Origin of the sequence: Micromonospora echinaurantiaca, assembly GCF_900090235.1 — a bacterium.
Classification (GTDB): Bacteria; Actinomycetota; Actinomycetes; order Mycobacteriales; family Micromonosporaceae; genus Micromonospora; species Micromonospora echinaurantiaca.
Map to the genome: position 1 here is coordinate 2,111,153 of NZ_LT607750.1, position 111,960 is coordinate 2,223,112.

General features: G+C 74.3%; 110 protein-coding genes and 2 pseudogenes (2 of these 112 only partly in view). 62 read left to right on the forward strand and 50 right to left on the reverse strand.

Annotated features, from left to right (window positions below; all coding sequences use genetic code 11):
* Positions 1–495: the end of an RNA polymerase sigma factor gene (locus GA0070609_RS09545; RefSeq protein WP_088993478.1), read on the forward strand. Its footprint begins 717 nt before the window's first position; the window shows 495 of its 1,212 coding nt (coding positions 718–1,212); the start codon falls outside the window, past its left edge; its stop codon occupies positions 493–495.
* A gap of 135 nt (positions 496–630) precedes the next feature.
* The gene (locus GA0070609_RS09550) at positions 631–1,767 is read left to right on the forward strand and encodes a carboxylate-amine ligase (RefSeq protein WP_088993479.1); all 1,137 of its coding nucleotides are present in this window, start codon (positions 631–633) and stop codon (positions 1,765–1,767) included.
* A 112-nt stretch (positions 1,768–1,879) separates the two neighbouring features.
* On the opposite strand, the gene GA0070609_RS09555 is transcribed toward GA0070609_RS09550, so the two are convergent.
* Positions 1,880–3,664: an N-acetylglutaminylglutamine amidotransferase gene (locus GA0070609_RS09555; RefSeq protein WP_088993480.1), complete on the reverse strand. Its 1,785-nt coding sequence runs from the start codon at positions 3,662–3,664 to the stop codon at positions 1,880–1,882.
* A 571-nt stretch (positions 3,665–4,235) separates the two neighbouring features.
* Here GA0070609_RS09555 and GA0070609_RS09560 point away from each other — a divergent pair.
* Positions 4,236–4,829 (forward strand): hypothetical protein, encoded by a 594-nt coding sequence (locus GA0070609_RS09560; protein ID WP_197700246.1) that lies wholly within the window; start codon positions 4,236–4,238, stop codon positions 4,827–4,829.
* A gap of 9 nt (positions 4,830–4,838) precedes the next feature.
* Here the strand turns inward: GA0070609_RS09560 and GA0070609_RS09565 are convergent, their stop codons facing one another.
* Complete coding sequence (locus GA0070609_RS09565; RefSeq protein WP_088993481.1) at positions 4,839–5,588, reverse strand: TetR family transcriptional regulator; 750 nt, start codon at positions 5,586–5,588, stop codon at positions 4,839–4,841.
* Positions 5,589–5,697: 109 nt separating this feature from the next.
* On the opposite strand from GA0070609_RS09565, the gene GA0070609_RS09570 reads away from it, so the two are divergent.
* The 4 genes from GA0070609_RS09570 (at position 5,698) to GA0070609_RS09585 (ending at position 9,700) form a co-directional block, all read left to right on the forward strand.
* Complete coding sequence (locus GA0070609_RS09570; protein ID WP_088993482.1) at positions 5,698–6,642, forward strand: ABC transporter ATP-binding protein; 945 nt, start codon at positions 5,698–5,700, stop codon at positions 6,640–6,642.
* Positions 6,639–8,264 (forward strand): ABC transporter permease, encoded by a 1,626-nt coding sequence (locus tag GA0070609_RS09575; RefSeq protein WP_088993483.1) that lies wholly within the window; start codon positions 6,639–6,641, stop codon positions 8,262–8,264. The genes GA0070609_RS09570 and GA0070609_RS09575 overlap by 4 nt, the downstream gene beginning before the upstream one ends.
* A gap of 302 nt (positions 8,265–8,566) precedes the next feature.
* Complete coding sequence (locus GA0070609_RS09580; protein WP_088993484.1) at positions 8,567–9,298, forward strand: Sec-independent protein translocase subunit TatA/TatB; 732 nt, start codon at positions 8,567–8,569, stop codon at positions 9,296–9,298.
* A gap of 48 nt (positions 9,299–9,346) precedes the next feature.
* Positions 9,347–9,700 (forward strand): DUF1801 domain-containing protein, encoded by a 354-nt coding sequence (locus GA0070609_RS09585; protein ID WP_157748100.1) that lies wholly within the window; start codon positions 9,347–9,349, stop codon positions 9,698–9,700.
* Between the two features lie 281 nt (positions 9,701–9,981).
* On the opposite strand, the gene GA0070609_RS09595 is transcribed toward GA0070609_RS09585, so the two are convergent.
* On the reverse strand, positions 9,982–10,275 hold the full coding sequence (locus GA0070609_RS09595; RefSeq protein ID WP_231928601.1) for a DivIVA domain-containing protein: 294 nt from the start codon (positions 10,273–10,275) through the stop codon (positions 9,982–9,984).
* A 213-nt stretch (positions 10,276–10,488) separates the two neighbouring features.
* On the opposite strand from GA0070609_RS09595, the pseudogene GA0070609_RS09600 reads away from it, so the two are divergent.
* From GA0070609_RS09600 to GA0070609_RS09610, 3 genes and pseudogenes are all read left to right on the forward strand, one after another.
* A pseudogene (locus GA0070609_RS09600) lies at positions 10,489–10,727 on the forward strand (winged helix-turn-helix domain-containing protein).
* Between the two features lie 193 nt (positions 10,728–10,920).
* The gene (locus GA0070609_RS34830) at positions 10,921–11,871 is read left to right on the forward strand and encodes a DUF559 domain-containing protein (protein WP_088997612.1); all 951 of its coding nucleotides are present in this window, start codon (positions 10,921–10,923) and stop codon (positions 11,869–11,871) included.
* Between the two features lie 437 nt (positions 11,872–12,308).
* On the forward strand, positions 12,309–13,391 hold the full coding sequence (locus tag GA0070609_RS09610) for a cellulose binding domain-containing protein (protein ID WP_088993486.1): 1,083 nt from the start codon (positions 12,309–12,311) through the stop codon (positions 13,389–13,391).
* Between the two features lie 151 nt (positions 13,392–13,542).
* Here the strand turns inward: GA0070609_RS09610 and GA0070609_RS09615 are convergent, their stop codons facing one another.
* The 3 genes from GA0070609_RS09615 to GA0070609_RS09625 all read right to left on the reverse strand — a co-directional run bounded on the left by GA0070609_RS09615 (position 13,543) and on the right by GA0070609_RS09625 (position 16,487).
* Positions 13,543–13,920, reverse strand: a complete 378-nt coding sequence (locus GA0070609_RS09615; protein WP_088993487.1) for a nuclear transport factor 2 family protein — start codon at positions 13,918–13,920, stop codon at positions 13,543–13,545.
* Positions 13,921–13,933: 13 nt separating this feature from the next.
* Complete coding sequence (locus GA0070609_RS09620) at positions 13,934–15,025, reverse strand: Gfo/Idh/MocA family oxidoreductase (RefSeq protein WP_088993488.1); 1,092 nt, start codon at positions 15,023–15,025, stop codon at positions 13,934–13,936.
* Positions 15,026–15,227: 202 nt separating this feature from the next.
* Positions 15,228–16,487 carry a glycoside hydrolase family 16 protein gene (locus GA0070609_RS09625; protein WP_088993489.1) on the reverse strand — a complete coding sequence of 420 codons (1,260 nt, stop codon included), beginning with the start codon at positions 16,485–16,487 and terminating at the stop codon, positions 15,228–15,230.
* Between the two features lie 307 nt (positions 16,488–16,794).
* On the opposite strand from GA0070609_RS09625, the gene GA0070609_RS09630 reads away from it, so the two are divergent.
* Positions 16,795–17,892: an NYN domain-containing protein gene (locus GA0070609_RS09630; RefSeq protein ID WP_088993490.1), complete on the forward strand. Its 1,098-nt coding sequence runs from the start codon at positions 16,795–16,797 to the stop codon at positions 17,890–17,892.
* A 92-nt stretch (positions 17,893–17,984) separates the two neighbouring features.
* Here the strand turns inward: GA0070609_RS09630 and GA0070609_RS09635 are convergent, their stop codons facing one another.
* Positions 17,985–20,792: a M14 family zinc carboxypeptidase gene (locus GA0070609_RS09635; protein WP_088993491.1), complete on the reverse strand. Its 2,808-nt coding sequence runs from the start codon at positions 20,790–20,792 to the stop codon at positions 17,985–17,987.
* 185 nt (positions 20,793–20,977) lie between these two features.
* Between GA0070609_RS09635 and GA0070609_RS09640 the strand changes: the two genes are divergently transcribed.
* Together GA0070609_RS09640 and GA0070609_RS09645 are read left to right on the forward strand one after the other, a co-directional pair.
* Complete coding sequence (locus tag GA0070609_RS09640) at positions 20,978–21,490, forward strand: hypothetical protein (protein ID WP_157748101.1); 513 nt, start codon at positions 20,978–20,980, stop codon at positions 21,488–21,490.
* A 96-nt stretch (positions 21,491–21,586) separates the two neighbouring features.
* Entirely contained in the window at positions 21,587–22,564 is a 978-nt protein-coding gene (locus GA0070609_RS09645; protein ID WP_088993493.1) for an ABC transporter permease, read from the forward strand.
* A 32-nt stretch (positions 22,565–22,596) separates the two neighbouring features.
* Here GA0070609_RS09645 and GA0070609_RS09650 read toward each other — a convergent pair whose 3' ends face one another.
* Both GA0070609_RS09650 and GA0070609_RS09655 read right to left on the reverse strand, forming a co-directional pair.
* Positions 22,597–23,001 carry a DUF2267 domain-containing protein gene (locus tag GA0070609_RS09650; protein ID WP_088993494.1) on the reverse strand — a complete coding sequence of 135 codons (405 nt, stop codon included), beginning with the start codon at positions 22,999–23,001 and terminating at the stop codon, positions 22,597–22,599.
* Positions 23,002–23,074: 73 nt separating this feature from the next.
* A complete protein-coding gene (locus tag GA0070609_RS09655) occupies positions 23,075–24,028 on the reverse strand; it encodes a helix-turn-helix transcriptional regulator (RefSeq protein ID WP_088993495.1) in 954 nt (317 codons plus the stop codon).
* A 62-nt stretch (positions 24,029–24,090) separates the two neighbouring features.
* Here GA0070609_RS09655 and GA0070609_RS09660 point away from each other — a divergent pair, with 62 nt between their 5' ends.
* A complete protein-coding gene (locus tag GA0070609_RS09660) occupies positions 24,091–24,501 on the forward strand; it encodes a VOC family protein (RefSeq protein WP_088993496.1) in 411 nt (136 codons plus the stop codon).
* A gap of 5 nt (positions 24,502–24,506) precedes the next feature.
* Entirely contained in the window at positions 24,507–25,079 is a 573-nt protein-coding gene (locus GA0070609_RS09665; RefSeq protein WP_231928604.1) for a YdeI/OmpD-associated family protein, read from the forward strand.
* A gap of 46 nt (positions 25,080–25,125) precedes the next feature.
* On the opposite strand, the gene GA0070609_RS09670 is transcribed toward GA0070609_RS09665, so the two are convergent.
* The 4 genes from GA0070609_RS09670 to shbA form a co-directional block, all read right to left on the reverse strand.
* Positions 25,126–25,710: a hypothetical protein gene (locus tag GA0070609_RS09670; protein WP_088993497.1), complete on the reverse strand. Its 585-nt coding sequence runs from the start codon at positions 25,708–25,710 to the stop codon at positions 25,126–25,128.
* Between the two features lie 317 nt (positions 25,711–26,027).
* Positions 26,028–27,371 (reverse strand): hypothetical protein, encoded by a 1,344-nt coding sequence (locus GA0070609_RS09675; RefSeq protein ID WP_157748102.1) that lies wholly within the window; start codon positions 27,369–27,371, stop codon positions 26,028–26,030.
* Positions 27,372–27,694: 323 nt separating this feature from the next.
* On the reverse strand, positions 27,695–28,501 hold the full coding sequence (locus GA0070609_RS09680) for an anti-sigma-D factor RsdA (RefSeq protein ID WP_088993499.1): 807 nt from the start codon (positions 28,499–28,501) through the stop codon (positions 27,695–27,697).
* Positions 28,498–29,079 carry an RNA polymerase sigma factor ShbA gene (gene shbA / locus GA0070609_RS09685; RefSeq protein ID WP_088997614.1) on the reverse strand — a complete coding sequence of 194 codons (582 nt, stop codon included), beginning with the start codon at positions 29,077–29,079 and terminating at the stop codon, positions 28,498–28,500. The genes GA0070609_RS09680 and shbA overlap by 4 nt, the downstream gene beginning before the upstream one ends.
* Before the next feature lie 178 nt (positions 29,080–29,257).
* Here shbA and GA0070609_RS09690 point away from each other — a divergent pair, with 178 nt between their 5' ends.
* From GA0070609_RS09690 to GA0070609_RS09750, 13 genes are all read left to right on the forward strand, one after another.
* Positions 29,258–30,259 (forward strand): ABC transporter ATP-binding protein, encoded by a 1,002-nt coding sequence (locus tag GA0070609_RS09690; protein ID WP_088993500.1) that lies wholly within the window; start codon positions 29,258–29,260, stop codon positions 30,257–30,259.
* Complete coding sequence (locus GA0070609_RS09695) at positions 30,256–31,056, forward strand: MlaE family ABC transporter permease (RefSeq protein ID WP_088993501.1); 801 nt, start codon at positions 30,256–30,258, stop codon at positions 31,054–31,056. The genes GA0070609_RS09690 and GA0070609_RS09695 overlap by 4 nt, the downstream gene beginning before the upstream one ends.
* 1 nt (position 31,057) lies before the next feature.
* Positions 31,058–31,861, forward strand: coding sequence for an MlaE family ABC transporter permease (locus tag GA0070609_RS09700; RefSeq protein WP_088993502.1), 804 nt, complete (start codon positions 31,058–31,060; stop codon positions 31,859–31,861).
* A gap of 2 nt (positions 31,862–31,863) precedes the next feature.
* Positions 31,864–33,144 carry an MCE family protein gene (locus tag GA0070609_RS09705; protein WP_088993503.1) on the forward strand — a complete coding sequence of 427 codons (1,281 nt, stop codon included), beginning with the start codon at positions 31,864–31,866 and terminating at the stop codon, positions 33,142–33,144.
* On the forward strand, positions 33,141–34,169 hold the full coding sequence (locus tag GA0070609_RS09710) for an MCE family protein (RefSeq protein ID WP_088993504.1): 1,029 nt from the start codon (positions 33,141–33,143) through the stop codon (positions 34,167–34,169). The genes GA0070609_RS09705 and GA0070609_RS09710 overlap by 4 nt, the downstream gene beginning before the upstream one ends.
* Positions 34,166–35,146 (forward strand): MCE family protein, encoded by a 981-nt coding sequence (locus GA0070609_RS09715; RefSeq protein WP_088993505.1) that lies wholly within the window; start codon positions 34,166–34,168, stop codon positions 35,144–35,146. Before GA0070609_RS09710 ends, GA0070609_RS09715 begins: the two co-directional genes overlap by 4 nt.
* Positions 35,146–36,390, forward strand: coding sequence for an MCE family protein (locus tag GA0070609_RS09720; protein ID WP_088993506.1), 1,245 nt, complete (start codon positions 35,146–35,148; stop codon positions 36,388–36,390). The genes GA0070609_RS09715 and GA0070609_RS09720 overlap by 1 nt, the downstream gene beginning before the upstream one ends.
* Positions 36,387–37,790 carry an MCE family protein gene (locus GA0070609_RS34835; RefSeq protein ID WP_088993507.1) on the forward strand — a complete coding sequence of 468 codons (1,404 nt, stop codon included), beginning with the start codon at positions 36,387–36,389 and terminating at the stop codon, positions 37,788–37,790. The genes GA0070609_RS09720 and GA0070609_RS34835 overlap by 4 nt, the downstream gene beginning before the upstream one ends.
* Complete coding sequence (locus tag GA0070609_RS09730; protein ID WP_088993508.1) at positions 37,787–39,034, forward strand: MCE family protein; 1,248 nt, start codon at positions 37,787–37,789, stop codon at positions 39,032–39,034. The genes GA0070609_RS34835 and GA0070609_RS09730 overlap by 4 nt, the downstream gene beginning before the upstream one ends.
* A 23-nt stretch (positions 39,035–39,057) precedes the next feature.
* Positions 39,058–39,852, forward strand: a complete 795-nt coding sequence (locus tag GA0070609_RS09735) for a hypothetical protein (protein WP_157748103.1) — start codon at positions 39,058–39,060, stop codon at positions 39,850–39,852.
* Positions 39,853–39,881: 29 nt separating this feature from the next.
* Complete coding sequence (locus tag GA0070609_RS09740) at positions 39,882–40,406, forward strand: hypothetical protein (RefSeq protein WP_088993510.1); 525 nt, start codon at positions 39,882–39,884, stop codon at positions 40,404–40,406.
* Between the two features lie 96 nt (positions 40,407–40,502).
* Positions 40,503–40,817, forward strand: coding sequence for a hypothetical protein (locus tag GA0070609_RS09745; RefSeq protein ID WP_088993511.1), 315 nt, complete (start codon positions 40,503–40,505; stop codon positions 40,815–40,817).
* Positions 40,807–41,292: a hypothetical protein gene (locus GA0070609_RS09750; RefSeq protein WP_088993512.1), complete on the forward strand. Its 486-nt coding sequence runs from the start codon at positions 40,807–40,809 to the stop codon at positions 41,290–41,292. The genes GA0070609_RS09745 and GA0070609_RS09750 overlap by 11 nt, the downstream gene beginning before the upstream one ends.
* A gap of 29 nt (positions 41,293–41,321) precedes the next feature.
* Here GA0070609_RS09750 and eccCb read toward each other — a convergent pair whose 3' ends face one another.
* The 4 genes from eccCb to GA0070609_RS09770 all read right to left on the reverse strand — a co-directional run bounded on the left by eccCb (position 41,322) and on the right by GA0070609_RS09770 (position 48,239).
* On the reverse strand, positions 41,322–45,668 hold the full coding sequence (eccCb, locus tag GA0070609_RS09755; protein WP_088993513.1) for a type VII secretion protein EccCb: 4,347 nt from the start codon (positions 45,666–45,668) through the stop codon (positions 41,322–41,324).
* A gap of 3 nt (positions 45,669–45,671) precedes the next feature.
* A complete protein-coding gene (locus tag GA0070609_RS09760) occupies positions 45,672–46,148 on the reverse strand; it encodes a hypothetical protein (protein ID WP_088993514.1) in 477 nt (158 codons plus the stop codon).
* A 260-nt stretch (positions 46,149–46,408) separates the two neighbouring features.
* Positions 46,409–46,873, reverse strand: coding sequence for a hypothetical protein (locus GA0070609_RS09765; protein WP_088997616.1), 465 nt, complete (start codon positions 46,871–46,873; stop codon positions 46,409–46,411).
* Positions 46,866–48,239 carry a molybdopterin-dependent oxidoreductase gene (locus GA0070609_RS09770; RefSeq protein WP_197700248.1) on the reverse strand — a complete coding sequence of 458 codons (1,374 nt, stop codon included), beginning with the start codon at positions 48,237–48,239 and terminating at the stop codon, positions 46,866–46,868. The genes GA0070609_RS09765 and GA0070609_RS09770 overlap by 8 nt, the downstream gene beginning before the upstream one ends.
* 171 nt (positions 48,240–48,410) lie before the next feature.
* On the opposite strand from GA0070609_RS09770, the gene GA0070609_RS09775 reads away from it, so the two are divergent.
* Positions 48,411–49,472 carry an NAD-dependent epimerase/dehydratase family protein gene (locus GA0070609_RS09775; protein WP_088993515.1) on the forward strand — a complete coding sequence of 354 codons (1,062 nt, stop codon included), beginning with the start codon at positions 48,411–48,413 and terminating at the stop codon, positions 49,470–49,472.
* A gap of 131 nt (positions 49,473–49,603) precedes the next feature.
* Here the strand turns inward: GA0070609_RS09775 and GA0070609_RS09780 are convergent, their stop codons facing one another.
* Entirely contained in the window at positions 49,604–50,992 is a 1,389-nt protein-coding gene (locus tag GA0070609_RS09780; protein WP_088993516.1) for a hypothetical protein, read from the reverse strand.
* Between the two features lie 146 nt (positions 50,993–51,138).
* Here GA0070609_RS09780 and GA0070609_RS09785 point away from each other — a divergent pair, with 146 nt between their 5' ends.
* Genes GA0070609_RS09785 through GA0070609_RS09795 form a run of 3 tightly spaced genes read left to right on the forward strand, consistent with a single transcriptional unit; the run spans position 51,139 to position 53,263 of the window.
* The gene (locus tag GA0070609_RS09785; RefSeq protein WP_088993517.1) at positions 51,139–51,813 is read left to right on the forward strand and encodes a glycosyltransferase family 2 protein; all 675 of its coding nucleotides are present in this window, start codon (positions 51,139–51,141) and stop codon (positions 51,811–51,813) included.
* The gene (locus GA0070609_RS09790) at positions 51,810–52,487 is read left to right on the forward strand and encodes a TIGR04282 family arsenosugar biosynthesis glycosyltransferase (RefSeq protein ID WP_088993518.1); all 678 of its coding nucleotides are present in this window, start codon (positions 51,810–51,812) and stop codon (positions 52,485–52,487) included. Before GA0070609_RS09785 ends, GA0070609_RS09790 begins: the two co-directional genes overlap by 4 nt.
* A complete protein-coding gene (locus GA0070609_RS09795) occupies positions 52,484–53,263 on the forward strand; it encodes a class I SAM-dependent methyltransferase (protein WP_408630641.1) in 780 nt (259 codons plus the stop codon). Before GA0070609_RS09790 ends, GA0070609_RS09795 begins: the two co-directional genes overlap by 4 nt.
* Here the strand turns inward: GA0070609_RS09795 and GA0070609_RS09800 are convergent.
* Positions 53,256–54,128 carry an alpha/beta fold hydrolase gene (locus GA0070609_RS09800; protein WP_197700249.1) on the reverse strand — a complete coding sequence of 291 codons (873 nt, stop codon included), beginning with the start codon at positions 54,126–54,128 and terminating at the stop codon, positions 53,256–53,258. The two genes, GA0070609_RS09795 and GA0070609_RS09800, sit on opposite strands and share 8 nt — an antisense overlap.
* 180 nt (positions 54,129–54,308) lie before the next feature.
* Between GA0070609_RS09800 and GA0070609_RS09805 the strand changes: the two genes are divergently transcribed.
* The 9 genes from GA0070609_RS09805 to GA0070609_RS09845 all read left to right on the forward strand — a co-directional run bounded on the left by GA0070609_RS09805 (position 54,309) and on the right by GA0070609_RS09845 (position 61,451).
* Complete coding sequence (locus GA0070609_RS09805) at positions 54,309–55,070, forward strand: DeoR/GlpR family DNA-binding transcription regulator (RefSeq protein ID WP_088993519.1); 762 nt, start codon at positions 54,309–54,311, stop codon at positions 55,068–55,070.
* The gene (locus GA0070609_RS09810; RefSeq protein WP_088993520.1) at positions 55,067–56,041 is read left to right on the forward strand and encodes a 1-phosphofructokinase family hexose kinase; all 975 of its coding nucleotides are present in this window, start codon (positions 55,067–55,069) and stop codon (positions 56,039–56,041) included. Before GA0070609_RS09805 ends, GA0070609_RS09810 begins: the two co-directional genes overlap by 4 nt.
* A gap of 43 nt (positions 56,042–56,084) precedes the next feature.
* Entirely contained in the window at positions 56,085–57,299 is a 1,215-nt protein-coding gene (gene mtlA, locus GA0070609_RS09815; RefSeq protein ID WP_408630642.1) for a PTS mannitol transporter subunit IICB, read from the forward strand.
* Positions 57,300–57,304: 5 nt separating this feature from the next.
* Entirely contained in the window at positions 57,305–57,613 is a 309-nt protein-coding gene (locus GA0070609_RS09820; RefSeq protein ID WP_088993522.1) for a PTS lactose transporter subunit IIB, read from the forward strand.
* Positions 57,606–58,073 (forward strand): PTS sugar transporter subunit IIA, encoded by a 468-nt coding sequence (locus GA0070609_RS09825; RefSeq protein ID WP_088993523.1) that lies wholly within the window; start codon positions 57,606–57,608, stop codon positions 58,071–58,073. Before GA0070609_RS09820 ends, GA0070609_RS09825 begins: the two co-directional genes overlap by 8 nt.
* Positions 58,070–59,110, forward strand: a complete 1,041-nt coding sequence (locus GA0070609_RS09830) for a zinc-dependent dehydrogenase (protein ID WP_088993524.1) — start codon at positions 58,070–58,072, stop codon at positions 59,108–59,110. Before GA0070609_RS09825 ends, GA0070609_RS09830 begins: the two co-directional genes overlap by 4 nt.
* A 56-nt stretch (positions 59,111–59,166) precedes the next feature.
* Positions 59,167–59,457 (forward strand): HPr family phosphocarrier protein, encoded by a 291-nt coding sequence (locus tag GA0070609_RS09835; protein WP_088993525.1) that lies wholly within the window; start codon positions 59,167–59,169, stop codon positions 59,455–59,457.
* Positions 59,450–61,087: a phosphoenolpyruvate--protein phosphotransferase gene (ptsP, locus tag GA0070609_RS09840; protein WP_088993526.1), complete on the forward strand. Its 1,638-nt coding sequence runs from the start codon at positions 59,450–59,452 to the stop codon at positions 61,085–61,087. Before GA0070609_RS09835 ends, ptsP begins: the two co-directional genes overlap by 8 nt.
* A gap of 145 nt (positions 61,088–61,232) precedes the next feature.
* A complete protein-coding gene (locus tag GA0070609_RS09845) occupies positions 61,233–61,451 on the forward strand; it encodes a hypothetical protein (protein WP_088993527.1) in 219 nt (72 codons plus the stop codon).
* An 80-nt stretch (positions 61,452–61,531) separates the two neighbouring features.
* Here the strand turns inward: GA0070609_RS09845 and dinB are convergent, their stop codons facing one another.
* The 10 genes from dinB to GA0070609_RS09895 form a co-directional block, all read right to left on the reverse strand.
* Positions 61,532–62,719 (reverse strand): DNA polymerase IV, encoded by a 1,188-nt coding sequence (gene dinB, locus GA0070609_RS09850; RefSeq protein WP_088997619.1) that lies wholly within the window; start codon positions 62,717–62,719, stop codon positions 61,532–61,534.
* A 154-nt stretch (positions 62,720–62,873) separates the two neighbouring features.
* Positions 62,874–63,245: a hypothetical protein gene (locus tag GA0070609_RS09855; protein WP_157748104.1), complete on the reverse strand. Its 372-nt coding sequence runs from the start codon at positions 63,243–63,245 to the stop codon at positions 62,874–62,876.
* A gap of 38 nt (positions 63,246–63,283) precedes the next feature.
* On the reverse strand, positions 63,284–63,808 hold the full coding sequence (locus tag GA0070609_RS09860; protein ID WP_088993529.1) for a GNAT family N-acetyltransferase: 525 nt from the start codon (positions 63,806–63,808) through the stop codon (positions 63,284–63,286).
* Between the two features lie 123 nt (positions 63,809–63,931).
* Positions 63,932–65,506 (reverse strand): FMN-binding glutamate synthase family protein, encoded by a 1,575-nt coding sequence (locus tag GA0070609_RS09865; protein WP_088993530.1) that lies wholly within the window; start codon positions 65,504–65,506, stop codon positions 63,932–63,934.
* A 72-nt stretch (positions 65,507–65,578) separates the two neighbouring features.
* Positions 65,579–66,799 (reverse strand): PP2C family protein-serine/threonine phosphatase, encoded by a 1,221-nt coding sequence (locus GA0070609_RS09870; protein ID WP_088993531.1) that lies wholly within the window; start codon positions 66,797–66,799, stop codon positions 65,579–65,581.
* A 71-nt stretch (positions 66,800–66,870) separates the two neighbouring features.
* Positions 66,871–67,950 (reverse strand): endonuclease/exonuclease/phosphatase family protein, encoded by a 1,080-nt coding sequence (locus tag GA0070609_RS09875; protein ID WP_088993532.1) that lies wholly within the window; start codon positions 67,948–67,950, stop codon positions 66,871–66,873.
* Between the two features lie 165 nt (positions 67,951–68,115).
* Positions 68,116–68,529, reverse strand: a complete 414-nt coding sequence (locus GA0070609_RS09880; RefSeq protein ID WP_088993533.1) for a VOC family protein — start codon at positions 68,527–68,529, stop codon at positions 68,116–68,118.
* A 134-nt stretch (positions 68,530–68,663) separates the two neighbouring features.
* Positions 68,664–69,797 carry a peptidoglycan recognition protein family protein gene (locus GA0070609_RS09885; protein ID WP_088993534.1) on the reverse strand — a complete coding sequence of 378 codons (1,134 nt, stop codon included), beginning with the start codon at positions 69,795–69,797 and terminating at the stop codon, positions 68,664–68,666.
* A 231-nt stretch (positions 69,798–70,028) separates the two neighbouring features.
* Complete coding sequence (locus GA0070609_RS09890) at positions 70,029–70,925, reverse strand: RNA polymerase sigma-70 factor (protein WP_088993535.1); 897 nt, start codon at positions 70,923–70,925, stop codon at positions 70,029–70,031.
* A 14-nt stretch (positions 70,926–70,939) separates the two neighbouring features.
* Positions 70,940–72,142: an NAD(P)/FAD-dependent oxidoreductase gene (locus tag GA0070609_RS09895; RefSeq protein ID WP_088997620.1), complete on the reverse strand. Its 1,203-nt coding sequence runs from the start codon at positions 72,140–72,142 to the stop codon at positions 70,940–70,942.
* Positions 72,143–72,309: 167 nt separating this feature from the next.
* On the opposite strand from GA0070609_RS09895, the gene GA0070609_RS09900 reads away from it, so the two are divergent.
* Positions 72,310–72,510 carry a hypothetical protein gene (locus GA0070609_RS09900; protein ID WP_197700250.1) on the forward strand — a complete coding sequence of 67 codons (201 nt, stop codon included), beginning with the start codon at positions 72,310–72,312 and terminating at the stop codon, positions 72,508–72,510.
* A gap of 4 nt (positions 72,511–72,514) precedes the next feature.
* Here the strand turns inward: GA0070609_RS09900 and GA0070609_RS09905 are convergent, their stop codons facing one another.
* Complete coding sequence (locus GA0070609_RS09905) at positions 72,515–73,207, reverse strand: RraA family protein (RefSeq protein ID WP_088993536.1); 693 nt, start codon at positions 73,205–73,207, stop codon at positions 72,515–72,517.
* A 167-nt stretch (positions 73,208–73,374) separates the two neighbouring features.
* Between GA0070609_RS09905 and GA0070609_RS09910 the strand changes: the two genes are divergently transcribed.
* Positions 73,375–73,839: a DIP1984 family protein gene (locus GA0070609_RS09910; protein ID WP_088993537.1), complete on the forward strand. Its 465-nt coding sequence runs from the start codon at positions 73,375–73,377 to the stop codon at positions 73,837–73,839.
* Positions 73,840–74,168: 329 nt separating this feature from the next.
* On the opposite strand, the gene GA0070609_RS09915 is transcribed toward GA0070609_RS09910, so the two are convergent.
* Together GA0070609_RS09915 and GA0070609_RS09920 are read right to left on the reverse strand one after the other, a co-directional pair.
* The gene (locus GA0070609_RS09915) at positions 74,169–74,756 is read right to left on the reverse strand and encodes a DinB family protein (protein WP_088993538.1); all 588 of its coding nucleotides are present in this window, start codon (positions 74,754–74,756) and stop codon (positions 74,169–74,171) included.
* Positions 74,757–74,834: 78 nt separating this feature from the next.
* Positions 74,835–75,026, reverse strand: a complete 192-nt coding sequence (locus tag GA0070609_RS09920) for a DUF4926 domain-containing protein (protein WP_197700251.1) — start codon at positions 75,024–75,026, stop codon at positions 74,835–74,837.
* Between the two features lie 336 nt (positions 75,027–75,362).
* Between GA0070609_RS09920 and GA0070609_RS09925 the strand changes: the two genes are divergently transcribed.
* Positions 75,363–76,223, forward strand: coding sequence for an SPFH domain-containing protein (locus GA0070609_RS09925; protein WP_088997621.1), 861 nt, complete (start codon positions 75,363–75,365; stop codon positions 76,221–76,223).
* Positions 76,224–76,327: 104 nt separating this feature from the next.
* Here GA0070609_RS09925 and GA0070609_RS09930 read toward each other — a convergent pair whose 3' ends face one another.
* Entirely contained in the window at positions 76,328–77,860 is a 1,533-nt protein-coding gene (locus GA0070609_RS09930) for a sensor histidine kinase (protein WP_088993540.1), read from the reverse strand.
* 381 nt (positions 77,861–78,241) lie between these two features.
* Between GA0070609_RS09930 and GA0070609_RS09935 the strand changes: the two genes are divergently transcribed.
* From GA0070609_RS09935 to GA0070609_RS09950, 4 genes are all read left to right on the forward strand, one after another.
* On the forward strand, positions 78,242–79,870 hold the full coding sequence (locus GA0070609_RS09935) for a serine/threonine-protein kinase (protein WP_088993541.1): 1,629 nt from the start codon (positions 78,242–78,244) through the stop codon (positions 79,868–79,870).
* Between the two features lie 46 nt (positions 79,871–79,916).
* The gene (locus tag GA0070609_RS09940) at positions 79,917–81,209 is read left to right on the forward strand and encodes a hypothetical protein (protein WP_088993542.1); all 1,293 of its coding nucleotides are present in this window, start codon (positions 79,917–79,919) and stop codon (positions 81,207–81,209) included.
* A gap of 85 nt (positions 81,210–81,294) precedes the next feature.
* A complete protein-coding gene (locus GA0070609_RS09945; RefSeq protein ID WP_088993543.1) occupies positions 81,295–82,233 on the forward strand; it encodes a mechanosensitive ion channel family protein in 939 nt (312 codons plus the stop codon).
* A gap of 200 nt (positions 82,234–82,433) precedes the next feature.
* Positions 82,434–83,870 (forward strand): MFS transporter, encoded by a 1,437-nt coding sequence (locus GA0070609_RS09950; RefSeq protein ID WP_088993544.1) that lies wholly within the window; start codon positions 82,434–82,436, stop codon positions 83,868–83,870.
* A 21-nt stretch (positions 83,871–83,891) separates the two neighbouring features.
* Here GA0070609_RS09950 and GA0070609_RS09955 read toward each other — a convergent pair whose 3' ends face one another.
* The 4 genes from GA0070609_RS09955 to GA0070609_RS09970 form a co-directional block, all read right to left on the reverse strand.
* Complete coding sequence (locus tag GA0070609_RS09955) at positions 83,892–84,320, reverse strand: PPOX class F420-dependent oxidoreductase (RefSeq protein WP_088993545.1); 429 nt, start codon at positions 84,318–84,320, stop codon at positions 83,892–83,894.
* Positions 84,321–84,484: 164 nt separating this feature from the next.
* Entirely contained in the window at positions 84,485–84,871 is a 387-nt protein-coding gene (locus GA0070609_RS09960) for a VOC family protein (protein WP_088993546.1), read from the reverse strand.
* A complete protein-coding gene (locus tag GA0070609_RS33830) occupies positions 84,868–85,728 on the reverse strand; it encodes a hypothetical protein (protein WP_197700252.1) in 861 nt (286 codons plus the stop codon). Before GA0070609_RS33830 ends, GA0070609_RS09960 begins: the two co-directional genes overlap by 4 nt.
* A 217-nt stretch (positions 85,729–85,945) precedes the next feature.
* Positions 85,946–86,707, reverse strand: coding sequence for a FadR/GntR family transcriptional regulator (locus tag GA0070609_RS09970; RefSeq protein ID WP_231928606.1), 762 nt, complete (start codon positions 86,705–86,707; stop codon positions 85,946–85,948).
* Between the two features lie 137 nt (positions 86,708–86,844).
* Between GA0070609_RS09970 and GA0070609_RS09975 the strand changes: the two genes are divergently transcribed.
* The 8 genes from GA0070609_RS09975 to GA0070609_RS10010 all read left to right on the forward strand — a co-directional run bounded on the left by GA0070609_RS09975 (position 86,845) and on the right by GA0070609_RS10010 (position 94,556).
* Positions 86,845–88,134: an ABC transporter substrate-binding protein gene (locus GA0070609_RS09975; protein ID WP_231928607.1), complete on the forward strand. Its 1,290-nt coding sequence runs from the start codon at positions 86,845–86,847 to the stop codon at positions 88,132–88,134.
* A gap of 77 nt (positions 88,135–88,211) precedes the next feature.
* On the forward strand, positions 88,212–89,159 hold the full coding sequence (locus GA0070609_RS09980) for a carbohydrate ABC transporter permease (protein ID WP_197700253.1): 948 nt from the start codon (positions 88,212–88,214) through the stop codon (positions 89,157–89,159).
* On the forward strand, positions 89,156–89,971 hold the full coding sequence (locus GA0070609_RS09985; protein WP_088993548.1) for a carbohydrate ABC transporter permease: 816 nt from the start codon (positions 89,156–89,158) through the stop codon (positions 89,969–89,971). The genes GA0070609_RS09980 and GA0070609_RS09985 overlap by 4 nt, the downstream gene beginning before the upstream one ends.
* Positions 89,972–89,975: 4 nt before the next feature.
* On the forward strand, positions 89,976–91,124 hold the full coding sequence (gene dgoD / locus GA0070609_RS09990) for a galactonate dehydratase (protein ID WP_088993549.1): 1,149 nt from the start codon (positions 89,976–89,978) through the stop codon (positions 91,122–91,124).
* A gap of 4 nt (positions 91,125–91,128) precedes the next feature.
* On the forward strand, positions 91,129–91,767 hold the full coding sequence (locus GA0070609_RS09995; protein WP_088993550.1) for a bifunctional 4-hydroxy-2-oxoglutarate aldolase/2-dehydro-3-deoxy-phosphogluconate aldolase: 639 nt from the start codon (positions 91,129–91,131) through the stop codon (positions 91,765–91,767).
* Positions 91,764–92,717 carry a sugar kinase gene (locus GA0070609_RS10000; protein ID WP_088993551.1) on the forward strand — a complete coding sequence of 318 codons (954 nt, stop codon included), beginning with the start codon at positions 91,764–91,766 and terminating at the stop codon, positions 92,715–92,717. Before GA0070609_RS09995 ends, GA0070609_RS10000 begins: the two co-directional genes overlap by 4 nt.
* A complete protein-coding gene (manD, locus tag GA0070609_RS10005) occupies positions 92,645–93,982 on the forward strand; it encodes a D-mannonate dehydratase ManD (protein ID WP_269459292.1) in 1,338 nt (445 codons plus the stop codon). Before GA0070609_RS10000 ends, manD begins: the two co-directional genes overlap by 73 nt.
* Complete coding sequence (locus GA0070609_RS10010; RefSeq protein ID WP_088993553.1) at positions 93,972–94,556, forward strand: gluconokinase; 585 nt, start codon at positions 93,972–93,974, stop codon at positions 94,554–94,556. Before manD ends, GA0070609_RS10010 begins: the two co-directional genes overlap by 11 nt.
* Here the strand turns inward: GA0070609_RS10010 and GA0070609_RS10015 are convergent.
* Both GA0070609_RS10015 and GA0070609_RS10020 read right to left on the reverse strand, forming a co-directional pair.
* On the reverse strand, positions 94,532–94,951 hold the full coding sequence (locus GA0070609_RS10015; protein ID WP_088993554.1) for a YchJ family protein: 420 nt from the start codon (positions 94,949–94,951) through the stop codon (positions 94,532–94,534). The two genes, GA0070609_RS10010 and GA0070609_RS10015, sit on opposite strands and share 25 nt — an antisense overlap.
* 114 nt (positions 94,952–95,065) lie before the next feature.
* Positions 95,066–95,494 carry a histone H1 protein gene (locus GA0070609_RS10020; protein ID WP_088993555.1) on the reverse strand — a complete coding sequence of 143 codons (429 nt, stop codon included), beginning with the start codon at positions 95,492–95,494 and terminating at the stop codon, positions 95,066–95,068.
* Positions 95,495–95,896: 402 nt separating this feature from the next.
* Between GA0070609_RS10020 and GA0070609_RS10025 the strand changes: the two genes are divergently transcribed.
* Complete coding sequence (locus GA0070609_RS10025) at positions 95,897–96,514, forward strand: mycothiol-dependent nitroreductase Rv2466c family protein (RefSeq protein ID WP_088993556.1); 618 nt, start codon at positions 95,897–95,899, stop codon at positions 96,512–96,514.
* A 365-nt stretch (positions 96,515–96,879) separates the two neighbouring features.
* Here GA0070609_RS10025 and GA0070609_RS10030 read toward each other — a convergent pair whose 3' ends face one another.
* Positions 96,880–97,647, reverse strand: a complete 768-nt coding sequence (locus tag GA0070609_RS10030) for an SGNH/GDSL hydrolase family protein (protein ID WP_088993557.1) — start codon at positions 97,645–97,647, stop codon at positions 96,880–96,882.
* A 104-nt stretch (positions 97,648–97,751) separates the two neighbouring features.
* Between GA0070609_RS10030 and GA0070609_RS10035 the strand changes: the two genes are divergently transcribed.
* On the forward strand, positions 97,752–98,462 hold the full coding sequence (locus GA0070609_RS10035; RefSeq protein WP_088993558.1) for an MBL fold metallo-hydrolase: 711 nt from the start codon (positions 97,752–97,754) through the stop codon (positions 98,460–98,462).
* Between the two features lie 12 nt (positions 98,463–98,474).
* Here GA0070609_RS10035 and GA0070609_RS10040 read toward each other — a convergent pair whose 3' ends face one another.
* The 5 genes from GA0070609_RS10040 to GA0070609_RS10060 form a co-directional block, all read right to left on the reverse strand.
* Entirely contained in the window at positions 98,475–99,584 is a 1,110-nt protein-coding gene (locus GA0070609_RS10040; protein ID WP_088997624.1) for a magnesium and cobalt transport protein CorA, read from the reverse strand.
* Between the two features lie 85 nt (positions 99,585–99,669).
* On the reverse strand, positions 99,670–100,308 hold the full coding sequence (locus GA0070609_RS10045) for a class F sortase (RefSeq protein WP_408630643.1): 639 nt from the start codon (positions 100,306–100,308) through the stop codon (positions 99,670–99,672).
* 67 nt (positions 100,309–100,375) lie between these two features.
* Positions 100,376–100,828 carry a hypothetical protein gene (locus GA0070609_RS10050; RefSeq protein ID WP_231928608.1) on the reverse strand — a complete coding sequence of 151 codons (453 nt, stop codon included), beginning with the start codon at positions 100,826–100,828 and terminating at the stop codon, positions 100,376–100,378.
* A 281-nt stretch (positions 100,829–101,109) separates the two neighbouring features.
* Positions 101,110–101,787 (reverse strand): response regulator, encoded by a 678-nt coding sequence (locus GA0070609_RS10055; protein ID WP_088993561.1) that lies wholly within the window; start codon positions 101,785–101,787, stop codon positions 101,110–101,112.
* Positions 101,784–102,947 (reverse strand): sensor histidine kinase, encoded by a 1,164-nt coding sequence (locus tag GA0070609_RS10060; RefSeq protein ID WP_088993562.1) that lies wholly within the window; start codon positions 102,945–102,947, stop codon positions 101,784–101,786. The genes GA0070609_RS10055 and GA0070609_RS10060 overlap by 4 nt, the downstream gene beginning before the upstream one ends.
* A gap of 165 nt (positions 102,948–103,112) precedes the next feature.
* On the opposite strand from GA0070609_RS10060, the gene GA0070609_RS10065 reads away from it, so the two are divergent.
* Positions 103,113–105,290, forward strand: a complete 2,178-nt coding sequence (locus GA0070609_RS10065) for an MMPL family transporter (RefSeq protein ID WP_088993563.1) — start codon at positions 103,113–103,115, stop codon at positions 105,288–105,290.
* Between the two features lie 114 nt (positions 105,291–105,404).
* Here GA0070609_RS10065 and GA0070609_RS10070 read toward each other — a convergent pair whose 3' ends face one another.
* From GA0070609_RS10070 to GA0070609_RS10080, 3 genes are all read right to left on the reverse strand, one after another.
* On the reverse strand, positions 105,405–106,244 hold the full coding sequence (locus GA0070609_RS10070; RefSeq protein WP_088993564.1) for an ArsR/SmtB family transcription factor: 840 nt from the start codon (positions 106,242–106,244) through the stop codon (positions 105,405–105,407).
* Positions 106,245–106,386: 142 nt separating this feature from the next.
* Positions 106,387–107,262, reverse strand: a complete 876-nt coding sequence (locus GA0070609_RS10075) for an NAD(P)-dependent oxidoreductase (protein WP_088993565.1) — start codon at positions 107,260–107,262, stop codon at positions 106,387–106,389.
* Positions 107,259–108,143: an NAD(P)-dependent oxidoreductase gene (locus GA0070609_RS10080; protein WP_088993566.1), complete on the reverse strand. Its 885-nt coding sequence runs from the start codon at positions 108,141–108,143 to the stop codon at positions 107,259–107,261. Before GA0070609_RS10080 ends, GA0070609_RS10075 begins: the two co-directional genes overlap by 4 nt.
* Positions 108,144–108,304: 161 nt before the next feature.
* Between GA0070609_RS10080 and GA0070609_RS10085 the strand changes: the two genes are divergently transcribed.
* Positions 108,305–108,682 carry a winged helix-turn-helix transcriptional regulator gene (locus tag GA0070609_RS10085; RefSeq protein WP_088993567.1) on the forward strand — a complete coding sequence of 126 codons (378 nt, stop codon included), beginning with the start codon at positions 108,305–108,307 and terminating at the stop codon, positions 108,680–108,682.
* Between the two features lie 9 nt (positions 108,683–108,691).
* Positions 108,692–109,225, forward strand: coding sequence for a GNAT family N-acetyltransferase (locus tag GA0070609_RS10090; protein WP_088993568.1), 534 nt, complete (start codon positions 108,692–108,694; stop codon positions 109,223–109,225).
* A gap of 13 nt (positions 109,226–109,238) precedes the next feature.
* On the opposite strand, the gene GA0070609_RS10095 is transcribed toward GA0070609_RS10090, so the two are convergent.
* Complete coding sequence (locus tag GA0070609_RS10095; protein ID WP_088997625.1) at positions 109,239–110,066, reverse strand: class I SAM-dependent methyltransferase; 828 nt, start codon at positions 110,064–110,066, stop codon at positions 109,239–109,241.
* 137 nt (positions 110,067–110,203) lie between these two features.
* On the opposite strand from GA0070609_RS10095, the gene GA0070609_RS10100 reads away from it, so the two are divergent.
* Positions 110,204–111,532 carry an MFS transporter gene (locus tag GA0070609_RS10100; protein WP_231928609.1) on the forward strand — a complete coding sequence of 443 codons (1,329 nt, stop codon included), beginning with the start codon at positions 110,204–110,206 and terminating at the stop codon, positions 111,530–111,532.
* 12 nt (positions 111,533–111,544) lie between these two features.
* Here the strand turns inward: GA0070609_RS10100 and GA0070609_RS10105 are convergent.
* Positions 111,545–111,960 (reverse strand): annotated as a pseudogene (locus tag GA0070609_RS10105) (MFS transporter); it runs 831 nt beyond the window's last position.

The window sequence follows — 111,960 nt, forward strand, 5'->3', positions numbered from 1 at the left end:
GCCCGCACCACCGCCGACGGCGCGCTGGTGCCGCTGCCGGAACAGGACCGGCGGCGCTGGGACGCCGGGCTGGTCGGGCAGGGGCAGGAGCTGGTCCGCCGCTGCCTGCGCCGGGACCAGCCCGGCCCGTACCAGCTCCAGGCCGCCATCGCCGCCGTGCACAGCGCCGCGCCGGACGCGGCCGGCACCGACTGGGCCCAGATCCTGGCGCTGTACGACCAGCTTCTGGCGTACCTTCCCGGGCCGGTGGTGGCGCTCAACCGGGCGGTCGCGCTGGCCGAGGTGGCCGGCCCGGCCGCGGCGCTGGCCGAGGTGGACCGCCTGGACCTGGCCGGCTACCACGTCTTCCACGCGGTCCGGGCCGACCTGCTGGGCCGGCTCGGGCGGCCGGAAGAGGCGGCGGCGGCGTACCGGCGGGCCGCCGAACTGACCGCGAACGCGACCGAACGTGACTTCCTGACCCGGCGGGCGGTGACGGCGCGGGCCGGCGGATAGCGGACGCGCGGCCCCGCGGGCGTGCCGGTGGCGGGGACCGGGCGCTCGGGGACGTTTGCCCGGCCCGGCTGACGGGAACGGGTGTCGCCCAGCCGTGCGGCGCGGGCCGCCCGACGAAACGGACGCCGACCACCGATGACGTACCGTCCGGCAGTTGCCACCAGCGTCCCCGACCTGACCACCCTGACCCTCGGGGTGGAGGAGGAGTACCTGTTGCTCGACCCGACCACCGGGGAGAGCCTGCCGGTGGCAGACCGGGTGCTCACGGCCCTGCACGGCACCGCCCGGGACCAGAGCCGCCAGGAGTTCCGGCACAGCATGGTGGAGATGGTCAGCCCGGTCTGCGCCGACCTGGGGGAGTTGCGGGACCGGTTGGTCGGGTTGCGGCGTTCCGCGGCGGCGGCGGCCGAGGCGGCCGGCGCCCGGCTGGTCGCGGTCGGTGCCACCCCGGTGCACGAACCGCACCGGACGGTGCCGGACAAGCCGCGCTACCACGCCATGTCCCGCCGCTTCGGCCCGGTGGCACACGACCCGGCGGTCTGCGGCTGCCACGTGCACGTCGGGGTTCCCGACCGGGAACTGGCCGTGCAGGTCTGCAACCACCTGCGGCCGTGGCTGCCGGTGGTGCAGGCGATCACCACCAACTCCCCGCTGCACGACGGGCGGGACACCGGGCACGCCAGCTGGCGGTCGATGCAGTTGGAGCGCTGGCCGAGCATCGGCCCGACGCCGCACTTCGACTCCGCGGCCGACTACGACCGCACCGTGAACGACCTGATCGCCGCCGGCATCATGCTCGACGCGGCGATGGTCTACTGGTACGCCCGGCCGTCGGCGGCGTACCCGACGGTGGAGGTCCGGGTCGGCGACGTGTGCCCGACCGTGGACGACACCGTGCTGGTCGCCGCCCTGGTCCGGGCGCTGGTCGCCACGGCCGTCGACGACGTCCGCTCCGGGGTGGCCGCCCCCCGGATCCGCAACTGCCTGGTCTCGGCGGCGCACTGGCGGGCCGCCCACGACGGCCTCGACGGCGACCTGATCGATCTGCACGCCGGCGGCGCCCGGCCGGCGTGGGACCTGGTCGACGAGATGTTCGCCGCGGTGACCCCGGCGCTGGCGCGGCACGGCGACCTGGACTACGCCGTCGCGCAGCTGATCCGGCTGCGCGGCGAGGGCACCGGCGCGACCCGCCAGCGGCGCATCATGGCCGAGACCGGCGGCGACATCCGCGCCGTGCTGGACCACGTCGCCGCCCAGACGATCACCGGCTGACCACGCCGCCGCCCACACGATCGCCGGCTCGGCTGACCGGCGCCGCCCGGCCGCTGCCGGCTGGCCGGCGCGGGCTGCCGGGCGACGCCGCCACCGCCTGCGCCCCGGTGGCTCACCGGATGTCGTGCGTCTGGAGCCAGAGTTCCAGCAGGCCGAGCTGCCACAGCTTGTTGCTGCCGGCGGCCGCCTCGGCCCGGTCCGGCTCGGCCAGCAGCTCGGCGACGTACTCCGGGCGGAACAGCCCGCGCTCCCGGGCGGCCGGCGCGCGCAGCGCCTCGGTGACCAGTTGGCGCACCGGGCCGTCGACGTTGCGCAGCGCGGGCACCGGGAAGTAGCCCTTGGGCCGGTCGACCACCTCGGCCGGCAGCACCTCGCGGGCCACCTCCTTCAGCACCGCCTTGCCGCCGTCGGCCACCTTGTGCTCGGGCGGGCAGGCCGCGGCCAGCGCGACCAGGTCCTGGTCGAGGAACGGGGTGCGCACCTCCAGCCCCCACGCCATGCTCATGCTGTCCACCCGCTTGACCGGGTCGTCGGGCAGCATCAGGTGGGTGTCCAGCCGCAGCACCGCGTCCAGCGCGGTGTCCGCGCCGGGCGCGGCCAGCTCGGCGGCGAGCAGCTCCCGGCTGGCGTCGTGCGCGCAGGCGTACGCCGGGCTGACCACCCGGTGCAGCTCCGCGTGGTCGCGGTCGAAGAACGCGGCGGCGAACGCCTCCGCCGCCCCGTCCCGGGGCACCCGGGCCAGCGGCTGGTGGTAGCCGTACCCGGCGAACACCTCGTCCGCGCCCTGCCCCGACTGAGCCACCTTGACGTGCCGGGCCACCTGCTCGGAGAGCAGATGGAAGGCGACCACGTCGTGGCTGCCCATCGGCTCGGTCATCGCCAGCACGGTACGGCGTACCGCCGGGACCAGGTCGTCGTCGGCGAGCCGGATCCGGCGGTGGTCGGTGTCGAAGGCGCGGGCCACCAGGTCGGAGTAGTGGAACTCGTCGCCGGTCTCCTCGCCGCGGCTGTCGAAGCCGATGCTGAACGTCTGGAGGTGGTGCTGGCCGGCCTCGGCGAGCAGCGCCACGATCATGCTGGAGTCCAGGCCGCCGGAGAGGAGCACGCCGACCGGCACGTCGGCGACCAGCCGCCGGCGTACCGCCGTGCGCAGGGCGTCGCCGACCATGGCCCGCCAGTCCGCCGCGTCCATGCCGGCGTGCGCCGGGTCGCGCAGGTACTCCGGCCGCCAGTAGACGTGGTCCCGGCTGCGCCCGTCCGCCTCGATCACCCGCAGGGTGGCCGGGGGGAGCTTGCGCACCCCGCGCAGCACGGTCCGCGGCGCCGGGACGATCGAGTGCCAGGACAGGTAGTGGTGCAGGGCCACCGGGTCGATCCCGGTGTCGACGTCACCGGCACGCAGCAGCGCCGGCAGGGTGCTGGCGAACCGCAGCCGCCCGGGCGTCTCGGCGAGGTAGAGCGGCTTGATGCCGAGCCGGTCGCGGGCCAGCAGCAGGCGGCGCCGCCGCCGGTCGACCAGGCCGATCGCGAACATGCCGACCAGGTGGTCGACGAAGCGTTCCCCCCAGTGGGCGTACGCCACCAGGATCACCTCGGTGTCGCTGGTGGAGTGGAACGTGTACCCGGCGGCGCGCAGCTCGTCACGCAGCTGCGGGTAGTTGTAGACGCAGCCGTTGAAGACCAGGCCGAGGCCGAGGTCCTCGCGGACCATCGGCTGGCCGCCGGCGTCGGAGAGGTCGATGATGGTCAGCCGGCGGTGCCCGAGGGTCACCCAGCCGTCGCGCCACAGCCCCTCGCCGTCCGGGCCGCGCGACCGCATCGCCTCGGTCATCCGGGTGACCGCCGCGGCGTCCGGCGTCGAGCCGTCGAACCTCGCCTCGCCGCTGATTCCGCACATGCTCAGCGGCCACCGCTCGCCCGGGGCACCGGACCCACCGTCACCACTCCCGTCCCGCCGCCGCCTGTGACGGACCGCCCCTACGGGGGTCCGGGTCCCGTCCGCAGGACGGGCAGCTCGGCTACCCGCCGCTGGCGCGCCCAAACTCCGCCCGGGCCTCGCGGCACCGCGGGCGCTGAGCCGACCCCGCACGGCCCCCGCCCTGCTCGCATCCCCGGCCCGCTGGCGCGCCATCCGGCCGGGGTCGTGGCGGGTCGAGATGTGCCCCGCGAGGGTGATACCTCGGAGTCATTGTGATGACTGTGAGGTATCACCCTCGTTGGCGAGTGGCCCGCCCGGCAGTCCTTCGACTCGCCCGGTCGGCGTGATCGACTCCGTTCCGCCGATATCGCGGCGTCCCGCTCGCGTCGACACCCCCGTTTCGGCGGCACGGAGTCGATCGAGCGGAGGGCGCCGGCGGATCAGCCGCGCAGGGCGGCGAGGATGCGGGCGAGGGTGTCCCGGTCGGCCGGGTCGGGCCGGCGCTCGACGGCCTGGCGCGGGCTTGCCGCGGCATGGCAGCCTCGGCGGCGTGGGCACCTTGCTGGCGCAGCTTCCGGCGCTGTTGGGCGTACTGGTCGGAACCCTGGGCACGATCCTCGCCACGTCGCTGGCCGACCGGGCCCGGTGGCGGCGCAACCAGAGCATCCGATGGGACGAGCGGCGGCTCGACGCCTACGTCGAGTACGCGCACGCCGTCAAGGAGAGCCACGCCACTGCCCTGCGGATGACCGCCGACCGCCGGCCGAACTCCCACAGCCACCCGATCGACCGGGAGGCCGGCCTGGCGAGGCTGGCCGAGGCGGACGCCCGGCGCACCATCGCCTGGGAGAACATGCTGCTGCTCGGCGACGAGGCGACGGTCGCCGCGGCCGGCGTCTGGCGGGACGCGGTGTGGCAGCTGGAGCGGCTGGCCCGGGGGATCGTCGACCCGGAACCGGACATGACCGCCGTGCTCTCCCGGGTCAACGAGGCGCGGGACGGCTTCTACCGGGCGGCTCGGCGGAGCATCGCCGTCCGCGGCGGCTCGGTGGCGCAGTCGGCGTTGCTAGAGCAGGCGCTCCTCGACCGCGCGGTCGCCGCCGAGGCCAATGCCGTCTCACTACCGTCTCAAAAAAGTCGCTAAAAAGTCTCGTTATCCGGCGGTGGTCTGCTCCAGGTGGCGGTAGACGGTCGCCCGGGACACCCCGAGGGCGGCGGCGATGTCGTCCACCGAGTGGGTGCCCGCGGCGTGCATGCGGCGGGCCGCCTCCACCTGCTCGCGACCGAGCGCCCGCGGCCGGCCCGGCCGCCGCCGCCCGGTCGCCGGCCCGGGCTCCACCGCACGCGGGGCGTCCGCGCCGGGTGCGGCCAGCAGCCGGCGTGCGCCGTCCAGCATGTCCGCGCGCAGCACCTCGTCGGACACGTCGGCGAAGAAGACCACCGGGTCGCTGCACATGGCGACCGCCTGCACCGCCCGGACCCGCTCCCGGCGCGCGGCGTCCGGCCCGGCGATGAGGTCGTTGGCCCGCATGGCGATGCGCATCAGCCGGTTGTAGGTGTCGCCGCGGGTGATCAGCGCGATGTCGTGGAAGAGCATGCCGAGCGGGCGGCGGTGGGTGAGCATGGTGTCCACCCAGCCCTCCAGCACCGTCCACCGGGCCTGGTCGGTGGGCAGCTCCTGGGCGCTGTCCAGCAGCTGCTCCAGATCCGCCACCAGCGGCTCGATCAAGGCCGCCAGCAGGTGCTCCTTGGCCGGGAAGTGGTAGAGGATGGCGGCCTTGGTCAGCCGCAGCCGGTCGGCGATCTGCCGCAGCGCGGTGCGCTGGTAGCCGTGCTCGGCGAACAGGTCGAGCGCGGCGCGCAGGATCCGGGTCCGGGTGTCGTCGGCGGGCTCGGCGGTCATGCCGGCAAGCCTAGCCGGCGCCCTGACCCGTGGCCGGTGTCACTGTTGATTGCGCTGACCGCCGGTCAGTACAGTGGGGTTCGTCGAGGTGTCAACGGCAGGAGGGGCGATGCCCGTCATCGAGATCGGCGACCTGGTCAAGACGTTCGGCAGCGTCCGCGCGCTCGACGGGCTCGACCTGCGGGTCGAGGCGGGGGAGGTGCACGGTTTCCTCGGCCCGAACGGCTCCGGCAAGTCCACCACCATCCGCATCCTGCTCGGCCTGCTGCGACGCGACTCGGGCCAGGCGCGGGTGTTCGACGCCGACCCGTGGCGCGACGCGGTCGCCCTGCACCGCCGGCTGGCGTACGTGCCGGGCGACGTCAGCCTCTGGCCGAACCTCTCCGGCGGCGAGGCGATCGACCTGCTCGGCAAGCTGCGCGGCGGCCTGGACCGGCGGCGCCGCGACGAACTGCTCGACCACTTCGACCTGGACCCCACCCGCAAGTGCCGCACCTACTCTAAGGGCAACCGGCAGAAGGTCGCCATCGTCGCGGCCTTCGCCTCGAACGTCGAGCTGTACGTGCTCGACGAGCCGACCTCCGGGCTCGACCCGCTGATGGAGGCGGTGTTCCAGGACGAGGTGCGGCGGATCAAGTCCGACGGCGCCACCGTGCTGCTCTCCAGCCACGTGCTCGCCGAGGTCGAGGCGCTCTGCGACCGGGTCAGCATCATCCGCGAGGGCCGCACCGTCGAGTCCGGCACCCTCACCGAGCTGCGGCACCTCACCCGCACCGCGGTGACCGTCGAGACCGCCCGGCCGCTGACCGGCCTGGACGCGCTGGCCGGCGTACACGACGTGCGCGAGGTCGACGGGCGTACCCACCTGGAGGTGGAGCCCGCCCACCTCGACGAGCTGCTCGGGCACCTGGTCCGGTTCGGGGTCCGCGCCCTGACCAGCGCCCCGCCCACCCTGGAGGAGCTGTTCCTGCGCCACTACGGCGACGAGCGGCCGGCCGCCGAGGCGGCCGGGGAGGCCGCCCGCCCGGACGGCCGCCGGGCAGGTGCCCGATGAGCGCGCTCACCGGCACCGGCGCGCTGGCCCGGCTCGTGCTGCGCCGCGACCGGGTCCGGCTCGCCATCTGGGTGCTCGGCGCGCCCCTGCTCGGCTACGCCCCCGCCGAGAGCGTCGTCGGCATCTACCCGGACGAGTCCGCCCGGGTCGGCTACGCCACCACGTCGGCGTCCAGCCTGGTCGCCCGCGCGTTCAACGGGCCGATCGCCGGCACCGACCTGGGCGCGGTGGTGGTCGCCGAAACGTACGTCACGTTGGCTTTGATCTTCGCGCTGCTGAGCACGTTCGCGGTGGTCCGGCACACTCGACAGAACGAGGAGACCGGCCGGGCGGAGCTGCTCGGCGCCTCCGTGGTCGGCCGGTACGCGCTGCTCACCGCCGCGCTGCTGGTGGTCGTCGCGGCGAACGTGGCGGCCGCCGCCCTGCTCGCCGCCGGCCTGGCCGCCGCCGGCCTGCCGCTGGCCGGCTCGCTCGTCGCCGCCGGCGCGATCGGCGGCGTCGGGGTGGCCTTCACCGGCGTCGCCGCCGTCACCGCCCAGCTCTCGGTCACCTCCCGGGGCGCCAACGCGCTCGCCGCCGCCGTCGTCGGGGTCGCCTTCCTGCTCCGCGCCGCCGGCGACGTGCTCGGCGACCAGACCGACGGTGGGCTGCGGGTGGTCAGCGCCTGGCCGTCCTGGCTCTCGCCGCTCGGCTGGGGCAACCAGGTGCGCGCCTACGTCGACGACCGGTGGTGGGTCCTCGCGCTGCCCGTCGCGCTGCTGCTCGCCGCGGTGGCGGCCGCCTATGCGCTGGCCGAGCGGCGGGACATCGGCGCCGGCCTGGTAGCGCCCCGGCGCGGTCCGGCGAACGCCCCGGCCGGGCTGCTCAGCCCCGCCGGGCTGGCCTGGCGGCTGCAGCGCGGCGCGCTGCTCGGCTGGGCGGTCGGGGTGGCCGTGCTCGGGTTCTCGATGGGCATCGCCGCCGACGAGTTCAACGCCATGATCGAGGAGAACCCGGCCGCCGCCGAGGCGATCGCCGCGATGGGCGGCGGGGTCGACCTGGTCGACGCGTACCTGGCCGCCATGCTCGGGCTGTTCGCGCTGACCATCGGGGCGTACGTCGTGCAGGCCATGCTGCGGGTGCGCGGCGACGAGTCCGACGGCGTGCTGGAGGCCGTCCTCGCCACCGGGGTGAGCCGGGGCCGCTGGCTGGGCACCCAGGTGGCCGCCGCGGCGCTCGGCGCGCTGGCCCTGGTGCTGCTCGCCGGCCTCACCACCGGCCTGGGGCACGGCCTGGTCGCCGGCGACCCGGTCGGGCGCGCCGTCGACCTGGGCGGCGCCGCGCTGCTGCGGCTGCCGGCCCTGCTCGTGGTGGTCGGCGTGGTGACCGCGCTGTTCGGCCTGCTGCCCCGCTGGTCGGTGGCGCTGTCCTGGACCGCGCTGCTGGTCTTCCTGCTGCTCGGTCAACTCGGCGCGGTGCTCGAACTGCCGCAGGCCGCGCTGAACCTCTCCCCGTACACCCACGTCCCGTCGGTGCCGGCGGTCGAGGCGACGGCGCTGCCGCTGGTGGTGCTGACCGCCGTGGCGGTGGCGCTGCACGCCGCCGGCGCGGCCGCCTTCCGCCACCGCGACGTCCCCTCCTGACGCGCTCGCTGTCGCACCTTCAGGGAAGTTGTGGCCTCGGCCTTCCGAGGCCACAACTTCTGAAGTACGCGGCGCCGGTCGGCCCTGTCGGGTGCCGGACAACTGGCGCCGGCGGTGGACGTGTTCCCGCAGACTCTTCGGCCAGGCCCCGGATCAGGTGGGCGGCGGGGAGGGCGGGCGGGTTGTCGAAGGCGAGACGCCGGGGTGCTCCGAGACCGAGGAGGCCGGTCCGTGCGGCTCGGCCGTCGGCGGTCCCCGCGTTGACCGCTCAACGCGGCGGTGGGGTCGAGGTCCCGGACGAAATGACCGGCTCGACCGCGGACGGCGGCGGCTACTCGGTGCGGGTGGAACGGCGCCGCCCTTCGCCCGTGCAGACTGCCGTGCTGCTCGCGGTGCCACTGCTCCTGCCCGCTGCGGGAGAGGCTGCCCTGTCCTCCGGCTTCGGTGAGTTCGGCGCGGCGTGGTCGGTCTGGTGGGACGGCCGGTCGGCGAGCCAGGAGCCGCTGTGGGGACACACCGTGATGTGGTGGGCGCGGGTCGGCAAGCTGTTGCAGTTCGCCGCCGGTCTGGTGGTCCTGCTCGACCTGGTCGGGCCGGAGCGGCTCAGGAGCGCGGGCCGGCGGCTGTCGGCCAGCTACGCCGAGGCCCGACGACTCGCCACGGCGATGCGTCCCGAGATCAAGCGGACGCTGCCGGCCGCCGTGCGGAGCGCCATGGCGCAGGTCCTGCTGGTCGCCAACGTCGGCCTGGCCATCCTGGTCGCCGCCCAGTGGGCGACCGTCCGGCAGAATCCCGCCCTGCTGGCGCCGCTCGCCGTCTCGGTGGTGGCGTTCGGGGTGCTCCTCCTGATTGGCGGGCCGGCGGTGCAGTACGGCGTGCGGATGCCGTTCATCGGCCTGTTCTGGCTGCTGGCCACACTGATCCTGGCGCCGATCGCGGCGGTGCTGGACAACGCGAACCCCGGGCACCTGCTGCGCTGGCTCGGCGTCGGCTTCTTCGTCGCCGGCTTCACCCTCGACCTGCTCGGCTCGTAGCCGGCCGTTGCCCTCGCCACGGAGATCATTCTCGATAGCATGTCGGTCGTGAACGAGGACGCGGAGCGACTGCTCGCCGCGCGGGAGCCGCGGGTCGCCGAGCTGGCCCGGAGCCTCTCCGCGCTGATCCTGGCGGTCTACCCGGAAGCCGTCGTCACGGTGGACGGAGGCGACATCGGGTTCGGCAGCGGCACCGGATACACCGGGCTGGTCTTCGTGGTGACACCGCACATCCGGCACGTCAACCTCGGCATCGCCGGGGGCGCGACGCTTCCCGACCCGGCTGGCCTCATGGCCGGCACCGGCAAGGTGCACCGGCACGTGCAGATTCGCCACGCCGACGACCTGGCACGGCCGGAACTGCGCGAACTCATGGTCGCCGCGCTCGCCCGCCGGCACTGACCGGATCCGCCGTCGTCACGCCGCGAAGCACCGGGTCACCCGACGCGTTCACAGGGCGGGGTGCTGGGTGCCGGCGCAGGCCGGCGAGCTGGACGTAGACCTCGCGTCTGGCGGCCGCCTCGCCCCGGCGATTGAGGACGTAGCCGGTCAGCCAGACCCAGCCGGGGTACGTCGGCTGGCGCGAAACCGAGACGACGCGGAACCTCAGGGCGCGGTCTCCGGCGAACTGCACCGAGGCCCGGCCGTCGACGAGAAGCAGGTCGCCGGGGGAGGGCACCCGGTCACCAGGGTCGCTCGTTGACATGGTGCTCCTGCGGTGGCCGGCACTCCCGGGCGTGCATCGTCTGCCAGTCGCGCAGCGCCCGCTTGATCCGGTCGTTCTCCTGACTGAGCAGCCGCACGGCCTCGTTGAGGGCGGCCAGTTCGTCGGCCACCCGGGCCTGGAACTCGCGTACCTCCAGCGGGTCGACGCCACGCCGGCACGCGGCGAACGCGCGGGTCCGCACCTCGTGCGGCGTCAACCGGCCCGGATAGCCGGCCGGGTAGGGCTGTCCACCCCGATACAGCTGAGCCACGACGATCCCCTCCAAAGCAGGCGGAAGCACCAAGGGCATGCGCGGGTGGGTCGGGACGGGCAGGCGCACCCGCCCCGACCAGGGAATGAGCCGAACTCGTTGCCACGCGAGGACCGGCCCGGAGTCAACATATCTAGATAAGTCAGATGAGTCAACGTCGCTTGTTAGGCGCGTCGCGGTGTGATCGAATCGGATTGCCACGCGAGGAGTGCCATGCGAGAAGTGCCGGATTACTGGCGCATCGCCGACGATGTGATCGCCGACGTCAAAGCCAGGAGATTGAAGCCGGGGACAGGTTGCCCTCAATTGCCGAGCTGCGCGACAGGTATGGGGTCAGCCACGGAACTGTGCAGATGTCGTATGCCCGGCTGGAGGCGCTACGGGTGATCCGGCGACAGCAGGGCAAGGGTGTCTTCGTCACCGACCCCAAGACCTGGATGCGCGAGCCCTGAACGTCGGGTTCTTGATCGTCTGATGGTGAGCAGGTGGAAACCGTCTTGCGGGACCTGCTGGGGATCAGACGATCACGGGTTTCCATAGCACGAGCCGCGGTTGCTTGGGGTGGCGTCCACAGGGGGTTGTGGTGTCCACAGCGGGAGGGTGTGGGGTCGCTGGGGAGGTGGGCGCGGGGGCACGGTCGTGCGGGTGAACGACGTGCTTCAGCGACTGGTCGAGCGGAGCGGTGGAGTGGTCACCTGGGAGGCCGCGCTGCGGGTGACCCCGCCCTGGGCGTTGCAGGACGCCTGCCGCTCGGGTCGCCTGCTCCGGCTGCTGCCCGGGGTCTACGTGGACGCGCGACTGGTGGACGGCGTCGGGGGGCCACCGCTACGCCGCGTCGAGCCGGCGCTGGCGCGCCGGGCGGCGCTGGCGTACGCGGGCGGGCGGGGCGCCCTGAGTCACCTCACCGCGCTCGACGTGTGGGGACTGCGTCGGCAGCCGGCGGGCGAGCCGGTGCACGTCGAGGTGCCCGCGGAGTGCGGAATCCGTAGCCGGGAGCAGGTGGTGGTGCATCACCGCAGGGGTTTCGCTGTCGGGCCCCCGCACGTGGTGGTGCGGGGCGGCGAGGCGGTGACCCGGCTGGAACGAGCCTTGGTCGACGCCTGGCCGCTGCTGCCCCGGCCGGACCGACCCGCCCCGCTCATCCGCGCCGTCAACCACCGGCTGACCACGCCGCGCCGGATCGGCGTCGCGCTCGGGCAGGCACCCCGGCTGGCCGATCGGGCCGCGCTGCGGCGGCTGCTGGACCGGCTCGCCGCCGGGTGCCGCAGCCCGCTGGAGATCTGGGGGCACGACCACGTCTTCACCGGCCCCGGCATGCCGGCGTTCCGGCGGCAGGCCAGGGTGCGGGTGGCCGCGCGGACGTTCTACCTCGATCTGTTCGCCGAGGCGGAGCGGGTCGACATCGAACTCGACGGCGCCACCATCCACGGCGACCCGCGTGAGCGCGAGATCGACCTGCGCTGGGACGCCCTGCTGGCCACCCGGGGCATTCTGGTGGTCCGCTTCACCCACCGACGCCTCACCCACACCCCCGAAGAGGTACGCCGCGAAACCCTCGCCATCCTCGCCACCCGCCGCGCGGCAGCTGCTTCGTGATCGTCTGATCGGCAGCAGGGCAGAAGCCCCTGTCTGCACCTCCTCAGCATCAGACGATCAAGGAAGTCGATTCGCGGCAGGCTGCGAGAAATGGGGGGTTTACATCGATGTAGGGGTGGGGCATGATCGGCGACGCAACACAGTGGACAGTCGGGTGCGATGGCTGGCCACGGCTGGGCGGGACGTCCCCACCCTCGGCGTTCCGCCCGGCCCCAACCCACCTCGTCGCCCACCCCAACGGCGCAACGGGGCCACGCCCCACGACCGCCCCGCCCGGACCCCCAGAGGCACCCGCATCCCGCGAGCCTGCCTTGCCAGGACCGGCCCATCGACGATCGGTACCCGTCCGACCACTGCCTGGTGGTAATCGACCTGGACTGCGACCGTCGAACCCGTCCGGTAGGGCCGGGCGGCGATGCGGGTCGTAGAGTCTCGCCGTGACTGAGATCGGTGCGCAGGTCAACTTGTTCCACCCGGCCGACCGGGTGTGGCACGCGCTGACGGATCGGACGGCGCTCGCCCGGTGGTTCACCGAGGTCGAGCCGGTGGCCGGGGCGGAGCAGCGACTGCTGCTGCACACCGCCGGGTTGCCGGGTTTCGACGCTGCCGTGGACGCCGAGGTGGTCGACCGGCGGGCACCGGAACTGCTCGCGCTGCGCTGCCAGGAGGCGAATCGGCGTACCCGGCTGACCTGCGCCATCGCTTCCACCGCCGAGGGCTGCCGGCTGTCGGTCACCGAGAGCCTGGAGCACGGCAACTGGCCGGACGACCAGCGCGCCCGCCGCGAGGAGTTCTACCAGCAGATCCTCACTGTGCAGTTGCCGGCCATCCTGGACTGGCTCGCCTTCCAGCAGATCGACCTGCGCCGCGGCGACGTCGCGATGACCGCCGAGATGCCGGTGACCGAGGTGCTCGGGGAGGAGCCGACGCCGGCCGACCGCCGCTTCCGTCCGGTGCTGGTCGGGGCGCTGGTCGGCGTCGTGCTGGTCGCCGCCGGGGTGGTGGCCTGGGCCGTGCTGCCCGGCGAGTCGGGCGGATCCGCCAGCCCCGACCCGCTCGCGTTGCCGACCGCCGCTACCGCCACCGCCGAAGCGTCCCGGTCGACGCCCTCCGCGCGCCCGAGCCGGAGCGCCACGCCCGGCGCCGACCGGTCGAGCCGGACCCCCACGGCGAAGCCCACCCGCACGTCCGCCTCGGCCCCACCGTCGGCGCCCCCGTTGGCCGGCCGCTACGAGTCGGTGTCGACCCGGCTGCTCGGCTACACCGCGGAGGTGGTGCTCGACAACCCGGGCGACGCGGCGGCGACCGGCTGGACGCTGGTGCTCACGCTGCCCGAGGGCAGCACGGTCACCGGCGCCAAGAAGGTGGAGTGGCGCCAGGACGGGCGGGTCGTCACCTTCACCGGGCAGCCCGTGCCGGCGGGCGGGTCGCAGACGGTCGAGTTCGACGTCCGCGACGCCGGTATCCGCAAGGCGCCCGAGGAGTGCACCGTGAACGGCAACCCCTGCGCCGGCCTCTGACCCCGACTCCGCGTCGGCCCACCGCGCCAGCCACCCACCGGACCAAGATCGACCAGCCGCCTGCCGGCGCGTCGGGCAGTGGCCCGCCGAGGTGGGTCAGGCGACCGCACCGAGGTCAGGCACGACCCACGCCACACCCGGTCGGACCTGCTCAGGCGGGGCTGATGTGTGCCGCGAGGATCCGCCAGCCGCGGTCGTCGTCGTACACCCAGGTGCGGGTGTAGCGCAGCCGGGCCGCGAACGGCTCCCCGCCGAAGAGCCCGGTCACCCGCCCGACGAAGATGGTCACCCCGGTGGTGCCCTCGACGATCAGGTCCAGCTGTTCCTCGACCAGCTCGTCGACGATCGACGTCCGGCTGCGGTGGGCGGCCAGGTCGTCGCGCTTGCCGTACCGCTGGCCGTCCGGGCCGATGGCGATCAGGTGGTCGTCGAGCAGCTCGTCGAGCGCGGCCACGTCCCCGGCGCGCTGGGCGGCCTGGAGGCGGCGCTCGGCGTCGAGCAGTTCGGCCTCGCGTTCGCTGTCCGGCATGCAACCCTCCTGGTCAGGCGTGGACGGACGGTCCCGTCGGCGCCACGGTCAGCACCCGGCCCTCCGCGGCGGAGAGGTGGGCCAGCTCGATCAGCGCGACGGTGTCCACCGCGTCGTACGGGTCGACCGGCAGCGACGCGCCGTCCCGTAGTGCCGCCGCCACCTGCTGGTAGAAGCTCTGGTACCGGCCGGGCTCGGTGGGCACCGGGCGCAGGTCGCCGTCGACGCCGAGCTGGCCGTACCGCTCGGGGGTGACCTCGCCCCAGCCCGGCGTGCCGGGCCGCTCCCCGGCGCGCAGCGCGGCCTCCTGCACGTCGAGCCCGTAGCTGGTGTAGGCGGCGCGGTCGCCGAGGATCCGCAGGCGCGGTCCGAGCTGCGCGGCCAGCGTGGTCATCCAGAGGTGGGAGCGGACGCCGTTGGTGTGGGTCAGCGCGACGAAGGCGTCGTCGTCGACCTGGGCGCCCGGGCGCCGGCGGTCCACCTCGGCGTAGACGGCGCGCACCGGCCCGAACAGCTGCACCGCCTGGTCGACGAGGTGCGCGCCCAGGTCGTAGAGGGTGCCGCCGGCCTCGTCGGGGGTCCCGCTCTCCCGCCAGCCGGGCTTGATCGCCGGCCGCCAGCGTTCGAAGCGGGACTCGTAGCGGACCACCCGCCCCAGCGCGCCCTCCTCGACCAGCCGGCGGGCGGTCAGGAAGTCGCCGTCCCAGCGCCGGTTCTGGAACACCGTCAGCGGCACGCCGCGGCGGGCCGCCTCGTCGACCAGGTCGCGCGCCTGCGCCGCGGTGGCGGCGAGCGGCTTGTCCACCACCACCGGCAGCCCCGCGGCCACCGCCGCCCGGGCCATCGGCACGTGCAGGCGGTTCGGCGTCGCCACCACGACCAGGTCCAGCTCGTCCGGCGTGCGCCACAGCTGGTCGGCGTCGTCGACGATCCGGGCGTCCGGGTGCTCGTCGCGCGCCTGCTCGCGTCGCTGCGGGTCGCGGGTCAGCACCGCCGCCAGCCGCAGCCCGGGCGTCGCGGCGATCAGCGGGGCGTGGAACACCCGACCGGCGATCCCATAGCCCAGCAGACCCACCCGCAACGGCGCCCGCGTCGTGCCCGCCATGCCACCCCCGTCTCGTACCGCCGGACCGCCCGGCCCCGATGGCACCGAACTTACGCCCCGCGTGGGCGGCACTTCACTCCCATGGCGGCATTGCGGGTGGCGGCGGCGCGGGGGAGGGCCGCACGCCGGTCGGCGTACGGCCCTCTCCACCTCGCGGGCCGGTCCGCCGCTCGCGGCGTGCCGGCCCTTCCCGGCGTACGGCTCAGTAGCGTGACCACTTCTGGTTGGCGCCGCCGGTGCAGTCCCACAGGTGCAGCTTGCCGCCGTTGGTGGCGACCCAGTCCCGCACGTCGACGCACCGGTTGCTGCTCAGGTTGACCAGGTCGCCGGCGGCGTTGAGGGTGAACCGTTGCGCCGGGTTGCCGTTGCAGGTGACCAGGTTGACCTCGGTGCCGTTGGCCGTGCCGGCCCAGGCCGGGTCCATGCACTTGCCCATCGCCCGGACGGTGCCGTCGGCGGCGAAGGTCCACGCCTGCGCGGCGGTGGTGTTGCAGTCCCAGATCTGCAACTTCGCCCCGTCGACCGGGTTGGCGCCGGGGATGTCGATGCACCGGCCGCTGTGCGCGCCCCGGAGCCGGGTGGTGCCGGACGGCGGCGGGGTGCCGCCCGAGGTGTAGCCGGAGACCCGGACGTAGTCCACCAGCATCTGCTGCGGGAACTGGGTCGAGCCGTCCGGGTAGCCGGGCCAGTTACCGCCGACCGCCACGTTGAGGATCATGAAGAAGGGGTGGTCGAAGACCCAGCGGTTGCCGCCGAGCCGGCTCGGGTCGACCCGGTGGTACTCGACGCCGTCCAGGTACCAGATGATCGAGTTCGGCTCCCAGTCCACCCGGTAGGTGTGGAAGGCGTCCGCCAGCGGCTGGCCGATGGTGCGGCTGCCGGTGATGCCGCCACCGCCGGAGTAGCCCGGGCCGTGGATGGTGCCGTAGACGGTGTTCGGTTCCCGGCCGATGTTCTCCATGATGTCGATCTCGCCGGCGGCCGGCCAGCCGACGGTGCCCATGTCGTTGCCGAGCATCCAGAACGCGGGCCAGATGCCCTGCCCGCGCGGGATCTTGATGCGGGCCTCGAACCGCCCGTACGCCTGGGTGAAGGTGGCCGCGGTCAGCAGCCGGGCGGAGGTGTACTCGCACCGGCCGTAGTGGCACTGGTAGTTGGCCGGGTTCTCCCGCCGGGCGGTGATGACCAGGTTGCCCTGGCCGTCGTGCACCGCGTTGCTGGTGCTGTTGGTGTAGTACTGCCGCTCGTTGTTGCCCCAGCCGTGGCCGCCGATGTCGAAGCGCCACTTGCCCTGGTCGACGGGGGTGCCGGCGGGCGCGTTGAACTCGTCCTGCCAGGTGATGCCGCCGATGGCGGCCTCGGCGGTGTCGGAGCGGCCGGGCAGGACGAGGGCTGCGGTGAGGCCGACGATCGCGACCGCGGCGAGGACGAGCGCGCGTGGTCGGCGTAGTGCGGTGAACATGGGTCTCTCCTGTGGACGGGTCGGGGATCGGGGCGGTGGCCGGGCCCTCGGCCGGGCACGGGTGGTCGGCGGGGCGGGCGGGCCGCCCCGGGGGGAAGTTCCGCTGCGATCCGGTGGTGGCACACGCCGCTGAGCCCTGCCGGAACGTGAGAGAGCGCTCTCTAGCGATGCTTGTCGATGCCCGTCTCTTTTGTCAAGACTGTTGCCAGTTGGTTGCGGCGGCGGGGCGCGGCGACCGCCGGCGGCTGGTGCGGCGGGCCCGGGCGGTTGCCGGTCCGGAGCGGGCACCGGGCGTAGGCTGGCTTCCGTGGATCAAGAAGACCGGATCGCCCTGTTCCTCGACTACGAGAACCTCGCCCTGGGCGCGCGCGACCACCACGGCACGGCGTTCGACTTCCGCCCGATCGCCGACGCGCTCGCCGAGCGGGGGCGGGTGGTGGTGCGGCGGGCGTACGCGGACTGGTCCTACTTCGACGAGGACCGCCGGATGCTCACCCGGTCGCACGTCGAACTCATCGAGATCCCGCAGCGGATGGGCGCCACCCGGAAGAACGCCGCCGACATCAAGATGGCCGTCGACGCCGTGGAGTTGGCCTTCGAGCGCGACTACATCTCGACGTTCGTGATCTGCACCGGCGACAGCGACTTCACTCCGCTGGTGCACAAGCTCCGCGAACTCAACAAGCAGGTGATCGGCGTCGGGGTCGAGAAGTCCACCTCGGCGCTGCTGCCGCCCGCCTGCGACGAGTTCCTCTACTACGACCGGCTCGAAGGCGTCGACATCCCGACCACCCGGGGCCGGCGCGGGCGGCCGGCCCGGCCCAGCCGAGAACCGCAGCAGGTGGAGCAGCTGGAGCAGGCGGAGCCGGTGGAGCAGGAGCCCGAGGCGCCGCCGGCGGCCGAGGAGCCGGCCCGCGACGTCGACACGCTCTCCGTCCTGGTGGCCCAGACGGTGGCCGGCCTGCAGGGCAGCTCCGGCGGCGAGGTGACCGCGTCCCGGCTGAAGCGCACCCTGCTGCGCAAGGACCCCACCTTCAGCGAGTCCGACTACGGCTACCGCACCTTCGGCGAGCTCCTGCGCCACCTGGCCGAGCACAACGTCGTCGAGCTGGCGGAGGGCCCGGCCAAGGGCGACCCCGAGGTCTCGTTGCCCGAGCACGGCGACCGCGAGGTGGCGTTCGGGCTGCTCCGCTCCGTCGTGCTCGACCTGGCCGCCGGCGACGGCGCGGTGGCGCTGTCCGGCCTGAAGAACCAGCTGCGCCGGGCCCGGCCCGACTTCAGCGAGAAGAAGCTCGGCTACCGCAGCTTCCTGCAGTTCTGCAAGGCGGCGGCCACCAGCGGCATCGTCGACCTGCAGTGGAGCCCGGAGGCGGACGACTACCTGCTGACCGCCCGGCCCGCCTGACCGGTACGGCGGTCCCGCCGGCCGCGGAGCGTCATCGCGGGCCTCCGGTGGCCCGGCCGCCGTCGACCGGCCGGACCACCGGAGGGCGGGCCTCAGGCCACCACGGAGCGCAGTGGCACCCGGGCGTCCCGCAGCGCCCGTACCAGGTCACCGAGGAACGGGTGCTCGTCGGCCTGGCGGCCGTCCGGGTTCGGGATCACCAGGTAGGCCGAGCCGTTCGCCTCGGACACCCGGCTGTCGCCGGCGAACCCGGCGACGACCGCCCGGGTCCGGGCCAGATCGCCGGGGGCGACCTCGATGGTGATCGGCCGCCAGCCGCCGCCGAGATCCGCCGGCACCGGCGCGGCCGCGGCGGCCGCCCGGGCCGGGCCGACGGCGGGCGGCGTCGCGGCGCGGCCGGCCGCGCCGCCGGGCAGCAGCAGCGCGTTGGCCACCAGGTGCAGCCCGTTCTCGTTGTACGCCCGGAACAGCGGGTTGAACGCGAACAGCACCGCCCGGCCGGCCCCGGTCGGCTCGTCGACCAGCGCGACCGTCCCCTTCAGCGCGTCCGCGCCGACGGTGTAGCCGTTGGCCCAGAAGGTGTCGCCGCTGGGGTAGCGCAGCACGTTCGTCCCGGTGGTGCTCGGGGTCAGGATCGGGTCGTTGTTGTTGAACTCGAAGTCCTCCGCCGGTCGGCCCAGCGCGACCGGGCTGTCCCGGTCGACGTCCACCCGCAGGTGTGAGCCGATCACCGTGTAGCCGGTCGGTTTGGGCTGCTCGGTGGTGGAGGTGAGCCCGGCGGCCCGGGCCATCCGGGTGCCCTCGTTGCGCAGCCCCAGGTAGGTGTTGCCCTGGGCGATCCAGGTCCGCAGGTTGGCCTGCCCGGCGGCGGTGAGACCACCGGTCGGGCTGCTGCCGTCCGGTACGAGCAGCACGGTGCGCCCGGTGAACGCCTCGGTGTTGTCGTTGATGTCGGCGGTGGTCACCGGTTTGAGCTCCAGGCCCCACCGCTTGCCGAGCACGTAGCGGGCCTCGCCGTGCGAGCCGGCGGTGGTGGAGATGCCGGTGCCCTGGAACAGCCCCACGTCCGGCAGGTCGAGCCGGGCGCCCGCGGCCGGTCCGCGCCGTGCGGTCAGGCTCACCCCGAGCGACCCGGCGAGCCGGTCGACCTCGCGGGTCAGGCTGGTCGCCGGCAGGCCGACCACGCCGCTGTCCAGGTCCCGCACCAGTGGCACGCCCCGACGCAGCAGCGCGAAGGTGAACTCCGCGGCGGCGGCGGAGTCCAGCGGGTACGCGTACGAGCCGGTGGGCCTGGCCCAGCCGGTGCGGCCACCGCTGATCTCCCGGACCAGCCGGGCCTGGGGCCGTACGTCGTCGCCGGTGTAGACCGTGGACACCCCCATCAGCAGCGGGTTGCTCCAGGACGACACGTCGTAGAAGTACGGGAACGGGGTGTACGGGTCCTCGCCCATGATCGCCTGGATCCAGTGCTTCTGCGGCTGGTCCATCGGGATCCAGTACGCGCCCTTCGGCACGGTCAGGTTGGTGGCGCTGCGCCCGCCGAAGATCCGCGCGGTCGGCAACCTCGTTGGCCGCTGCACCTCGTACACCTCGACGTCCATCCGCCGCAGCCGCTCGACCAGCTGGCGCACGTCGGCGAGCTGTCGGTCGGGCAGCAGGAAGTACGAGCGGATCCGGATGTCCGGCACCGGGAACTGCACGGTGTTGGTGGGCTGGACCACCTCGTTCGGCTCCAGCGCGCCGGCCCGGCCCTGGGCCAGCGCGTCGGTCCAGATCCGGAAGTAGCCGGTCAGCAGCTCACGCTTGTGCGCCGCGGCCCAGCCGAGTGTGGACCACTGGGTGTGGAACTGCTGCTGGACCCGGTCGGCCACCGCCGAGGCGCTGCCCTTCTCGAAGGTCATCCCGGCGGCGCCGAAGCCGGCGGCCGGGACGGTGTCGCCGTAGCCCATGAAGAACAGGTCATAGGTGGAGTAGTTGAAGTAGCACTCGGTGGTGACCGCGCCGCCGCAGGCGCCGTTGTAGCCGAAGCCGGCCTTGTTGGCCTCGCCGATCCGGTTGATCCAGTCGACCGCCTCACCGGCGATCTCGTGGTGGATCGGGTCGGCGTTGGGCGGGAAGAAGTACTGCCGGCCGCCCATCTCGTGCGCGTCGATGAACACCTGCGGCGGGTACCGGCGCATCAGCTCCAGCTTGCTGTCGGTCTCCCGCTGGGTGCGGGCGAACCAGTCGCGGTTCAGGTCGAAGCCGTACTCGTTCTGTCGGCGGCTGGCGTCCCGGCCGTCCGGGTTCTGCGTCGGCACGATGACGGTGACCAGGTTGTCGTTGCGCCGGGCGACCTCGCAGGACAGGCCCGACGCCAGCTCGTAGAGCGTCTTGAGCGCGGCGTCGGCGCCACTCTTCTCGCCGCCGTGCACGTTCCCGGTGACCCAGACGATGGCCGGGTCGCCGGCCGCGGTCGCGGCGGCCTTCCGCGCCGAGGTGCGGCGCGGGTCCCGCAGGTCGCGGACGTCCTCGGCGATCTTCCGCAGGGTGGCCGGCCGGACGTTCCGCTCGGTGGACACCACCGCGTACGGCAGCGGCTGGCCGAGCACGCTGGTGCCCAGGACGCCGGTGACGACGCGGTCGGAGGCGGCGTCGACGGCGCCGAGGTAGCGGCGGATCTCGTCGGTGCTGACCACCCGCTCCTGGCCGAGGCCGAGGGGGAAGCCGAGGGCCTGTTCCGGGCTGGGCACGGCGGCCAGCCGGGCGGTGGGGTCGGTGCTGCAGGGGGCGGGTCGTGGGGTGGCTGCGGCCGGCGCGGCGCCCAGCAGGGGCGTCATGCCGAGCACGAGCGCGAGGGCCGTGGCGCTGGCCAACCGTCGGGGAGGAACCGTCCAGAGCGGACGCGTCGCTGGGGCCATCTCGTGTTTCCCTTCCCGGGAACTGGCTCACATTGATCGAAGCCTATGACCTGCGATTTTGGCCGGTCAAGATCCCGCGCGCGGTCCACCGGTGTCGCGGGGTGCGGGGCCGGTGAGCGGGACCCCGGGAACGTTGGGCGCCACCTAGACTCCGGCTGTTCCGCAGCTCGACGGAGGGGAATGACGTGCGTCGCTGGACGGCCGCCCTGGCCATGACCGTGGTGCTCGCCGGTTGCGGCGGCGGCGAACCGACCGAGACTCTGAACCAGCAGCCGGCCTGGCAGGGCGGCGCGTCGGCCGACCCGGCCACGCCGGCCGCGCTGACCCCCGAGGAGGCGAAGCGCCGCTACCTGGCGATCGTCGAGCCGTACAACACCGCGCTGGAGAAGCTCGAGACGGCGGCCAACGCGGGGAAGCCGTGGCGGACGGTGCGGAAGCTGGCCGCCGAGGTGGCCCGGACGAACGCGACGCACGCGGCGGCGCTGCGGGAGACGACCTGGCCGGCGGCGGCCCGGGCGCCGATGGCCGCCCTGCTGGCCGAGAACGACGTCGCGCTGCGGCACTGGCGCCGCGCCGGCGAGGCGGCCGACGCCGAGGCGCTGATGCGGGAGATCCGGGCGGCGGCGGCGCACAGCGGCGCCGAGGAGGCCGGCCGGGTGCGGGCCGCGCTCGGGCTGCCCGCGTACCGGGAGGGCTGAGCGCGTTCTGGCGGACCGTCTGTTGTGGCGCCATCACGTTCCTGGTAGACCTGCTGGTGGATCTGCTCCACGCCGCCCGGGACCGGAGGAGCCGTCATGAGTGATCCGAGCACCGCGTCGATCGCCTCGGCGCCCCGCCCCGAGCAGCCGACCGAGATCGGCGCGCCGGTCAACCCGGGGGTGCCTGGCGGCGCCCGCGCCGACAAGCCCCGGGGCCTGCTCGGCGACGCGTGGCGTGACCTGCGCCGCAAGCCGCTGTTCTGGATCTCGGCCACGTTCATCGTGATCTTCCTGGTGATGGCGGCGTTCCCGTCGCTGTTCACCAACGGCGACCCGGTCAACGGCTCGCTGTCGAACAGCCGGGTGGAGCCGGGGGCCAACGGCTGGTTCGGCTACGACGTGCAGGGCCGCGACGTGTACGCCCGGGTCATCTACGGCGCCCGCGCCTCGATCGTGGTGGCGGTGCTCTCGGTGGCCGGCACGCTGCTGATCGGCGGCACGATGGGCATCATCGCCGGCTACCGCGGCGGCTGGGTGGACGGCCTGCTGTCCCGGATCGCCGACGTCTTCTTCGGCCTGCCGTTCATCCTCGGCGCGATCGTCATCCTGACCACGTTCAACGGCTCGGGGTCCGACAACAGCACCGCGGAGATCATGGGGCTGGTCATGTTGTCGTTGACCGTTCTCATGTGGCCGGTGGTGATGCGGCTGATGCGCTCCTCGGTGCTGGCCACCAAGGAGGCGGACTACATCGTGGCCGCGCGGGCGCTGGGTGCCGGCACCGGCCGGATCATCCTGAAGCACCTGCTGCCGAACTGCCTGGCGCCGCTGCTGGTGTACGGCACGATCATGGTGGGTTCGTTCATCGGCGCCGAGGCGACGCTGTCCTTCCTGGGCGTCGGCCTGAAGACCCCGGTGGTGTCCTGGGGCATCATGATCAGTGAGGCGCAGAACTACATCCGCGTCTCGCCGTTCCTGCTCTTCTTCCCCGCCGCGTTCCTCGTCACCGCCGTGCTGAGCTTCGTGATGCTCGGTGAGGCGGTCCGCGAGGCCCTCGACCCCAAGCTCCGCTGAGCCGACGACCCTCGAACCGGCGCGGGTGCGGGTCAGCCGCGGCGGGTTTCCCCGTCGTACCGGGCGGCCGAGTCGGTGAGGTCCCAGAACTCCGCCGGCAGGTGGGTGATGACGTCGTCGTACTCGCCGGGTGGGATGGCCTCGCGGAGGGTGTCGAACACCGCCCGCATGCCCGCCTTCGCCAGGTCGCCGTCCACCTCCGCCCGGCCGCTGACCTGCTGCACGAAGACGTCCAGCCCGAACCGCTGGGCCTTGTCCCGAGGCGCGAACGCGTACGCCCGCAGCCCTTCCGGGAGCCGGGCGGACAGGTCCCGTGCCTCGCCCCCGTCGATCCGCTCGGCGAGGGTCGTGAGCGTGGCGCGGGTGATGGCGGTCGCCTGCTCCGGTGAGGTGCGCAAGCGTCGCGCCACCGAGTCGATGAACTCGCTGTTCTCCACCTGCCGGGCCTTTCTCTGCGTGGACAGCGGCGTCTACCCGCGTCTCCGCCCGGCAAACAGCGGCCGACCGCCCTCACCCGGCGGCCGCCAGGTAGCGGGCGGCCAGTTCGCGCAGCGTCTCGCGGAGCTCGGGCGGCTCCAGCACGGTGAACGGCACCTCGAACTTGGCCAGGTAGGTGGCCAGGTCGGTGAGCGAGTCGGTGCCGGTGACCAGCTCGCACGTCCCGTCGTCGAGCGGGACGACCTGCCCGGAGGTGGTGGTGCTGCGTTCGGCCACCACCGCGGCCGGCGCCTGCATCCGGATCCGCGCCCGGTACGTCCAGACCTCCGAGCGGACACCGCGCAGCACGTGCGCGGCGGCGTCGCCACCGGGCGGCTCGCGCGGCACGAACCGCGGCCCGGCCGGCGGCAACGGCCGCACCCGGTCGGCCCGGAAGGTACGCCAGTCCCGCCGATCGGTGTCCCAGGCCAGCAGGTACCAGCGGCGGCCGGTGTAGACGAGGGTGTGCGGCTCGACGTCGCGCTCGGTGCTCTGCCCGTCGTGGCCCACGTAGCGGAACCGGAGCCGTTCGTGGTCGTGCGCGGCCGCCGCGATCGTGGTCAGCGTGTCGGCGTCGACCGTCGGCCCGCCGCCGGCCGCCGAGACGGTCGTCCCGCGCAGGGCGTCGACCCGCGGCCGCAGCCGGGCCGGTAGCGTCCGCTCCAGCTTGGTCAACGCCCGCAGCGACACGTCCTCCATGCCGGTGACCGTGCCCGCCGCGGCGGCGCGCAGCCCCACCGCGACCGCCACCGCCTCGTCGTCGTCGAGCAGCAGCGGCGGCAGCGCGGCACCCGCGCCCAGCCGGTAACCGCCGGCCGGGCCGGTGGTCGACTTCACCTGGTAGCCGAGCTGCCGCAGCCGGTCGACGTCGTTGCGCACCGTCCGCGTGGTGACCGAAAGCCGGCCGGCCAGCTCCGCACCGGACCAGTCCCGCCGCTGCTGCAACAACGAGAGTAGCCGCAGCAGTCGTGCCGAGGTTTCCAACATTCCCTCATTCTGCGTCAGATTGAGGAATCTAACGTTCCTCAACACCTCCTAGCGTGAGGGTCATGACGACGACACCGAAACTGCGGGGCATGGCCAACGTCAGCTACTGGGCTGCGGACTGGCCGGCGGCCAAGGCCTGGTACAGCGAACTGATCGGCTTCGAGCCGTACTTCCTGCGCGACGGCTACGCGGAATGGCGCCTCGGCGACCACCAGGACGAACTCGGCCTGATCGACAGCCGCTACCGGCCGCCGGGCACGGCCGCCGGACCCGGCGGGGTGGTCCTCTACTGGCACGTCGACGACGTGCCCGCCATGGTGGCGCGGCTGCTCGCCATGGGCGCCACCGAACATGAGCCGCCGCAGGACCGGGGCGCGGGCTTCGTCACCGCCACCGTGGTCGACCCGTTCGGCAACCTGCTCGGCGTCATGTACAACCCGCACTACGTCGAGATCGTCGACGGGAAGGAGTGACCACCGTGGACGACGTAGAGATCCTCCGCTGCGCCGACGCCGGCGAGTGGGACCGGTGGCTCGCCGCGCACGGCACGAGCCGGTCGGACGTCTGGCTCGCCATCGCCCGCAAGGGCAGCGGCGCGGCCGCCATGACCGCGACCGAGGCTGGCGACGTGGCCATCTGCCACGGCTGGATCGACGGCCACCGCCGCCGCCTGGACGACACCCACTTTCTGCAGCGCTACTCGCCGCGCCGGCCGGGCAGCCCCTGGTCCCGGGTCAACGTCGATCGGGTCACCGCGCTGGAGGCGGCCGGCCGGATGCGCCCCGGCGGCCGGGCCCAGGTCGCGGCCGCGCAGGCCGACGGCCGCTGGGCGGCGGCGTACGCGCCGCAGCGCACCGCCGCCGTACCCGACGACCTCGCCGCGGCTCTCGCGGCGAACGACCGCGCCCGCGCGGCCTACCAGGCGCTCGGCCGCAGCGACCGGTACGCGGTGTTCCTGCCGCTGCTCAAGGCACGCACCCCGGCGGCGCGGGCCGGGGCGCTGCGGCGAGCCCTCGCGGGACTGGAAGCCGCGGGCGTGCCGCCGCGGTGACCGCCGGTCGGCCGCCGGAGGGTCCGGGTGGACGCACCGGCGGCCGTCACGGCCGGCGCCACATCGGGTACGCGGTGGTGCCGTCGGGCAGCGTGAACGACCCGTGGGCGACATAGCCGTGCCGGGCGTACAGGTCCCGTTCGGTGGGCGTCGTCGCCTCGGTGTACGAGGGCAGCAGGCTGGCGTCCATCCGGGCGCGGCTGGTGGCGAGCAGCGTGCCGGACTGGTCGCCGCCCCGCGGCTCGGGTACGGCCGCGAAGAACGCCAGGTGGTTGTGCGGGCCGGTGGGCCGCCGGGCGGCGAGCACCTCGTCGAGGCGGAGGAACCGGTCGAGGTAGTCGCCGCAGGCGACGGCGAGCCGCTCGCCGTACCCGGGCGGCGGCGGGATCGGGCCGTACCGGTGGAACCAGACGGCGGCGGCCGTACGGTCGCTGGCCAGGTACGCCTCGCCGAACAGCAGCGCGTGCTCGGTCCAGATCCGGGTGACGGCGCGGAGCACCCGACGCCGGCGGTGGACGTCGGGCACGAGCCAGGCGCCGGTGCCGGTGCGGGCGAGTGCGCCGGCGACCAGGTCCACGATGTCGTCGATGTCGCACCAACGGGCGCGGGCGACCGGCAGGGTCTTCTTCACGAGCTCTCCTTCCCAGGTGCGCGGGGAGCTGAGCCCGCGCGACGGAGTTGCGGTGGAGCAGGTCTTTCGTGACTGCGGGAGTCGGGCGCCGGCCGGAGCCTCGGCATCCCGTCGTGGTGGCGCGGCCGGCCGGGGCCGCGCATCGGGTCGGCGTGTCGGGGACGACCGGACCGGTTCCGGGAAGACCCGTCCGGCGGCCACCGCGCCGGTGTGCCTCGCGGGGTGGCCGGACGGCGACGCTCACCGTGCGGGTGGTACCGGCACGAACGCCGGTCGCCCGGTCGGAGCGGTCGCGGCGGCCGCCGCCACAAGGGGTGTCAGGCTGGCCTGGTGTCCGGCCGACTCGCCCGGTGGGTCAGCTTGTCGCTCCGGGCCGGCTGACCGCCGAGCGGCCACAGCTCCGGGTGCCAGGCCCAGGACAGGGCACCCTCGGTGATCCCGGACCAGCAGCCCGCCGCGCTGTGGCCGGCCGTGCCGCAGCCGGCGGGCGTCCCGTGGTGGGCGTGCCCGGGATCACCGGCCGGCGGACGGTGCCGGATCGCCTCGGGGTCGCCGGCGGCCGACCGGTCGCCACCCGACGGCCGGAACGTCGACCCGGACCAGCGCCCGTGCGGATCGACCGCGGGTGTCGGGTGGGCGGTCCTGGGCGGCGCGGTGGTCACCGGCGGCGGCGTGATCGCTGGTGACCGGACGCCGCCGGCACTCTCCGGTGGCGTCCGGGGACCGGCGGGCCCGCCGGGAACGGGCTGGACGACGTCGAGCACCGGGGTCAGCGCTTCCACCACCGGCTCGACCAGGCCCAGCACCGGTTCGAGGGTTTCCACGACCGGCTCCGCCAGGCCGAGCGCCGGCCCGATCGGCGTGGCCGGACCGAGCACCGGGTCGAGCGTGTCCAGGATCGGCGTGGCCGGGCGGAGCGCCGGGTCGAGCGTGTCCAGGATCGGCGTGGCCGGGCGGAGCGCCGGGTCGAGCGTGTCCAGGATCGGCGTGGCCGGGCGGAGCGCCGGGTCGAGCGTGTCCAGGATCGGCGTGGCCGGGCGGAGCGCCGGGTCGAGCGTGTCCAGGATCGGCTTGGCCGGGCGCAGTGCCGGGTCGAGCGTGTCCAGGATCGGCTTCGCCGGGCACAGTGCCGGCGCCAGCGGGTCCGGCGCCGGCTCGGCCGGCCCGGCCGTGGTGGGCGTCGCCTCGCCGGCGTTCGCGGCGCCCTGGCTCCGCCCGGGCGCGGTGGAGCTGTCGGCCCGCGACCCGTCCCGGGCCGGCGCGGCCGCCCCGCGGCCCACCGGTGCCGGAGCATTCGCCGACGGCATGCGGCCCGCCCGCTGCTCGGAGGGAGGGGCGACCCGCTCGATCCACGCCGGTGGCTGACCGGTGCCGGGGCGCCGTGTTCCCTCTCCCGCCCCGGGCTCGGCTGCCCGCTCGCGTGCCGCGGGCTCGGCTGCCTCGTCGCCGTTTGGCCCGGCGGTCGGGACACAGGACAGTGGGGTGCCGAGGATCGTCCGCACGCCGTCGATCAGCTCGCCGAGCAGGCACGGCCCGCTGGAACCGGCGGCGTACGCGGGCTCGTCGGCGGCCGCGTCGTACGCGCCCCAGGCGCCGAGGGCGCCCCCGACCAGCAGCAGCCCACGCAGCATCGTCTGAGCCAGCCGGCCGCGACGCCGCACCACGCGCACCTCCGGGGTCCTCTTCAGGGCAGGTCTGATTGTGCCGAACGGTGACCGGGTGGACACGGTCCGACACACGACAAATCGACATCAGCCGAAGGACCGCGGACCGGCGGGGGCCACGCCGAAACCGCCGGCCGTCGACCGGACACGGCGAACCGGCGGGGGCACGTCAGGATCGGCCGGCGCCGCCGGCCGCCGACCGGCCACGCCGGAACCGCCGGCCGCCGACCGGGCGGGCGGGCGAGCAACCGGCCGCCGACCAGGCGCGGCGAGCCAGCCGGCCGGGCGCGGCGAACCGCGGACCGCTGGACTTGGCGCGTTCAGCCCAGCGGGTTCGCGGTGGGTAGCGGCAGGCCGGGCAGCGACGGGAGCAGCGGCGGCAGACCCCCGCTCGGCAGCAGGGTGGGCAGTGACGGCAGCGGGAGGATGTCGGGGAGACCGGGCTCTCCGGCGCCCGACGGTGACGGGGGTGGCGGCGAGCCGACCGGGCCGGGACCGGCCGGCGGGGCGGACCCGCCACCGGCGGTGGGTGCGGGCGTCGGGCCCGCCGTGGCGGGCGCGGGTGGCGGCGACAGCGCGGCCAGCAGGTCGCGGTGCAGGGCGTCGAGTTCCGCTCGCAGCCGGGTGGCCAGCGTCGGGTCGTCAATCCCGGCGAGGCCGCCGCGACCCTGCTCGATGAGCTGCGCGGCCTCCGCCAGCCGGCCGGCCGACAGTGCGGCCCGGGCGCGGTCGATGGTGTCCTCGACGGTGCGTACCTGCGCCTGCTGCGGGTGGAGCACCTTCGTCAGCGACCAGAGCGGGCTGCTCGGCCCGGCGTTGCGGCTGCCGACGCCGAGCGCGGTGGCGATGGCCACCAGGACGACCACCGCTGCCGCGAGGCGCAGCACGCGCCGCCCGAACGCCGCCGATCGGGGCGCGGGCGCCGCGGGCGGCGGCTGCACGGCGGGCCGCAGGACCGGCTCGTCGTCGGCGCTGTCGAGGTCGGCCCGCCAGGCGGCGAGCAGCGCGGCCACGTCGTCGCCGTCCGGCGCCGGCTCGCCCCGGCCGAGCGCGTCGAGCAGCTGGTCGTCCCGGGCGATGGTCGCCAGGTCCAGCTCGTCGCCCCCCTGGGGCCGCTGCTCGGTCATGCCGCCACCTCGTCGAGTGTGTCGCCTGCCAGGGTACGGAGGCGGGCCAGGGCGCGGGACTGGGCCACCCGCACCGCGGCGGCGGACATCCCGACGATCGCCCCTACCTCCTCGGCGGTGAGGCCGACCGCCACCCGGAGCAGGACGATCTCCCGCTGCGCGTCCGGCAGGCGGTCGAGCAGCACCGACAGGCGGCGGGCGAGGTCGGTGGCGACGGCCTGCTGCTCCGGGCCGGGCTCCGCGGCGGGGGTGTCGAGGGAGGCGTCGACGGTCGCGGTCACCGCGGCGGCCCGCGCCGCGGCGCGCTGCGCGTCGGCCACCTTGTGCCCGGCGATGGCGTAGACGAACGCGGAGAACGGAGTGCCCTGGTCGCGGTAGCGGGGCAGCGCCCGCAGCACGGCGAGGCAGATCTCCTGCGCGACGTCGTCCGCCGTGGTGTACGCCCCGCCGATCCGTCCCAGCCGGGCCCGGCAGTACCGCACCAGCCCCGGGCGCACGTCGGTGAGCAGGGCCGCCATTGCCCTGGAGTCGCCCTCTGCGGCCCGCCGGATGAGTTCGGGCTCGATCGTTGTGGTCATCGCGTCGCGGAGCACCTTCGTTACCGGCCGGTTAACGCGCACGCTATCGAGCCGACCGGATTTTGCCTAGCTCACCGCGAGTAGCTCCGTCGTACCGCAAAGAAATCGCGAGAAATCTGTTACACCGCGCCACGCCGCAGCGATGTCCGAAGTAGCAGCACCGAGGAGAGGGGACCGCGTGGGCGTCGAGGTGGCCGTGCAGGGGCTGACCAAGTCCTTCGGCGGACAGCCGGTCTGGTCGGACGTCAGCCTGACGCTGCCGGCCGGCGAGATCTCGGTGCTGCTGGGCCCGTCGGGCACCGGCAAGTCGGTGTTCCTCAAGACCCTGGTGGGGCTGCTCCGGCCCGACCGCGGCGACATCTGGATCTCCGGCCACAACCTGCCCCGGCTCTCCGAGCGCGCCCTGTACGAGGTCCGCAAGCTGTTCGGCGTGCTGTTCCAGGACGGCGCCCTGTTCGGCTCGATGACCATCTACGACAACGTGGCCTTCCCGCTGCGCGAGCACACCCGCAAGAGCGAGGCGCAGATCCGGGCGGTGGTCGGCGAGAAGCTGGAGATGGTCGGCCTGACCGGCGCCGAGCGGAAGCTGCCCGGGGAGATCTCCGGTGGGATGCGCAAGCGCGCCGGGCTGGCCCGCGCACTCGTCCTCGACCCGCAGATCATCCTCTTCGACGAGCCGGACTCGGGGCTCGACCCGGTGCGCACCGCGTACCTCAACCAGCTGATCATCGACCTCAACCAGCGCACCGAGGCGACGTTCCTGATCGTCACCCACGACATCAACACCGCCCGCACCGTGCCGGACAACATCGGGCTGATCTACCACGGGCACCTGGCCATGTTCGGGCCCCGGGAGATGCTGCTGTCCAGCACCGAACCGGTGGTCCGGCAGTTCCTCAACGCCCAGCGGATCGGGCCGATCGGGATGGCCGAGGAGAAGGACGCCGAGGAACTGCGGGCCGAGGCCCAGGCCGGTGTGGAACTGCCGCCGCTGCCGCCCATCCCGACCCAACTGCAGCCCTCCGACGGCCGACCCCGGCGGGCCGAGCGCCCGCCCGGCGCGTGGTGCCGCGAGCACGGCGTCACCCCGCCGCCGGGCTCCTTCGCCGACCGCCCGGCCGCCGACCGCCCGACGGTCGAGCTCCCGGTCGGCGCCCGGAACGGGGAGGCGGCCAAATGAGCGGGCGCGGCGAGCGAGTCGTCAGGTTCGGCGCCCCGCTGGCCGCCGTCCGCCGCTCCGGCGACTTCTTCGGCTTCTGCCTCGACACGCTGCGGGCCCTGCCCCGCCGGCCGGTGCAGGTGCGCGAGTTCGTCCAGCAGGCCTGGTTCATCAGCTCGGTGTCGATCCTGCCGGCCGCGCTCGTCTCGATCCCGTTCGGCGCGGTCATCGCGCTGCAACTCGGCTCGCTGGTGCGGCAGCTCGGCGCGCAGTCGTTCACCGGCGCCGCCTCGGTGCTCGCCGTGGTCCGCGAGGCCGGTCCGATCGTCACCGCCCTGGTCATCGCCGGCGCCGGCGGCTCGGCGATCTGCGCCGACCTCGGCTCCCGCAAGATCCGCGAGGAACTCGACGCGATGCGGGTGCTGGGCATCGACCCGATCCACCGGCTCGTGGTGCCCCGGGTGCTCGCCGCGATGCTGGTCGCCGTCCTGCTCAACGGCCTGGTCAGCGTCGTCGGCGTCACCGGCGGCTACCTGTTCAACGTGGTCATGCAGGGCGGCACCCCCGGTGCGTACCTGGCCAGCTTCCAGGCCCTCGGGCAACTGCCCGACCTGCTGGTGGGCGAGGTCAAGGCGCTGCTGTTCGGCGCCACCGCGGCCCTGGTCGCGTCCTACCAGGGGATGAACGCGCGGGGCGGCCCGAAGGGCGTCGGCGACGCGGTCAACCAGAGCGTCGTGTTCACCTTCATGCTGCTGTTCGCGCTGAACTTCCTCGTCACGGCCGTGTACTTCCAGGTCGTACCGCAGAAGGGAAGCTGACGTGCCGGTGCTGCGACAGCTCGACGACCTGGGCGGACAGCTCGCCTTCTACCTGCGCGCCTTCGGCTGGGCGCCGCGCACCCTGCGCCGCTACCGGCGCGAGGTGGTACGGCTGCTCGCCGAGGTCAGCTTCGGCACCGGGGCGCTCGCGGTGCTCGGCGGCACCGTCGGCGTCATCTGCTTCCTGACCTTCTTCACCGGCACCGAGGTCGGCCTGCAGGGCTACCAGGCGCTCAACCAGATCGGCAGCAGCGCCTTCACCGGCTTCATCTCGGCGTACTTCAACACCCGGGAGATCTCCCCGCTGGTGGCCGCGTTGGCGCTGTCGGCCACCGTGGGCTGCGGCTTCACCGCCCAGCTCGGCGCCATGCGGATCTCCGAGGAGGTCGACGCGCTCGAGGTGATGGGCGTGCCGTCGCTGCCGTTCCTGGTCACCACCCGGATGATCGCCGGCTTCATCGCGGTGATCCCGCTGTACGTGATCGGGCTGCTCTCCAGCTACCTGGCCACCCGCGCCATCGCCGTCTTCTACTTCGGACAGTCGGCGGGCACCTACGACTACTACTTCCACCTGTTCCTGCCGCCCGGCGACGTGCTCTGGTCCTTCGGCAAGGTGCTGGTCTTCAGCGTGATCGTGGTGCTGGTGCACTGCTGGTACGGCTACACCGCCAGCGGCGGACCGGCCGGCGTCGGCGTCGCCGTCGGCCGCGCCGTTCGGCTGGCCATCGTCGCCGTCAACATCGTCGACTTCTTCCTGTCCCTGGCCATCTGGGGCGCCACCACCACCGTCCGGATCGCGGGGTGAGCATGAAACATCGCATCCTCGGCATCGTCTTCGTCGCCGTCCTGGCCGCGGCGCTGACCGGCTCCGTGCTGCAGTACCGCAAGGCGTTCACCCCGGTCGCCTGGGTCACCCTGCACGCCGACCGCGCCGGCCTGCAACTCGCCGACGGCGCCGACGTGAAGGTACGCGGCGTGCTGGTCGGCGACGTCCGCTCGGTACGCGGCGACGGCGACGGGGCCACCCTGCGGCTGGCCCTCGACCCGGCGACCACCGGCCGGATCCCGGCCGACGTCACCGCGCGCCTGCTGCCCAAGACGCTCTTCGGTGAACGCTACGTCGAACTCGTCCCGCCGACGGGCAGCACCGCCGGGCCGATCCGCGACGGCGCGGTCATCACCCAGGACCGCAGCCGCACCGCCGTGGAGCTGGAGCGGGTGCTCGACGAGGCGCTGCCGCTGTTGCAGGCGATCCGGCCCGACCAGCTGGCCACCACGCTGGGCGCGCTGGCCACCGCGCTGGAGGGCCGCGGCGAGCAGCTCGGCGCGAACCTGGCCCGGCTGGAGGCGTACCTCGAACGGCTCAACCCGGCCATGCCGGCCATCGCGGCGGACGTGCGCGCCCTGGCCGCGGTGCTGGACAGCTACGACGCCGCGCTGCCCGACCTGCTGGCGCTGCTGCGCGACGTCAGCGTCACCGCCCGCACGGTCACCGACCAGCGCACCCAGCTGGCCGCGTTCCTCGCCGAGGCCACCGACGCCGCCGACGTCGCGCACGGCTTCCTCGACCGGCACGGCGACCAGCTCATCCGGCTCGGCGCGGTGAGCCGGCCGGTGCTCGAACTGCTCGCCACCTACGCGCCCGAGTACCCGTGCCTGATGAGCGGCCTGGTGGCCCTGCAACCCCGGGTGGAGGAGGTCTTCGCCGGCGGCCGGATGCGGATCACCCTGGAGGTCACCCGCGACGGCGGCAAGTACGAGCGTGGCCGCGACGAACCGGTCTACCGCGCCGACGACGGCCCGCAGTGCCACGGCCTGCCCCGACCGGCCAGTCCCGCCCCGGAGAAGCCGATCGACGACGGCTACGACTACTCCGGCCCCCGGCCGCCGGTCACCCTGCCGGTCGGCCTGCCCGCCCCGGCCGCCGGCGCCTCCCCGGCCATGGGCCAGGCCGCCACCGGCCAGGAACGCGCCCTGGTGAAACCGCTGCTCGGCGCGGTCACCGGCACCCCGCCGGCGGAGGTGCCCGACATCGCGGTGCTGCTGTGGGGGCCGCTGCTGCGCGGAGCGGTGGTGAACGCCCGATGACCGGCACCATCCGCCCGCTGGTGAAGCTGCTGGTCTTCGCCGCGGTGACGCTGCTGCTGACCGCGCTGCTCGCCCAGACCCTGGGCGCCTTCCCGGCCGGCGGCGTCAACTACCGGGCCCGGTTCACCGACGTCACCGGCCTGCTGCCCGGCGACGACGTGCGGATCGCCGGCGTCCGGGTCGGCCGGGTCGCCGACATCCGGGTCGTCGACGACACCGTGGCCGAGGTCGAGTTCACCCTCACCGAGGACGTCCCGCTGGCCACCGGCGTCCGCGCCGCCATCCGCTACCGCAACCTGGTCGGGCAGCGCTACCTCGCGCTCACCGAGGGGCCGGGGGAGCGCCGGCCGCTGCGGCCGGACGGGCTCATCCCGATCGGGCAGACCACCCCGGCGCTGGACCTGACCGTGCTGTTCAACGGCTTCCGGCCGCTGTTCACCGCGCTGCGTCCGGAGGACGTCAACAAACTCGCCTACGAGATCATCCAGGTGCTCCAGGGCGAGGGCGGCACCGTGTCGAGCCTGCTGAGCCGGACCGCCTCGCTGACCAACACCCTCGCCGACCGGGACGCCGTCATCGGCCGCGTGGTCACCAACCTCAACACCGTGCTGACCACCCTCGCCACCCGGGACCGGGACCTCGACCGGACCATCACCCAACTGCAGGAGTTCGTCTCCGGGCTGGCCGCCGACCGGACCGCCATCGGCGAGGCGCTGGTCAACCTTGGCGACCTCACCGAGGCGACCTCGTCGCTGGTGGGCGAGGCCCGGCCACCGCTCGCCGCCGACATCCGCGCCCTCGACGAGCTCGCCGGCACGCTCAACCGCAACTCCGCGGTCATCGACAGCACGCTCGGCCGGCTGCCGCAGCGCTACGAGTCGCTGACCCGGGTCGCCTCGTACGGCTCCTGGTTCAACTTCTACCTCTGCGACTTCGACGGCCGGGTGTCGGCCGCCGGCCAGACCCTGAACCCCGTCACCTTCAGCGCGCCGGCCGCGCGGTGCGCCACCGGAGGCAGCCGATGAAACCGTTCCGCGAACGCAACCCCGTGGTCACCGGCGCCGTCGGGTTGACCCTGATCGTCGCCGCGCTGCTCGGCGCCTTCCAGCTCGACCGGCTCGCCGCGTTCACCGGCCGGGCCTACCAGGCGGCCTTCACCGACGCCAGCGGCCTCGCCGCCGGCAACGAGGTGCGGGTCGCCGGGGTCCGCGTCGGCAAGGTCACCGCCGTCGAACTCGCCCGCGACACCCGGTCGTACGTGCGGGTCCGGTTCCGGGTCGACGACGACGGCGTACGCCTGGGCGACCGCACCGGCGCGACGATCCGGATCAAGACGGTGCTCGGGCAGAAGTACCTGGCCCTGGCGCCCGCCGGGGCGGGCCGGCTGCCGGAGGGCGGGCAGATCCCGCTGGACCGCACCGCCGCCCCGTTCGACGTGGTCCAGGCGGTCACCGGGCTCGCCGACACCCTCGACAAGGTCGACACCGACCAGCTCGCCGCCGCCTTCGCCACCCTGTCGGAGACCTTCGCCGACACCCCCGCCAGCGTCGACTCCGCGCTGGGCGGGCTGGCCCGGCTCTCCCGCACCGTCGCCGACCGGGACGCCGAACTGCGGTCGCTGCTGACCCGGGCCCGCGAGGTCACCGACGTGCTGGCCACCCGCGACGAGGAGTTCCGCAAGCTGGTGACCGACGGCGAGGCGCTGCTGGCCGAGGTGACCCGCCGCCGGGACGCCATCCACAAGCTGCTGGTCGGCACCAACGACCTGGCCACCCAGTTGTCCGGACTGGTCGCCGACAACCGGACCGAACTCGACCCGGCCCTGCGGGAGCTGCGGGAGGTGATCGCCGTGCTGCAACGCAACCGGGACAACCTGGAACGCAGCATCGCGCGGATGGCGCCGTTCGTCACCGCGTTCGCCAACGTGGTCGGCAACGGCCGCTGGTTCGACTCGTACGTGCACGGGCTGGTGCAGCCGTACGTGCCCACGGGTGGCCGGTGATGGCCGCCCACCGCTGGCGCCGGCCGGTCGCCGCCGCCACCGTCCTGCTCACCGCGCTGGCCGCCGCCGTGGTGGTCGCCCGGCACGAGCCGCCCCAGCGGCGGCTGACCGCCCACTTCACCCGGGCGGTCGGCGTACACCCCGGCTCCGACGTGCGGGTCCTCGGCGTCCGGGTCGGCGAGGTGGTGGCGGTGACCCCGCGCGGGCGCACCGTCGAGGTCGCCATGCGCTACGACCCGGGCGTGCAGATCCCGTCCGACGCGCAGGCGGTGATCGTCCCGCCCAGCGTGGTCAGCGACCGGTACGTCCAACTCACCCCCGCGTACGCCGGCGGCGCCCCGCTCGCCGACGGCGCCGAGATCCCGCTGACCCGCACCGCGGCGCCGATGGAGATCGACGACATCTACCGGGCGCTGGACGACTTCAACCGGGCGCTCGGCCCGGATGGCGCGAACGCCGACGGCGCGCTGTCCGACCTCGTCGCCACCGGCCGGGCCAACCTGGAGGGCAACGGCGAGCAGCTGCGGGAGACCCTCGACGGGCTGTCCCGGGCGTTGACCACGCTCGCCGACGGCCGGCAGGACCTGTTCGGCTCGGTGGCCAACCTGCAACGGTTCACCACCACCCTGGCCGAGAGCGACCAGCAGGTGCGCGCCTTCCAGCGGCAGCTGGCCGACGTGGCCGAACAGCTCTCCGGCGAACGCGACGAACTCTCCGCCGCGCTGCGCAGCCTGGCCGTCGCGCTGGCCGACGTCACCGCCTTCGTGAAGAAGAACCGCCAGCTGCTCACCGCCGACGTCGCCGCGCTCGCCGACATCACCGGGGTGCTGGTCCGCCAGCAGGAGGCGGTCATCGAGATCCTCGACGTGGCGCCGCTGGCACTGAACAACCTCGCGTTGGCGTACAACCCCCGGTCGGGCACCCTGGACACCCGCGACAACGCCACCGGCCCGTACGACCCGGCCGGCTTCGCCTGCTCGCTGATCGTCGACCAGCTGCCCGCGAAACAGGTCCCGGCCACCTGCCACGCGCTCGCGCAGACGCTGCACGCGCGCGGGCTGCCGATGACCGATCAGCTGCGCAAGCTGCTCAAGCTGCCGCCCGGCGCCCCGACGGCCGGCCCGGTCCCGCCGGGCGAACCTCCATCCACCCAGCCCGGTGGGCCGGCCCTCGACCTGGCGCCGGGCGGCCCCGTCGACACCCTGGACCGTACCCTCGGCGGCATCCTGCGAGGCCCGGCATGACCGCCCGGGCGCGCCGGCTGCTGGCCGCGGCCCTGGCCGTGGCGCTGCTGCCCGCCGGCTGCGGCCTGCCGGAGCTGACCGACCTGCCGCTGCCCGGCGGCGCGCCGGCCGGCCCCGGGTACCGGGTCACCGCCGAGTTCACCGACGTGCTCGACCTGGTGCCGCAGGCGGCCGTCAAGGTCGACGACGTCACGGTGGGCAGCGTCGAGAAGATCTCCCTCGCCGGCTGGACCGCCCGGGTCATCCTGCGGATCGACCGCGAGGTCCAGCTGCCCGCCAACGCCACCGCGGCGGTCCGGCAGAGCAGCCTGCTCGGCGAGAAGTACGTGACGGTCACCGCCCCGACCACCGAGCCGCGCCGCGGCCGGCTCGCCGACGGCGACGTCATCCCGCTGGCCCGCACCACGCGCGGCGCCGAGGTGGAGGAGGTGCTCGCCGCGCTGGGGCTGCTGCTCAACGGCGGCGGCCTGGCCCAGCTGCGCACCATCGACCAGGAACTCGGCCGGGCGCTCGACGGCCGCGAACCCGCGATCCGCGACGCGTTGCACCGGCTCGACGAGTTCGTCGGCGGGCTGGAACGGCAGAAGGCGGACATCGTCCGGGCGGTCGAGGCGCTGGACCGGCTGACCGGCCGGCTCGCCCGGCAGCGGCAGGTCGTCGGCGAGGCCGTCGACGCGCTTGCCCCCGGGATGACCACGCTGGCCCGCCAGCGCGCCCAGCTGACCAGCGCGCTGACCGCCCTCGGCGAACTCGGGCGGGTCGGCACCCGGGTGGTCAACCGCAGCCGCGACGACACCCTGGCCAGCCTGCGGTCGCTGAAACCGATCCTCGAACAGCTGGTCCGTGCCGGGGACGACCTGCCGAAGTCACTGGACTTCATGCTGTCGTACCCGTTCCCGCCGAACGTGACCGGCGCGATCGTCGGCGACTTCGTCAACCTTTCCATCACCGCCGACCTGGACGCCGCCTCGATCCTGGCCAACCTGGTCGCCGCCGCCCCAGCGCCCGCCGGGTCGGCCACCGGCGGGCGGACGCCCGGCGCCGCACCCCCGCCCACGGCCGGCGGGTCCCGCCCGGGAGCCCGCCCCGACGGCTCCCTGCCGGACCTGCCGCTGCTGAAGTGCCTGCCGGACCTGACCAAGTTCCCGACGACCTGGACGCCGCCGAAGGAGTGCCAGCTGCCGGAGGGCTGCCAGCTGCTCAAGCCCGGCTCCAAGGTGCCCGTCGGCGGGCTGATCCTGCCCAAGGGGATCGTGCCGCCCGGCACCGCCTTCCCCGCCGGCACGGAACTGCCCGCCGGCACGATCCTCTCCGCCGACTGCATCCTGCCGGTGACCGGCGCGATAACCGGCACGGTCGGCGGCCTGACCGACATCCTCGGAGGCGGGCTGCTGCCATGATCGGACGGACCGTGAAACTCCAGGTCATCGCCTTCGTACTGGTGAGCCTGCTCGGCGTCGGCTACGTCGGGGTGCGCTACGTCGGCCTCGGCGACCGGCTGCTCGGCGGCGGGTACGTGGTGCACGTCGACCTCGCCCGCGCCGGCGGCCTGTTCGCCAACGCCCCGGTCACCTACCGCGGGGTGCCCGTCGGCCGGGTCACCGCGGTCAATCTGCACGGCGACGGCGTCCGCGCCGACCTGCGGATCGACCGGGACGTCCGGGTGCCCGCCGAGCTGCGCGCGGTGGTGGCGCACCGCTCCGCCGTCGGCGAGCAGTACCTCGACCTGCGGCCGGACCGCGACGACGGCCCGTACCTGCGCGACGGGTCGGTGATCCCCGCCGACCGCACCGGCGTCCCGCTCGCCCCCGAGGTGCTGCTGTCCAACCTGGACGCGCTGGTCCGCTCGGTCGGCCCGGAGGACCTGGCAGTGCTGATCACCGAGCTGGGCACCGCGTTCCAGGGCAACGAGGCCGCGCTCGCCCGGATCCTCGACGCGGGGGACGCGCTGCTCACCGACGCGACAGCGGCCCTGCCCGAGACCCTCGCCCTGATCCACGACGGGCGCACCGTGCTGACCACCCAGGCCGAGTCGGCGGAGGCGTTGCGGCGCTGGGCGCGCGGCCTGGCCGAGCTGGCCGCCACCGTTCGGGAAGCGGACCCCGACCTGCGGCGCGTCCTGGCCGCCGGCCCGCCCGCCGCGACCGAGACGATCGCGCTGCTGCGCGGCCTGGAGCCGACCATCGGCACCCTGCTCGGCAACCTGGTGACCGTCAACGGCATCGCCGCCCGGCGGCTGCCCGGCATCGAGCAGTTGCTCGTGGCGTACCCGATCGCGGTCGCCGGCGGCTTCACCGTCACCCCGGGCGACGGCACCGCCCACCTCGGCCTGGTGCTCAACGTCAACAACCCGCCGTCCTGCGTGTACCGGGGCGGCAGCCGGCAGTGCGGCCAGCAGGACCGGGCGGCCGGCGCCGGGGTGCGCGGCGCCCCGAACGCGCCCCGCCCGGGCGGGGCCGACCCGGCGCCCGCCACCGGCACCCCGCCCGCCGCTACGACCGGGATGGTCGGCTACGACCCGGCGACCGGGTTGGTGCTCGGCTCCGACGGGCGACCGTTGCAGTTCGGCGGGACCGGCGGCCAGTACCGGACGGCCGGTGACCAGTCGTGGAAGCAGTTGCTGCTCGCCGGGGTGACCCCGTGACCGGCAGATCCGAGGAGGAGCCCGTGCAGACCCGCAGGGACCGCAGACTGAAAGTGATCAAGGGTGCCAAGGCCGGCGCACCCGGCCGGCCGGCCCAGCGCCGGCTGGTCAGCCGTCCCGTGCCGCGGCCGGAGCCGTCGATCGAGGCCGTGCTGGAGCGGCTCGACCAGGAGCCGGTGGCGGACCCGGACGACGTCGACGAGCTGACGGCGCTGGGCGACCCGGCACGGGCCGACGACCCACCCGCCGGGGACGAGCCGTCCGCCACCGACGAGCCCGCGGCGGCCGACGGGACCGCCGCCGACCGCGCGGCGGTGGACCGGGCCGTGGCCGGCCGCCGGCGAGCTCTCGTGGGCCTGCTCGTCGTGCTGCTCGCCGCGGCCCTGGCCGGGGCCGGATTCTACGGGCACCGCTGGTACACCGTGCGCGCCGTCGAAGAGGCCCACCAGGCGGCGGTGGCCGCGGCCCGGCAGGCCAGCGTCGACTTCGTCTCGGTCAGCGCGGCCAGCGTCGACCGGGACCTGCAGCGGATCTCCGCCGGGGCGACCGGCGAGTTCAAGGACGAGTTCACCCGTGGTCAGGCGCAGGTCCGCGCCGCTGTGGTGGAGAACAAGGTCGACTCGCGGGGGTCGGTGCTGCGCGCCGGCCTGGTCTCCGGCGACCGGAACCGGGCGGTGGTCATCGTGGCCGTCGACGCCACCGTGAAGAACGCCAAGGCGCCCGAGGGTCGGCCGTCGCACTACCGGATCCAACTGGACATGGTCCGCGACCGGGACTCCGGTGAATGGCTCGTGTCCCGACTGCAGTTCGTCGGATGACCCCGGCGCGACGACTCCAAGGAGGACCGATGCGTCTGCTCGCCCGCATCCCACGCCCCCGGCTGCGGCCCGCCTGCCCGCCGCGGGTCCGGCCGGTGCCCGCGCTGGTCGTGGCGATCGTGCTGGCGGCGGGCGTCGCCGTCGCCGGCTGGTACGCCGACCGCGCGGCCGACCGCCGCGACGCCGCCGTCCGGCAGGCGCTGGCCACCGCCCCGGCGGCCGCGAAGGCCATCTTCTCGTACGACTACCGGACCTTCGACGACAGCGTCGCGAACGCCCGGACCTTCACCACCGGCGCCTTCGCCGACGAGTACGCGCAGACCACGGCGACGCTGAAGCAGACCGCCACCAAGCAGCAGGCGGTGGTGCTGGCGGAGGTCACCTCGACCGGCGTGGTCACCGCCACCGCCGACCGGGTGGAACTGCTGGTCTACCTCAACCAGTACCGGCGCAACGTCACCACGGCGGGGGAGAAGGTGGACCAGAACCGGGTCGTGCTCACCCTGGAGCGGGTCGGCGGCGACTGGAAGGTGACCCGGGCCACCGCCGTCTGACTGTTGCCGGCGCCGGCATCCCGGCCCGGCGGGACCGGACTGTCGCCGCCGGCTCGACTAGGCTTTGCGCACGGGCGACGGTGGCGGGAGGCGACCGTGGGCAGGGAGAGCTGGCTCGACGTGGATCCGGCGGGCCTGGCGGGCCTGGCGGACCGGATGACCGGTGTCGCGGAGCGCCTGGCGGCGGTCGAGTGGCCCGACAGCGGCGATTTGCCCGCGACGGCGGGTCCGGACGGCCGGCCGCTGCGCGACGCGGCCACGCGCTGGCTGGACGAGCTGCCCCGCACCGCCAGCGAGCTGCGCGAACTCGCCGGCATCGTCCGACAGGTCGCGGGTTCCGTGCGGACGGTGGACGAGGAGATGGCAGCCCAACTGACCCGCCTGCTCCGGGACGTCTCCGATGGCCGGTGACCCGCACCGGCGGCTGGCCGTCGCCGGCACCGACGCGGTCGACCGGTGGGCGGACGCGGCACGGGCCGCCGGGCAGGCCGCGGACGAGCTCCATCGGGTGCACCGTGACCTGCCCGCGCACTGGCGCGCGGGGGTCGGGCTCGACAACGTCGATGAGACGCTGCGCCGCCTGGTCCGGCGCCTGGAGGACGCCCACGACACCTACCGAGCCGTCGCCGAAGCGCTGGCGATCCGGGACCGGGAGGTGGCCCGGGCCGAACAGCTGATCAGCCGGACGGTGGCCGAGGCGCACCAGCTGGGGCTCGTCGTCACGCCGGACGGCGAGGTCGTTCCGCCGGCCGCCGGCGCCGCGCCGATGGCGGTGCGGGCGCTCGCCCGGCGGCTCTCCGCCGCGCTCGCCGAGGCGATGGCCCACGCCGACGCGGCGCGGGCCCGCGCCGCCGACGTCCTCGCCGCGCTGGCGGCGTCCCGCTGACCCCGGCGGGGCACCGGCCCGCCGGGAGGTCAGGACTCGGCGAGGGCGGTCTGGATGAGCCGGGCACCGTCGCGGCGGCGTACCAGCGTGCCACGACCGGGTGGCATCGGCTGCGGCCGGAGGTTGCCCAGCACCTGCCCCTCCTCGCGGTGGCCCGACATCAGCAGCCCGGGTGAATCCAGTTCGCGCAGCCGCTGGAGCACCGGCTCGTAGAGCGCCCGGGCGAGGCCGCCGACCCGGCGGGCGAGGATCAGGTGCAGACCGATGTCGCGGGCCTGGGGCAGCAGATCGTGCAGCACGCTGAGCGGGTTGTTGCCCGCCGACGCCACCAGGTCGTAGTCGTCCACCAGGATGAACAGTTCCGGCCCCCGCCACCAGCTACGGGTCCGTAGCTGCTCCGTCGTGACGTCCGGGCCGGGCAGCCGGTTCGTCATGGCCTCCCGGATCGAGGCGAGCGCCTGGGCGAAGCCCTGGTTGGACGGTGCGTACTCGAGGAGGTGCTCGGCGGGCACGGCGCCGAGCAGGCTGCGGCGGTAGTCGGCGACCACCAGCCGGGCCTCGGCCGGCGTGCGGCGTGCCACCAGCTGTTGGGCGACCAGCCGGAGCAGGTTGCTCTTGCCGCACTCCGCGTCGCCGAACACGGTCAGGTGCGGGTCGCTGTCCAGGTCGAGGTAGACCGGCGCGAGCGAGGCCTCGTCGACGCCGATCGGCAGGCCCGCGGCGGACGGGTCGCTCACCTCGTTCAACTCCGCCCGGGTGAGGCGGCGCGGCAGCATCCGCACCGGCGGTGCGGACCGGCCCGGCCAGGCCTCGGCGACCTGGTCCGCCAGCGTGGCCGTCGCCTCGGCCAGGTCGTCGACGCTGTGCTTGCCGTCGAGGCGGGACAGGGCGGTGAGGAAGTGCAGCCGATCCCGGGTCAGGCCGCGGCCCGGCGCCGCCTCCGGGACGTTCGCCGCGATCCGCCGGTTGAACTCCGACTCGCTGGGATCACCGAGCCGCAGCTCCAGCTTGGTGCCGAGCAGGTCGCGCATGCTGAGCCGCAGCTCCGACCAGCGGATGGCGGTGAGCACCACGTGCACGCCGTACTGGAGCCCGCGCTGGGCGAGGAGCGTGACGGTCTCCTCGAGCTCGGCGTACTCCAGGCGCAGGATGTTCCAGCCGTCCACGACGAGGAACACGTCGCCGAACGGGTCGTCGGGGAACTCGCCGGCCGCGCGCCGCTGGCGGTAGCTGGCCATGGACTCGACACCCTGCTCGGCGAAGCGGGCCTCCCGCCCGTCGAGCAGCGCCAACACCTCGGCGACCGTGCGGCGCACCGCCTCGGTGTCGCGGCGGCCGGCCACCCCGGAGACGTGCGGCAGCGCCGCGAGGCTGCGCAGCGCGCCGCCGCCGAAGTCGAGGCAGAAGAACTGCACCTCGCGCGGGGTGTGGGTCAGCGCCAGCGAGGCGATCAGCGAGCGCAGCATGGTGCTCTTGCCGCTGAGCGAGGCGCCGACGACGGCCACGTTGCCGCCGGCCCCGGCGAGGTCGACCAGCAACGGGTCGCGGCGCTGCTCGTACGGCCGGTCGACGAGGCCGACCGGCGCGGTCAGCGACCCGGCGCCGACGGTCGAGGTGAGGCCGCGGGCGGGCTTGCGGGTCAGCGGCAGCAGCTCGTCCAGGGTGGGCGGCTCGGCCAGCGGCGGCAGCCAGATCTGGTGCGCGGGCGGCCCGCCGTCGCGCAACTGGTGCACCACGACGTGGAGCAGGCTGCGACCGGCGAGTTCCGGGGGCACGGTCGCGCCGGCGTCGACGCCGGTGAGGGCCGGCGGACCGGAGACGTACGTGGCCCGGAACCGGGTCATCGCGGCGCCCGTCTTCAGGTAGCCGTGGCCGGGGGCGTTGGGCAGCTCGTACGCGTCCGGCACGCCGAGCACGGTGCGGCTCTCGAACGCGGAGAAGGTACGCAGGCCGATCCGGTACGACAGGTGGGTGTCCAGCCCGCGCAGCCGCCCCTCCTCCAGCCGCTGGGTGGCCAGCAGCAGGTGCACGCCGAGCGACCGGCCCAGCCGGCCGATCATCACGAAGAGATCGATGAAGTCGGGTTGCGCGGCGAGCAGCTCGCTGAACTCGTCACAGATGATCAGCAGGCTGGGTAGCGGCGCCAGCGGCGCCCCGGCGTCCCGGGCCCGCTCGTAGTCGAGCCGGGAGACGTAGTTGCCGGCCGTCCGCAGCAGCTCCTGCCGCCGGACCAGCTCGCCGGCGAGCGCCTCGCGCGTCCGCTCGACCAGGGGGAGCTGGTCGGCGAGGTTGGTGATGACCGCGCTGGTGTGCGGCAGTCCCTCCAGCGAACTGAAGGTGGCGCCGCCCTTGAAGTCGATCAGGACGAGGTTGAGGTCGGCCGACGAGTGTCGCGCCGCGAGCGCCACGACGATCGTACGGAGCAGCTCGCTCTTGCCCGAGCCGGTCGCGCCGACGAGCAGCCCGTGCGGCCCCATCCCGTCCTGCGCCGACTCCTTCAGGTCGAGCAGCACCGGCGCCCCGCCATCGTCGACGCCGATCGGCACCCGCAGGTAGTCCGGTCCGAGCGGGGTCCGGTGCCCCGCGAAGCTCCACAACGCGGCGTAGTCCGGGATGCCGAGGACGGCCAACGGCTCGTCCAGCGCCCTGGTCGTGTCGGGGCGAGCGTCGATCCGGCCGGCGTCGACCCGGGGCATGCCCCAGGCCTCCGCGATCACCGACACCATCGCCCGGGCCCCGCCCGTCGGCCGACCTTCGGTCTCGATCTCCGTCTCCGGATCGGTCCCGCTGACCGTGAGGTCGGGCAGCGCCACCCGGAAGGTGCGCCGGCCGTAGAGGGCCCAGCCCGGCACGTTCATCGGCAGGCGGGCGGCCTGGTCCGGGTTGACCCGCGACTCGTGCGGCTGCGACAGCCGGGTCTCGATCCGGGCCTGGGGCAGCTCCAGCAACTCCTCCGGGATGACCCGCCAGCTGCGTTCGAGCACCACGACGTGCAGCCCGTAGCCCAGCCCCTTGTTCGCGAGGTCCACCACCCGGGGGGCGAAGTCGGGCAACAGCGTCGCGAAGTCCTGCCACCGGTCGACGACCAGGAACACGTCCGGATAGGGGTTGGCCTCGACGCCGGCCCGCCAGGCCCGCAGGCTGGCCGGCGACTCCAGCTCGTGCCGCCGGAACAGCTGCTTGCGGTCGAGGACCTCCTGTTCCAGCAGGTCGAGCAGCGCGCGCACCGCACCGACCTCGTCGTCGCCGACCACCGCGCGGACGTGCGGCAGCCGCCGCATCGGCCCGAGCAGGTTTCCGCCCGACTCCAGGCAGTAGAAGGCGACCTCCCGGTCGGAGTGGGTGAGCGCCAGCCCGGCGATGAGGGAGCACAACAGCGTGGTCTTGCCGGTGCCGGTCCGGCCGACGAGCAGCAGGTGCCCCTCCGCGGCGGCCAGGTCGAGCCAGACCAGCTCACCGGCCGGCTGGTCGATCCGCTGCGCCTGACCGATCGGCACCTTCAGCAGCCCTCGTCGCCGCCAGTCGGTGGCGCAGAGCTTCACGTCGCCACCGGGTTCCAGCGGACCCAGCAGGTCGCCGAGCCGCGGTTCGCGTTGGTCCCGCCGGCGCCGCTGGCGGTGGTGCCCCTCCCGGGACAGCGCGATGTGCACCTCGTCGCTGGCCTGCCCGAACTGGCACGGTGACTGGGAGGAGGTCCGCTTCGGCAGTTCCAGCCGGACGTACCGCCACAGGTCGTCCGGGGTGATGCGGCCCTGCCCGGTGATGTCGGCCGCGCCGGTGCTCAGGCCCTGGATGATCGTCTCGGTGAAGGCCGAGCGCAGCCGCGACGTGGTCTCCGAGGCCGGCCGGCCGTCGTCGGCCCGCTCCACCGAGTTGGTAGCGGTGATGACGTAGCGGCCGTAGCCGGTGCGCAGCTCGCCGTCGATGGCCAGGTCGTCGGTCGTCTTCAGGCCGTGCCCCTCGAACGCGCCGCTGTAACAGCAGTCCAGCAGGATCACGGAGCTGGCGGCGTCCGACTCGTCGAGTAGTTCCCGGACGAAGGACGCGGACACCGCCGTCGAGGAGAGGTGGTCCACCTCGGTGTTGGCGACCGCCAGGTAGAGCCGGCCCCGTTTGCTGCTGCGCACCCCGTGGCCGGAGAAGTAGAGCAGGACCAGGTCCTCCGGCCCGGCCGCCCGGAGCATCGACTCGATCGCCCGCTCGATCGAGCTCTTCGACTCGTTCTCCAGCAGCATGGTCTGGTCGAAGGCGCCGACGTCCGCGTCGGCCAGCAGGCTCAGCAGGTCACGCGCCTCTTCCCGCGGTGCGTAGAGGTCCGTCAACGACTCGTCGATGTAGCGGTCGTTGGCGATCAGCAGGGCGCGGCGCTCTCCCACGGGTCAGCTCCCGGCGCCGCCGCCACCGTGCTGACCGGCCACCGGCCGTCGCTCCGGCTGGGCCGGAAGCTCGGCGGTGCCCGCCTGGGCCGGAAGCTCGGCGGTGCCCGCCGGTGTGCCGCCGATGAGCTGCGTCAGCTCGGTGACGAGGCGCGCGTCGACCCGGGTCGACCCGGTGATCACCAGCTCGTTGTCGCCGCTGCGCAGCGTGATCGACCGGGCCTTGACCCGGTCGGCGTAGGCGACGGCGACGTACGCGAGGGCGCGCAGGCTCGCGGCCGAGAAGAGGCCGCCCACCGCCAGCATCCCCAGCTCCCACGCCTGCTGCGACTTGCCGTGCCCGTCGGCCGCCGACTGGGCGTGCGCGATCCGCAGCCCCGGCACCGTACGCAGGTCGTCCGCCAGTTGGCCGGCGAGCCCGTCCACCCGCTCGGCGGGCGTCGACGGTCGCGGTTGGATCGACAGCAGCAGCTCGGTCACAGCACACCTCCGTACGAGTGTCTACATTCAACACCACTGCCGCGACGTCGATGGCCGTCGCCCGCCGCCGTCGAGGAGCGACCCTCCACCGTCCGGCGGACAGGTCGGCGAGGGTGGACGCCTGGCGGCGCCCCATCGGGCGACGGCCCGCTGGACGTGTCGACCCGCGTCATCGCAGCGCCCGCCGGCCGTTTCCGGCGGCACCAGTGGCGGGCCTCAGCGGCACCAGTGGCGGGCCTCAGTGGCGCCGGCGGCGGGCCTCAGGGGCGGCGTGCGCGGAGCCGGCGCAGCGCGTACACCGCGCCGCTGGCCAGGAACAGGACGCCGGTGGCCAGCAGCCAGCGGCCCAGGAAGGGCTGCTGGTCCTGGCCGGTCGCGGCGCGGTAGGTCGGCCCGCCCTGCCGGAGGATGCCGGGCAGGTAGACGAGGAACAGCAGCCCGGCGGCCAGCGCCGGCACCCGGATGTGGTTCACCAGCGAAGGCCCGGCCGCCGGCGGGCGGACGGCTGCTCGCAGGGCCCGGTCGGCCAGCGCGTAGACCGGGAAGAGCACCAGGTCGTGGGCGATCGCCGCGCCGACGAACCAGACCAGCATGGCCCCGGCGGTCGGCTCCCCGGCGAGCCGCAGCGCCACCCATCCGGTGACCGCGAAGGCGATCGCCATCAGCAGCAGGTGCCGCGCCCCGGCGCCGTACGCCGCGCGGAGCCGGGAGCGCAGCTCAGCCATCGCCACGCGTCCGGAACTCGATCTCGCTGACCCACTTCGTGCAGTGCACGCCGGGCAGCGCGGGGACGATGATCCGCGCCGGGAAGCCGTGGTCGGGGGAGAGGTCCGCCCCGTTGACGGTCAGCGCGAGCAGCGAGTCGCCGTCGAGCACCTGGTTGGCCTGCAGCGTCGCCTGGTTGAACAGCCCGGCCCGCTCCAGCGAGCGGACGTGCGCCGAGTTGAGGTCGCCCGCCCCGGCGAGCGCGGCGAGGTCGCGCAGCCGGACGCCGGTCCAGGTCTGCAGGGTGGACCAGCCCTCCACGCAGGCGATCGGCAGCCGGGCGGTGTGCTGGGGCAGGGCCAGCAACGCCGCGCGGTCCAGGGCGACCGTCCGCCCGCCGGCCCGCAGCGTCACCCGCCACCCTTCGCCGGTGTCGTCGTCCCGGACGCCGGCGGCGGCAGCGGTGCGGTTGACCGGGAAGCCGTTCGGTCCGCCACCGGGCTCGCGGCCGCGGGGCAGCAGCAGGGCCGTGCGACGCCACGCCCCGTCCAGACTCTGCCCGACGGTGAGTGCGCCCAGCAGCAGGGACAGCCCGCCGACCAGGGCGAGGGCGCCGCGCCGGCTGATCGTCGCCGCCCCGGGGTGGACGGGCACCAGAGCGTCCGGGTCCGGCGGCTCGGGGCGGGTGCCGGCCCGCGGGGTGGCCAGCTCGCGGCGGGGCGGGCGGGACCGCAGCGCGGAGACCAGCCGCGGCAGCTTCAAGCCCACGTGCGCGACCAGCGCCGCGGTGAACACCCAGGCGCCGTAGTAGTGCGCGGTGTAGAAGTCGAACCCGAACAGGTACGCGTACTGGATGTTCAGCAGCCCGGTGGCGAACTGGAACAGGATGCCGCCGACCAGCAGGAGCAGCGACAGTCGCTCCAGCACCTGCGCGACCGAGCGGGCCGGCGGCCAGTCGAACAGCTTCGGGATGACCGACCAGAGCTTCGCCAGCACCACCGGGACCAGCATGATGCCGAGCGTCACGTGCAGCCCCTGGGTGAGCCGGAACAGCCAGGACGGGCGGGTCGGCCAGTCGAACGGCGGTAGCCGCAGCCAGCCCACGTCGCGGGGGAACGCCTGACCGAACTGCGGGCTGTAGGCGGCGTGGTCGAGCAGCCCGGTGACGATCAGCAACGGCAGGGTGACCAGCAATACCGCCCCGAACACGCTGGTCAGCCAGGGGCCGCGCAGCGGGCTGCGCCAGCGGCCGGCCACCGTCGCGGCGCCTGGTGGGGAATGCCGCGCCAGGAACCGCCACCACCGCCGGGGAAAGCCGTACGCCGCCCGGTCGGGCTCCGGCGTGACCGGGGCGCCGCCGGGCGGGGAACCGCTGTCGGTGCTCACTCCCGCAGGCTAGAGGCGGCGCCGGCGGTCGGGCCCGGGTTGCGCGATTACCGGATCCTTACCGCCTGCGCCAGCCGCCGCCGCCACCGACGGGGGTGGCCGATGTTTCGGGGTGCTTACGGGCCCGGCGAACCGCCCCGGCGGCGGTGCCGGCCGACCTACCCTGACCGGATGCGGGTACTGGTCACCGGCGCGGCCGGGTTCATCGGGTCCCAGGTCGTCGACCTGCTCACCGGCGCGGGGCACGAGGTGGTGGCGCTGGACGCGCTGCTGCCTCAGGCGCACGGCGCCGAGCTGCCGGAGTGGAGCCGCCCGCACGCCCCGGTGGTCGGCGACGTCCGCGACCCCGACCTGCTCGACCGGTTGCTGCCCGGGGTCGACGCGGTCTGCCACCAGGCAGCCATGGTCGGCCACGGGCTGGACCCGTCCGACGCCCCGGCGTACGCGAGCCACAACGACTACGGCACGGCGGTGCTGCTGGCCGCCATGCACCGCGCCGGCGTGCGCCGGCTGGTGCTGGCCAGCTCGATGGTGGTCTACGGCGAGGGCCGCTACGAGTGCCCCAGCCACGGTGTCGTCCGTCCCGCCCCGCGCCGCCCCGCCGACCTGGCCGCCGGCCGCTACGACCCGACGTGCCCGCGCTGCGCCGACCCGCTGACGTCGCTGCTGGTGCCCGAGGACGCGCCCCTGGAACCGCGCAGCACGTACGCGGCCAGCAAGCTCGCCCAGGAGCACCTGGCCGGCGCCTGGGCCCGGCAGACCGACGGGCAGGTGTGGGCGCTGCGGTACCACAACGTCTACGGCCCACGCATGCCGCGCGACACCCCGTACGCCGGGGTGGCCTCGATCTTCCGGTCCGCGTTGGCCGACGGCCGGCCCCCCACCGTGCTGGAGGACGGCCGGCAGCGGCGGGACTTCGTGCACGTCACCGACGTGGCGCGGGCCAACCTGCTCGCGCTGGCCACGGCGCCCTCGGAGCCCCTCACGGCGGTCAACGTCTGTTCCGGGGAGCCGCGCACCGTCGGCGAGCTGGCCGCCACCCTGGCCACCGCGATGGGCGGACCGGCCCCGATGGTGGTCGGCGGCGCCCGCCCGGCCGACGTCCGGCACGTGGTCGCCGACCCGACCCGCGCGGCCGACCTGCTCGGCTTCACCGCCCGGGTCCGGTTCGCCGACGGCGTGGCGGCCTTCGCCACCGACCCGCTGCGCGAGCCGGCGGCCCTGCCCGCCTGACGGGCACCACGTCACCGATCCGCTGCGCGAGCCGGCGGCCCTGCCCGCCTGACCGGCGCCACGCCACCGACGCGTGGAGCGGAGCCGGCGACTCTGCCCGCCTGACCGGCCGCCGCGCTGCCGCGACGTGCTCAGGAGACCGTCCAGAGCAGGTGGTTGACCGCGAGCGCGGTCACCGCCTGACCGGCCAGCCACCAGCGGCGGGTCGCCGCCGGCAGGTGTGCGGTGGCAACCAGCAGCCAGACCGCGAAGGGCAGCCAGATCCGCTCCACCTCGGCCTTGCTCAGCCCGGACAGGTCCGCGGCGAGCACCGCGACCGCCGCGGCCACCGGCAGCACCACTGTCGGCCCGGCGGCCCGCGCAGCGAGCCGGAGGGTGGCGCTGCGCCACGCGGACCGGACCGCCACCACGCCGGCCGCCACCGCCCGGCGCAGCGCCGGCCCGACCGTGGGGCCGGCGCAGAGCAGCAGCGCCGCCAGGTTGGCCCACACCCAGTAGCCGTACGGCCGGTCGGCCGCCCACCCCTGGTAGTACCGCTCCACCACCAGCCGGTAGCCGTCCCACCACCAGAAGCCGGCCATGGTGAACGCGACCACCACGGTGCCGACTCCGGCGAGCCCGGCGGCCAGGGCGGCGACCCGCCCCGCCGGCCGCAGCGCCAGCACCGCCACCGCCAGCACGCCGACCAGCACGAAGCCGTACGACAGGTGCAGCGCGACGCCGAGCAGCAGCCCGCCGGCGGCGGGTGCCAGTCGTCCGCGGACCGCCAGCAGGGCCAGCCCCGCGGCGACCACGCCGGTGAAGACGCCGTCGGCCGAGGCACCCACCCACACCGCGCCCGGCAGCAGCACCAGGAACGGCAGCACCGCGCGGGCGGCCGGCTCGGCGCCGAGCGCCCGCAACGCGACCGGCACCGACACGGTGACGCTGGTGCCCAGCAGCACGCATGCCAGCGCGGCGGCGGTGCCCCCGCCGAGCCCCACCCGGTCCAGCCCGACGAAGAACAGCAGCGCGCCGGGTGGATGCCCGGCGGTGTGGGTGGACCACGAGTCCGGTTGGAAGTCCAGGATCCGTCCGGTGAACCCGGCCAGCATGGCGGGGACGTCCGTGACCCCGGGGACCTCGTGCAGGTACTCGGCCTGCGGGGTGAGCCGCTCGGTGAGCCCGGCCGACCAGCCGTCCACTAGCGCCAGGGACAGCGTCCACGCCGCCGACGCCAGCCAGGCCGTGCCGAGCAGCGGGCCCCAGCGGGCGGTCGACGCCCACCGCACCCCGGCCCCGACCGTCACGACCGCCACCAGCACCGCCGCCGGGGTGCCCCAACCGAGGTGCGGCCGCCAGGTCGCGTAGAGCGGCGCGGCGTCCGCGTGCAGGCCGGTGTCGCGGGCGTTGAGCACCGCGCCGACCGCCACGGCGAGGAGCAGCAGCGCCGCCTCGACCCCGAGCACGGTCAGGTCGACCCGCCGCCGGCGGGTCGGCGCCCGCCCGGGCGCGTCGGGTGGCCTCGTGGTCGTCCTCATGCCGACCGCACGGTACGTCCTCGACACCGTCCACGACAGGCGAACGGCGGGACTGTCACCGTCCGGTAAGAACCCATCCGTCGGTAACAGATCCGTAAGGGCCGATCTGCCCTCCGGCGCCCGGCTGGCGTCCTAGCGTCGGCGGTATGCCGACCCAGATCGACGTGGTGCTGCCCTGCCTGGACGAGGCGGCCGCCCTGCCCGGCCTGCTCACCGCGCTGCCGCCCGGTTACCGGGCCATCGTGGTGGACAACGGATCCCGGGACGGGTCGCCGCAGGTGGCGGCCCGGCACGGCGCCCGGGTGGTGCACGAACCGCGCCGCGGGTATGGCGCCGCCGTGCACGCCGGGCTGGAGGCGGCCGAGGCGGAACTGGTCTGCGTGCTCGACGCCGACGGCTCCTTCGATCCTGGCGAGCTGCCCGCCCTGGTCGCGCCGGTGGCCGACGGGGCCGCCGACCTCAGCGTGGGACGGCGCCGGCCGGTCTCGGCCGGGGCGTGGCCGTGGCACGCCCGCGCCGGCACCGCGCTGATCGCGGCCCTGCTGCGGCAGCGGGGCGTACCGCTGCGCGACCTCAGCCCGATCCGCGCCGCCCGCCGCGACGCGCTGCTCGCCCTCGGTGTCGCCGACCGCGCCTTCGGCTACCCGCTGGAACTGCTGATTCGCGCCGCCGCCGCCGGCTGGCGCATCCACGAGCTGGACGTCAGTTACGCCCCACGCGCCGCCGGCACCCGGTCCAAGGTCTCCGGCTCGGTACGCGGCACCCTGCGCGCCACCCGCGACTTCGCCGGCGTGCTGCGCACCGTCGGCCGGCCGCGATGAGCGTGCTGCTGGTGATGGCCAAGGCGCCGGTGCCGGGCGTGGTGAAGACCCGGCTGGCCCCGCCGGCGACCCCGGCCCAGGCGGCCCGGATCGCCGCGGCCGCCCTGCTGGACACCCTGGACGCGGTCCGCGCCGTGCCCGGCGCGGTCCCGGTGCTGGCGCTGTCCGGGCGGCTCGACGACGCCGAGCGCGGCGCCGAGCTGGCGGTGGCGCTCGCCGGCTGGACCGTGTTCGCCCAGCGCGGCGCGGGACTCGGTGAGCGGCTGGCCAACGCCCACGCGGAGGTCGCGGTCGCCTTCCCGGGACAGGCCGTGGTGCAGATCGGCATGGACACCCCGCAGCTGACCCCCGCCCGGTTGGGCGCCGCGATCCGCCGGCTCGCCTCGGCCGACGCGGCGCTCGGCCGGGCCGTCGACGGCGGCTGGTGGGCGCTCGGGCTGCGCGACCCGCGGCACGCCGCCGCCCTGCGTACCGTGCCGATGTCCACCGCGCGGACCGCGTGGCACACCCGGGCGGCGCTCGACGAGCGAGGGCTGCGGCCCGCGGCGCTGCCCGTGCTGCGCGACGTGGACGAGTGGCCGGACGCGCTCGCGGTGGCCGCCGAGGCCACCGGAAGCCGGTTCGCCCGTCAGGTGGCGGCGGTGCGGCCGCTGCCCGCCGGTGGTCGCCGGTGACGGTGCACGCCGTCGGGGCGGCCAACCGCGACCTGGGTCCCGGTAGTGTCCCGGACGCCCCTGACGTCGCCTTCGCCGCCGCCCTGCGCCCCCACCCCGGCACCCACTGGCTGGAGCAGAGCGACGGCCACCACGCCCCGCTGCCGGTACGCCGGTGGCACGGCCCGCCCGAGCCGGCGACGGCGGCGGTGGTGGTCCGCTGCGCCGGTCCGACACTGGACGTCGGGTGCGGGCCGGGCCGGTTCACCCTCGCGCTGGCCCGGGCCGGCCGCACCGCGCTCGGCGTGGACGTCTCCGCGCACGCGGTACGGCTCACCCGGATGCGCGGTGCGGTCGCCATCCGGCGGGACGTCTTCACCGCCCTCCCCGCCGAGGGCCGCTGGCGTCACGTGCTGCTGATGGACGGCAACATCGGCATCGGCGGCGACCCGGTGGCGCTGCTGCGGCGGTGCCGGCACCTGCTCCATCCGACCGGGACGATCGTCGTCGAGCTGGAACCGCCCGGGCCGGGCCTGTGGCGCGGGCACGCCCGGCTGGCGTCCCGGTCGACCGACGGCGTGCTCCGTCGCGGCCGGACGTTCCGGTGGGCCCGACTGGACACGGCCGCGGTGCACGGCGTGGCGGAGACGTCCGGCCTCGCGGTGCGGGACATCTTCGAAGCGGGCCCGCGCAGGTTCGCCGAACTCGCCGGGCCTTTCGCCCAACCGGCCGGGTCGTCCGCCGAACTCGCCGGGCCGTTCGCCGAACCGGCCGGACCGGCGGCGACGCCTAGCTGAGGAACGTCAGCAACTGCCGGGTCGTCTCCTCGGGCGCCTCCTCGGGCAGGAAGTGGCCGGCCGCCACCGGCCCGCCGGTCACCTCGTCGGCCCACGCCCGCCACACCTCCAGCGGCCGGTACCAGCTCGCCACGGGGCCCGCGTGGCTCCACAGCACCAGCACCGGGCAGGTGATCCGGCGGCTGCCCCGGTCGGCCTCGTCCTGCCGGTAGTCCAGCGTGGCGGCGGCGCGATACTGCTCGCAGACGGCGTGGACCCGGTCCGGGTCGCGCAGTGTCCGGACGTAGGCGGCCCGGACGTCGGTCGGAAACGCGTCGGGCACCTCGGAGAGGTCGTCGAGCATGTGGTCGACGATCACCTCCGGCGCCCCGGCGATGAGCCGTTCGGGCACCGGCTCCGGCGCTGCGAGGAACGACCAGAGCCAGAACCCGAGGCTGAAGTCCATGTCGGCGCGGCCGAACGCGTCGCCGGTGGGCACGATGTCGAGCACCGCGAGCCGGGTGACGACATCCGGATGGTCCAGCGCCATCCGGTAGCCGCAGCGGCCGCCGCGGTCGTGCCCGACGACGGCGAACGTGTCGTGCCCGAGTGACCGCATCACCGCCACCTGCTCGCGGGCCACCTCGCGCATGCCGTACGGGGTGTGCTCGGCGTCGCTGGGCGGGCTGCCGCTGTCGCCGAAGCCGCGCAGGTCGGTGGCGACGACGGTGAAGCGCTCGGCCAGCCGCGGCGCGACCCGGTGCCACATCAGGTGGGTCTCCGGCATCCCGTGCAGCAGCAGGACCGGCGGGCCACCGCCACCCCGGCGGAGGTGGATGACGCTCTCGGCGGTGGCGACGTCCAGTTCCTCGAAACCGTCGAACACCAGCTTCCTCCCTACCCGTCGGATGTCGGACGCCGGATCGGCGGCGCGCGACAGGGGCGGGCCCATCTGCTCAACGAGGAGGTCGACCCTGACGGCGTGCGCGGGGCGAGGCAACCCTTGACACCCCACATGAACGGGCGTAAACAAAAAGGCACCAACTCGAAACGGCGGTGAAACCACATGTACGCCGAGGAGCGACAGCAGGAGATCGTCCGGTTGGCACGGTCCAACGGACGCGTCGACGTGGCGACGCTCGCCGACAGCCTCCAGGTCACTGCCGAGACCATCCGGCGCGACCTGACCACGCTGGAGCGGGCCGGCGTCCTGCGTCGGGTGCACGGCGGCGCCATCCCGATGGAACGGATCGGGTTCGAGCCGGCGCTGGCCGCCCGGGACTCGGTCCTGATCGAGGAGAAGGAACGCATCGCGAAGCTCGCCCTGGCCGAGGTGCCGCAGGAGGGCGCCATCATCCTGGACGCGGGCACCACGACGGCCCGCCTCGCCGAGGCGCTGCCGACCGACCGGGAGCTGACCGTCGTCGTCAACTCCCCGGTCCTCGCCACCATCCTCGGCACCCGGCCGAACCTCAACGTCCTGCTGCTCGGCGGGCGGCTGCGCGGCCGCACCCTGGCGACCGTGGACGACTGGGCGCTACGCCCACTCGCCGACCTCTACGTCGACGTCGCGTTCCTCGGCACCAACGGCTGCTCCGTCGAGCGGGGCCTCACCACGCCCGACCCGGCCGAGGCGGCGGTGAAGCGAGCCATGATCAGCGCGGCCCGCCGGGTGGTGCTGCTCGCCGACCACACGAAGATCGGTAACGACTACTTCGCCCGGTTCGGGTCCCTGTCCGACCTCGACCTGCTCATCACCGACCTCGGCGTCGACGAGGAGCTGGCGTCCGATGTGGAGGCCGCCGGGGTGCGGGTGGTGCGGGCATGATCGTGACGCTCACCCTCAACCCGAGTCTCGACCGCACCATCGAGATCGGCGAACTCGTCCGCGGTGACGTCATCCGTGCGACCGCCGCGCATCTCGAACCGGGTGGCAAGGGCGTGAACGTGTCCCGGGCGCTGCTGGCGAACGGGGTGCCGTCGCGGGCGCTGGTGCCCTGCGGTGGTGACGAGGGTGGGCAGCTCATCCGCCTGCTCCGCGCCGAGGGGGTCGACGTGCGGGCGCTACCGATCTCCGGTCGTACCCGGTCGAACATCACCCTCGCCGAGCCGGACAGCACCGTCACGAAGATAAACGAGCCGGGTCCGGAGCTGAGCGCCGGCGAGTTCACCGCGGTCACCGACCAGGTGCTCGCCGAAGCCGGAGCGGGCGGCTGCGTGGTCGCCTGCGGCAGCGCACCACCCGGCCTGCCGGCCGAGGCGTTCCTCGAACTCTGCACACGGGTCGTGGCCGCGGGGGACACGCTGGTCGTGGACACCAGCGGGCCGGCCCTGCGGGCGGCCGCGACGGCCGGCGCGGCCCTGCTGAAACCCAACCGGGACGAACTGGCCGAGGTGGTCGAGCGCCCGCTGACCTGCTTCGACGACGTCGTCGACGCCGCGCAGGAACTGCGCTCGTGGGGGGCCGGCGCGGTCCTTGCCAGCCTGGGGGCGGACGGCGCCGTCCTGGTCGACGCTGGCGGCGTGCTCGCCGGCGCGGCGCCGGTGCCCCGGCCACGCAGTTCTGTCGGTGCCGGCGACGCCCTGCTCGCCGGCTTCCTCGCCGCGGGCGGTGTCGCCGCCGCCGGCGAGGGCGACCCGGAACGGGCCGCGGTGGCGCTGACCGAAGCGCTGGCCTGGGGCGCCGCCGCCGTGAGCCTGCCCGGCAGCCGGATGCCCCGCCCCGCCGACATCCGCCGGGAGACCGTCCGCCTGCATCCCCGGCCGGACCGGGCCCGGCCGCTGCCCACCCTGAACTGACTCCACCCGACCCCCATCCCACCTGGCGTCGAAGGAGCACCTGATGGCCACTCCCTACACACCCCCGGTCCACGGCACCGGCGTCAAGGCGACGATCCAGCGGCTCGGCGGCCACCTCGCCGGCATGGTGATGCCGAACATCGGCGCCTTCATCGCCTGGGGTCTGATCACCGCCCTGTTCATCCCCACCGGGTGGCTGCCCAACGAGGACTTCGCGGCCCTGGTCGGGCCGATGATCACCATGCTGCTGCCGGTGCTCATCGGCTACACCGGCGGTCGCCTGGTGCACGGTCAGCGCGGCGCCGTCGTCGGCGCCGTCGCCACGGTCGGCATCGTGGTCGGCTCCGAGGTCCCCATGTTCCTCGGTGCGATGATCATCGGGCCGCTGGCCGCGTATCTCGTGAAGCTGGTCGACGGGCTCGTCCAGGACCGGGTCCGCCCCGGGTTCGAGATGCTGGTGGACAACTTCTCCGCCGGTATCGTCGGCGCGGGCATGGCCCTGGTCGGCGTGTGGGGGATCGGCCCGGTCGTCCGCGCCCTGACCAACGTGGCCGGCGACGGCGTGGACTGGCTGGTCACCAACCATCTGCTCGGGCTGGTGTCGGTCATCGTCGAGCCGGCGAAGGTCCTCTTCCTCAACAACGCCATCAACCACGGCGTCCTCGGGCCGCTGGGGGTGACCGAGGCGGCCGAGAACGGCAAGTCGATCCTGTTCATGATCGAGACGAATCCCGGTCCCGGGCTCGGCCTGCTCCTGGCGTACTTCCTGTTCGGCCCGCGGTCGCTGCGCCCGACCGCACCCGCCGCGATGATCATCCACTTCCTCGGCGGCATCCACGAGGTCTACTTCCCGTACGTGCTGATGAAGCCCCGCCTGATCCTCGCGATGATCGCCGGTGGGGCGGCCGGCGTCTCCACCTTCATGGTCACCGGCGCCGGCCTGGTCGCCACACCCTCGCCGGGCAGCATCTTCGCCTACTTCGCGGTCACCCCGAAGGGCGGCTGGTTCGGCGTCACCCTCGGCATCCTGATCGCCGCCGCGGTCACCTTCGGCGTCGCGGCGGTGCTGCTCGCGTTCGGACGCAAGGAGCCGGACGACGCCGACGGCGAGGCCGTCACCCCCGAGGAGCAGGCCGACCTCGAGCGGGCGGAGCTGGCCGCCGCGCAACGCCGGTCGGCCGCCAACAAGCGGCCGGCGCCGACCGCCCGCGAGTCGCTCGACGACGGCAGCAGCCCCAGCCCCGTGAGAGAGGCCTGATCACCATGACCACCATCCACGGCACCGCCATCCGCAAGGTCGTCGTCGCCTGCGACGCCGGCATGGGCAGCAGCGCGATGCTCGCCGGCCAGCTCCGCCGCCAACTCGGCAAGCACTCGGTGACCGTCGAGCACACGCCGGTCGACGCCATCCCGGCCGACGCCGACGTGGTGATCTGCCACCAGGGCCTCGCCGAGCGCGCCCGACGCAGCGCACCGGACGTGATCGTCATCCCGATCCGGGTCTTCATCGGCGACCCGGCGGTGGCCAAGGTCGTCAAGGCCGTGCAGACCGGCGGTGAGCTGAATGGATGACAACCTGCTGACGCCGGACGCCATCCGGCTCGACGAGCAGGCCAGCACCCGGGAGGACGCCGTCCGGCGCTGCGGCGCCGTGCTGGTCGAGATCGGCGCCGTCGACCCGGCGTACGTCACGACCATGCTGGACCGGGAGAGATCCATCTCCACCTACGTGGGGGAGGGGGTCGCCATCCCGCACGGCACCTCCGGCGGCCGGACGGCGATCCGCCGGGACGCCCTCGCCGTCCTCCGCTTTCCCGCCGGGGTGGACTGGGGCGGCGACCGGGTCACGGTCTGCGTGGCCATCGCCGCCCAGGGCGACGGTCACGTCGACCTGCTCGCCGAACTCGCCGAGATCCTCCTGGACCCGGACCGGGCCCGCGCGCTGCGCGAGGCGGACCACCCCGAGCAGGTACGACGGCTGCTGTCCGGCGCGGCCGTTGACCTCCAGACCCGAGAGGAACCAGCGGCATGAAGGTCCTGCGTTTCCACGCTCCCGGCGACGTCCGGCTCGAGAACGTACCGGAGCCCGAGCCCGGGCCGGGGGACGTGAAGATCCGGGTACGCAACTGCTCCACCTGCGGCACCGACGTGAAGATCTCCCGCTTCGGCCACCACCACATCGTCCCGCCCCGGGTGATGGGGCACGAGATCGCCGGCGAGGTGGTGGCGGTCGGCGCGGGCGTCGACAGGTGGACGCCGGGCGACCGGGTCCAGGTCATCGCCGCCATCCCCTGCGGGCGGTGCGGCGAGTGCCGCCGGGGGCGGCGCACGGTCTGCCCCAACCAGGAGTCGATGGGCTACCACTACGACGGCGGCTTCGCCGAGTACCTGGTCGTACCGGCCAAGGTGCTCGCCGTCGGCGGGCTCCACCGCATCCCCGACGGGCTCGGCTACGCCGAGGCGTCGGTGGCCGAGCCGCTCGCCTGCGCCCTGAACGGGCAGAACCTCGCCCGGGTCGGCGCGGGCGACGACGTGGTCGTGATCGGTTCGGGCCCGATCGGCTGCCTGCACGTCCGCCTGGCCCGGGCCCGGGGCGCCGCCCGGGTCGTCCTCGTCGAACTCAACCGGGACCGGCTCGACCGGGCGGCGGCCCTGGTCGCACCGGACGCGGCCGTCTGCGCCGCCGACGTCGACCCGGTGGACGCCGTCCTGAAGCTCACCGACGGGCGCGGAGCCGATGTCGTCGTCACCGCCGCCGCGTCCGGGGCGGCGCAGGAACAGGCCGTCCAGATGGCTGCCCGGCAGGGCCGGATCAGCCTCTTCGGTGGCCTCCCCAAGGACCAGCCGGTGATCAACCTGGACGCCAACCTGGTGCACTACCGCGAACTGACGATCGTCGGCGCGAACGGATCCAGTCCCGACCACAACGCCGAGGCGCTGCGCCTCATCGCATCCGGCGCGGTGCCGGTCGGCGACCTGATCACCCACCGGCTGCCGCTCGACGGCGCGCTCGACGCGTTCGACCTGGTGGCCGCCGGCGAGGCGATCAAGGTGACCATCGAGCCCTGACCCGGCGAGCGCCACCCCTCAACCCCGCCGCCCCCTCCCCGCGAAGGAGCCAGCGAATGCCCACCCGAACCGTCACGGTCGGCTCCGCCAGCGGCCTGCACGCCCGGCCCGCCGCGATCTTCGTCGCCGCCGCCGCGGCCCAGCCCGTCCCAGTGACCATCCGGACCAGCGGCAGGTCCCCGGTACCCGCCCGCAGCATGCTGTCGGTGCTCTCCCTCGCCGCCAAGCACGGCACCGAGGTGATCCTCGAAGCCGACGGCCCGGCCGCCGACGCGGCGCTCGACGCGTTGGCCGCACTGATCGCCCGTGACCTGGACGCCGAGGAAGGGCAGCAGGGCGATGGTTGAATCGTTGCGCGGCATCGGCGTCAGCCCTGGCCGCGCGGCCGGCCCGGCGTACCGGATGACGCCGCCGCCACCAGTGCCCGCACCCACCCCCGTGACCGATCCCGACGCTGAGGCCGGCCGAGCGGCGGCGGCGCTGGCCGCGGTGGCCGCGGACCTGACCCGCCGCGCCGCGGCCGCCGCGTCCGGCGCCGGCGCCGAGATCCTGCGAGCGCAGGTCCTGATGGCGGAGGACCCCGAGTTGACCGCCGCGGTGCTCGCGCAGGTGCGTTCCGGGTGCAGCGCCCCGGTCGCCATCGACCGCGTGCTCGCCGTGCACCGGCAGGCCTTCCAGTCCGCCGGGGGCTATCTCGCCGAACGGGTCGCCGACCTGGACGACATCCGGGACCGGGCCGTCGCCGCGTGTCTGGGCCTGCCGCCGCCCGGCATCCCCGACCCCGGCCATCCGTTCGTGCTGGTCGCCCGCGACCTCGCGCCGGCCGACACCGCCGGGCTCGACCCCGGGCGGGTGCTCGCTCTGGTCACCGAGGACGGCGGCCCGACCAGCCACACCGCCATCCTGGCGCGCGCCGCCGGGCTGCCGGCCGTGGTCCGCTGCCCGGGCGCGCTGGAGATCGCCGACGGCGTACCGGTCGCCGTCGACGGCTCGACCGGCGAGGTCGCGGTGGGCGTCGACCGGCACGCCATCGCGGCGAGCCGGATCGCCGAGCAACGCCGCCGGCGGCGGCTCGCCGCCGGGCAGGGGCCGGGCCGCACCGCCGACGGGCACCCGGTCGCGCTGTACGGCAACATCGGGTCGGCCCGGGACCTGCACGGCAACCTGGAGGGCGTCGGGCTGTTCCGCACCGAACTGCTCTACCTGGACCGGGCCGACGCGCCCGGCCGCGACGAGCAGGCCGCGGCGTACGCGGAGGTCTTCGCCGCACTGCCCGGGCGGCGGGTGATCGTCCGGACCCTGGACGCCGGGGCCGACAAACCCCTGCCGTTCCTTCATCACGGCGACGAGCCAAACCCCGCGCTGGGGATTCGCGGCCTGCGCCTGGCGCGGCGGCGACCGGACGTCCTGCGCGCTCAACTGGAGGCGATCGCGCAGGCGGCCCGGTCCGCGACGGCCGACGTCTGGGTGATGGCGCCGATGGTGGCGACGGTCGCCGAGGCGGCCGGGTTCGCCGCCGTCTGTCGCGATGTCGGTCTGCCGACGGCGGGGGCGATGGTCGAGGTGCCGGCGGCGGCGCTCCGGGCGCGGGCGCTGCTCGGCGTGGTCGATTTCCTGAGCATCGGCACGAACGACCTGAGCCAGTACACCTTCGCCGCCGACCGCCAGTGTGGGCAACTCGCCGACCTGCTCGATCCGGGGCAGCCCGCGCTGCTCGAGCTGGTCGCCGCCTGCGCGGCCGCTGGCCAGGCGGCCGGCAAGCCGGTCGGGGTCTGCGGCGAGGCGGCGGCCGACCCGAGGCTCGCACCCGTTCTCGTCGGCCTCGGCGTGACCAGCCTGTCGATGGCGCCCCGGGCCGTGCCCGAGGTGCGGGAGGCGCTCGCCGCGCACACCCTCGCGGACTGCCGACGACTGGCCGCCGAGGCGTTGGCAGCGGGCGACGTCAGCGCACCGTCATCGCGCACGAACACTCCGTGATCTGTCGGGCCACCGCGGCGGCCGCGCCGACGAACGGCGCCGGTACGGCCGGCGCCGGCCGGTCGCGCCGCCGCTCGGACGCGCTCCGATAACGGCACCCACCTGCCACTACTGCTTCCGATCCGGGTGCTCTACGGTCGGGGTTGTGACTCTTGAGCAGCATTGGTGGAACGGCGACCCCACCCCCCGCGGGCGCCGGGACGTGTACATCCGCACCGACGGGCAGCGCTGGGAGGTGCAGGCGCAGATCGGCGGAGCCTCTGGCCGGTCGCAGGTGCAGGGTTGCCCGAGTCGCGCCGCCGCCGTCATCCTCGCCAGCGCCTGGCGCGGTGGCCGGTCGACCTGGCGTGAGGTGCCCTGCTGAACACGGCGGCGGCCCGCTGACGGTGCCCCCGTCCGGCGGCTGCTGCTTCGGGCCGGCGCGATCCCCGGCGCGGCCGCCGGTCAGTCCGGCAGTCGGGGCATCTCCGGGCCGGTGTCCCGACCGAGCAGCACCGCGCGGGTGAGTGCGGCCGATCCGAACCGGTCCCGCACCGCGTCGACCGCGGCGTCGAGGTCGGCGCCCGGATCGCGCTCGAACGGCAACGGCGGCTGCACGTGCCCGCCGTCCAGGTTCGCCACCGAGACCCCGAGCAGGGTGATGCCGCGCCGGTCGATCTCCGGCAGGGCCGCGCGCAGCAGCGCCCGGGCGGCGGCGAGCAGCGGCTGGGTGTCCGCGGTCGCCTTCGGCAGGGTGTGTGAACGGGTCGCCCGGGTGTAGTCGGCGAAACGCAGCCGCAGCGTCACCGTCCGGCCGGTGCGGGTGGCTCCGCGCATCCGCCGGGTCACCCGGTCGACCAGGCCGGCGAGGACGGCGTCCAGCTCGGCCGGCGAGTGCGCCGGGCCGCCGAGGGCGTGTTGCGCCCCCATCGACGCGCGGCGCCGGCCCACCTGCACCGGCCGGGGGTCGCGGTTGTGCGCCAGGGCGTGCAGGTGCCGGCCGGCGCCCGCGCCGAGCAGCGAGACCAGGGTCGCCTCGCCGAGCCGGGCGACCTGGCCGACGGTACGGATGCCGCGCTCGCGCAGCTTCGTCGCGGTGACCGGCCCGACGCCCCACAGCCGCTCCACCGGCAGCGGATGCAGGAAGGCAAGCTCGCCGTCGGGCGGCACGACCAGTAGGCCGTCCGGCTTGGCCACCCCGCTGGCCACCTTGGCCAGGAACTTCGTCCGGGCCACGCCCACCGTGATCGGCAGGCCAACCCGATGGCGCACCTCGTGCCGCAGCCGGGCGGCGATGTCGGCCGGCGGCCCCGCCAGCCGGCGCAGGCCACCCACGTCGAGGAACGCCTCGTCGACCGAGAGCCCCTCGACCAGCGGGGTGGTCTGCCGGAAGATCTCGAACACCGCGCGGCTGGCCGCCGTGTACGCCGACATCCGGGGCGGCACCACGATCGCCTCCGGGCACAGCCGGCGGGCCTGCCGGCCGCCCATCGCGCTGCGTACGCCCCGGGCCTTCGCCTCGTAGCTGGCGGCGAGGACCACCCCGCCACCGACGATCACCGGCCGGCCGCGCAGGCGCGGGTCGTCCCGCTGCTCGACCGACGCGTAGAACGCGTCCAGGTCGGCGTGCAGGATGCTCGCCTCGCCCGACACGAACACATGTTCGCACGGCCGCCGCGATTCCGGCACTGACCTGCCGGAACGTGCGCACTCACGGCCCCTTCGGCGGCGGGCCGAACGCCGGCCGGGCACGGACGGCGGACCGGCTGCGGGACGCCCGGGCCGCTGCCGGGTGCCGGCCCGGACGTCAGGCGACCCGTGGCGCCGGCACGATCGGCAGCGCGGCGCGGTGCGCCGGGCGGGCGATCTGGCCGGTCTGCTCGACCGGATCGGGGGCCGGTGCGGGCACCGCCGCCGTCGCGCGGGTGCCCTGCCTGGTGGTCGGGTCGTCCGGCGGTGCCCCGGGCGCCGCGGCCGCGCTGACCTGGCCGAGCAGCGACAGCAGCCGGGGCGCGTCGCCGACGGCCAGCCGGAAGGACCCCCGGCACACCGTGCCGCTCCACAGGGACAGCACCACGGCCCCCCGCTCGGGGTGGTAGCTGACTCGCATCGTCCGATCGTCGCCCCGCGCGTCGGCGAACAGGTCGCCGAACCCGGGCATCGGCAACACCTCTCCCATGGCAACCAGAATGCAACAATCGGTGATCCCGCGAAAGGTCAGAGATCGTCGAACGGCGCCGCGTACCGGAATTCGCCGCGGATCGACGGTCGCCAGGCGCTCATCGGGCGGGCCATGAAGTAGCGCGGCCCCCACGGCCCGGGTGGCGTGACGCCGAGGTCCACCGCCGGCCGGAAGCCGAACCGGGGGTAGTAGTCGGGGTGGCCGAGCAGCACCACCAGCGGCTCGCCGAGCGCCTCCGCCGCGCCGAGCACGGCGTGCATCAGCGCGCTGCCCACGCCGCGCCGCTGCCACGCCGGCAGCACCCCGAGCGGCCCGAGCCCGAGCGCCACCGGCTCGCCGGCCACCCGACCGCGGGTGCACACCACGTGCCCGACGACCTGCCCGTCCGGATCCGCCGCGACCAGGGACAGCGCCGGCAGCCAGCCGTCGTCGGCGCGCAGCGCGTCGACCAGGGTCGCCTCCACGGGTACGGCACCGGGCTGGTCCGCCTTGGCGAACGCGGCGGTGTGCACCGCCCGGACGGCCTCGACGTCGCCCGCGGTCTCGCGTCTGATCAACATCGCGTCACCATAGGACGCGCGGTCGCCCGGCCGCGACGGCGTTTCCGGCGGCCGGTAACCGCAGAGCCGGCATCCGGCGGCGGCCGCCGTCCCGCGACCGGCGGCGCGGCGGTGCGGCTCGGCTCAGCCGACCGCGGTGGGGGAGGGCGGGGCGGAGCCGCCCTGCGGCGCCTCGGCGGTCATCAGCCGGACGATCTCCGCCCGGTCGGCCGGTGCCGGCAGGCCCCACTCCGGCCGGTACCCGTACACCTCGCGCAGCGGCGTGGACGAGGTGCGTCCGTCGAGCACCTCGACGGCGTCGGTGGAGATGAGGCCGGGGTGTTCCACCCCGCACGCCTCGGCCACCTTCATCAGGTCTCGGCGCAACGTCCGGACGTAGTTAGCCGCGCGGACCGACTTCGACGCCGGGTCCAGGCCCCGGGCGAGCCACGCGTTCTGGGTGGCCACCCCGGTCGGGCAGGTGTCGGTGTGGCACTTCTGCGCCTGGATGCAGCCGATCGCCAGCATCGCCTCCCGGCCGACGTTGACCAGGTCGCAACCGAGCGCGAGGGCCACCACCGCGTTGTCCGGCAGGCCGAGCTTGCCGGCGCCGACGAAGACCACCTGCTCGTGCAGGTCCCGCTCGGCGAAGGTCTGGTAGACCCGGGCGAAGCCCTGCTGGAAGGGGAGCGACACCGAGTCGGTGAAGATCAGCGGGGCGGCGCCGGTGCCGCCCTCGCCGCCGTCGATGGTGACGAAGTCGACGCCCCGGCCGGTGTCGCGCATCAGCGTGGTCAGTTCCGCCCAGAAGCCCAGGTCGCCGACCGCGGACTTGATGCCGACCGGCAGCCCGGTCTCGGCGGCCAGCAACTCCACCCAGTCGAGCAGGCTGTCGCAGTCGGAGAACTCGGCGTGCCGGGACGGGCTGACGCAGTCGCGCCCCGGCGGGACGCCCCGGGTGGCGGCGATCTCCGCCGACACCTTGGCGCCGGGCAACAGCCCGCCGAGGCTGGGCTTCGCGCCCTGGCTGAGCTTGATCTCCAGCGCCCGCACCGGCGCGCCGGCGACCAGGTCCTTGAGCCGGTCCAGGCTGAACCGGCCGTGCTCGTCGCGGCAACCGAAGTACGCGGTGCCGATCTGGAAGACCAGCTCACCACCCTTGCGGTGGTACGGCGACAGGCCACCCTCACCGGTGTTCTGCAGGCAACCGGCCAGCGCCGCGCCGCGGTTCAACGCCTCTACCGCGTTGCCGGACAGCGACCCGAAGCTCATCCCGGAGATGTTCACCACCGACCCGGGCCGGAAGGCACCGGCCCGTCCCCGCGCGCCGCCGAGCACCTTGGCACACGGCAGCCGTACGTCGTGACCGGCGCCCGGCGTGGACGGCGGCACCGCCCGGCCGAAGGTGCGGTGCTTGATGATGGGGTAGCCGGGGGTGAACTCGATGTCGTTGTCGGTGCCGAAGCCGAAGTAGTTGTTCTGCCCCTTCGCCGACGCGTACACCCAGCGCCGCTGGTCCCGGGTGAACGGCCGTTCCTCGTTGTTGCCGGCCACGATGTACTGGCGCAGCTCCGGGCCGATCGCCTCGAGCAGGTAGCGGGCCCGCCCGAGCACCGGGAAGTTGCGCAGCAGCGCGTGGTCGCGTTGCAGGAGGTCCCGCGTGGCCAGGGCGGCGACGGCGGCGGCGACGGCGGGTACGGCTCGGCTGGCCCACTTCATGCCCGCCACTCTTTCCGCGATCGTGACCGGCCAAACTGCCCGGCCGGCGCCGGCGCCGGGCAGTTTGGCCGGTCAGTGGCCGGTCGGGTGGCGGCGGACGGCCAGCAGGGCGATGTCGTCGGTGGGACGCTCGACCCCGAACGCGTTCATGACGGTGGCGCACACCTCCTCCGCCGGCCCCGGCCCGACCGCGCCGAGCAACTGCTCGACCCCGACGTCGATCACTTCGCCGCGCCGTTCCACCAGGCCGTCGGTGTAGCAGACCAGCACGGCGCCGGGCGGCAGCCGGACGGTGGTCTGCCGCCGGTGCGGCAGTCGCCGGCCGGTGCCCAGCGGCGGGTCGACGTGCGCCGGCAGCAGGGTGGCCGGTTCGCCGGGAGCGGCGAGCACGGGGAGCAGGTGCCCGGCCACGGAGAGGTGGACGGTCTCCCGGTCCGGCGAGATCATCGCGTAGAGCGCGGTGGTGAGGCTGCCCGCCTCGAAGTGGGCGACCTTGCGGTCGAGGAGGGTCAACGCGTCCGCCGGTTCGTCGCAGACCAGCGCGTACGCGCGCAGCGCGCTGCGTACCCGGCCCATCACCACCGCGGACTGCAACCCGTGGCCGGACACGTCGCCGATGACCAGACCGAGCCAGCCCGACGGCAGGGTGAACACGTCGTACCAGTCGCCGCCGATGCCGGCGACGTGGCCCGGCACGTACCGGGCCGCCATCTCCAGCCCCGCCACCTCGGGCAGCCGGGTGGGCAGCAGGCTGCGTTGCAGGGCGAGAGCGGCGTTGTGGTCGAGGTTGTCCGAGCGGGTCAGGCTGGCCAGGCCGGCCCGGTCGGCGACCAGTTCGAGCAGGCGTACGTCGTCGGCGGTGAAGGTGCGGGGGCGCAGTGTCCCGACGTGCAGCACGCCGATGAGCTGACCGCGGGCGAACATCGGCACGCCGAGCAGGGCGCGCAGTCCCATCTCCAGCAGGACCGGGTTGACCACGTCACCCGGGCTGACGTCCTCGATCAGCACGGGCCGCCGGGTGAGCGCGATCCGGCCGGCGAATCCACGGCCGAGCGCGACCCGGAAACCCTGCCGGACCTCCTCCTCCAACCCCTTCGCCGCGGTCGCCACCAACTGCCGGGCGTGCGCGTCGAGCAGCAGGATCGCGGCGGTGTCGACGTCCAGCAGGTCCCGGACCCGCTCCAGCAGTTCGTCGAAGAGGTCGGCGACATCGAGGCGGGACAGGGTCGCGTCCGTCACCGCCTCGATGCGGCGCAGCCGCTCGTCGTCCTGGATGAGCCCTGTGTCGACCACGCAAGGATCCTAGTCGCGCTGTGCTGCGGGGAGGTGTCTGACCTGCGGCGGCCGGGTCGGGCCGGGTACACCTAGGGCAGGGCGAGCACCGCGACGTGCCCCAGGTGGTCGGAGGCCCAGCGGCCGTCCGGCGTACGCCGTTCGACCCCGAAGACCTCGCTGGCCACCGGCACCACCGTGCCGCGGACCAGCACCATGTCGATCCGGTGCTCGACGTCGTCGGCCGGTTCGGTCAGGTCGTCGCCGAGGCCGGCGGTGTAGCCCGGGTCGCCCGGGTGCAGGATCGGCCAGGTGTCCACCATCCCGCCGGCGACCAGCGTGAAGTAGGCCAGCCGGTTGACCGGCTCCGGCAGCTCCGGCCCGGTGTTGAGGTCGCCGACGAGGACCACCCGGCCGGGTACGTCCAGCGGCCCGGCCAGCAGTTCCTCGGCCTGTCGCACCCGGACGCCGGGGTGGAACGCCTCCAGGTGGGTGTTGACCACCCGGAACGCCCGCCGGCCGTGGACCACGTCCACCGCTGTCCAGCCCCGCGTGCTGGTCACGGAGTCACCGGTGGCGGGCAGCGGGGTCACCATGTTGGTGACGAAGTTCCCCGACGAGGTGCCGGTGACCTTCACCCGTCCGCCGTGGCGGACCAGGATCACGTCGCGCATGGTGAGCCGGGCGTCCACCAGGTGCGGTGCCCCGGCCGGAGCCTCGAGGTCCGCCTCGTCCTGCACCACGGCCACGTCGTAGCGGTGGCCGGCCACCGCCAGTTCCGCCATCAGCAGGGCCAGGTAGTCGTAGCGGACAGTGGTGGCCGGGGCCGGGTCACCGAGTGGCCCGGTGCGCCACAGCGCCACCTCCTGCAGGCCCACCACGTCGGGCTTGTGCTCGCGGATCTCCGCCGCGACCAGCTTCGCCCGGGCGGGGAAGTCGACCAGGTCCACGTGACCGAGCAGGGCCGCGTTCGCCGCCAGGAACGCCGGCAGGTTCGGCGCGGTCATCGACGGGGTGAGGTCGCCACCGAGGTAGAGGTTCCGGGTCATCACCGTGATCTTGGCGCCCGGCTGGGCCTGCGCGGGCGGGGCGACCAGCCCCAGACCGGCCGCCACCAGGGCGGCGGCGGTGAACAGTCGGGTCAGTCGGTGCGGGCGCGCCCTACCGTCCATCTCCCCGGTCCTCTCCTCGCAGGAGATCCGCGTCGCGGAAGCCTGCCGTACGCTAGCGCCGCCAGGGCCCTTCCGGATACGCCCGATCGGCCGGTTTCCGGACCGGACGGTGCGCGCGGCGGTTCCTGACCGCCGTCGCGCTGCACCTGGCGTCGTCGCGGCGGGTCAGCGCTGGGCCTGGCTGATGTTCACCAGCCACCCGATGCCGAACCGGTCGACGCACATGCCGAACTCGTCGCCCCACATCTGCTTCTCCAGCGGGACGGTCACCGTGCCGCCGACGGTGAGCTTGTCCCAGTAGCCGCGCAGCTCGTTGCCGTCGTCGCCGCTGACGCTCACCGAGACGTTGTTGCCGGGGACGTGCTGCATGCCCGGGGCGGTGTCGGAGGCCATCAGGGTGTAGCCGGACGGCGTCTCCAGCATGCCGTGCATGACCTTGTCGGCCAGCGTCGGGTCGTCGGTGCCGAACTCCCCGAAGGTGCTCAACGTCAGGTCGCCGCCGAACACCTGCCGGTAGAACTCCATCGCCTCCCGGGCGTTGCCGTCGAAGCTGAGGTACGGGTTGAGTCGCGAGGTCATGGCGCCCTCCTTGGTCCTGGCCAGGGGCCATCGTCGCAGAGCAGGGGTGCCCGAGCACGCGAATCGCCCGGCGGTCGCCCGGGCGGGCCGTGGCGGAGGTGGCCGGCTCACCACCCCCGCCACGGCGCGGCTCGTCAGCGGTGCCGGAAGGACTGCCGGACCACCCCGCCGACCAGGACGCACCAGGTGCTGGTGGTGACCTTGCCGTTGCGCGGCAGGCCGTGCAGGGCCTGGAGGTCCTGGACCGCCTTCTTCGTGGCGTAGTCGTACTCGCCGGTGACGGCGACCTCGGTCCATCCCTTGAAGTTGAGCATGAACTGCACAGCGCTGACCGGGATGCCGCTGGCGTCCTTGTCCAACTCCGGCACCAGGGTCTCCCAGGTCGGGGTGGTGAGGGTGGCGTCCACGTCGACCGGGATGCCGTTGCGGGACTGCCAGTCCTGCACGGCTGCCACGGTCGCCGCGTCGAAGACGCTGTTCACCGGCACGGTGTAGCCGCGGTGGGCCAGCAGGTACTGCACCACGCGGACCGACGGCGAGCCGACGAACCGCCACAGGTCGGGCCAGCGACGCGCCGGCACGTCCGCGAGGTCGGTGCCGAGCTCGCGGAACACCCGCCGGCGCAGCATCGGGAACTGCCGGTAGAACGCGGCGCCCGGGCACAGCGTGGTGCGGAAGTCCCAGTGGCCGAAGATGTCGTGGGCGGAGAGGCCGTACTGGCGGCAGATCGTGGTGCAGAGCTTCACCAGCGAGTCCAGCAGGGCCTCGGGCGGCGTCTCGGTGACGTAAGTGCCCTCGTTCTCGATGCCGATGGCCCGGCCGTTCTCGCCCGGGCAGTGCGCCGAGATCATCTGCCGGTCGCCGGCCTGCAGGCGCTCCAGGCTGCCGCGCCGGCCCTCCAGCACGTAGCCGCCCCGGCTGATGGTGAAGTGCTGGCCGGTGTCGGACCAGCCGTTGCCGTCCATGTGCAGGTCCTGGCAGTCGCGGGCGAGCTTGATCGCCTGCGCCTCGGAGTAGTCGGTGACGTTCGGGAACGCCATGTGGTGCACGATGATCTTGTTGGTCGGGATGGCGCTGACCGACAGCGGATCGGCGGGCGGGCGCGCCCCCCACTCGTCGCAGCTGTAGATCCAGTCCAGGTCCGCGCCCGGGTCCGCCTGCGCGGCCGCCGGGAAGGCGAGTTCGCTCCCGACGACCGCCACCGTGGCGGCGCCGAGGCCGGCCCGCAGCAGGGTACGGCGGTCCAGTTCGGAATGGTCGACGTGCATCGCATCTCCTCTGCGGCCGACGACGGGGGAAGGGCCGAGTGGGTGAAAAGTAGCTCCATCGGCCGCGCGTCCTGTGGAGGATATTGCCATTCCTCCGGCCCGCGCTAGAGGTCAATCTCCGTCCGTGCCCGCCAGCACCGTCCGCCCTGGACCGCCAGCCCCGCCCCGCCCGCGGAGAACTGGATACCGCTGTTCAACCGCGTCCACAACCGGCTCCGCGATCGGAAAGGCTCAGCGCAGGGTGAGTGGCGTTTCGGATTCGATGCGGGACAACTTCTCCGGGTTACGGACGTAGTAGATGCCGGTGACGCGGCCGTCCTCGATCCGCAGCGCGGCGACGCCGTCAGTCTCCCCGTCGAGGCGAAACAGCAGTGCCGGGTTGCCGTTGATCACGGTCGGTTCGGTGGTGAGCGTCCCTCCGACCTTCTGCATGCTACCGACGAACATGCGGACCGCCTTCTCTGCGCCGACGATCGGCCGCAGCGCGGCCTGTTTGACGCCGCCGCCGTCGCTGACCACGACCACCTCGGGCGCCAGCACGTCGAGCAGGCCCCGCAGGTCGTTGGTCTCGACCGCGCGCTGGAACGCCTTCAGCGCCGCCCGCCTCTCGTTCTGGGAAACCGCCTTGCGGGGGCGGCGGGCACCGACGTGCCGCCGGGCGCGGAGCGCGATCTGGCGTACGGCCGCGGGGCTCCTGCCGACGGCCGCCGCAATCTCGTCGTAGCTGATTTCGAATGCCTCGCGCAGCACGAAGACGGCGCGCTCGGTCGGCGAGAGCGTCTCGAGGACGACCATCGTCGCCATCGACACACTCTCGGCCAGCTCGGCATTCTCGGCTGTGTCCGGCGCGGTGAGCAGCGGCTCGGGCAGCCAGGGACCGACATACGCCTCCTTGCGCCGCTGCATGGTGCGCAGGCGGTTGAGCGACTGGCGGGTGGTGATCCGGATCAGGTAGGCGCGCTGATCGCCTACCTGATCCAGATCGACCTTGACCCACCGTAACCAGGCCTCCTGCAGTACGTCCTCCGCGTCGGCCGCCGATCCGAGGATCTCGTAGGCGACGGTGAAGAGCAGGTTTCGGTGGGCGACGAAGGCCTCGGTCGCCGGGTCACCGGCGTGGTCGCTCATCTCGATACCTCTCCCTAGGCCCGCCGGCCGGTGACCGTCGGCGCTTCACCGGCCTTGGTGTGCCGCAACTCCTGGCGCCGGCGATCCGTGAACCACAGATTGAGCGAGCCGGGCCTACGTGCCTCGTGCGCCATCTGCCAGACGGTGCTCTTGCACACGGCTTCCTTGAGTATCGCCATGGACCGGCCGCCCAGGTGAAACATCCCTGTCACGGTGTCGTCCTTCTTGGCGTACTGGACGATTCCGGCGCCGCGCCCCAGGCTGATGCACTGGCCGAAGAGCCCGACGTTGAAGTCGGCAGGCTGCTTGCCGGAGATCCTGTTCAGCACCGTCTCGGCGGCCTGCGGGCCCAACTGGACTGCGGACTGGCAGCTCATCCGCACCGGCAGGTTCGACGGTGCCCCCGAGTCCCCGGCCGCGACGATGCGTGCGTCGTCCACACTCGTGAGCGTCTCGTCGGTGAGCAGGCGCCCCAAGGCGTCCGTGCTCAGCCCGCTGCGGGCGGCCAGATCCGGCACGCCGAACCCCGCGGTCCAGATGGTCACGCCGCTGGGCAACTCGCGGCCGTCGGCGAGCTGGACTGCATCACCTGTCACGCCGGTCACCGTCGCGCCGGGGCCCTCGATCATGGTCACGCCGAGCTTGGTGAGCCGCTCGGCCACCGAGCGCCGGGCACGGGGATGCAGGTAGGGTCCGAGTACCTTTCCGCACACGAGGGTCACCTTCCGGCCCAGCTCCGCCAGCTCGGAAGCGGTTTCAAGGCCGGTCGACCCGGCTCCCACCACCGTGACCGTGGCCGATGCGGGCGCGGCGTCGATGACCGGCCGCAGCTGCTGCGCATCCTCCAGGGTGGCGATCGGGTAGGCGTGCTCTGCCGCGCCGGGCACGCTCGGGTCGGCGTTGCCGCTGCCCACAGCGTAGATCAGATAGTCGTAGCCGAGCGTTCCGCCGCTCGCCAAGGTCACGCGACGCCCGGCCGCGTCGATCCGGGTCACGGTGTCGACCACGAGCCCGACGCCGCCGGCCAGAATCCTCTGGTAGTCCACAACCGCGTCGTCCGACCCGCCGACGAGCTGGTGCAGGCGGATCCGCTCGACAAAAGCCGGACGCGGGTTGATCAGGGTTACCGTCACGCCGTCGCGCCGAGTCAGGCGGTTGGCCGCCATCACGCCGGCGTATCCGCCGCCGACCACGATGACATCGGTGTTCTCAGCCATGGCCTCTCCTTCGTCTTCAAGGTGCGGCATCAAGACACCGCGCGCCCGGCGGCGCGTGACGATCAGTGCGTCAGATCACGCGCTGAGCGCCGAGTCGAGCACCAGATGGATCAGCCCCCGCCAGCTCGCTGTCGTCGTGGGGCGCGTGGTTGGCGTACTTCTGGGCGATGAGCAGGCGGCTGTGGGTCTTGAGCACCAGCTCCGCGAAGCTCGACCCGGCGCTGCCGCCCACCTGGCTGGCCGCCACCACCATCGCCCTGGGCCACGCCGCCGGCGCCGAGGTCGCCGCCGGGCGGATGGCCGCCGACCAGGCCGCCGCCGCGCTGCGCACCAGCATCCTGCGGGTGTACGGCGCCGCCCGGCCCTGACCGGTCACTCCTCGATCGCCCCACCCACCCGGCGCAGGTGCTGGCGGAAGGTGTAGCCGGGCTCCGCCGCGCGCCGGGCCAGGTAGTCGTCGAACGCGGTCTGCTGGCGCAACGTCTCACCGGCGCGGATCCGGGCCGCCTGGGTCCGCTCGGTGCGCCGGATCCGCGCCGCCGCCGCCAGCACCTCCTCGGCGCGGGCGGCGGGCAGGAAGAGCACGCCGTCGTCGTCGGCGCAGACCAGGTCGTCGGCGGTGACCAGGTGCGCGCCCACCCGCGCGCTGACCAGCGTCTGCGCCTCCCGATCGTCCAGCCGGGTCGGCCCGAGCGGGCAACTGCCGTAGCTGAACACCGGCAGGCCGATCTCCACCAGCTCGGCGGTGTCGCGGTGCAGTCCCCACACCACCAGCCCGGCCACCCCGGCCGCGGCGGCCTCCAGCACCGCCAGGTCGCCCACGCACGCCTCGTCCGTCCGCCCGCCGTTGTCGATCACCAGCACGTCCCCGGGCGCCGCCGAGCCGTACGCCTCCAGGAACACGTCCACGCTGCCGTGGTGCCGCACCGGCAGCACCCGGCCGGCCACCCGCTGGCCGGGCACGACCGGCCGGACGCCCGCGGGTGCCACCCGCAGCGGCACGTCCAGTCGTACGCAGGCGTCGGCCAGCAGCGGCGTGGGCAGGTCGGCGAGGTGCTCCACCATGGCGTCCTCCGGGGCGACTGGGAATAGTGGGTCGCCATCGTAGGGAGGCCGACCGGCGCGGCAGCCAGGTCCAATCCGGATCGGCTGGCCCGCGTACGCCCGAAAATCGGTCTCCGCCGGCGACCGAGATCATCTAGTCTTGCCGGGCTCGACGCGGGAGGTGGGCATTGAAGCTCGGTGAGGCGCTGGCGGATCGGGCCGACGCGGTCCGGCGGGTGGAACAGCTACGCGCGCGGATCGTGGGCAGCGCCCGGTACCAGGAGGGCGAGGTGCCGCCGGAGGACGCCAACGCCCTGCTCGGCGAGCTGGCCGAGACGCTCGACCAGCTGGAGTCGCTGATCCGCCGGATCAACCGGACCAACGCCTCGGCGCCGGCCGGCGACCACGGCACGCTCACCGACGTGCTCGCGCGCCGGGACGTACTGCGGCTGCGGCACTCGGTGCTCACCGCGGCCGCCGACGCGGCCGCGGGCGGGCGGCACGCGGTCCGGCAGCTGCGCTCGGAGCTGAAGATGCTCACCGCGCTCCCGGTGGCCGAGCTGCGCGGCCAGGCCGACGCGCTGGCCCGTGAACTGCGCGAGCTGGACGTGCTGATCCAGCGCACCAACTGGGAGGCGGACCTGCTGGACTAGCCAGGTGTGGAGCAGGTAGCCGTCGTGGAGGCGTGCACAGCACAAAAGCCGGCTGCGAACCGGCCTCCTTTCTCTGGCGCGCGACGGGCAGCGCGGAGGTTCGACTCCTCGACTCACAGAGCCGCCCAGCACAGAGGACAGGTGACAGCGCACCGCGCACAGCACATCACCACGTGCAGATCCACGACGGCGAGGGCGGGCTCGGGGAACTCCACACCCAGCCGGAGAATGACGCTGGACGGCTCGGGCGGCCATCGTTCGTCGTCGCGGCGGCTCGGTGACCGGCAGCGGCCCCACAAGGGAAAGCGGATCACCGCTGACGAACGCCGTCAGGCAAGGGTTGGATCGCCCGCCCGGGCGGCCCGCTCGATCTCCGCGCGCCGGGCTGCCCAGAAGGCCGCGTCGCGCTGCCCGTCGGCGTACCGGGCGGCGAACCCCGTCGACCCGTCGAGGTGTTCGCGCAGGATGTCGGCGTGCCCGGCGTGGCGGTTCGTCTCGGCGAGCACGTGGACCAGGATGTTGAACAGCATGACCTGTGGGCGCGGCCACCAGGGCACGTAGCCGGGCGAGTCGATGGCCAGGGCGAGGATCGTCGCGTCCGAGTGCTCCCACACCCGGCGGTAGCGGTCGACGATCTCCTCGCGCGTTTCGTGCTCGCTAGCCCACATCTCGGTCTCGCCCGCCTCGGCGTCGTCCCAGCGGGCCAGGGGTTCGGGGAACGGCCGCCCGAAGACCTCGCCGAAGTACCGGGCCTCGCAGACCGACAGGTGCTTGACCAGACCGAGCAGATTGGTGCCGGTCGCGGTCAGGGGGCGGCGGATGTCGTACTCACCGAGCCCGTCGAGCTTCCAGACGACCACCTCACGAACATGCCGCAGATCGTCGTGCAGGTACGTCTTCGCGAAGTCATCGATCATGAGGCACGACCCTGCCACGTGCTCCCGCCGCCCTCAACCCGCGCCCACTATCGAAGCCCTGCTCGGACCGCTGGACCTCTATCGTGATGGGCGGATTTTGTCCGGCGTCAGGGCGACCGCCGCGAGCGTGCGCCCATCGTCGTCGACGAACTCCACTTCATAGGCGAGTTCCGGCCGCTCGAAGACGTGCACGATCGTGCCGATCGAGCCCGCCGCAAGGCGCTCCTCGGGGAGGTCGGTCGTCAGCTCGACGACGTCGTACAGGTCCACGAATGACATCCTCGGCGTCGACGGTCGCCTCGACCGCACCGTCGGGGCTGCGGGCCGTCGCGGTGAGCGCCGCCAGTTCGCGGGTCAGCGCGGTGGTCCGCGTCGCCCGCTCGGCGATCGTGGCCTCCCAGTCGTCGACCCGTCGTCGTGCGGCGTCCAGCGCCGCCTCGTCCGTCCACACCTCGGAGCCTCCCCGTCCCGCCGGTGCGAGCCCCGGTCACGTTACCAACCGAAGTCGATCCGTTCCGCCCCGTAACGGCCGGCAGGCGTGTCCGGCGATTCAACGGGTATGCGGCGTCCCGGGCGGCGGCCGTGGCCGCCCGGATCGGGGGTGCCGTGGAGGCCACGGTGATCGGCGTGGTGATCGTCCTCGCGCTGCTGGCGCTGCTCGGGGCGCTCAGCGTCCGGCTGGTGCAGCAGTACCAGCGCGGCATCGTCTTCCGGTTCGGCCGGGTGCTCGACCGGGTCCGACAGCCGGGCCTGCAGTTCATCGTTCCGGTCGCCGACCGGATGGTGCGGGTGAGCATGCAGACCGTGGTGATGGGCGTGCCGCCGCAGGGCGCCATCACCCGGGACAACGTGACGCTGACCGTCGACGCGGTCGTCTACTACCGGGTGGTCGATCCGGTGAAAGCGCTGGTCAACGTGCACGACTATCCCTCGGCGGTGCTTCAGGTGGCGCAGACCGCGCTCCGCTCGGTGATCGGCAAGGCCGACCTGGACACCGTGCTCGGCGACCGGGAACGGGTCAACGCCGAGCTGAAGGCGGTCATCGACGCGCCGACCGAGAAGCCCTGGGGCCTGCTGATCGAGCGGGTCGAGGTCAAGGACGTGGCGCTGCCCGAGGGGATGAAGCGGTCGATGTCCCGCCAGGCCGAGGCGGAGCGGGAACGCCGGGCCCGGGTGATCGCCGCCGACGGCGAGTACCAGGCGTCCCGCCGGCTCGCCGACGCCTCCCGGGCGATGGCGGCCACGCCGGGGGCGTACCAGCTGCGCCTGCTGCAGACCGTGGTGGACGTGGCGGCGGAGAAGAACAGCACCCTGGTGATGCCGTTCCCGGTGGAGCTGCTGCGCTTCTTCGACCAGTTCAGCCGTACCACGCCGGAGCAGAGTGCGGCGGGCGGGCCGGATCTCGGGCCGGTCACCGGGACGGTCGCGGCGGCCGCCGAGCCCGACGGCGGCTCCCCGGCGACCTGACGGGACAGCTGTACCGGCAACCTGTCATGTGCCGCCGGCATGAGCCCCCCGGGCCTGCCTGGCCGTCGCCGCCGTCGCGCTGCTGGTCGCGGTCGCCACCCGGCTCAGGCCGGGACCGCCGACTCCGCCGCCGGCTCGGCCGGCTGTTCTGGTACGGCGGGCGGCGCCGGGCGGGGCAGCGTGAACCGGAACCGCGCCCCGCCGGTGTACGTCTCGTCCAGGCTCAGGGTGCCGCCGTGGTACTCCACGATCTTCTTGCAGACCGCCAAGCCGATGCCGGTGCCCGGGTACGAGCCGCGGGGGTGCAGCCGCTGGAAGATCACGAAGATCTTCTCGGCGTACCGGGGGTCGATGCCGATGCCGTTGTCCTCGACCGTGAACGACCAGCCGTCCGGCGTGTCGGCCACCGTCACCCGGACCCGGGGGTCCCGCTCCGGGCTGCGGAACTTGACCGCGTTGCCGAGCAGGTTCTGCCACAGCATGGTCAGCAGCGTCGGGTCGCCCTGCACGGTCGGCAGCGGATCGCGGGTGATCTCCGCGCCGGCCTCCTCGACCGCGCCGGACAGGTTCGCCGCCGCCTGTTCGAAGACCTCGGCCAGATCCACCTCGCGCAGGTCGCTGTAGACCCGGCCGATCCGGGAGAACGCCAGCAGGTCGTTGATCAGCTCCTGCATCCGGGTCGCCCCGTCGACCGCGAAGCCGATGTACTGCCGGGCCCGGTCGTCGAGCTGGTCGCCGTAGCGGCGCTGCAGCATCTGGCAGAACGAGGCCACCTTGCGCAGCGGCTCCTGCAGGTCGTGCGACGCGACGTAGGCGAACTGCTCCAGGTCCTCGTTCGACCGGCGCAGCTCGGCGGCCTGCTGTTCGAGGGCGTCCCGGTCGTGCTGGCCGCGCTCCAGCGCGTCCACCATCCGCTGCCGCATCGTCTCCACGTCGTCGGCGAGCCGGGCGATGTCGGCCGGCCCCTGCGGGCGCAGCCGGTGGCGGAAGTTCCCGCCGGCCACCTGCCGCACCGACTCGCCGAGCCGCTCCAGTGGGCGGAGCACCGTCAGCCGTACCAGCACGGAGCTGACCACGCTGGTCAGCAGCAGCGCGGCGAGGATCGCCACGAAGGTGAGGTCCCGCAGCCCACGGGCCCGGTCGAGGTCCGCCCGGCTGGCGTCCCGGATCTGGTCCAGCCGCGCCACCAGCGCGCTGAACTCCGCCCGGAGCGCCTCGAAGGTGTCCAGGCCGCGGGTCGCCACCGCCGCCAGCTCCGCCGGGTCGGTGCCGGCCTGCCGGCCCCGGATCAGCGGCTCGGCGACGTCGTTGTGCCACCGGCCGGCGAGCGCCTCGGCGTGTTCCAGGTCGCGCAGCGCCGCCGGCTCGTCGGCCAGCAGGTCGCGCAGCCGGGCCATCGTGACCGGTTCGGCTTCGAGGTTCTGCCGGTACGTGGCGAGGTATCGGTCCTCGCCGCTGAGGGCGTACGCGAACACGGCCGCACGCTGGCTCACCAGCTCGCTGTCGAGCTCCCCGACGGCCGTACGGGCCGGGGCGATCCGGTCGGCCAACCGGTCGGACACGGCCGCGGTGTGCGTGAGGGCGGCGGCGCCCAGGCCACCACCGAGCACGACGAGGGCGGCCATGGTCAGCAACATGACACTGAGCCACCACCGGGTCGTCCTCCGCCGGCTGTCCGTCGCCGGAACCGTTCCGCTGTCGCTCACGGCCTGCACATTAACCGAGCCGGGTCGGCCCGGCGCGGTGGGCGGACGGCCAGCGCGCAGGCTTGCCGGGAGCTGCTACCTGTGTGGACGTGTGTCCGCGATCGACCATGCCAGCACCCGACCGTGACGCCGTCACCCGGCCGCCCAGCGGTGACCGTCGGGCGGGCGGGTCCGGCCCGGCCCGGCCCGCCGCGCGCCGGCCGACGTCCGGGGCGGCGGAAGCACCCGTTGCGCCGATGGCCCGACCCACAGCGGCGGCCACAATGACCAGCGTGGCGCCCGTGACGACTCGCCGAGCGGGGAGGTGATCGCGTGACCGGCTGGCAGGTGTCCGGCTACACGCCGGTGCGGCAGCTCGGCGCGGGCGCGTCGGGCCGGGTGGACCTGGCCGTGCACGACGCGACCGGCACCCCGGTGGCGATCAAGTACCTCACCGGTGGCGTCGGCGACGACCCGTCGTTCCGGACCGCCTTCCGCGACGAGGCCCGGCTGCTCGGCGAGATCGACGACCCGCACGTCTCGCGCCTCTACGAGTACGTCGAGTCGCCCGACGGCGCGGCGATCGTGATGGAGCTGGTCAACGGCGTGTCGCTGCGGCAGATGCTGCGCGCGCACGGCCCGACCGCGCCGGAGTCGGCGCTCTGCGTCCTCAAGGGATCGCTGGCCGGGCTCGGGGCGGCGCACGCCCGCGGCGTGGTGCACCGCGACTACAAGCCGGAGAACGTGTTGGTGACCGCCGAGGGCGCCAGCAAGCTGGCCGACTTCGGCATCGCCATGCCGGTCGGCGCCGGTTCGGGCGTCTCGGTCACCGGCACGCCCCGCTACATGGCCCCGGAGCAGTGGACCGGCGCCCCGGCCAGCCCGGCCTGCGACATCTACGCGGCGACCGCGACCTTCTACGAATGCCTCACCGGGCGTCCACCGTACGACGGGCGGGACCTGCTCACCCTGCGCCAGCAGCACGCCACCGCGCCGATCCCCACCGACCCGGCCCCCGCGCCGGTGCACGACCTGCTGCGGCACGGCATGGCCAAGCAGCCGGCCGACCGGCCGCAACCCGCCCAGGCGTTCCTCGTCCTGCTCGAACAGGTGGCGGGCCGGGCGTACGGCGCGGACTGGGAGGAGCGCGGGCTGCGGGAACTGGCCCGCCGGGCGGCGTTGCTGGCCGCCCTCTTCCCCTTCCCGGCCGGCACCGGCGGTGCCACCAGCCTGGCCAGCACCGCCCTCGGCGCGAGCACCGGACGGTGGACGTGGCTGCGCCCCGGCCGGGCCCGTAGGTCGCTGGTCGGCGCCGGGGTGGTGGCCACCCTGCTGGTCGGTGGTGCCGGGCTCAGCTACGCCGCCCGGGACGAGCCGCTGCCCGCGGCCGGGGCGGGCACCTCGGGCTCGACCACCGTGACCGGCGGCGCGGCGGCGACGCCCGGCGCCGGGTCGCCCACCCCGACGCCGAGCGCCACCCCCACCCCGTCGGGCGAGCCGGGCACGACGACGGCGGCGCCGGAGCCGCCCACCCCCGGTGCGACGACCCGCCCGCCCACCCGGAGCCCGAGCCCGAGCGCGTCGACCGGCACCAGCCCCCCGCCGCCGCCGGACACCGTCGCCCCGACGGTGGGGAAGGTGGCGGCCAACCCGACCAGGCTCGATCCGCGGGGCTGCCCGTACGGGCCGACGTCGAGCACCATCGCCGCGGCCGTCGCCGACGACCGTACGCCGGTCGGCTCGCTGCGGGTGCGGCTCCGCTACACCCTCGACGGCCGGTCCACCGACGTCGCCATGTCCCCGAGCCGCGACGGGTCGTTCCGGGGCGCCTTCGGCGACCTGCCGCGGCCCGCGAACGCCATCCGGATCCCGGTCCGCGTGCTCGCCACCGACCAGGCCGGCAACACCGCCGAGGGCGGACCGGTGTACGTCACCCTCGACTCGAACTGCACCCCGGGCTGACCGCTCCCGGACGCCAAGCCGACGACGACGAGACAGGACGGCCGCCGTGACCCAGCCGAACGACCCGACCGAGGCGCTGCCCACCCGCGCGTGGTACGACGACCCGCCCGACCCGCCCGACCCGCCCGACCCGCCCGGCCAGCCCGACCCGCCCGGCCCGCTCGGCCGGCCCGCCGGCCCGGCGCCGCCGGCCGAGCCCACCGTGCGGCTCGCCCCCGAGTCCGCCGAGCGTCCGGAGCCGGTCGAGCCGACCGTCCACCTGGCCCCGCCGCCGAGGCAGCCGGGCGGAGCGGAGCCGACGGTGCACCTGGGCGCGGGGGAGCCGACGGTGCACCTGGGCGCGGGGGAGCCGACGGTGCACCTGGGCGCGGGGGAGCCGACCGTGCACCCCGGCGCGGGGGAGACGGTGCACCTGGGCGCGAGGGAGTCGACGGTGCACCTGGGTGCGGGGGAGGCGACGGTTCAGTTGGGCGGTGGCGAGCCGACGGTCCGCTGGGGTGCCGCCGGGTCGACCGGTCATCGGGCGGCTGGATGGTCTCCGCCGTCGGCGGGGGAGTCGACAGTCGACATGGGCGCGGCCGGTCGCCCCGGTCCGGCGGCCTGGCCGGCCGCGCCGGATTCGACCCATCCGACCCATCCGACCGGTGGGGCCACCACCGCCGCCGGGACCGGCACGCTCTACGGCCCGCGTACCGCCGCAGCCACGCCCGGCAGCACCGGTGTGACCGGCGCGACCACGCCGGGCGGAACCGGCGCGACCACGCCGGGCAGGGCCGGCGCGGCCACGCCCGGCAGGGCCGGCGCGGCCGCCGGGGCACCCGGTGCGGCTGCCGTACCGGCCGGCGGCGAGGTGCGGTTCGGACCCGGCGTCCCGGCCACGCCGCCGGCCGCACCGGCCTGGCCGGCGCCGCCGCCGCCGCGACGCCCACGGTCGGTCTGGCGGACGCTCACCTCGGTGCTGTCCACTCTGCTCACCCTGGCGCTGCTCGCCGCCGTCGGAATCTACCTGTGGCAGCGAATCAGCCCGCTGGAGATCACCGGGGTGACCGTGGCGGTGCCCGAGCCGGCCGGTGACCGGTGTGACGTCACCGTCGACGTGGTCGCGACGGTACGCACCAACGGCCGGGGCGGGGTCGTCGAGTACCAGTGGCTGCGCTCCGGCAGCCCGCCGAGCAACGTGCTGACCGAGCGGGTCGGCCGGGGGCAGCGCACCGTCGACCTCACGCTGGAGTGGACGTTCACCGGCGTCGGCAGCACCCGGCAGACGGCCACCGTCAACATCACCTCCCCGGCGCCGATGCAGGCGCAGACCGAGGTCGCGTACGACTGCCGACCGTGACCTCCCGGCGCCGCCGCGCCCGGGTTTCCGGTGGATCCCCACGGGGTAGGTCGGCCGGGACGAACCGGTGCTGTGGAGGATTTCGATGCGAGACAACTTCGGTGACGCCGTGGGGGACGCCCTCCGTTCGGTGCTGCTCTTCCTGCCCAAGGCCGTCGGCTTCGTGGCCATCCTGGTGGTCGGCTGGCTGGCGGCGAAGGCGCTGCGCAAGCTCGTGGACAAGGTGCTGGAGCGGGTCGGCTTCGACCGGGCCGTCGAGCGCGGCGGCATCCGCCGGGCACTGGCCCGATCGCGGTACGACGCCAGCGACATCGTCGCCAAGCTCGTCTACTACGGCGTGCTGCTGGTGACCCTGCAACTCGCGTTCGGCATCTGGGGGCCGAACCCCATCTCGGACCTGATCGCCGGGGTCATCGCCTGGCTGCCGAGGGCCTTCGTCGCGATCGTCATCGTGGTGGTGGCCGCGGCGATCGCCAACGCGGTCAAGGACATCATCAGCGGCGCCCTCGGCGGGCTGTCGTACGGCCGGATCCTGGCCACCATCGCGTCGGTGTTCATCCTCGGCCTGGGGATCATCGCCGCGCTCAACCAGATCGGCGTGGCCACCGCGGTGACCACCCCGGTGCTGATCGCCGTGCTGGCCACGGTCGGCGGCATCCTGATCGTCGGCGTCGGCGGCGGGCTGGTCCGGCCGATGCAGAGCCGTTGGGAGTCCTGGCTGACCCGGGCCGAGCAGGAGTCCCAGGCGATCGCCACGCACGCCCGGGCGTACCAGGCCGGCCGCCGGGACACCGCGGCCCGGCTGGCCGAGTCGGCGCCCGCCGCGGGTCCGGCCGGCGGCGACCCGGAGGCCACCCAGGTGGTGCCCGCCACGCCCGGCCACCCCGGAGCCGTCGCTCCGGCGCAGACCGACCCGGACGCCACCCAGCCCACGCCGCGGGGCGCCACCATCCCAGCGCAGCCGACCGGTGACGACGCCGAGGCCACCATGGTCATTCCGCCGGTGGACCGCGACCGGCGCTGACCCGTCGCCGACCGTCCGGGGTGGGACCCGTCGGGTCCCACCCCGGCGCGTGTCCGGCGAATGGGCATGACCGGCCCGGCCCGGTCCGACTACCATCGCCGCATGACCTGGCGATGTTGATGCTCCGCTAGAGGCCACTGCCGTGGGCCGCCGCGGTCGCCGTACGTCCGGCGTCCGTTTCGTCCTTCCGGGAAGGCCTCATGACTCCCATCACCGCGCGCGTGCCCGATCCGCGTGTCCGCCGGCTGGCGGCCACCCTCTACGGGTACGCGTTCCTCAGTGAACTCGTCCTGCTCTATCCGGTGTACGCGCTGCTGTTCAGCGACACCGGCCTGTCCGTGTGGCAGATCAGCTCGCTCTTCGTGATCTGGTCGGCCAGCAGCATCCTGCTGGAGGTGCCCTCCGGGGCCTGGGCCGACGCGGTCTCCCGCCGGCTGCTGCTCTGTCTCGCTCCGCTGGTCAGCGCCGCCGCGTTCGCGCTCTGGGTGATCGTCCCGTCCTACCCGGCCTTCGCCGTCGGCTTCGTGCTCTGGGGCGCCGGCGGGGCGCTCGCCTCCGGCGCGCTGGAGGCGCTGGTCTTCACCGAACTGGACCGCCTCGGCGCGGCCGGCCGGTACGCCCGGACCATCGGTCGGGCACGGACCGCCGAGACGCTCGCCGTGCTCGCCTCGATCGTGCTGGCCGCCCCGGTGCTCGCCGCCGGCGGGTACCCGGCGGTCGGCGCGGCCAGCGTGCTGGCCTGCCTGCTCGCCGCCGCCGTCGCCACCCGGTTCCCGGAACACCGCACCGCGGTGACCAGCCCCGCCGCCCCGCTCGGCGCCGGACCGACCAGCGCCGCACCGACCAGCCCTGCCAGCGGCATCCTCGACGACCTGGACACCCGCACCCCCGAGGCGCCGGTCAGCGCCGCACCAACGGTCTCCGTTCTGTCCGGTCCCGGCACGGCCAGCCCCGACACGGCCGGCGCGCCCGACCCGGCCGGGGTGGGGGAGCCGGAGGAGGACGACCTGGGTTGGTGGGCCAGCCTGCGCGCCGGGCTGGCCGAGGTGCGCGCCGACCCGGCGGTCCGCTCGGCGGTGCTGCTGGTCGCCGCGGTCACCGCGGTGTGGGGCGCGCTGGACGAGTACACCCCGCTGCTGGCCCGGGACACCGGCGTCGCCGCCGAGACCGTGCCGCTGCTGCTCCTGCTGACCTGGGTCGGGGTGAGCGTCGGCGGGCTGCTCGCCCCGGCCGGTGAGCGGCTCGGCCGGCGCGGTCAGGCGGCCCTGCTGGCGTTCGCCGGTCTGGCCCTGGCCGCCGGGGCGCTGCTCGGCCGGCCGGTCGGCTTCGTCCTGGTCGGCCTGGCCTTCTGCGGCTTCCAACTGGCCAGCGTGCTGGCCGAGGCGCGGTTGCAGGCCCGGATCACCGGCCCCGGGCGGGCCACCGTCACGTCGCTGGCCGGGATGGCCACCGACCTGACCATCATCGTGGTCTACGCCGGGTACGGAGTGGTCGCCACGGCGGCCGGCAACGGGGTGGCCTTCGCGGTGGCCGCGGCGGTGTACCCGCTGCTCGCGGTGCCGCTGGCGCTCGGCGGGCGGCGGCGAGGGGCGCCCGCGCCCGGTCGTGGCGGGCGGCGCGCGGCAGCCGGGCGCTAGCCGCCGGTGGCCTTCGCCGGGTCAGTCGGCGATGCCGGTGAAGGCCACCACCCGCTCCACCCGCAGCCGCACCAGCAACTCGCCCGGCACCGCGTTGCGCCGGCCATATCGCTGCGCCTGGTCGTCGCCGACGTAGCGGGCGGCGATCCGGGTCGCCCAGGTGAGCATCTCGTCGAGGTCCTCGCTGACGGTGACCCGGCCACGCACCGCGACGAACGCGTACGGCGGGTGCTCCTCGTCGACGGTCAGCGCCGCCCGCGGGTCGCGCCGCAGGTTGCGCCCCTTCACGCTGCTCCGCCCGGTGTTGAAGACCAGTTCGTCGCCATCGAGCACGAACCAGACCGGCGCCACGTGCGGCGAACCGTCGGCCCGTACGGTGGCCAGCTTGCCGGTCCGGGTGCCGTGGCTGACGAACGCCCGCCACTGTTCGTCGGTCATCTCCTGCGCCATGGCGCCATTCTGGTCGATCGTCAGACGCGCCCGCCCGGGGCCCGCGGCTCGGCTGGGGCGGCGTCGGCGGAGGCGGTGGCGCGACCGCTGGGCGGTGCGGGGCCGGGGCTACCGGATGGCTGCCGGTCCGGTGGCGGCCGACCGACCGCCACCGGACCCGGCGATCAGCCGCCGACGTGCAGGAACGACCACTGGTGGCCGTCGAGGTCGCGGAAGCCGCCCATGTAGAGGCCGCCCCGCTCCTGCGGTTCGCCGAGGCTCTCGGCCCCGGCCGCCACGGCCCGGCCGATCAGGTCGTCGACCTGCTCCCGGCTGTCCAGGCCGAGCCCGACGATCACCTCCCGGGTGGTCGCCGTGTCCGGCACGTCGACGCCGGTGTAGGCGGCGAACGAGCTGGAGTTGTGCAGCATCAGGTGGGTCGTGTCGGTGAGGGTGAGCTGGATGCTGGTGCCGTCCGGCGACAGGTCGCTGGCGTGGAACCCGAGGATCCGGAAGAACTCGGTGGAGGTGGTCAGGTCGCGGACCGGCAGGTTGATGAAGGTCGTCGTCATCGCGGGTCTCCGTCCGATTCGAGGAGCTGCTTGAGCGCGGCCAGCCGCTCCCGCCAGTACGCCTTCAGCCGCGCCGCCTGCTCGGCGTCCGCGAGCTTCTCGTGCTGCACCGCCACCCGGGACTTCGACTCGCCGGCGGCCGCGAAGCCGACCAGGATCCGGCTCGACCCGTCGGTCCAGTCCGCGCGGAACGACTTCGGTGCGGTGGCCGTACGGACCCGGACGTCCTCGGGCAGCCACCGCCGGCGCAGCGCGTCGTCGGCGAACGCGTCGAAGAGCCGCCGCACCGGCACCGCGACGGTACGGGAGCCGTTGGCGGAGAACCCGCCGCCGCGCCGCTGCCCGGGTGCCCGCAGACCGCGCGCCTGCTCGTAGCCGACGGTGACCGTCTGCGCCCACCAGCCGGGCACCTCGTGGGTGGTGACCAGCCAACGGGCGATCTCGGTGTGCGTACGCCCGGTGCCGCCCCACTCGTCGAGCAGGGCGAACCACTGCGCCCAGGCGCGCCCGGTGCGCTCGCTGAGCAGCGCGTCGGAGATCCGTTCGGTCTGCTCCGCCGGCCCGGTGGCGGTCTCGGCCGCCGCCGGACCGGCCTGGTCGGGTACCGACGCTCCCGCCGGGCCCGTGGCCGCGGAGATCGGGGCCGCCGCTGGGACCGTCGGCTCGGCCGGGGTCGCCGGCTCGGCCGGGGCTGCTGCGGCCGGGGTCGTCGGGTGGGCCGGGGCGGCGGGTGCGGCGGGCTCGGTCGGGGTGGCCTGGGCGCGGGCGAGCAGTTGCCGGCGGGCGGTGGTGTAGCTCTCGCCGGTCTTGGCCATCCGGCTGCGGACCCGGTCCTTGAAGGTGCGCTGATGCGTCATCACATGCTCCCTGTCAACGGCACGGTCGCAGGGACTCACGCTCCCGTCGACCGCGCCGGAGAAGGCATGTGGCACGGCATCCCGAGAACACCAGGTTCCCTTTGCCTCCGCGCGGCCGGCGGCGTGAGCACCGGTAAGGAGGTGGGGCGCGGGACGGCGCCGCCACCAGCATACGCGGGCGGGTGGAGCTTCGGGAGGGACGCGCGGAAGGGGCCGGTCAGGAAACGTCCGGCTCGGCGCTCTGCTCCCAGATCGACTTCATCTCGTCGAACGCCTGCTCCATGAGCTGCACCATCGCCCGCCGGGCGCGTTCGCCGTCGTGCCGCTGGATCGCCTGGGCGACGTCGGCGTGCAGCTGGAGGGCCTCGTCGCTCGGGTGGTGCGGCATCAGGTGGTGCTTGTGCCGGCCGGTGAGCACTTCGGCGATCAGGTCCTGCAACCGGACGAACATCTCGTTACCGGACGCGACCAGTACCCGCCGGTGGAACTCGATGTCGAGGCTCAGGAACCGCTCCTCGTCGCCGGCCTTGCCGGCGGCCCACATCTTCGCCGCGAGCCCGACCAGGTCGCTCGCCTCGTCGTGGTCGGCCCGGGTGGCGGCCAGCCAGGCGGCGTGCGGCTCGACCGCGGTACGCAGCTCGGTGATCGACCGGAGCTGGGTGATCCGCCCGGCCGAGGCGAGCCGCCAGCGGATCACCTGCGGGTCGAAGACGTTCCAGTCGTTCGCCGGCCGGATCATCACCCCGACCCGGCGGCGGGTCTCGATGAACCCGATGGAGGCGAGGACGCGCAGCACCTCGCGGATCACCGAGCGGGACACCGCGTACCGGTCGACCAGCTCGTCGATGTTGAGGACCGCCCCGGGGGCCAGGTCGCCGCCGCAGATGGCCGTGCCGAGGTGGTCGAGGACACGTGCGTGCAGCCCGGCCTCGGCAGGGGCGTTCTGGGCGGCTGCGCCCCCGGAGGAGTACCGTTCCACGCCACGGATCATATCAGTTAGATCAACCTCTTGAATAAGTCCGCTTTTTCGGCCTAGCATCCCGACGTTAAGCGGATGTAAACACCGAGGTAGCGCCCTAGCCAGGGCAGCGACCGGGGACAGAAGGAGAGACAAGCGTGCGACGTCGATCAATAATCGGCACTTCTCTGGCCGTGGTCGCCGCCATGGGCCTGTCCGCCTGCGGCGGCGGGGACGACGGCGGCAGCGGTTCGAACACCCTCCGGGTGACGCTGGTCAACCACGTCTGGACGGAGAACATCAAGAAGGCCCTGCCGGAGTTCGAGAAGCAGACCGGCCTCAAGGTCGAGGTGACCCAGCTCGGCGAGGACCAGCTGTCGGACCAGTACAACGTCAAGCTGAACGCCGGGTCCACCGACCTGGACGTGATGATGTACCGGCCGCTGCAGGAGGGGAAGCTGTTCGCCAAGAACAAGTACCTCGCCGACCTGACCGACAAGGCCAAGTCGGACGGCGCCTTCGAGTTCAGCGACTTCCAGGCCGGCCCGGTGCAGGCCACCTCGTACGAGGACAAGCTGGTCGGCGTGCCGATCATCACCGAGCAGGAGGTCCTCTACTACCGCAAGGACCTGCTGGAGAAGTCCGGCTTCACCGCCCCGCCGAAGACCCTTGACGAGCTCAAGGCGCAGGCGGCCAAGGTCGAGGCCGACAACCCGGGCGTCGCCGGCTTCGTGGCCCGTACCGGCAAGTCCGCCGCGGTCACCCAGTTCTCCAGCTTCCTGTACAGCTTCGGCGGCGACTTCGTCGACGCCAGCGGCAAGGCCACGGTCAACACCGAGCAGGCCAAGCAGGCGTACGCCTACTACGGCGGGCTGCTGCGCGACCACGGCCCGGAGAACATCAGCACCGACATGAGCTGGTCCGAGGCGATGGCGATCTTCACCCAGGGCAAGGCGGCCTTCTACACCGAGGCCAACTCGCTCTACAAGAACGCCACCGACCCGGCCAAGTCGAAGGTCTCCGACACCGTCGGCTTCGCCACCTTCCCGGCCGGCCCGGCCGGCTCCAAGCCGTACAACGTCCCGTCCTGGGCGCTCGGCATCAACGACGCGTCTAAGAACAAGGACAACGCCTGGAAGTTCATCCAGTGGGCGGCCGGCAAGGACCAGTCGCTGGCGCAGCAGAAGGCCGGCGTCCCCGGCGCCCGCGCCTCCGTCTGGGCGAACCCGGAGGGCACCTCGACCTACCCGAAGGACCTCGCCGAGGCCACCGCGGTCAGCACCACCAACGGTGTCGGCCACGACCGTCCGCTGGTCGTGAAGGTCGCCGAGGCGCGGGAGATCGTCGGTCAGCCGATCGTCGACGCGATCACCGGCAAGGACGCGGCCGCCTCGGCGGACGCGGCGAACGAGAAGTTCCAGAAGTTCCTCGACGACGAGGCGAAGTAGTCCGACCGCGGGGTGGCGGGGCCGACCGGCTCCGCCACCCCGCGCCGGGACCCTGGCCCTGAGCACCCGGAGACCCCATGTCAGTCGTCACCACCCCAGCCACCAGATCGCCCGCGGCCCCGTCCGGGCCGACCGAATCGGCCTGGTCGCGCTGGGCCAACGCGCACCGCAAGTGGCTCTTCGCGGCACCCGCCATGGCGTTCGTCGCCGTGCTGATCGTCTTCCCGGTGGCGTGGACCGGGTACCTGAGCCTCACCGACGCCGAGGGTTCGGTCCGCGCCGAGAGCGAGTTCATCGGCTTCCAGAACTACCTGGACGTGCTCTCCGACACCGACCGGTTCTGGCCGGCGGTGTGGCGCACCGTCCTGTTCACCGGCGTCGTGCTCCTGGTCGAGGTCGTCCTCGGCATGGCGATCGCCCTGCTGCTGTGGCGGCCCTTCCGCGGTGAGAAGTGGGTCCGGGTCGCCATCCTGCTGCCGCTGGTGGCCACCCCGGTCGCGGTCGGCATGATGTGGCGACTGATCTTCGACCCCAACATCGGCATGGCCAACCAGCTGCTCAGCTGGGTGGGCATCGGGCCGCAGCCCTGGCTCTCCGGGCAGAGTTCGGCCCTGCCGACGACGATGTTCATCGACATCTGGCAGTGGACCCCGATGGTCGTGCTGATCCTGCTCGCCGGCCTGACCTCGCTGTCGGACGAGCCGCAGGAGGCGGCGCTGATCGACGGCGCCAGCACCTGGCAGCGGTTCCGGCACGTCACCCTGCCGCTGCTGATGCCGACCGTGATCGTCGCGGTCCTGCTGCGCGGCATCGACGCGCTGAAGACCTTCGACATCCTCTACGCGACCAAGGGGCGCGGCGGCGGGTCGTTCCACGAGGTGGAGACGCTCAACGTCTACGCCTACGGGCTGAGCTTCGACTACAACGACTACGGCGTCTCGTCGACCGTCCTGATCATCTTCTTCCTGATCATCATCGGGGTGATGTGGGCCCTGACCTACCGCAAGAAGGGGCTGGAGCGATGAAGCCGAGCAGGCCGTTCAAGGTGTTCCGGGCGGTGGCCCTGGTCGCCGTGGTGTTGTCGCTGGTCGCCCCGCTGATCTGGATGATCCTCGCGTCGCTGAAGACGAACGTCGACATCTACGACACCGAGAAGGCGTTCTCCTTCTCGCCCACCCTGGACAACTACGGCACCGTGCTGGAGCAGGCGAACTACGTCCAGTTCATCGGCAACAGCCTCTGGGTGGCGTTCGCGGCGACCGTGCTGTCGCTGATCCTCGGCGTGCCCGCCGCGTACTCGATGAGCCGCTTCAACATGAAGAAGTCCGCGCTCGTCGTGCTGATGGCCCGGGTCATCCCCGGCGTCTCGCTGCTGGTGCCCTGGTACTACGTCTTCTCGAACCTGCAGATGGTCGGCGGCTACACCGTGCTGATCCTCAGCCACATGTTCGTCTCGCTGCCGTTGATCGTCTACATCATGATGGGCTACTTCGACGGCCTGCCCGCCGAGCTCGAAGAGGCGGCCCTGGTCGACGGGCTGACCCACATCGGCGCGTTCCGGCGGATCACCCTGCCGCTGTCGGTGCCCGGCGTGGCCACCGCGGGCATCCTGTCGTTCATCTTCTCCTGGAACAACTTCATGTTCGCCCTGGTGCTCTCGGGCGCCGACACCAAGACGCTGCCCGTGGCGATCTTCGACTTCGTCGGCTACGCCAGCATCGACTGGGGCGGCCTGATGGCGGCGGCCACCGTGGTCACCGTGCCGATCATGGTGATCGCGCTGTTCGTGCAGAAGTACATCGTCTCCGGCCTCACCGCCGGCGCCACGAAGGGCTGAGGCCATGACGACGATCGCACGGGTGGAGACCTTCCTGGTCGCGCCCCGCTGGCTCTTCGTCCGGGTGGAGACCACCGACGGGATCGTCGGCTGGGGCGAGGCCACCTGCGAGGGCCGCTCGGAGACCGTCCGCACCGCCGTCGAGCAGCTCAGCGAGTTGCTGATCGGCCAGGACGCGCTGCGCATCGAGGACCACTGGCAGGTGATGACCAAGGGCTCGTTCTACCGCGGCGGGCCGATCCTGGCCAGCGCGGTCGCCGGGCTCGACCAGGCGCTCTGGGACATCGCAGGCAAGCACTTCGGCGCGCCGGTGCACCAGCTGTTCGGCGGCCCGGTCCGGGACCGGATCCGGGTCTACGGCTGGGTCGGCGGCGACGAGCCCGCCGAGGTCCGCGACCAGATCAGCGCCGCCGTCGAGAGCGGCCTGACCGCGGTGAAGATGAACGCGTCCGGGAAGATGAGCCCGGTCGCCTCGGTCGCCGAGCTCGACGGCGTGGTCCGGCGGGTGGCCGCCGCCCGCGAGGTGCTCGGCGACGAGCGGGACGTGGCGGTCGACTTCCACGGCCGGTTCAGCCTGGCCAGCGCCCGCCGGGTCGCCCCGCTGCTGGAGGAGTTCCGGCCGTTCTTCCTCGAGGAGCCGGTGGTGCCGGAGAACTCGCACCTGATCGGCGAGTTCGTCCGCTCCACCACCACCCCGGTGTCCACCGGGGAGCGGCTCTACAACCGGCAGGAGTTCCTGCCGGTGCTCCAGGCCGGCATCGCGGTCGCCCAGCCGGACCTGTCGCACGCCGGCGGCATCACCGAGGTGCGCAAGATCGCCGCGCTGGCCGAGGTGTACGACGTGCAGCTCGCCCCGCACTGCCCGCTCGGGCCGATCGCCCTGGCCGCCTGCCTCCAGGTCGGGTTCGCCACCCCGAACTACCTGATCCAGGAACAGAGCATCGGCATCCACTACAACCTCGGCGCCGAGGTGCTCGACTACTGCCTCGACAAGACCCCGCTGACCTTCGTCGACGGCTACGTCGAGCGGCTCACGGCGCCCGGCCTCGGCATCGAGATCGACGAACACGCGGTGCGGACGGCCGACAAGCGCGGCCACGCCTGGCGCAGCCCCACCTGGCGGCACCGCGACGGCTCCTACGCGGAATGGTGATCACATGACCGTCAACCTCACCGCCGAACTCGCCGACGCCCGCATCCTCGCGGTCATCCGCGGCACCGACACCGCCGGCGCGATCGCCGCCGGCACGGCCCTGCTCGAAGAGGGCGTACGCATCGTCGAGGTGGCCCTCACCACGCCGGACGCCCTGCGCGCCATCGAGGCGCTGCGCGCGGCGGCGCCCGCCGGCTCCCTGGTCGGCGCCGGCACCGTGCTCACCGCCGCCGACGTCGCCGACGTGGTCGCCGCGGGCGCCCAGTTCGTGGTCACGCCGGCCGTGGTCGAGTCGATCGCCGAGGCGGCCCGCCGGGGCGTCCCGGTCGCCGCCGGCGCGTTCACCCCGACCGAGGCGTACACCGCGATGCGGATGGGGGCCTCGGCGATCAAGCTCTTCCCGGCCTCGGTCGGCGGGCCGGCGTACCTCAAGGCGGTGCGCGACCCGTTCCCGGACATCCCGTTCGTCGCGGTCGGCGGCGTGGGCTTCGACGACGTGCCCGGCTACCTGGCCGCCGGCGCGATCGCGGTCGGCGTCGGCGGGCCGCTGGTCGGCGACGCCGCCTCCGGCGGCGACCTGGCCGCCCTGCGGGAGCGGGCCCGCACCTACCTCGCCGCGGTCCGGGAGACGGCCCGCCGATGACCGCGCCGGATCTGCTCACCTTCGGCGAGGCGATGGTGTCGCTGCGCTCGGCCGGCCCGCTCGCCGCCGGGGGTTCGCTGACCATGCACCTGGCCGGCGCCGAGTCCAACGTGGCCGTGGGGGTGGCCCGGCTGGGTCACCGGGCCGCCTGGGTCGGCCGGGTCAGCGGCGACGAGTTCGGCGAGTACACGCTGCGCCAGTTGCGCGCCGAGGGCGTCGAGGTGGCCGGCGTCAGCCGGGACGCGGACCGGCCGACCGGGCTGATGTTCCTGGAGCAGCGCACCGCCGACCTGACCCGGGTGCAGTACCACCGCGCCGGATCGGCGGCCTCCGCGCTGCGCGTCGACGACCTGCGGGCACCGCTGGCCGCCGGCGCGCGGATGCTGCACCTGACCGGGATCACCCCGGCGCTGTCCGACACCGCCCGGGAGGCCACCCGGTGGGCGGCCGAGGCCGCCGCCGCGGCCGGCATCCCGGTCTGCCTGGACGTCAACTACCGGGCCCGGCTCTGGTCCCGGGAGAGCGCCCGCGCGGTGCTCGCCCCGCTGGCCGGGCACGCCGCCATCGTCATCGCCTCCGCCGACGAGCTGGACCTCGTCGGCGAGCCGGGCGCGGACGAGTCCACCCTGGTGGCCGACCTGTTCCGCCGGGGCGTGCACACCGTCCTGGTCAAGCTGGGCGCCGACGGCGCCCGGGCGCACACCCCCGACGGGGTCCAGCACGTCGGGACGCTGACCGTGACCGCCGTCGACCCCGTCGGCGCCGGGGACGCGTTCACCGCGGGCTACCTGTCCGGCTGGTTCGACGGGCTCGACCTGCCCGGCCGACTCCGCCGGGCGGCCACCCTCGGCGCCTTCGCCGTCTCCACCAGGGGCGACTGCGAAGGACTGCCCCGCCGGGCGGAACTGTCCCTTCTCGAGGGCCACGAGACCGGAAGCGTCCTCCGTTAGCCGCCGCCACACCCCGTGCAGAAAGGCACCACCCCGTGAAGATCACCGCAGCGGACGTCATCGTCACCAGCCCGGACCGCAACTTCGTCACCCTCAAGATCACCACCGACGAGGGCATCGTCGGCCTGGGTGACGGCACGCTCAACGGCCGGGAACTGTCCGTCGCCTCGTACCTGCGCGACCACGTCGTCCCGCTGCTGATCGGCCGGGACCCGCACCGCATCGAGGACACCTGGCAGTTCCTGTACCGCTCGGCGTACTGGCGGCGCGGGCCGGTCACCATGGCGGCCATCGCCGCCGTCGACGTGGCCCTGTGGGACATCAAGGCCAAGGCCGCCGGCATGCCGCTCTACCAGCTGCTGGGCGGCGCGTCGCGCACCGGCATCATGGCGTACGGGCACGCGTCCGGCCGGGACCTGCCGGAGCTGTTCGACTCGATCCGCCGGCACCTCGACGACGGCTTCCGGTCCATCCGGGTGCAGACCTCGGTGCCGGGCATCAACGCCGTCTACGGGGTGGCCGCCCAGCCCAGCGCCGACGGCAAGCGCTACGACTACGAGCCGGCGCAGCGCATCCCGCTCCCGGCCGAGGAGGACTGGGACACCCGGGCCTACCTGCGCCACCTGCCCGGCGTCTTCGAGGCGGTGCGCAACGAGTTCGGCCCGGAACTGCCGCTGCTGCACGACGGCCACCACCGGATGACCCCGATCCAGGCCGCCAAGCTCGGCAAGGCGCTGGAGCCGTACGACCTGTTCTGGCTGGAGGACTGCACCCCGGCGGAGAACCAGGAGGCGCTGCGGCTGGTCCGCCAGCACACCACCACCCCGCTGGCCATCGGCGAGATCTTCAACACCGTCTGGGACTACCAGACCCTGATCCGCGAGCAGCTCATCGACTACGTCCGCTCGGCGGTCACCCACACCGGCGGCATCACCGCCATGCGCAAGCTGCTCGACTTCGCCGCGCAGTACCAGATCAAGTCCGGCATCCACGGCCCCACCGACATCTCGCCGGTCGGCATGGCCGCCGCCCTGCACCTGGACCTGGCGATCCACAACTTCGGCATCCAGGAGTACATGCGGCACGGCCCGCTCACCAACGAGGTGTTCCGCCAGTCGTTCACCTTCACCGACGGCTACCTGCACCCGGGCGAGCAGCCGGGCATCGGCGTGGAGCTCGACGAGACGGCCGCCGCGAAGTTCCCATACCAGCCGGCCTACCTGCCGTTCAACCGGCTCAAGGACGGCACCGTCCATGACTGGTGAGCGGCGGCCGGCCCCGGCCGGCGCCACCCGGCACGTGGTCGTGATGGGGGTGTCCGGGGCCGGCAAGACCACGGTGGCCCGGGGCATCGCCGCGCGCACCGGGCTGACCTTCGCCGAGGCCGACGAGTTCCACCCGCCGGCCAACGTGGAGCGGATGCGGGCCGGCGTGCCGCTGGACGACGCCGCGCGCCAGCCCTGGCTGCGCGAGCTGGCGGCCTGGATGGCCGCCCGGGCCGCCGAGGGCGTGTCGACGGTGCTGGCCTGCTCGGCGCTGCGCCGGTCCTACCGCGACGTGCTCCGGCAGGGACCGCCGCAGGTGGAGTTCGTGCACCTGGACGGGCCGGCCGAGGTGATCCGGGAACGGCTGTCCCAGCGGGCCGGGCACTACATGCCGGCCAGCCTGCTGGAATCGCAGCTGGCCACGCTGGAGCAGCCCGACCCGGACGAGTCGGTCCTGGTGCTCGACGTGTCGCTGACGCCGGAGGAACTGGTCGAGGCGGCGGTCGGCAAGCTCGGCCTGCCCCGGGTCGCCGACCTGACCCGCCCGGGTCACTCGGGCAGCGCGTCGAGGTAGACCCAGCGGCCGTCCTCGCGGACGAAGCGGCTGCGCTCGGCCAGGGTGCCCGACCGCCCGCCGTGCCGGTAGTGGGCCCGGAACTCGACGGTGCCGGTGGTGTCGAAGAGACCGCCCCGGTCGGTGTCGACCACGTCGAGCCGGAGCCAGCGCTGGCCCGGGTCGAGGGCCAGCCGGGCCGGCCGGGTCGAGGAGTGCCAGCTGCGCAGCAGGTAGCCGGCGTCGCCGAGGGCGAACGCGCTGAACCGGGAGCGCATCAGCGCCTCTGCGGTCGTCGCGGCCGCGGCACCCCGGTGCAGCGGGCCGCAGCAGTCCACGTACGCCGCACCCGAGCCGCACGGGCACGGCCCGGCCGGGTCGGGCGCGGCGGTGCGGCGGGCGTCAGGTGGCGGCATCAGGTCATTCTGACCCACCGCCGGGCCGGCTCCGGACCGGGCCGCCGGCAGGTCCCGGCAGCGGCGCCGCCCCGGCCCCGGCACCGGGTGCGGGCGGACCGGTGCGGCGACCGGTCAGCCGGTCGTGCGGGCGCCGCGCCGGGTGCCGTACGACTCCATCGTGGTCTTCCTGGTCGTCGTCTTCTTCGCCGGCGCCGTCGTCGTCGCGCGGGACCGGCTCGCCGCGGCCTTCTTCGCCGGCGCCTTCTTCGCCGCCGCCTTGGTGCCGGGCGCCTTCGCCGGCGCCGTCGTGCCGGGCGCCTTCGCGGCGGTCGCCGACACCCGGGGTCGCCGGGTGGGGGCGGCCGTGGCCGAGGTGTCCTTCTTCCGCGCCGCGCGGGCCGTGGTCGGCGTGGGCTTCTCGCCGGGTGTCTTGGCCGCGCTCGTCCCGGTCGCCCGCTTCGTGGCCGCCGCGACCTTCTTCGCCGCCGCCTTCCGGTTCAGCGGGCCCCCGTGGGGCCCGCCGGTCGCCCTGCTGGTACCACCGGTGGATCTGGCCGCCATCGTCCCTCCTCACGGATCCGCCCTGCCCGCCGTCGCTGGCGGGACGGGTGCTGACCGGCCGGCGCGGGCCGACGACCCGCCCGGCGCGACGGTCTTCCCGAGGCCCCAGCCGCCAAACGCCGGCCGGCGCTCGGGCGTCCGGCTTACTCGGACGGTACGCCCGGGCCTTCCACGAGGAGTACGGCTCGTCGTTCTCCCGGGTCGGCGGTCTGTTCACCGGAGCGGAGGGCCGCAAGAACGCGGCCGAGGCGGAACTGTTCGGCAGGGTGGCCGAGGTCTCCCGGCTGGCCGGGCCCGATTGGACCAGGAAACGGGACGCGGATCGGCACTGCCGGGGAGCCAATCCGGCCGGCAGGGTGGGGGACGACCGCCGACCCGACCGGAAGGACCGGAACACCCACCATGACGACGACCGCCGACATGTGGTTCGACCCGCGCTGCCCGTGGGCCTGGAACGCCTCCCGCTGGCTGCTGGAGGTGGAGCAGGTCCGGGCGGTCAGCGTCCGGTTCCACGTGATGAGCCTGTCCGTGCTCAACGAGGGCCGCGACGGGCTGGAGGAGTGGTACCAGGAGTGGCTCAAGCCGGGGATGGGCCCGGTGCGGGTGGCCATCGCCGCCGAGCAGAAGTACGGCAACGAGGTGCTGCGCGACCTCTACACGGCGCTCGGCCACCGGATCCACCACGAGCGCGCGCCGATCGGGCCGGAGCTGTACCGGGCGGCGCTGGCGGAGGTGGGACTGGCCGTCGACCTCGCCGACGCGGCGGAGTCCACCGACCACGACGAGGCGCTGCTGGCCAGCCACCACGCCGGCCTGGCGCCGGTCGGTGAGGACCTCGGCACGCCGACCATCCACGTCACCGCTGACGGCCGGCGGACCGCCTTCTTCGGCCCGGTGGTCGCCCCGATCCCGCGGGGTGAGGCGGCCGGCCGGCTCTGGGACGGGGTGCTCGCGTGCGCCGACACCGACGGGTTCTTCGAACTCAAGCGGGCCCGTACCCGCCCGCCGATCGAGCGCTGACCCCACCCGGCCGCGGTCGCGCTCCCGTGTCCGCCGCCCGCGTCGGTCTACGCCGATCGACGCCGGGCGGGCCTGCCGATCGCCGCCCGATACGCCTGCCGGTCGCGCTGGGCACGCCCGCCGATCGACGGCGACCCGGGCGCGTCGCCGTCGGCGTGTCCCGCGACCGGGGCGGTATCCCCGGGAGGTCTGATACCTGAGAGTCATCATGATGACTCTCAGGTATCGCCGTCGGAACTGGACGGCACTCGCCGGTGACACCGGCGACCGGCAAGGCGGTGCGGCGTCGCGGCGGACGGTGACGACACGGCGTCCGGGATGGCGCGCTGTCGGCGTGGCCGGGGGCCGGGGGTGGCGCGGTCGGCTCAGGGGAGGTCGACGGGCAACGGCACCGGGCGCTTGGCGACCCGGTCGTCACCGGAGGACCGGCCGCGCAGGTGCCGGCCCAGCCAGGGCAGCAGGTGCCGGCGGGCCCACGCCAGCTCGGCGCGGACCACCTCGTGGCGGTGCCGGCGCGGCGCGGCGGCCAGCGGCAGCGACCAGCCGTCGTCGGCGCCGGGCAGGCCGACGGTGTGCGCCAGCGCCGCGGCGATCCGCTCGTGCCCGGCGCTGTTGGCGTGCAACCGGTCGTCGCTCCACAGCCGGGGGTCCGAGGCGACCGGGTGGGCGCCGAGGTCCAGCAGAGTTGCCCCGGTACGCGCGGTGGCCGCGCGCAGCGCCGCGTTGAGCGCGAGCACCCGACCGCGCAGCGGGCGGGCCACCGGCATCACCGGCACCGGGTCGGGCAGCGTGAAGGTCAGCACGGTCGCCCCCTGCCCGACCAGGGCGTGCTGCATCGCCTCGACGTCGGCGGCCACCCGGGCGGCGTCGAAGGACGGGCGCAGCACGTCGTTCATGCCGGCCACCACGGTGGCCAGGTCCGGCGCCAGATCGAGCGCGACCGGCAGCTGCTCGGCCCGGATCCGGGCGGCGGTTCGGCCCCGGATGGCCAGGTTCGCGTACTCCAGCCCGCCCTGGGCGCGGGCCACCGCGAGGGCGAACCGGTCCGCCCAGCCCCGGTAGCCACCGCCGCCGTCGGGGTCGTCGAGCCCTTCGGTGGTGCTGTCGCCGATCGCCACGTACCGCCGCCACATCACGGCGCCGAGGGTAGCGAAACGGGGCAGGGCCGGGCCCGCCGTGGTCGCCGGCAGGATCCGCGGGACAGCGACGGGCGACGATGGGCCGGTAGACTCGGCCGATGGCGCGATCTGCCGCGATTCCGCTCGCCCCGGGGGTCTGGCGCATCCCCACCGTCGGCCGCGCGTTCATCAACTCCTACGCCCTGGCCGACGACGACGGCAGCGTCACGCTCGTCGACTGTGGGGTGAAGCGGGCGCCGGCCCGGATCGTGCGCGGGTTGGCCGCGATCGGCCGGACACCGGCCGACGTCACCCGGATCGTGCTGACCCACGCCCACCCCGACCACGCCGGCGGGGCCGCCGAGGTGGCTCGCCGCACCGGCGCCCCGGTCGCCGTGCACGCCGCCGACGCGGGCTACGCCGAGGCGGGCCAGGCCCCGCCCCGGGACCCGGCGGTCACCGGGGCGCGGCTCTTCGCCCGGCTCCCCGGCGGCCGCTTCCCGGCCGTCGGCGTGGCGCAGCAACTCGCCGACGGCGACGTGCTGCCGGTCGGCGGCGGCCTGCGGGTGGTGCACACCCCCGGCCACTCGCCGGGGCACGTCTCGCTGCTGCACGAGCCGACCCGGGTGCTGATCACCGGCGACGCGCTGTTCAACGTCGCCGGCGTCCGCTGGCCGGTCAAGCTCTTCTGCACCGACTTCCGGATGACCCAGCGGACCGCGCACGTGCTCGGCGAGCTCGACTACGACGTGGCCGCCTTCACCCACGGCCCGGAGATCACCGACAACGCCCGCGAACGCGTCCGCGCCTTCCTCACCCGGCTCCGCTGAGCGCGCCGCGGCTCAGAGCCAGCCGGAGCGGCGGAACAGGCGGTGCAGGATGAACGCGACCGCCGCCATCAGACCGAGTGCCGCGAAATAGCCGTAGCGCCAGCCCAGCTCCGGCATGTTGGTGAAGTTCATGCCGTAGATGCCGGCGATGCCGGTCTGGGTGGCGGCGATGGCGGCCCACGCCGCGATCTTGCGCATGTCGTTGTTCTGCTCCACGGTCAACTGGGTCAGCCGGGACTGCACGATCGAGGTGAGCAGGTCGTCGTAGGCGGCGACCCGGTCCACGGCCCGGGCCAGCCGGCCGTCCACGTCGGCGAACCACCGGTGCAGCCCGCGCGGCAGGCCGTCCGGCCGCGGTTCCAGCAGCAGCGAGCGCAGCGGCGCCTGCAACGGCAGCACCGCCCGCTTGAACTCCACCACCTCCCGCTTGAGCTGGTAGAGCTGCTGGATATCGGCGGACCGGTCCCGGGCGAAGACGTGCTCCTCGGCCCGCTCCAGGTCCCGCTCGACGTGCCCGGCCACCTCCAGGTAGAGGTCCACCATGCGCGAGCAGACCGCGTACGCCACCGCCCACGGCCCCTCGGCCAGCACCGCCGGCCGGCCCTGGATCTCCTCGCGTACCGGGGTCAGCGCACCGGAGGCGCCGTGCCGGACGGTGATGACGAACCGGTCGCCGAGGAAGACCATGACGTCGCCGGTGTCGATCACCTCGGAGGTGTCGGTCAGCTCGTGCTGCCCGACGTAGCCGGCGGTGCGCAGCACCAGCAGGGTGACGTCGCCGTGCCGCTGCACGGTGGGCCGGTGACCGTCGGCGAGCGCCTGGGCGACGGCGAACTCGTCCAGGCCGAACGTGCGGCCGACGGCCGCCATCACCGCCGCGCCGGGGTCGTGCAGGCCGAGCCAGACGAAGGCGTTACGGCCGCGCCGGGCCCCGGCGTACGCGTCGGCGTAGTGCGGTCGGCCCGGTTCGCGGCGGCCGTTGACGTAGACCGCGCAGTCCACCACCGCGTCCGGGTTGATCCGCCGGCGGGGTGCCGGGACGGCCGCGGGGGCGGGCCGGCCGAGCAGCCGGGTGACCAGTTTCGTCAGCCGCACCCGGGGCCGTACGGGTTGCTGCTCCACGTCCACCTCCGCGTCGCCGGGCACTGACCCGACACCGTACGCGGATCATGGCCGGTGTCGTGTCCGGCCGCCGACCGTCGGCGGGTCAACCCGTCCGGGTGGCGAAGACGACGACGTTGTCGACGTAGTTACCGCTGCGCTCGTCGAACCGGCCGCCGCAGGTGACCAGGCGCAGGCCGGCGGCCGGGTTCGGGCCGTAGACGAGTTCGGCGGGGAACCGGTCCTTCGGGTACGCCGCCACACCGTCCACGGTGAACGTCGCCACGCCGGCGTCGGCGCGGGTGACCCGAACCTCGTCGCCGCGGCGCAGCCGGCCCAGGTCGAAGAAGACGGCCGGGCCGGTGGGGGCGTCCACGTGCCCGACGATCACCGCGTTGCCGGTCTCGCCGGGGCTGACGCCGAGGGAGTACCAGCCGGTCAGGCCGGGCCGGTCCAGGGGCGGCACCTCCAGGACCCCGGCCGCGTCGGCCGCGACGGGCACCACCTCCGCGCGTACGCCGATGGCCGGGACCTCGACCCGGACGGGGTCGGCGCGGGGCAGCGGCGGCAGGGTGGGCGCGGGCCGGGGGGTGACCGGCGCCTCGGCGGCGTCCGGCCGTGGTGGTCGGGTCGGCGCGGCGGTCAGCCCGGACGCGATCAGCCCGAGCCCGGCCGTGCCGAGCAGCCCCACCGCCGCGACGGCCGCACCCGGCCCGCGCCACCACACGTCAGCACCTCCGGGCACGCTCGGTCCGGGTGCCCGCGCCGGCGTCGGCGCGGGCACCCGTTTCAGGGATGGTGTGTCGGTCGGGTCAGGCGGCGCCGGCAGGGTGTCGCCGGCGGCGGGCCAGGATGAGAGCGCCGCCCACGGCGGTGCCGAGCAGCGTGGCGCCGGCGGCGAGCGAACCGGTGCCGTCCGTTCCGTCGCCGCCTCCGGCGGGTGCGCCGCCGATCGGCGTGACGGTGAAGGTGGCGCTGCCGGCCGAGCTGCCGTCGCCGCAGGTGGCGGTGACCGTGTAGGTCCCCAGGGTGAACCCGGCGGTGAAGAGTTCGGCGCTCAGCCCGCCGCCGGCCGCGGCGGTGGTGGACCGGACGTTGATGTCACGGTTGGGACCGGTGACGCGGAAGATCGCGTCGCCGGACTTCGGATTGCAGGTCGTCGCGGTGAGCACGACGGTCCCGCCGACCGGGGTGCTGGCCGGTGACACGATGGTCTCGGCCAGCGCGGCGCCCGGGAGCAGCAGCGTGCCGAGACCCACGCCCACCGCCGCCGATACGAGAACTGTCTTAGCCTTCATACGCGTCTTCCCTCACATTTCGTCCGCTGACTGCGTGGGACGTCGTTCGGGTGGCCAACTCCGTGACTAGCACCGGTGTGCCCAACACTAGGAGGGTTGGGCCCTCGATCCGGTGAAAATGAGAAATCTTCGTTGCCGTCACGTGTCCACCCGGCGGCGGCCGAAGCCGCAGGTGGGAGGCGATACGCGGGACGCGAGCCCCGCGAGGAAAGCCGCCGTTGCGCACTCTCCGCGGCGTACGTTCCGCCTCAGCCGGGACCCCGCCGCCCCGGGCGGACGATCCCGGTCTCGTAGCAGAGCACCACGGCCTGCACCCGGTCGCGCAGCCCCAGCTTGGCCAGGATCCGCTTGACGTGGGTCTTCACGGTCGACTCCTCGATCACCAGCTCGGCGGCGATCTCGGTGTTGGACAGCCCTCGGGCCACTCGTTCCAGCACGTCCCGCTCGCGCGGGGTCAGCTCCGCCAGCCGCCGGCGCAGCGCCGGATCGACCGGCTCGTCGTGGTCGACCATCCGGCTGATCACCGTACGGGTCACCGCGGGGGAGAGCAGCGCCTCGCCGCCGGCCACGGTGTGGATCCCGGCGATCAGCTGCTCCGGCCGGGTGCGTTTGAGCACGAACCCGGACGCCCCGGCACGCAGCGCGCCGAAGACGTAGTCCTCGTCCTCGAAGGTGGTCAGCACCAGCACCCGGGCCCGGCCGCCCGCGGCCACGATCTCCCGGGTCGCGCTCACCCCGTCCAGCCGGGGCATCCGCACGTCCATCAGCACCACGTCCGGGTCGAGCGCCCGGCTGCGCTCGACCGCCTGCCGCCCGTCGGCGGCCTCGCCGACCACCTCGATGCGGTCGTCGACCGACAGCACCGCGCGCAGGCCGGCGCGCATCAGGTCGTCGTCGTCGACCAGCAGCAGCCGCAGCGCACTCATCGGCCGACCCCGTCGTACGGCAGACGGGCCCGCAGCCGGAACTCGCCCTGCTCGGCCGCGGTCTCCAGGGTTCCGCCCAGCATGGTCGCCCGCTCCCGCATGCCCACGATGCCGTGCCGCCGCCCCCGCACGCCGGCGGGCGTCGCCGGGGCGGGGTTGCTCACCGCGATCTCCACCGCGTCGGCGCGGAAGTCCACGGCGACCCGCGCCGTGCCGCAGCCGTGCCGGGCGGCGTTGGTCAGCGACTCCTGCAGGATCCGGTAGGCAGCCCAGGAGACGCTGCGGGGCAACGCCCGGTCCGGGCCGTTCAGCTCGGCGTCGATGCGCAGCCCGTCGACCCGGTGCCGGTCCAGCAACTCCTCCAGCGCCCCCGGGTCGGCCGGTACGGGTTCGGCGTCGTCGTCGCGCAGTGCCCGTACCAGTCGCTCCATCTCGACGATGGTGCTCCGGGCCACCTCCTCCACGGTGGCGATGGCGCGCAGCGACCGCTGCGGGTCCCGGTCGTGCGTCAGCCGGGCCGCGCCGGCCTGCACCAGGATCACGTTGACCGCGTGGCCGGCGGAGTCGTGCAACTCCCGGGCGATGCGGGTGCGCTCCTCGGCCACCGCCAGCCGGCGCTCGCGTTCGATCTCCCGGGCGGCGCGGGCGGCCCGCTCCTCCAGCTCGTCGATCCGCTCCCGGCGTACCCGGGACAGCTCGCCGGCCAGCCAGGCGCCCGCGAACGTCAGCGCCCAGGCGCCGATCCCGGAGACCACCCCGTGGCCGCGGAAGCCGGCCGCGGCGTACGCCCCGGCGGCCACCGGGACGAACGCCCCGACGGCCAGCCGGGCCGCCCAGCGCCGGCCGCGCCGCGGGTCGCCGCCGTACACCGCGGCCAGGGTGTAGATCGCGACGGCGCAGCTGAACGGAAAGTCCAGCGGGTAGCGCAGCACGAGCAGGGCGGCGGTGCCGACGGCGGTGCCGAGGTACGCCACCAGGGGCGCCCGGCGCCGGACCAGCAGCGGCAGACAGGCCGCGGCGACCAGCGCCACGCCGGTGGCGTCCAGGGCGGTCGCGTCCGGCGACGGCGTGCCGATCCCGTCGAGGACGAGCACCAGCAGCGACGCGGCGAGCACGGACACCGTCACGCCGGCGTCCACCAACTGGTCACGACGGGTCACGACACCGAGGTTAGCGGGGGTGCGGCGGCCCCCGAATCACCCGGCGGGAGCATCCGTCCTCCCTCCCCGGGGGTACGCGGAGATCACCACCCGGGGCGTCGCCGGGTGCGGCCCGGCGCTCCTAGCGTCGGCGGCACCCGTGCACGTCAGGAGGTCGTCCCCGCGATGGTCCAGTCCAGTTCGGCGCCGAGCGCGCCCCCGACAACCCCACCCGCCAGCCGGTTCGAGCGACTGGCCGGCTGGGCCCACCGGCACCGGTGGCAGGCCCTGCTCGCCTGGTTGGTGACGCTGATCGCGGTCAGCGTCGGCGCGCAACTCGTCGGCGCGAACTACCGCAACGACGTCTCGCTGCCCGGCACGGAGTCGCAGCGGGCGCTGGACACGCTGCGCGAGCGGGCGCCGGTCGCGGCGAACACCAGCGTGCAGCTCGTGCTGGCCGACCCGGCCGGGCTGGAGCGACCGGCGACCCGGGACCGGGTGGGGCAGCTGCTCGACCGGGTACGCGGTCTGCCCTCGGTCGCCGAGGCCCGCGACCCGTACGCCGATCCCGGCGCCCTCTCCGCCGACCGGACGGTCGGCTACGCCACGGTGACCCTCACCGGGCAGGCCGGTGACGTGCCGGACGAGGACGTCCGGCGGCTGGTCGACACCGCTCAGGACGCCGCCGGCGACGGGCTGCGGGTGGAGGTCGGCGGCGACCCGGTGGTGGCCGTGGAGGAGGGCGGCGGCGGACCGGCGGAGGGCATCGGCCTGCTCGCGGCGTTGGTGATCCTCGTCGTGCTCTTCGGCTCGGTGCTCGCGGCCAGCCTGCCGATCATCATCGCGGTCTTCGCCGTCGGCACCGCGATGGGGCTGGTCCTGCTCGCCTCACACGTCGCGACGGTCGCCGACTACACCACCCCGCTGATGGCCCTGGTCGGCCTCGGCGTCGGCATCGACTACGCGCTGCTGCTCTTCTCCCGCTACCGCGCGGAACTGCTCGCCGGGGCGAACCCCGAGCAGGCCGGACGCCGGGCGGTGGACACCGCCGGCCGGACCGTGCTGTTCGCCGGCACCACGGTGATCCTGGCCCTGCTCGGCCTGGTGGTGCTCGGCCTGGGCTCGTTGCAGGGCGTGGCGGTCGCCGTGGCGGTGACCGTGGCGGCCACCATGGCCGCCGCGCTGGTCCTGCTGCCCGCGCTGCTCGGCGTGATGGGCGGCCGGATCGAGCGGACGGTACGCCGGCGGGCCACCCGCCGCCGCGGCGACGGGTCGCGCTGGGCGGCCTGGTCGACCCTGGTGCAGCGGCACCCGTGGACGGCCACCGTGGTAGCGGTCGGTGCCCTGCTGGCGCTGGCCGTGCCGGTGCTCGACATGCGGCTGGGCATCGCCGACCCGGGCAACGGCGCGCCGGAGCGCACCAGCCGGCAGGCGTACGACCTGCTGGCCGAGGGTTTCGGCCCCGGCTTCAACGGGCCACTGGTGGTGGTGGTCGACGCCACCGCCGCGCCGGGTGGCAACGCGCGGGCGGCGGCCGAGGCGGCCCGCCCGGTGCTGGCCGGCACGGCCGGTGTCGCCACGGTCGTGCCGCCCGTACCGACCGCGGACGACCGGGTCGCCACGATGATCGTCATGCCGGACGCCAAGCCGCAGGACGCCCATACCCAGCAACTGGTGGACCGGTTGCGCACCGACGTGCTGCCCGGGCTGGGCGGCCCGGGGGTGAGCTTCCTGGTCGGCGGGACCACTGCGGCGACGGTGGACTTCTCGACCGCCGTGGCCGACCGGCTGCCGCTGTTCGTGCTGGTCGTGGTGGGACTCTCCACCCTGCTGCTGGTCCTGGTGTTCCGCTCGCTGCTGATCCCGCTCAAGGCCGCGCTGCTCAACCTGCTCAGCGTCGCCGCGTCGCTGGGCGCGATCACGCTGGTGTTCCAACACGGCGTGCTCGCCGACGCGCTCGGCGTCCAGCCGGGCCCGGTCGAGGCGTTCGTGCCGGTGCTGATCTTCGCGATCGCGTTCGGGTTGTCGATGGACTACGAGATCTTCCTGCTCGCCCGGATGCACGAGCACTGGGAGCAGCACCAGGACGCCCCGGCCGCGGTCCGCCACGGTATGGCGACCACCGGCCGGATCATCACCGCCGCCGCGGCGATCATGGTGGTGGTGTTCGGCTCGTTCCTGTTCGACCCGGGCCGGATGCTCAAGCAGTTCGGCCTCGGGCTGGCCGTGGCGGTGCTGGTCGACGCGCTGGTCATCCGGTGCCTGATCGTGCCGGCCGTGATGCAGCTGTTCGGCCGGCGCGCCTGGTGGCTGCCCGCCTGGCTGGCCCGGCGGCTGCCCCGGCTCGCCCTCGAACACCGCTGACGGCGACGCCGGGAGGTGGTGCCGCCCGGCACCGCCTCCCGGCGGCCTCGTCCCCTCCGGGCCGGCGCGGCGGCCCGGCCCGCCGCGCGATCGCGAGCCGGGCAGGCGGCCGGGTCAGGAAGCGGGTGCGGCGGGCTCGGCTACCGGCTCGGGCAGCGGCTCACCCGTCTCCAGCAGGGTCTTCAGGCTGGCCAGCAGCTCCGGCCAGCCGCCGCTGCCGTCGAGCTGCCCGCTGACCGCCCGGTGCATCTCGCTGTCGGGGGAGAAATCGTCGTGCACGACGGTCAGCCGGACCGCCCCGCCGTGCGGGGTGATCTCGAAGGTCACCGTGGAGCGGCGCTCGCCCAGGCGGGCGGCGAGCTCCTCCTCGGACCAGCCGAAGTGCGCCGCGTGCTCCGGTTGGAAGCCGTGCCAGCTGTAGCTGAGCAGCCGGTACGGCTCGGCGGCCAGCACCCGCTGGCCGAGGTCGCGGTACTCGCCGTCCGGGGCGTCCTGCCACAGCACGGGGGAGCCCACCTGCCAGTCGGACTTCAGCGCCACGCCACCCCAGTAGCGCCGGGTGAACGCCGGCTCGGTGAGCGCGGCCCAGAGCCGCTCCGGGGTGGTGTTGATGTAGGTCGTGTAGACGAACGTCGGACTCTGCATGGACTCCCGCTCCAATGCTGTCTGCAGGTCGGCGAGCGCGTGGACCCGCTGCCGGTCGTACCGGTTGATCCAGCGGTCGGCGATGGCGTTGATCGGCGCCGGGTTGAGGTAGTGCAGCTTCTCCCGGCCGCGGCGCACGGTGGTCACCAGGTTGGCCGCCTCCAGCACGGCCAGGTGCTTGCTGACCGACTGCCGGGTCATCGCCAGCCCGGCGCACAGCTCGCGCAGGCTCTGCCCGTTGCGCAGGTTCAGGTCGTCGAGCAGCCGGCGGCGGCTGGCGTCGGCCAGCGCCCGGAACACCTCGTCCACCCCGCACCCCACATATGCAGCCGCTTGGTTGCCTGTCACTATAGGCAACCAAGCGGCTGCATGTCCAACCGGTCAGGGTAACCTGAGGTGTTCCCTCGGTTCGGCCGCTGGGTGGCGTGACGCCGACGGCGGCCGCCGGAGATCAGCTCTGCCGGAGCAGGTCCACCAGCGCGGAGAGGCCGTCCGCGCCGTGCCCCGCGCGCACCGCGTCGTCGAGCAGCCGGCGTACCGGCTCCAGGAGCGAGGTGCTGACGCCGCCCTCGCGGCTCGCCGCCAGCAGGTTGCCGAACGCCGCGGCCTGCATGCCCACGGCGGATCCGTCGGCGGCGTGGTCGCCCGAGTCGACGCCCCGGGCCAGCGCCGGCAGCGCGCCCAGCATCGCGGTCAGCCAGTCGGTCGCCAACGGGGTGAACCCGGTGGCCGGCACGCCCGCCGCGCGGATCATCGCGACCGCGTGCAGGTAGCCGCCGAACATCCCGTACATGGCGGCGAGCAGGGCCAGGTCGTGCAGGGCGGCCGCGCCGGGGTCGGCGCCGAGCCAGTGGGCCGCGCCGAACGCGGCCAGCGTCTCCCGGCCGGCCCGGAAGACGTCCTCCGGGCCGCTGTAGAGGATCAGCGCGCCGGGCTGCCCGATCATGGCCGGCACCGCCATGATCCCGCCGTCGAGGTGGTCCGCACCGTGCGAGGTCGCCCACTCGGCCAGCCGCCGCGCCTGCTCCGGCGTGCCGTTGGTGAGGTTGACCAGGGTGCGGCCGGCGAGCACCGGGGCCACCAGCGCGAGCACCTGCCGGGTGACCTCATCGTCGAGCAGGCAGACCACCACGAGGTCGCCGGCGGCGACCGCCTCGGCGGCCGTACCCGCCTCGGTGGCGCCGGCCGCGGTCAGCGCCGCCGCCCGGCCCGGGGTCCGGTTCCACACAGTGGTCGGGTGGCCGGCGGCGACCAGCGCGCCGGCCAACGCCCGGCCCATCGCGCCGAGCCCGAGCACGGTCACCGGTCGACGTGCCGGGACGCTCACCCGGCCGCCTCCTCGTACGTCCGGGTCAGCCGGGAGAAGTCGTCGTCGCCGTGCCCGGCCCGGATCGCCCGCCCGGCGACGGCGTGTGCGGCCCGGAGCACGCTGGCGTCGATGCCGTGCCCCTCGGCGGCGTCGATGATGTGCGCCATCCCCGCGGCGGCGGAGGCGACGCTGGAGACGTCCGCGACGTGGTCGTCGGCGTCCAACCGCCGGGCCAGGTCGTCGATCAGGTCGGGCAGCAGGCCGCCGATGCCCCGGGCGTACGGGGCGAGCTCGGCCGCCCGGATCTTCTCGGCCCGGGCCAGCGCGAACGCGTGCGCGATCCCGCTCATCGCCGTCCAGAAGACGTCGAGCAGGGCGACGTCGTAGCCGGCGGCCCGGGCCGGGTCCGCGCCGAGCCACCGGGCTTCGCCGCCCAGGTCGGCCAGGGTCGCCCGGTGGGCGTGCCAGGTCTGCTCCGGTCCGCTGTAGAGCACCAGCGCGGCCGGCCCCCCGATGGTCGGCGCGGGCGTCATGATCGCCCCGTCCAGGTAGTCGATGCCGTGCCCGGCGGCCCAGTCGGCCATCGCCCGGGCCCGCTGCGGGGTGTCCGCGGTGAGGTTCACCAGGGTGCGGCCGCGCAGCGCGGCGGCGGCCGGCTCGACGATGGCCCGGGCGGCGGCGTAGTCGACGACGCAGGCGAGCACCAGCGGGCTGGCCCGGACCGCCTCCTCGACGCTGGCCGCGCGGCGTGCGCCGCGCTCGACCAGCTGATCGGTCCGGGCGGCCGTCCGGTTCCAGACGGTGGTGGGATGGCCCGCCGTGAGCAGCGCGCCGGCCAGCGCGCGGCCCATCGGCCCGAGCCCCAGCACGGTCACCGGGGCGGGGGAGTGTTCGGTCATGGATCCGCTCCTCGCAGGGATCAGGGAAGGGGTGGAGGCGCCGGATCGGGGCTCTTGCGCGTCCCGCCGGGCAGTCCCATCCTGGGTGCGGTACGTGCGAAGCGACAAGTACCTACTATTTACTCAGGTACCTACCTTTTGGTAAGTAGGGGAGGGGTGAGGTGAAGAAGCGGACCTACTCGTGCGGCCTCGACGCCGCCGTGGACGTGGTGGGTGGCAAGTGGAAGGCGCTGATCCTGTGGGAGCTGCACCACGGGCCGCGCCGCTTCGCCGAGGTGCGGCGCGGGGTCTCCGGCATCAGCGAGAAGATGCTGATCCAGCAGCTGCGCGAGATGGAGGCGTACGGCCTCGTGCACCGCGAGGTCTACCGGCAGGTGCCGCCCAAGGTGGAATACTCGCTGACCGCCTTCGGTGCGTCGCTGAACGAGGCGCTGATCCCGCTCGGCGAGTGGGGTGAGCGGCACATGGCGACGATCGAGGCGATCCCGCGGGACCAGCCGTCCGAAAAGCGTTCGGAGGCCGCCGGGCCGGTTGGCTAGGGTCGGCCGGTGACAGAGATCAGAACCCGGCGGCTGCTGCTGCGCGACTGGCAGGAGTCCGACCTCGCGCCCTGGGCCGCGATGAACGCCGACCCCGAGGTCCGCGAGCACCTGGGTCCGCTGCTCACCCCGGAGCAGGCCACCGCCTCCGCCCGGCGGTTCCAGGCCGACCTGGCCCGCGACGGCTTCGGCTTCTGGGCGGTGGAGGTCCGCGACACCGGCGAGTTCATCGGCTTCGCCGGGCTCGACCGGGTCGACCCCGGCATGCCGTTCACCGGGGTCGAGGCGGGCTGGCGGCTGGCCCGCGCCGCCTGGGGCCACGGCTACGCCACCGAGGCGGCCCGCGCCGTGCTGGCGTTCGGCTTCGACACCATCGGGCTGGCCGAGATCCTCGCCGTCACCACCGCCACCAACCTGCGCTCGCAAGCGGTGATGGGCCGCCTCGGGATGACCACCGACCCGGCCGACGACTTCGACGACCCGAGCGTCCCGGCCGGCCCGCTGCGCCGCAGCGTGCTCTACCGCAAGCGCCCCGACCGCTGATCGCCGCCCCGACTCAGCCGCGTTTGCGGGCCTGGAGGGTGTAGGTCTGCGGCAGCCGCCACGGCCGGTCCCGCAGCCGGTGCTCGCCATGCCCGTCGCGGACCGTCTGACCCGGCAGGGCGTCCCACGGCGCGCTGTCGTGCTCGGTCAGCATGGTCAGGTCGAGGCCCGCGTCGAGCAGCGCGGTCACCACCTCACCCAGCCCGTGGTTCCACTCGTACGACAGGGTGTGGGTGAACGTCACGTCGGTCTCGACGTACGTGCCGGGCTCGTCCCACGCCGTCGGTTCCGGCCGTTCGAAGTACGGGTGCTCGACCGCCAGCAGGCCGTCCGGCCGGGGATCGGCCAGCGCCCAGAGCATCGGGTGGCCCTCCCGCAGGAACAGCCGCCCGCCGGGGCGCAGCAACGCGGCGACGACCTCGGCCCAGCGGCGGATCTCCGGCAGCCAGCACAGCGCGCCGACGCCGGTGTAGACCAGGTCGAATTCGGCCTCGCCGAGCGCCTGCGGGGCGTCGTACACGTCCGCCTGCACGAAGTCGACCGCCGCGCCGGTGCGCTCGGCCAGCCGGCGGGCCTGCACCAGCGACGCGCCGGAGAAGTCCAGGCCGGTCATCCGGGCGCCGAGGCGGTGCAGCGAAACGGTGTCGGTGCCGATGTGGCACTGCAGGTGCACCCCGCGCAGCCCGGACACGTCGCCGAGCCGGGGCAGGTCGAACCGCACCACCTCGCTGAGGTGCTCGGGATCGGCGACGAAGCGTTCCACGCCGTACTCCGGTGACGCGGCGTGGGCGGGGGCCCGCTCGTCCCAGGTGACCCGGTTGACCGTCCGATGGTCGTTCACCGCCAGACCGTCGCACACCCGCCCGCCCCCGGCCAACGGGGTTTCGCCACCGAGCGGAACGGCGACCAACGCGGCGCCGTCCGCGGCCCGAGAAATGCGGAGGCCCTGCCTCCCCACCGCTGGTAGGTTGGCCCGCCGTGACCAGGAACGCGGGGGAGAGCCTGGGGGCGCGGTTCGCCAAGCTCTGGGCGGCGAGCACGATGTCCGCACTCGGCAGCGGCCTGGCCACCGTCGCCGCCCCGCTGTTCGTCGCCTCCCGCACCGACGACCCGCTGGTCGTCGCCGCCGCGTCCGGGGTGGCCTGGCTGCCCTGGCTGCTCTTCGCGCTACCCGGCGGCGTGCTGGTCGACCGGGTCGACCGCCGTCGGCTGATGATCGTCATCGACTGGGTACGGGTCGCCGCGCTGGCCGTGCTGGCGGCGGCCATCATGACCGACCGGGCCGGGGTGGCGCTGCTGTACGCCGTCCTCTTCGTGGTCAACACCGGCGAGATCGTGTTCCGCGCGGCCAGCCAGGCGATGGTGCCCGCGGTGGTGCCCCGCGACCTGCTGGAGCGGGCCAACGGCTGGCTCAGCGGCGGCAGCATGCTGATGCACGGGATGCTCGCCGGCCCGCTCGGCGGGTTCCTGTTCGTGCTGGCCGCGAGCAGCCCGTTCCTGGCCAACGCCGTCACGTACGCGCTGAGCGCGGTGCTGCTCGCCCTGATCGCCGGCAGCTACCGGGCCGGCCCGGCGAGCGTCGGCGGCGCGACGGCCCGCTCGGTGCGCGCCGACATCGACGAGGGCTTCCGGTGGCTGGCCGGGCAACGCCTGCTGCGCACCATGACCGTCCTGATCGGACTGCTCAACCTCACCCTGACCGCCGCGATCGCGGTGCTGGTGCTGCTCGCCGCCGAGCGGCTGCACCTCGGGTCGGTCGGCTACGGCGCCCTGTTCACCTGCATGGCCGTCGGCGGTGTGCTCGGCGCCGCGGTCGGCGACCGCCTGATCGCCCGGATCGGCGCCACCTGGACCATCCGGGTCGGCCTGCTGGTCGAGGCGGGGCTGCACCTGGCCCTGGCCGCCTCGCGCAGCGCGGCGGTGGTCGGGTTCGCGCTGTTCGCCTTCGGCGTGCACGGCGCGCTGTGGAACATCGTCGCCAACTCGCTGCGCCAGCGGCTCACCCCGACCGCGTTGCAGGGCCGGGTGGGCAGCACCACCCTGTTCATCGCCGCCGGCGGCAACTGCCTCGGCGCGCTGCTCGGCGGGGCGGTCGCGGCGACCTTCGGGCTGACGGTGCCGTACTGGATCGGATTCGTGGTGGCGGTCGGCGTGTCCGCCGCGACCTGGCGGGTCTTCGACCGGGCCACCGTCGCCCGGGCGTACGCCGCGCCCGCGCCCGACCAGCCCGCCGCACCCGCGCCCGGTCAGCCCGCCGCGTCCGACCGGCCCGCCGACGAGGGGGCCGCGGCCAGCCCGGTCGCCTGACGAGCGGGCGGCTCAGGCCGGGTCGGCCGGCGCGGCGAGGTGCGAGGAACGCCACCAGGCCAGCGTGGCCACCACGGCGACCGCACCGCTGAACAGGAACGGCGCCTCGACGCCCGCCCGGGCGGCGAGCGCGCCGCCGGCCAGCGTGCCCAGCGCCGTGCAGCCGAAGGTGAGCATCCGCGAGGCGGCGACCACCCGGCCGAGTAGGCCCTCGGGTACGAGGCGGTGCCGGATCGACAGCGCGGCGACGTTGAGCACCGCGAACGACGCGCTGGTGGTGACGACGACGGCCACGGCGGCGACCCGGTGCGGTGCCACCACCAGCAGCAGCGGCACGCCGGCCGTCGTGGCCAGGGACCAGGTCAGCACGTGCCGGTGCCGGAACCGGGCGATCAACCGGTCGGCGGCGAACGATCCGGCGAGCCCGC

Bases quoted from the DNA above. Each gene is read 5' to 3' on its own strand.
- GA0070609_RS09550 (WP_088993479.1), top strand. From the start codon at position 631: ATGACGTACCGTCCGGCAGTTGCCACCAGCGTCCCCGACCTGACCACC.
- GA0070609_RS09555 (WP_088993480.1), bottom strand. From the start codon at position 3,664: ATGTGCGGAATCAGCGGCGAGGCGAGGTTCGACGGCTCGACGCCGGAC.
- GA0070609_RS09565 (WP_088993481.1), bottom strand. From the start codon at position 5,588: ATGACCGCCGAGCCCGCCGACGACACCCGGACCCGGATCCTGCGCGCC.
- GA0070609_RS09570 (WP_088993482.1), top strand. From the start codon at position 5,698: ATGCCCGTCATCGAGATCGGCGACCTGGTCAAGACGTTCGGCAGCGTC.
- GA0070609_RS09575 (WP_088993483.1), top strand. From the start codon at position 6,639: ATGAGCGCGCTCACCGGCACCGGCGCGCTGGCCCGGCTCGTGCTGCGC.
- GA0070609_RS09580 (WP_088993484.1), top strand. From the start codon at position 8,567: ATGACCGGCTCGACCGCGGACGGCGGCGGCTACTCGGTGCGGGTGGAA.
- GA0070609_RS09615 (WP_088993487.1), bottom strand. From the start codon at position 13,920: ATGCCGGACAGCGAACGCGAGGCCGAACTGCTCGACGCCGAGCGCCGC.
- GA0070609_RS09620 (WP_088993488.1), bottom strand. From the start codon at position 15,025: ATGGCGGGCACGACGCGGGCGCCGTTGCGGGTGGGTCTGCTGGGCTAT.
- GA0070609_RS09625 (WP_088993489.1), bottom strand. From the start codon at position 16,487: ATGTTCACCGCACTACGCCGACCACGCGCGCTCGTCCTCGCCGCGGTC.
- GA0070609_RS09635 (WP_088993491.1), bottom strand. From the start codon at position 20,792: ATGGCCCCAGCGACGCGTCCGCTCTGGACGGTTCCTCCCCGACGGTTG.
- GA0070609_RS09645 (WP_088993493.1), top strand. From the start codon at position 21,587: ATGAGTGATCCGAGCACCGCGTCGATCGCCTCGGCGCCCCGCCCCGAG.
- GA0070609_RS09655 (WP_088993495.1), bottom strand. From the start codon at position 24,028: ATGTTGGAAACCTCGGCACGACTGCTGCGGCTACTCTCGTTGTTGCAG.
- GA0070609_RS09660 (WP_088993496.1), top strand. From the start codon at position 24,091: ATGACGACGACACCGAAACTGCGGGGCATGGCCAACGTCAGCTACTGG.
- GA0070609_RS09680 (WP_088993499.1), bottom strand. From the start codon at position 28,501: ATGACCGAGCAGCGGCCCCAGGGGGGCGACGAGCTGGACCTGGCGACC.
- shbA (WP_088997614.1), bottom strand. From the start codon at position 29,079: ATGACCACAACGATCGAGCCCGAACTCATCCGGCGGGCCGCAGAGGGC.
- GA0070609_RS09695 (WP_088993501.1), top strand. From the start codon at position 30,256: ATGAGCGGGCGCGGCGAGCGAGTCGTCAGGTTCGGCGCCCCGCTGGCC.
- GA0070609_RS09705 (WP_088993503.1), top strand. From the start codon at position 31,864: ATGAAACATCGCATCCTCGGCATCGTCTTCGTCGCCGTCCTGGCCGCG.
- GA0070609_RS09710 (WP_088993504.1), top strand. From the start codon at position 33,141: ATGACCGGCACCATCCGCCCGCTGGTGAAGCTGCTGGTCTTCGCCGCG.
- GA0070609_RS09715 (WP_088993505.1), top strand. From the start codon at position 34,166: ATGAAACCGTTCCGCGAACGCAACCCCGTGGTCACCGGCGCCGTCGGG.
- GA0070609_RS09720 (WP_088993506.1), top strand. From the start codon at position 35,146: ATGGCCGCCCACCGCTGGCGCCGGCCGGTCGCCGCCGCCACCGTCCTG.
- GA0070609_RS34835 (WP_088993507.1), top strand. From the start codon at position 36,387: ATGACCGCCCGGGCGCGCCGGCTGCTGGCCGCGGCCCTGGCCGTGGCG.
- GA0070609_RS09730 (WP_088993508.1), top strand. From the start codon at position 37,787: ATGATCGGACGGACCGTGAAACTCCAGGTCATCGCCTTCGTACTGGTG.
- GA0070609_RS09740 (WP_088993510.1), top strand. From the start codon at position 39,882: ATGCGTCTGCTCGCCCGCATCCCACGCCCCCGGCTGCGGCCCGCCTGC.
- GA0070609_RS09750 (WP_088993512.1), top strand. From the start codon at position 40,807: ATGGCCGGTGACCCGCACCGGCGGCTGGCCGTCGCCGGCACCGACGCG.
- GA0070609_RS09765 (WP_088997616.1), bottom strand. From the start codon at position 46,873: ATGGCTGAGCTGCGCTCCCGGCTCCGCGCGGCGTACGGCGCCGGGGCG.
- GA0070609_RS09775 (WP_088993515.1), top strand. From the start codon at position 48,411: ATGCGGGTACTGGTCACCGGCGCGGCCGGGTTCATCGGGTCCCAGGTC.
- GA0070609_RS09780 (WP_088993516.1), bottom strand. From the start codon at position 50,992: ATGAGGACGACCACGAGGCCACCCGACGCGCCCGGGCGGGCGCCGACC.
- GA0070609_RS09785 (WP_088993517.1), top strand. From the start codon at position 51,139: ATGCCGACCCAGATCGACGTGGTGCTGCCCTGCCTGGACGAGGCGGCC.
- GA0070609_RS09790 (WP_088993518.1), top strand. From the start codon at position 51,810: ATGAGCGTGCTGCTGGTGATGGCCAAGGCGCCGGTGCCGGGCGTGGTG.
- GA0070609_RS09805 (WP_088993519.1), top strand. From the start codon at position 54,309: ATGTACGCCGAGGAGCGACAGCAGGAGATCGTCCGGTTGGCACGGTCC.
- GA0070609_RS09810 (WP_088993520.1), top strand. From the start codon at position 55,067: ATGATCGTGACGCTCACCCTCAACCCGAGTCTCGACCGCACCATCGAG.
- mtlA (WP_408630642.1), top strand. From the start codon at position 56,085: ATGGCCACTCCCTACACACCCCCGGTCCACGGCACCGGCGTCAAGGCG.
- GA0070609_RS09820 (WP_088993522.1), top strand. From the start codon at position 57,305: ATGACCACCATCCACGGCACCGCCATCCGCAAGGTCGTCGTCGCCTGC.
- GA0070609_RS09825 (WP_088993523.1), top strand. From the start codon at position 57,606: ATGGATGACAACCTGCTGACGCCGGACGCCATCCGGCTCGACGAGCAG.
- GA0070609_RS09830 (WP_088993524.1), top strand. From the start codon at position 58,070: ATGAAGGTCCTGCGTTTCCACGCTCCCGGCGACGTCCGGCTCGAGAAC.
- GA0070609_RS09835 (WP_088993525.1), top strand. From the start codon at position 59,167: ATGCCCACCCGAACCGTCACGGTCGGCTCCGCCAGCGGCCTGCACGCC.
- ptsP (WP_088993526.1), top strand. From the start codon at position 59,450: ATGGTTGAATCGTTGCGCGGCATCGGCGTCAGCCCTGGCCGCGCGGCC.
- GA0070609_RS09855 (WP_157748104.1), bottom strand. From the start codon at position 63,245: ATGGGAGAGGTGTTGCCGATGCCCGGGTTCGGCGACCTGTTCGCCGAC.
- GA0070609_RS09860 (WP_088993529.1), bottom strand. From the start codon at position 63,808: ATGTTGATCAGACGCGAGACCGCGGGCGACGTCGAGGCCGTCCGGGCG.
- GA0070609_RS09865 (WP_088993530.1), bottom strand. From the start codon at position 65,506: ATGAAGTGGGCCAGCCGAGCCGTACCCGCCGTCGCCGCCGCCGTCGCC.
- GA0070609_RS09875 (WP_088993532.1), bottom strand. From the start codon at position 67,950: ATGGACGGTAGGGCGCGCCCGCACCGACTGACCCGACTGTTCACCGCC.
- GA0070609_RS09880 (WP_088993533.1), bottom strand. From the start codon at position 68,529: ATGACCTCGCGACTCAACCCGTACCTCAGCTTCGACGGCAACGCCCGG.
- GA0070609_RS09885 (WP_088993534.1), bottom strand. From the start codon at position 69,797: ATGCACGTCGACCATTCCGAACTGGACCGCCGTACCCTGCTGCGGGCC.
- GA0070609_RS09890 (WP_088993535.1), bottom strand. From the start codon at position 70,925: ATGAGCGACCACGCCGGTGACCCGGCGACCGAGGCCTTCGTCGCCCAC.
- GA0070609_RS09895 (WP_088997620.1), bottom strand. From the start codon at position 72,142: ATGGCTGAGAACACCGATGTCATCGTGGTCGGCGGCGGATACGCCGGC.
- GA0070609_RS09900 (WP_197700250.1), top strand. From the start codon at position 72,310: ATGAGCAGGCGGCTGTGGGTCTTGAGCACCAGCTCCGCGAAGCTCGAC.
- GA0070609_RS09905 (WP_088993536.1), bottom strand. From the start codon at position 73,207: ATGGTGGAGCACCTCGCCGACCTGCCCACGCCGCTGCTGGCCGACGCC.
- GA0070609_RS09915 (WP_088993538.1), bottom strand. From the start codon at position 74,756: ATGATCGATGACTTCGCGAAGACGTACCTGCACGACGATCTGCGGCAT.
- GA0070609_RS09930 (WP_088993540.1), bottom strand. From the start codon at position 77,860: ATGTTGCTGACCATGGCCGCCCTCGTCGTGCTCGGTGGTGGCCTGGGC.
- GA0070609_RS09945 (WP_088993543.1), top strand. From the start codon at position 81,295: ATGCGAGACAACTTCGGTGACGCCGTGGGGGACGCCCTCCGTTCGGTG.
- GA0070609_RS09950 (WP_088993544.1), top strand. From the start codon at position 82,434: ATGACTCCCATCACCGCGCGCGTGCCCGATCCGCGTGTCCGCCGGCTG.
- GA0070609_RS09955 (WP_088993545.1), bottom strand. From the start codon at position 84,320: ATGGCGCAGGAGATGACCGACGAACAGTGGCGGGCGTTCGTCAGCCAC.
- GA0070609_RS09960 (WP_088993546.1), bottom strand. From the start codon at position 84,871: ATGACGACGACCTTCATCAACCTGCCGGTCCGCGACCTGACCACCTCC.
- GA0070609_RS33830 (WP_197700252.1), bottom strand. From the start codon at position 85,728: ATGACGCATCAGCGCACCTTCAAGGACCGGGTCCGCAGCCGGATGGCC.
- GA0070609_RS09980 (WP_197700253.1), top strand. From the start codon at position 88,212: ATGTCAGTCGTCACCACCCCAGCCACCAGATCGCCCGCGGCCCCGTCC.
- GA0070609_RS09985 (WP_088993548.1), top strand. From the start codon at position 89,156: ATGAAGCCGAGCAGGCCGTTCAAGGTGTTCCGGGCGGTGGCCCTGGTC.
- dgoD (WP_088993549.1), top strand. From the start codon at position 89,976: ATGACGACGATCGCACGGGTGGAGACCTTCCTGGTCGCGCCCCGCTGG.
- GA0070609_RS09995 (WP_088993550.1), top strand. From the start codon at position 91,129: ATGACCGTCAACCTCACCGCCGAACTCGCCGACGCCCGCATCCTCGCG.
- GA0070609_RS10000 (WP_088993551.1), top strand. From the start codon at position 91,764: ATGACCGCGCCGGATCTGCTCACCTTCGGCGAGGCGATGGTGTCGCTG.
- GA0070609_RS10010 (WP_088993553.1), top strand. From the start codon at position 93,972: ATGACTGGTGAGCGGCGGCCGGCCCCGGCCGGCGCCACCCGGCACGTG.
- GA0070609_RS10015 (WP_088993554.1), bottom strand. From the start codon at position 94,951: ATGCCGCCACCTGACGCCCGCCGCACCGCCGCGCCCGACCCGGCCGGG.
- GA0070609_RS10020 (WP_088993555.1), bottom strand. From the start codon at position 95,494: ATGGCGGCCAGATCCACCGGTGGTACCAGCAGGGCGACCGGCGGGCCC.
- GA0070609_RS10025 (WP_088993556.1), top strand. From the start codon at position 95,897: ATGACGACGACCGCCGACATGTGGTTCGACCCGCGCTGCCCGTGGGCC.
- GA0070609_RS10030 (WP_088993557.1), bottom strand. From the start codon at position 97,647: ATGTGGCGGCGGTACGTGGCGATCGGCGACAGCACCACCGAAGGGCTC.
- GA0070609_RS10035 (WP_088993558.1), top strand. From the start codon at position 97,752: ATGGCGCGATCTGCCGCGATTCCGCTCGCCCCGGGGGTCTGGCGCATC.
- GA0070609_RS10055 (WP_088993561.1), bottom strand. From the start codon at position 101,787: ATGAGTGCGCTGCGGCTGCTGCTGGTCGACGACGACGACCTGATGCGC.
- GA0070609_RS10065 (WP_088993563.1), top strand. From the start codon at position 103,113: ATGGTCCAGTCCAGTTCGGCGCCGAGCGCGCCCCCGACAACCCCACCC.
- GA0070609_RS10080 (WP_088993566.1), bottom strand. From the start codon at position 108,143: ATGACCGAACACTCCCCCGCCCCGGTGACCGTGCTGGGGCTCGGGCCG.